The 112,786-nt window shown below is 76.0% G+C and carries 114 protein-coding genes, 1 tRNA gene, 2 pseudogenes and 2 riboswitches (2 of these 119 cut by a window edge); of the genes and pseudogenes, 50 read left to right on the top strand and 67 right to left on the bottom strand.

Going from position 1 to position 112,786, the window contains the following annotated elements; all coding sequences use genetic code 11:
* From LFA75_RS15065 to LFA75_RS15030, 8 genes are all read right to left on the bottom strand, one after another.
* On the bottom strand, positions 1-131 hold the start of the coding sequence (locus LFA75_RS15065; RefSeq protein WP_225234433.1) for a histone-like nucleoid-structuring protein Lsr2. 226 nt of this gene lie to the left of the window's left edge; 131 of the gene's 357 nt are visible here — the first part of the coding sequence; it begins with the start codon at positions 129-131; its stop codon lies off the left edge, out of view.
* Positions 132-276: 145 nt separating this feature from the next.
* The gene (gene lysS / locus LFA75_RS15060) at positions 277-1,782 is read right to left on the bottom strand and encodes a lysine--tRNA ligase (RefSeq protein WP_225234432.1); all 1,506 of its coding nucleotides are present in this window, start codon (positions 1,780-1,782) and stop codon (positions 277-279) included.
* Positions 1,783-1,804: 22 nt separating this feature from the next.
* The gene (locus LFA75_RS15055) at positions 1,805-2,596 is read right to left on the bottom strand and encodes a type III pantothenate kinase (protein ID WP_225234431.1); all 792 of its coding nucleotides are present in this window, start codon (positions 2,594-2,596) and stop codon (positions 1,805-1,807) included.
* Entirely contained in the window at positions 2,593-3,513 is a 921-nt protein-coding gene (nadC, locus tag LFA75_RS15050; RefSeq protein WP_225234430.1) for a carboxylating nicotinate-nucleotide diphosphorylase, read from the bottom strand. Before nadC ends, LFA75_RS15055 begins: the two co-directional genes overlap by 4 nt.
* Positions 3,510-5,195, bottom strand: a complete 1,686-nt coding sequence (locus tag LFA75_RS15045) for an L-aspartate oxidase (RefSeq protein ID WP_225234429.1) — start codon at positions 5,193-5,195, stop codon at positions 3,510-3,512. The genes nadC and LFA75_RS15045 overlap by 4 nt, the downstream gene beginning before the upstream one ends.
* A complete protein-coding gene (gene panD / locus LFA75_RS15040; protein WP_225234428.1) occupies positions 5,192-5,632 on the bottom strand; it encodes an aspartate 1-decarboxylase in 441 nt (146 codons plus the stop codon). The genes LFA75_RS15045 and panD overlap by 4 nt, the downstream gene beginning before the upstream one ends.
* Positions 5,629-6,483 carry a pantoate--beta-alanine ligase gene (panC, locus tag LFA75_RS15035; RefSeq protein WP_225234427.1) on the bottom strand — a complete coding sequence of 285 codons (855 nt, stop codon included), beginning with the start codon at positions 6,481-6,483 and terminating at the stop codon, positions 5,629-5,631. Before panC ends, panD begins: the two co-directional genes overlap by 4 nt.
* Entirely contained in the window at positions 6,480-7,397 is a 918-nt protein-coding gene (locus tag LFA75_RS15030) for a Rossmann-like and DUF2520 domain-containing protein (protein ID WP_455428480.1), read from the bottom strand. The genes panC and LFA75_RS15030 overlap by 4 nt, the downstream gene beginning before the upstream one ends.
* A 236-nt stretch (positions 7,398-7,633) precedes the next feature.
* Between LFA75_RS15030 and LFA75_RS15025 the strand changes: the two genes are divergently transcribed.
* Positions 7,634-8,434: an SDR family oxidoreductase gene (locus LFA75_RS15025; protein ID WP_225234425.1), complete on the top strand. Its 801-nt coding sequence runs from the start codon at positions 7,634-7,636 to the stop codon at positions 8,432-8,434.
* 3 nt (positions 8,435-8,437) lie between these two features.
* Here the strand turns inward: LFA75_RS15025 and LFA75_RS15020 are convergent, their stop codons facing one another.
* Complete coding sequence (locus LFA75_RS15020) at positions 8,438-9,655, bottom strand: DUF6779 domain-containing protein (RefSeq protein WP_225234424.1); 1,218 nt, start codon at positions 9,653-9,655, stop codon at positions 8,438-8,440.
* Positions 9,656-9,740: 85 nt separating this feature from the next.
* Here LFA75_RS15020 and LFA75_RS15015 point away from each other — a divergent pair, with 85 nt between their 5' ends.
* Entirely contained in the window at positions 9,741-10,346 is a 606-nt protein-coding gene (locus LFA75_RS15015; protein ID WP_225234423.1) for a DUF1684 domain-containing protein, read from the top strand.
* Between the two features lie 79 nt (positions 10,347-10,425).
* Here the strand turns inward: LFA75_RS15015 and LFA75_RS15010 are convergent, their stop codons facing one another.
* The 4 genes from LFA75_RS15010 to LFA75_RS14995 all read right to left on the bottom strand — a co-directional run bounded on the left by LFA75_RS15010 (position 10,426) and on the right by LFA75_RS14995 (position 14,316).
* Positions 10,426-11,421: a glycine betaine ABC transporter substrate-binding protein gene (locus tag LFA75_RS15010; protein ID WP_225234422.1), complete on the bottom strand. Its 996-nt coding sequence runs from the start codon at positions 11,419-11,421 to the stop codon at positions 10,426-10,428.
* A 264-nt stretch (positions 11,422-11,685) separates the two neighbouring features.
* On the bottom strand, positions 11,686-12,678 hold the full coding sequence (locus LFA75_RS15005) for a glycine betaine ABC transporter substrate-binding protein (protein WP_225234421.1): 993 nt from the start codon (positions 12,676-12,678) through the stop codon (positions 11,686-11,688).
* Between the two features lie 127 nt (positions 12,679-12,805).
* Positions 12,806-13,570 carry an ABC transporter permease gene (locus LFA75_RS15000; protein WP_225234420.1) on the bottom strand — a complete coding sequence of 255 codons (765 nt, stop codon included), beginning with the start codon at positions 13,568-13,570 and terminating at the stop codon, positions 12,806-12,808.
* Positions 13,567-14,316, bottom strand: coding sequence for an ABC transporter permease (locus LFA75_RS14995; RefSeq protein WP_225234419.1), 750 nt, complete (start codon positions 14,314-14,316; stop codon positions 13,567-13,569). The genes LFA75_RS15000 and LFA75_RS14995 overlap by 4 nt, the downstream gene beginning before the upstream one ends.
* Positions 14,317-14,423: 107 nt before the next feature.
* Between LFA75_RS14995 and LFA75_RS14990 the strand changes: the two genes are divergently transcribed.
* Complete coding sequence (locus tag LFA75_RS14990) at positions 14,424-15,542, top strand: ABC transporter ATP-binding protein (RefSeq protein WP_225234418.1); 1,119 nt, start codon at positions 14,424-14,426, stop codon at positions 15,540-15,542.
* Positions 15,543-15,564: 22 nt separating this feature from the next.
* Here the strand turns inward: LFA75_RS14990 and LFA75_RS14985 are convergent, their stop codons facing one another.
* The 10 genes from LFA75_RS14985 to dacB form a co-directional block, all read right to left on the bottom strand.
* Entirely contained in the window at positions 15,565-16,062 is a 498-nt protein-coding gene (locus LFA75_RS14985; RefSeq protein ID WP_225234417.1) for a DUF3180 domain-containing protein, read from the bottom strand.
* Complete coding sequence (gene folK / locus LFA75_RS14980) at positions 16,059-16,562, bottom strand: 2-amino-4-hydroxy-6-hydroxymethyldihydropteridine diphosphokinase (protein ID WP_225234416.1); 504 nt, start codon at positions 16,560-16,562, stop codon at positions 16,059-16,061. The genes LFA75_RS14985 and folK overlap by 4 nt, the downstream gene beginning before the upstream one ends.
* On the bottom strand, positions 16,559-16,921 hold the full coding sequence (folB, locus tag LFA75_RS14975; protein WP_225234415.1) for a dihydroneopterin aldolase: 363 nt from the start codon (positions 16,919-16,921) through the stop codon (positions 16,559-16,561). Before folB ends, folK begins: the two co-directional genes overlap by 4 nt.
* Positions 16,914-17,765: a dihydropteroate synthase gene (gene folP / locus LFA75_RS14970; protein ID WP_225234414.1), complete on the bottom strand. Its 852-nt coding sequence runs from the start codon at positions 17,763-17,765 to the stop codon at positions 16,914-16,916. Before folP ends, folB begins: the two co-directional genes overlap by 8 nt.
* A 25-nt stretch (positions 17,766-17,790) precedes the next feature.
* A complete protein-coding gene (gene folE, locus LFA75_RS14965; RefSeq protein WP_225234413.1) occupies positions 17,791-18,405 on the bottom strand; it encodes a GTP cyclohydrolase I FolE in 615 nt (204 codons plus the stop codon).
* Positions 18,402-20,417 (bottom strand): ATP-dependent zinc metalloprotease FtsH, encoded by a 2,016-nt coding sequence (gene ftsH, locus LFA75_RS14960; protein ID WP_225234412.1) that lies wholly within the window; start codon positions 20,415-20,417, stop codon positions 18,402-18,404. Before ftsH ends, folE begins: the two co-directional genes overlap by 4 nt.
* Before the next feature lie 183 nt (positions 20,418-20,600).
* The gene (gene hpt / locus LFA75_RS14955; RefSeq protein ID WP_318250002.1) at positions 20,601-21,182 is read right to left on the bottom strand and encodes a hypoxanthine phosphoribosyltransferase; all 582 of its coding nucleotides are present in this window, start codon (positions 21,180-21,182) and stop codon (positions 20,601-20,603) included.
* Positions 21,179-22,162 (bottom strand): tRNA lysidine(34) synthetase TilS, encoded by a 984-nt coding sequence (tilS, locus tag LFA75_RS14950; RefSeq protein WP_225234411.1) that lies wholly within the window; start codon positions 22,160-22,162, stop codon positions 21,179-21,181. Before tilS ends, hpt begins: the two co-directional genes overlap by 4 nt.
* A gap of 3 nt (positions 22,163-22,165) precedes the next feature.
* A complete protein-coding gene (locus tag LFA75_RS14945) occupies positions 22,166-23,239 on the bottom strand; it encodes a zinc-dependent metalloprotease (RefSeq protein ID WP_225234410.1) in 1,074 nt (357 codons plus the stop codon).
* 40 nt (positions 23,240-23,279) lie between these two features.
* Complete coding sequence (gene dacB, locus LFA75_RS14940) at positions 23,280-24,698, bottom strand: D-alanyl-D-alanine carboxypeptidase/D-alanyl-D-alanine endopeptidase (protein ID WP_225234409.1); 1,419 nt, start codon at positions 24,696-24,698, stop codon at positions 23,280-23,282.
* A 92-nt stretch (positions 24,699-24,790) separates the two neighbouring features.
* On the opposite strand from dacB, the gene LFA75_RS14935 reads away from it, so the two are divergent.
* Complete coding sequence (locus LFA75_RS14935; protein WP_225234408.1) at positions 24,791-25,285, top strand: inorganic diphosphatase; 495 nt, start codon at positions 24,791-24,793, stop codon at positions 25,283-25,285.
* Between the two features lie 91 nt (positions 25,286-25,376).
* Here the strand turns inward: LFA75_RS14935 and LFA75_RS14930 are convergent, their stop codons facing one another.
* Positions 25,377-26,351: an NAD(P)H-dependent flavin oxidoreductase gene (locus LFA75_RS14930; RefSeq protein ID WP_225234407.1), complete on the bottom strand. Its 975-nt coding sequence runs from the start codon at positions 26,349-26,351 to the stop codon at positions 25,377-25,379.
* A gap of 19 nt (positions 26,352-26,370) precedes the next feature.
* The gene (locus LFA75_RS14925; RefSeq protein ID WP_225234406.1) at positions 26,371-26,844 is read right to left on the bottom strand and encodes an anthrone oxygenase family protein; all 474 of its coding nucleotides are present in this window, start codon (positions 26,842-26,844) and stop codon (positions 26,371-26,373) included.
* A gap of 58 nt (positions 26,845-26,902) precedes the next feature.
* Between LFA75_RS14925 and LFA75_RS14920 the strand changes: the two genes are divergently transcribed.
* Positions 26,903-27,538, top strand: a complete 636-nt coding sequence (locus LFA75_RS14920; RefSeq protein ID WP_225234405.1) for a TetR family transcriptional regulator — start codon at positions 26,903-26,905, stop codon at positions 27,536-27,538.
* A 10-nt stretch (positions 27,539-27,548) separates the two neighbouring features.
* Here LFA75_RS14920 and LFA75_RS14915 read toward each other — a convergent pair.
* The 7 genes from LFA75_RS14915 to LFA75_RS14885 form a co-directional block, all read right to left on the bottom strand.
* Positions 27,549-27,624: transfer RNA gene (locus LFA75_RS14915), tRNA-Thr, on the bottom strand.
* A gap of 60 nt (positions 27,625-27,684) precedes the next feature.
* The gene (locus LFA75_RS14910; protein ID WP_225234404.1) at positions 27,685-28,866 is read right to left on the bottom strand and encodes a DNA polymerase III subunit delta'; all 1,182 of its coding nucleotides are present in this window, start codon (positions 28,864-28,866) and stop codon (positions 27,685-27,687) included.
* Positions 28,863-29,498, bottom strand: a complete 636-nt coding sequence (gene tmk / locus LFA75_RS14905; protein WP_225234403.1) for a dTMP kinase — start codon at positions 29,496-29,498, stop codon at positions 28,863-28,865. Before tmk ends, LFA75_RS14910 begins: the two co-directional genes overlap by 4 nt.
* A 49-nt stretch (positions 29,499-29,547) precedes the next feature.
* A complete protein-coding gene (locus LFA75_RS14900) occupies positions 29,548-30,309 on the bottom strand; it encodes a class I SAM-dependent methyltransferase (protein WP_225234402.1) in 762 nt (253 codons plus the stop codon).
* 16 nt (positions 30,310-30,325) lie between these two features.
* The gene (gene topA / locus LFA75_RS14895) at positions 30,326-33,238 is read right to left on the bottom strand and encodes a type I DNA topoisomerase (protein ID WP_225234401.1); all 2,913 of its coding nucleotides are present in this window, start codon (positions 33,236-33,238) and stop codon (positions 30,326-30,328) included.
* A gap of 135 nt (positions 33,239-33,373) precedes the next feature.
* Positions 33,374-34,882 carry an alpha/beta hydrolase gene (locus tag LFA75_RS14890; protein ID WP_225234400.1) on the bottom strand — a complete coding sequence of 503 codons (1,509 nt, stop codon included), beginning with the start codon at positions 34,880-34,882 and terminating at the stop codon, positions 33,374-33,376.
* A complete protein-coding gene (locus LFA75_RS14885; RefSeq protein ID WP_225234399.1) occupies positions 34,879-35,196 on the bottom strand; it encodes a hypothetical protein in 318 nt (105 codons plus the stop codon). Before LFA75_RS14885 ends, LFA75_RS14890 begins: the two co-directional genes overlap by 4 nt.
* Before the next feature lie 154 nt (positions 35,197-35,350).
* On the opposite strand from LFA75_RS14885, the gene LFA75_RS14880 reads away from it, so the two are divergent.
* Positions 35,351-37,930 (top strand): DEAD/DEAH box helicase, encoded by a 2,580-nt coding sequence (locus LFA75_RS14880; protein ID WP_225234398.1) that lies wholly within the window; start codon positions 35,351-35,353, stop codon positions 37,928-37,930.
* A gap of 8 nt (positions 37,931-37,938) precedes the next feature.
* Here LFA75_RS14880 and LFA75_RS14875 read toward each other — a convergent pair whose 3' ends face one another.
* The 7 genes from LFA75_RS14875 to ssd all read right to left on the bottom strand — a co-directional run bounded on the left by LFA75_RS14875 (position 37,939) and on the right by ssd (position 42,651).
* Positions 37,939-38,307: an Rv3654c family TadE-like protein gene (locus LFA75_RS14875; RefSeq protein ID WP_225234397.1), complete on the bottom strand. Its 369-nt coding sequence runs from the start codon at positions 38,305-38,307 to the stop codon at positions 37,939-37,941.
* Entirely contained in the window at positions 38,304-38,663 is a 360-nt protein-coding gene (locus tag LFA75_RS14870; RefSeq protein ID WP_225234396.1) for a TadE family type IV pilus minor pilin, read from the bottom strand. The genes LFA75_RS14875 and LFA75_RS14870 overlap by 4 nt, the downstream gene beginning before the upstream one ends.
* A gap of 2 nt (positions 38,664-38,665) precedes the next feature.
* Positions 38,666-38,848, bottom strand: a complete 183-nt coding sequence (locus LFA75_RS14865; protein WP_225234395.1) for a DUF4244 domain-containing protein — start codon at positions 38,846-38,848, stop codon at positions 38,666-38,668.
* 141 nt (positions 38,849-38,989) lie between these two features.
* The gene (locus LFA75_RS14860; RefSeq protein WP_225234394.1) at positions 38,990-39,697 is read right to left on the bottom strand and encodes a type II secretion system F family protein; all 708 of its coding nucleotides are present in this window, start codon (positions 39,695-39,697) and stop codon (positions 38,990-38,992) included.
* A complete protein-coding gene (locus tag LFA75_RS14855) occupies positions 39,694-40,458 on the bottom strand; it encodes a type II secretion system F family protein (RefSeq protein WP_225234393.1) in 765 nt (254 codons plus the stop codon). Before LFA75_RS14855 ends, LFA75_RS14860 begins: the two co-directional genes overlap by 4 nt.
* Positions 40,455-41,588, bottom strand: coding sequence for a TadA family conjugal transfer-associated ATPase (locus LFA75_RS14850; protein ID WP_225234392.1), 1,134 nt, complete (start codon positions 41,586-41,588; stop codon positions 40,455-40,457). Before LFA75_RS14850 ends, LFA75_RS14855 begins: the two co-directional genes overlap by 4 nt.
* Positions 41,581-42,651 carry a septum site-determining protein Ssd gene (ssd, locus tag LFA75_RS14845; protein WP_225234391.1) on the bottom strand — a complete coding sequence of 357 codons (1,071 nt, stop codon included), beginning with the start codon at positions 42,649-42,651 and terminating at the stop codon, positions 41,581-41,583. The genes LFA75_RS14850 and ssd overlap by 8 nt, the downstream gene beginning before the upstream one ends.
* A gap of 126 nt (positions 42,652-42,777) precedes the next feature.
* Here ssd and LFA75_RS14840 point away from each other — a divergent pair, with 126 nt between their 5' ends.
* From LFA75_RS14840 to LFA75_RS14820, 5 genes are read left to right on the top strand one after another with little or no spacing between them, the layout of a single operon-like run.
* On the top strand, positions 42,778-43,575 hold the full coding sequence (locus LFA75_RS14840) for an HAD family hydrolase (RefSeq protein WP_225234390.1): 798 nt from the start codon (positions 42,778-42,780) through the stop codon (positions 43,573-43,575).
* Positions 43,575-44,687 carry a MacS family sensor histidine kinase gene (macS, locus tag LFA75_RS14835; RefSeq protein ID WP_225234389.1) on the top strand — a complete coding sequence of 371 codons (1,113 nt, stop codon included), beginning with the start codon at positions 43,575-43,577 and terminating at the stop codon, positions 44,685-44,687. Before LFA75_RS14840 ends, macS begins: the two co-directional genes overlap by 1 nt.
* Entirely contained in the window at positions 44,684-45,331 is a 648-nt protein-coding gene (locus LFA75_RS14830) for a response regulator (RefSeq protein ID WP_225234388.1), read from the top strand. The genes macS and LFA75_RS14830 overlap by 4 nt, the downstream gene beginning before the upstream one ends.
* Before the next feature lie 29 nt (positions 45,332-45,360).
* Entirely contained in the window at positions 45,361-46,773 is a 1,413-nt protein-coding gene (argG, locus tag LFA75_RS14825; RefSeq protein WP_225234387.1) for an argininosuccinate synthase, read from the top strand.
* Complete coding sequence (locus LFA75_RS14820; protein ID WP_225234386.1) at positions 46,773-47,198, top strand: YkvA family protein; 426 nt, start codon at positions 46,773-46,775, stop codon at positions 47,196-47,198. Before argG ends, LFA75_RS14820 begins: the two co-directional genes overlap by 1 nt.
* Here LFA75_RS14820 and LFA75_RS14815 read toward each other — a convergent pair.
* Complete coding sequence (locus tag LFA75_RS14815; RefSeq protein ID WP_225234385.1) at positions 47,176-48,210, bottom strand: aldo/keto reductase; 1,035 nt, start codon at positions 48,208-48,210, stop codon at positions 47,176-47,178. The two genes, LFA75_RS14820 and LFA75_RS14815, sit on opposite strands and share 23 nt — an antisense overlap.
* A 137-nt stretch (positions 48,211-48,347) precedes the next feature.
* Between LFA75_RS14815 and LFA75_RS14810 the strand changes: the two genes are divergently transcribed.
* A complete protein-coding gene (locus LFA75_RS14810) occupies positions 48,348-49,289 on the top strand; it encodes a DUF559 domain-containing protein (RefSeq protein WP_225234384.1) in 942 nt (313 codons plus the stop codon).
* 56 nt (positions 49,290-49,345) lie between these two features.
* On the opposite strand, the gene LFA75_RS14805 is transcribed toward LFA75_RS14810, so the two are convergent.
* The gene (locus LFA75_RS14805; RefSeq protein ID WP_225234383.1) at positions 49,346-50,173 is read right to left on the bottom strand and encodes a Fic family protein; all 828 of its coding nucleotides are present in this window, start codon (positions 50,171-50,173) and stop codon (positions 49,346-49,348) included.
* Positions 50,174-50,209: 36 nt separating this feature from the next.
* Here LFA75_RS14805 and LFA75_RS14800 point away from each other — a divergent pair, with 36 nt between their 5' ends.
* Genes LFA75_RS14800 through LFA75_RS14790 form a run of 3 tightly spaced genes read left to right on the top strand, consistent with a single transcriptional unit; the run spans position 50,210 to position 52,013 of the window.
* Positions 50,210-50,746 carry a histidine phosphatase family protein gene (locus LFA75_RS14800; RefSeq protein WP_225234382.1) on the top strand — a complete coding sequence of 179 codons (537 nt, stop codon included), beginning with the start codon at positions 50,210-50,212 and terminating at the stop codon, positions 50,744-50,746.
* The gene (locus LFA75_RS14795) at positions 50,743-51,264 is read left to right on the top strand and encodes a bifunctional adenosylcobinamide kinase/adenosylcobinamide-phosphate guanylyltransferase (RefSeq protein ID WP_225234381.1); all 522 of its coding nucleotides are present in this window, start codon (positions 50,743-50,745) and stop codon (positions 51,262-51,264) included. The genes LFA75_RS14800 and LFA75_RS14795 overlap by 4 nt, the downstream gene beginning before the upstream one ends.
* Complete coding sequence (locus LFA75_RS14790; protein WP_225234380.1) at positions 51,261-52,013, top strand: adenosylcobinamide-GDP ribazoletransferase; 753 nt, start codon at positions 51,261-51,263, stop codon at positions 52,011-52,013. Before LFA75_RS14795 ends, LFA75_RS14790 begins: the two co-directional genes overlap by 4 nt.
* 5 nt (positions 52,014-52,018) lie before the next feature.
* Here LFA75_RS14790 and LFA75_RS14785 read toward each other — a convergent pair whose 3' ends face one another.
* The 6 genes from LFA75_RS14785 to LFA75_RS14755 form a co-directional block, all read right to left on the bottom strand.
* Positions 52,019-52,600: a zinc-binding dehydrogenase gene (locus LFA75_RS14785; RefSeq protein WP_455428479.1), complete on the bottom strand. Its 582-nt coding sequence runs from the start codon at positions 52,598-52,600 to the stop codon at positions 52,019-52,021.
* 38 nt (positions 52,601-52,638) lie between these two features.
* Positions 52,639-56,253 (bottom strand): cobaltochelatase subunit CobN, encoded by a 3,615-nt coding sequence (gene cobN / locus LFA75_RS14780; protein ID WP_225234378.1) that lies wholly within the window; start codon positions 56,251-56,253, stop codon positions 52,639-52,641.
* 56 nt (positions 56,254-56,309) lie between these two features.
* Positions 56,310-56,373: riboswitch (cobalamin riboswitch) on the bottom strand.
* 27 nt (positions 56,374-56,400) lie between these two features.
* Positions 56,401-58,137, bottom strand: a complete 1,737-nt coding sequence (locus tag LFA75_RS23870) for a SpoIIE family protein phosphatase (RefSeq protein ID WP_263639431.1) — start codon at positions 58,135-58,137, stop codon at positions 56,401-56,403.
* Between the two features lie 91 nt (positions 58,138-58,228).
* On the bottom strand, positions 58,229-59,887 hold the full coding sequence (locus tag LFA75_RS14765) for a class I adenylate-forming enzyme family protein (RefSeq protein ID WP_225234377.1): 1,659 nt from the start codon (positions 59,885-59,887) through the stop codon (positions 58,229-58,231).
* Positions 59,884-60,852 carry a cyclase family protein gene (locus LFA75_RS14760; protein ID WP_225234376.1) on the bottom strand — a complete coding sequence of 323 codons (969 nt, stop codon included), beginning with the start codon at positions 60,850-60,852 and terminating at the stop codon, positions 59,884-59,886. The genes LFA75_RS14765 and LFA75_RS14760 overlap by 4 nt, the downstream gene beginning before the upstream one ends.
* A gap of 79 nt (positions 60,853-60,931) precedes the next feature.
* Positions 60,932-61,840 (bottom strand): TetR family transcriptional regulator, encoded by a 909-nt coding sequence (locus LFA75_RS14755; protein ID WP_225234375.1) that lies wholly within the window; start codon positions 61,838-61,840, stop codon positions 60,932-60,934.
* A 91-nt stretch (positions 61,841-61,931) separates the two neighbouring features.
* On the opposite strand from LFA75_RS14755, the gene LFA75_RS14750 reads away from it, so the two are divergent.
* The gene (locus LFA75_RS14750; protein ID WP_225234374.1) at positions 61,932-63,167 is read left to right on the top strand and encodes an acyl-CoA dehydrogenase family protein; all 1,236 of its coding nucleotides are present in this window, start codon (positions 61,932-61,934) and stop codon (positions 63,165-63,167) included.
* A gap of 143 nt (positions 63,168-63,310) precedes the next feature.
* Positions 63,311-64,234, top strand: coding sequence for an NAD(P)/FAD-dependent oxidoreductase (locus LFA75_RS14745; protein ID WP_225234373.1), 924 nt, complete (start codon positions 63,311-63,313; stop codon positions 64,232-64,234).
* A gap of 12 nt (positions 64,235-64,246) precedes the next feature.
* Here LFA75_RS14745 and LFA75_RS14740 read toward each other — a convergent pair whose 3' ends face one another.
* Together LFA75_RS14740 and LFA75_RS14735 are read right to left on the bottom strand one after the other, a co-directional pair.
* Positions 64,247-64,987, bottom strand: a complete 741-nt coding sequence (locus tag LFA75_RS14740) for a putative protein N(5)-glutamine methyltransferase (protein ID WP_225234372.1) — start codon at positions 64,985-64,987, stop codon at positions 64,247-64,249.
* Positions 64,984-66,351, bottom strand: coding sequence for a DUF2254 domain-containing protein (locus LFA75_RS14735; RefSeq protein ID WP_225234371.1), 1,368 nt, complete (start codon positions 66,349-66,351; stop codon positions 64,984-64,986). Before LFA75_RS14735 ends, LFA75_RS14740 begins: the two co-directional genes overlap by 4 nt.
* A gap of 61 nt (positions 66,352-66,412) precedes the next feature.
* Here LFA75_RS14735 and LFA75_RS14730 point away from each other — a divergent pair, with 61 nt between their 5' ends.
* The 4 genes and pseudogenes from LFA75_RS14730 to LFA75_RS14715 all read left to right on the top strand — a co-directional run bounded on the left by LFA75_RS14730 (position 66,413) and on the right by LFA75_RS14715 (position 70,986).
* Positions 66,413-68,074: an RNA polymerase sigma factor gene (locus tag LFA75_RS14730; RefSeq protein WP_225234370.1), complete on the top strand. Its 1,662-nt coding sequence runs from the start codon at positions 66,413-66,415 to the stop codon at positions 68,072-68,074.
* 2 nt (positions 68,075-68,076) lie between these two features.
* On the top strand, positions 68,077-68,814 hold the full coding sequence (locus tag LFA75_RS14725) for an IclR family transcriptional regulator (RefSeq protein ID WP_225234369.1): 738 nt from the start codon (positions 68,077-68,079) through the stop codon (positions 68,812-68,814).
* Positions 68,771-69,787: pseudogene (locus LFA75_RS14720) on the top strand (PDR/VanB family oxidoreductase); the annotation flags it as partial. The gene LFA75_RS14725 and the pseudogene LFA75_RS14720, both read left to right, overlap by 44 nt.
* Positions 69,788-69,798: 11 nt before the next feature.
* Positions 69,799-70,986 (top strand): cytochrome P450, encoded by a 1,188-nt coding sequence (locus tag LFA75_RS14715; RefSeq protein ID WP_225234367.1) that lies wholly within the window; start codon positions 69,799-69,801, stop codon positions 70,984-70,986.
* Here the strand turns inward: LFA75_RS14715 and LFA75_RS14710 are convergent.
* A complete protein-coding gene (locus LFA75_RS14710; RefSeq protein WP_225234366.1) occupies positions 70,963-71,415 on the bottom strand; it encodes a VOC family protein in 453 nt (150 codons plus the stop codon). The two genes, LFA75_RS14715 and LFA75_RS14710, sit on opposite strands and share 24 nt — an antisense overlap.
* Before the next feature lie 60 nt (positions 71,416-71,475).
* On the opposite strand from LFA75_RS14710, the gene LFA75_RS14705 reads away from it, so the two are divergent.
* Positions 71,476-72,462 (top strand): helix-turn-helix transcriptional regulator, encoded by a 987-nt coding sequence (locus tag LFA75_RS14705; RefSeq protein WP_225234365.1) that lies wholly within the window; start codon positions 71,476-71,478, stop codon positions 72,460-72,462.
* On the opposite strand, the gene LFA75_RS14700 is transcribed toward LFA75_RS14705, so the two are convergent.
* On the bottom strand, positions 72,447-73,271 hold the full coding sequence (locus tag LFA75_RS14700) for a helix-turn-helix domain-containing protein (RefSeq protein ID WP_225234364.1): 825 nt from the start codon (positions 73,269-73,271) through the stop codon (positions 72,447-72,449). The two genes, LFA75_RS14705 and LFA75_RS14700, sit on opposite strands and share 16 nt — an antisense overlap.
* 37 nt (positions 73,272-73,308) lie before the next feature.
* On the opposite strand from LFA75_RS14700, the gene LFA75_RS14695 reads away from it, so the two are divergent.
* Positions 73,309-73,851: a TIGR03086 family metal-binding protein gene (locus tag LFA75_RS14695; RefSeq protein WP_225234363.1), complete on the top strand. Its 543-nt coding sequence runs from the start codon at positions 73,309-73,311 to the stop codon at positions 73,849-73,851.
* A 2-nt stretch (positions 73,852-73,853) separates the two neighbouring features.
* Here LFA75_RS14695 and LFA75_RS14690 read toward each other — a convergent pair whose 3' ends face one another.
* Positions 73,854-74,177, bottom strand: a complete 324-nt coding sequence (locus LFA75_RS14690; protein WP_225234362.1) for a tetratricopeptide repeat protein — start codon at positions 74,175-74,177, stop codon at positions 73,854-73,856.
* An 80-nt stretch (positions 74,178-74,257) separates the two neighbouring features.
* Here LFA75_RS14690 and LFA75_RS14685 point away from each other — a divergent pair, with 80 nt between their 5' ends.
* From LFA75_RS14685 to LFA75_RS14670, 4 genes are read left to right on the top strand one after another with little or no spacing between them, the layout of a single operon-like run.
* Positions 74,258-75,523: an MFS transporter gene (locus tag LFA75_RS14685; protein WP_225234361.1), complete on the top strand. Its 1,266-nt coding sequence runs from the start codon at positions 74,258-74,260 to the stop codon at positions 75,521-75,523.
* Between the two features lie 13 nt (positions 75,524-75,536).
* Positions 75,537-76,691, top strand: coding sequence for a precorrin-3B synthase (cobG, locus tag LFA75_RS14680; RefSeq protein ID WP_225234360.1), 1,155 nt, complete (start codon positions 75,537-75,539; stop codon positions 76,689-76,691).
* The gene (locus tag LFA75_RS14675) at positions 76,688-77,323 is read left to right on the top strand and encodes a precorrin-8X methylmutase (RefSeq protein WP_225234359.1); all 636 of its coding nucleotides are present in this window, start codon (positions 76,688-76,690) and stop codon (positions 77,321-77,323) included. Before cobG ends, LFA75_RS14675 begins: the two co-directional genes overlap by 4 nt.
* A complete protein-coding gene (locus LFA75_RS14670; RefSeq protein ID WP_225234358.1) occupies positions 77,320-78,849 on the top strand; it encodes a precorrin-2 C(20)-methyltransferase in 1,530 nt (509 codons plus the stop codon). Before LFA75_RS14675 ends, LFA75_RS14670 begins: the two co-directional genes overlap by 4 nt.
* 67 nt (positions 78,850-78,916) lie before the next feature.
* Here the strand turns inward: LFA75_RS14670 and LFA75_RS14665 are convergent, their stop codons facing one another.
* The 5 genes and pseudogenes from LFA75_RS14665 to def form a co-directional block, all read right to left on the bottom strand.
* The gene (locus LFA75_RS14665) at positions 78,917-79,855 is read right to left on the bottom strand and encodes a hypothetical protein (RefSeq protein ID WP_225236067.1); all 939 of its coding nucleotides are present in this window, start codon (positions 79,853-79,855) and stop codon (positions 78,917-78,919) included.
* A 585-nt stretch (positions 79,856-80,440) separates the two neighbouring features.
* Positions 80,441-80,530, bottom strand: a pseudogene (locus LFA75_RS14660) (cobalt-precorrin-6A reductase); the annotation flags it as partial.
* Positions 80,527-81,267: a precorrin-4 C(11)-methyltransferase gene (gene cobM / locus LFA75_RS14655; protein ID WP_225234357.1), complete on the bottom strand. Its 741-nt coding sequence runs from the start codon at positions 81,265-81,267 to the stop codon at positions 80,527-80,529. The gene cobM and the pseudogene LFA75_RS14660, both read right to left, overlap by 4 nt.
* Complete coding sequence (cbiE, locus tag LFA75_RS14650) at positions 81,264-82,469, bottom strand: precorrin-6y C5,15-methyltransferase (decarboxylating) subunit CbiE (RefSeq protein WP_225234356.1); 1,206 nt, start codon at positions 82,467-82,469, stop codon at positions 81,264-81,266. The genes cobM and cbiE overlap by 4 nt, the downstream gene beginning before the upstream one ends.
* Positions 82,466-83,023 (bottom strand): peptide deformylase, encoded by a 558-nt coding sequence (gene def, locus LFA75_RS14645; RefSeq protein WP_225234355.1) that lies wholly within the window; start codon positions 83,021-83,023, stop codon positions 82,466-82,468. The genes cbiE and def overlap by 4 nt, the downstream gene beginning before the upstream one ends.
* Positions 83,024-83,055: 32 nt before the next feature.
* Here def and LFA75_RS14640 point away from each other — a divergent pair, with 32 nt between their 5' ends.
* Positions 83,056-83,994 (top strand): cobalamin biosynthesis protein, encoded by a 939-nt coding sequence (locus tag LFA75_RS14640; RefSeq protein ID WP_225234354.1) that lies wholly within the window; start codon positions 83,056-83,058, stop codon positions 83,992-83,994.
* 64 nt (positions 83,995-84,058) lie between these two features.
* The gene (locus LFA75_RS14635; protein ID WP_225234353.1) at positions 84,059-86,833 is read left to right on the top strand and encodes a putative bifunctional diguanylate cyclase/phosphodiesterase; all 2,775 of its coding nucleotides are present in this window, start codon (positions 84,059-84,061) and stop codon (positions 86,831-86,833) included.
* Positions 86,834-86,953: 120 nt separating this feature from the next.
* On the opposite strand, the gene LFA75_RS14630 is transcribed toward LFA75_RS14635, so the two are convergent.
* The gene (locus tag LFA75_RS14630) at positions 86,954-87,112 is read right to left on the bottom strand and encodes a hypothetical protein (protein ID WP_225234352.1); all 159 of its coding nucleotides are present in this window, start codon (positions 87,110-87,112) and stop codon (positions 86,954-86,956) included.
* A gap of 61 nt (positions 87,113-87,173) precedes the next feature.
* On the opposite strand from LFA75_RS14630, the gene yczR reads away from it, so the two are divergent.
* The 5 genes from yczR (at position 87,174) to LFA75_RS14605 (ending at position 91,609) form a co-directional block, all read left to right on the top strand.
* Positions 87,174-88,631, top strand: coding sequence for a MocR-like transcription factor YczR (gene yczR, locus LFA75_RS14625; protein ID WP_225234351.1), 1,458 nt, complete (start codon positions 87,174-87,176; stop codon positions 88,629-88,631).
* An 80-nt stretch (positions 88,632-88,711) separates the two neighbouring features.
* Positions 88,712-89,356 (top strand): lysophospholipid acyltransferase family protein, encoded by a 645-nt coding sequence (locus LFA75_RS14620; protein ID WP_225234350.1) that lies wholly within the window; start codon positions 88,712-88,714, stop codon positions 89,354-89,356.
* Entirely contained in the window at positions 89,353-90,852 is a 1,500-nt protein-coding gene (locus tag LFA75_RS14615; protein ID WP_225234349.1) for a cobyric acid synthase, read from the top strand. Before LFA75_RS14620 ends, LFA75_RS14615 begins: the two co-directional genes overlap by 4 nt.
* Positions 90,849-91,193, top strand: a complete 345-nt coding sequence (locus LFA75_RS14610) for a hypothetical protein (RefSeq protein WP_225234348.1) — start codon at positions 90,849-90,851, stop codon at positions 91,191-91,193. Before LFA75_RS14615 ends, LFA75_RS14610 begins: the two co-directional genes overlap by 4 nt.
* Positions 91,190-91,609, top strand: coding sequence for a DUF1810 domain-containing protein (locus LFA75_RS14605; RefSeq protein WP_225234347.1), 420 nt, complete (start codon positions 91,190-91,192; stop codon positions 91,607-91,609). The genes LFA75_RS14610 and LFA75_RS14605 overlap by 4 nt, the downstream gene beginning before the upstream one ends.
* 92 nt (positions 91,610-91,701) lie before the next feature.
* On the opposite strand, the gene LFA75_RS14600 is transcribed toward LFA75_RS14605, so the two are convergent.
* Complete coding sequence (locus LFA75_RS14600) at positions 91,702-92,085, bottom strand: acyl-CoA thioesterase (RefSeq protein ID WP_225234346.1); 384 nt, start codon at positions 92,083-92,085, stop codon at positions 91,702-91,704.
* Between the two features lie 77 nt (positions 92,086-92,162).
* Here LFA75_RS14600 and LFA75_RS14595 point away from each other — a divergent pair, with 77 nt between their 5' ends.
* The gene (locus tag LFA75_RS14595; RefSeq protein WP_225234345.1) at positions 92,163-92,753 is read left to right on the top strand and encodes an MSMEG_1061 family FMN-dependent PPOX-type flavoprotein; all 591 of its coding nucleotides are present in this window, start codon (positions 92,163-92,165) and stop codon (positions 92,751-92,753) included.
* 44 nt (positions 92,754-92,797) lie between these two features.
* Here the strand turns inward: LFA75_RS14595 and LFA75_RS14590 are convergent, their stop codons facing one another.
* Positions 92,798-93,307 (bottom strand): class I SAM-dependent methyltransferase, encoded by a 510-nt coding sequence (locus LFA75_RS14590; protein WP_225234344.1) that lies wholly within the window; start codon positions 93,305-93,307, stop codon positions 92,798-92,800.
* Positions 93,308-93,373: 66 nt separating this feature from the next.
* Here LFA75_RS14590 and LFA75_RS14585 point away from each other — a divergent pair, with 66 nt between their 5' ends.
* Positions 93,374-93,799, top strand: a complete 426-nt coding sequence (locus LFA75_RS14585; RefSeq protein WP_225234343.1) for a VOC family protein — start codon at positions 93,374-93,376, stop codon at positions 93,797-93,799.
* A 6-nt stretch (positions 93,800-93,805) separates the two neighbouring features.
* On the opposite strand, the gene LFA75_RS14580 is transcribed toward LFA75_RS14585, so the two are convergent.
* Entirely contained in the window at positions 93,806-94,015 is a 210-nt protein-coding gene (locus tag LFA75_RS14580; RefSeq protein ID WP_225234342.1) for a hypothetical protein, read from the bottom strand.
* 187 nt (positions 94,016-94,202) lie between these two features.
* Here LFA75_RS14580 and LFA75_RS14575 point away from each other — a divergent pair, with 187 nt between their 5' ends.
* Positions 94,203-94,769, top strand: coding sequence for a type II toxin-antitoxin system PemK/MazF family toxin (locus tag LFA75_RS14575; protein ID WP_225234341.1), 567 nt, complete (start codon positions 94,203-94,205; stop codon positions 94,767-94,769).
* A gap of 28 nt (positions 94,770-94,797) precedes the next feature.
* Here the strand turns inward: LFA75_RS14575 and LFA75_RS14570 are convergent, their stop codons facing one another.
* Positions 94,798-95,877 carry an AbrB family transcriptional regulator gene (locus LFA75_RS14570; RefSeq protein ID WP_225234340.1) on the bottom strand — a complete coding sequence of 360 codons (1,080 nt, stop codon included), beginning with the start codon at positions 95,875-95,877 and terminating at the stop codon, positions 94,798-94,800.
* A gap of 18 nt (positions 95,878-95,895) precedes the next feature.
* Here LFA75_RS14570 and LFA75_RS14565 point away from each other — a divergent pair, with 18 nt between their 5' ends.
* The gene (locus LFA75_RS14565; protein ID WP_225234339.1) at positions 95,896-96,447 is read left to right on the top strand and encodes a DUF1990 family protein; all 552 of its coding nucleotides are present in this window, start codon (positions 95,896-95,898) and stop codon (positions 96,445-96,447) included.
* On the opposite strand, the gene LFA75_RS14560 is transcribed toward LFA75_RS14565, so the two are convergent.
* From LFA75_RS14560 to LFA75_RS14550, 3 genes are read right to left on the bottom strand one after another with little or no spacing between them, the layout of a single operon-like run.
* Positions 96,434-96,727, bottom strand: a complete 294-nt coding sequence (locus tag LFA75_RS14560; protein ID WP_225234338.1) for a transcriptional regulator — start codon at positions 96,725-96,727, stop codon at positions 96,434-96,436. The two genes, LFA75_RS14565 and LFA75_RS14560, sit on opposite strands and share 14 nt — an antisense overlap.
* Complete coding sequence (locus LFA75_RS14555; protein WP_225234337.1) at positions 96,724-97,155, bottom strand: hypothetical protein; 432 nt, start codon at positions 97,153-97,155, stop codon at positions 96,724-96,726. Before LFA75_RS14555 ends, LFA75_RS14560 begins: the two co-directional genes overlap by 4 nt.
* Positions 97,152-97,616 (bottom strand): hypothetical protein, encoded by a 465-nt coding sequence (locus LFA75_RS14550; protein WP_225234336.1) that lies wholly within the window; start codon positions 97,614-97,616, stop codon positions 97,152-97,154. The genes LFA75_RS14555 and LFA75_RS14550 overlap by 4 nt, the downstream gene beginning before the upstream one ends.
* A gap of 28 nt (positions 97,617-97,644) precedes the next feature.
* Positions 97,645-97,782: riboswitch (cobalamin riboswitch) on the top strand.
* Between the two features lie 38 nt (positions 97,783-97,820).
* On the opposite strand from LFA75_RS14550, the gene LFA75_RS14545 reads away from it, so the two are divergent.
* From LFA75_RS14545 to cobA, 7 genes are read left to right on the top strand one after another with little or no spacing between them, the layout of a single operon-like run.
* A complete protein-coding gene (locus LFA75_RS14545; RefSeq protein WP_225234335.1) occupies positions 97,821-99,893 on the top strand; it encodes a putative cobaltochelatase in 2,073 nt (690 codons plus the stop codon).
* Positions 99,894-99,909: 16 nt separating this feature from the next.
* On the top strand, positions 99,910-100,509 hold the full coding sequence (gene cobO, locus LFA75_RS14540; RefSeq protein ID WP_263639380.1) for a cob(I)yrinic acid a,c-diamide adenosyltransferase: 600 nt from the start codon (positions 99,910-99,912) through the stop codon (positions 100,507-100,509).
* Positions 100,506-101,879 carry a cobyrinate a,c-diamide synthase gene (locus LFA75_RS14535; RefSeq protein ID WP_225234333.1) on the top strand — a complete coding sequence of 458 codons (1,374 nt, stop codon included), beginning with the start codon at positions 100,506-100,508 and terminating at the stop codon, positions 101,877-101,879. The genes cobO and LFA75_RS14535 overlap by 4 nt, the downstream gene beginning before the upstream one ends.
* A gap of 32 nt (positions 101,880-101,911) precedes the next feature.
* Positions 101,912-102,325 (top strand): cobalamin biosynthesis protein, encoded by a 414-nt coding sequence (locus LFA75_RS14530; protein ID WP_225234332.1) that lies wholly within the window; start codon positions 101,912-101,914, stop codon positions 102,323-102,325.
* On the top strand, positions 102,322-103,335 hold the full coding sequence (cobC, locus tag LFA75_RS14525) for an Rv2231c family pyridoxal phosphate-dependent protein CobC (protein WP_225234331.1): 1,014 nt from the start codon (positions 102,322-102,324) through the stop codon (positions 103,333-103,335). Before LFA75_RS14530 ends, cobC begins: the two co-directional genes overlap by 4 nt.
* Entirely contained in the window at positions 103,332-104,384 is a 1,053-nt protein-coding gene (gene cobT, locus LFA75_RS14520) for a nicotinate-nucleotide--dimethylbenzimidazole phosphoribosyltransferase (protein WP_225234330.1), read from the top strand. Before cobC ends, cobT begins: the two co-directional genes overlap by 4 nt.
* Positions 104,384-105,619, top strand: coding sequence for a uroporphyrinogen-III C-methyltransferase (cobA, locus tag LFA75_RS14515; RefSeq protein WP_225234329.1), 1,236 nt, complete (start codon positions 104,384-104,386; stop codon positions 105,617-105,619). The genes cobT and cobA overlap by 1 nt, the downstream gene beginning before the upstream one ends.
* Positions 105,620-105,702: 83 nt before the next feature.
* Here cobA and LFA75_RS14510 read toward each other — a convergent pair whose 3' ends face one another.
* On the bottom strand, positions 105,703-106,155 hold the full coding sequence (locus LFA75_RS14510; protein ID WP_455428478.1) for a class F sortase: 453 nt from the start codon (positions 106,153-106,155) through the stop codon (positions 105,703-105,705).
* Positions 106,156-106,451: 296 nt separating this feature from the next.
* Between LFA75_RS14510 and LFA75_RS14505 the strand changes: the two genes are divergently transcribed.
* On the top strand, positions 106,452-107,018 hold the full coding sequence (locus LFA75_RS14505; protein WP_225234327.1) for a hypothetical protein: 567 nt from the start codon (positions 106,452-106,454) through the stop codon (positions 107,016-107,018).
* 16 nt (positions 107,019-107,034) lie between these two features.
* Here the strand turns inward: LFA75_RS14505 and LFA75_RS14500 are convergent, their stop codons facing one another.
* The gene (locus tag LFA75_RS14500) at positions 107,035-107,739 is read right to left on the bottom strand and encodes a (2Fe-2S)-binding protein (protein ID WP_225234326.1); all 705 of its coding nucleotides are present in this window, start codon (positions 107,737-107,739) and stop codon (positions 107,035-107,037) included.
* A 119-nt stretch (positions 107,740-107,858) separates the two neighbouring features.
* Between LFA75_RS14500 and acs the strand changes: the two genes are divergently transcribed.
* The 4 genes from acs to LFA75_RS14480 all read left to right on the top strand — a co-directional run.
* Positions 107,859-109,826, top strand: a complete 1,968-nt coding sequence (gene acs / locus LFA75_RS14495) for an acetate--CoA ligase (RefSeq protein ID WP_225234325.1) — start codon at positions 107,859-107,861, stop codon at positions 109,824-109,826.
* Positions 109,827-110,674: 848 nt separating this feature from the next.
* Complete coding sequence (locus LFA75_RS14490; RefSeq protein ID WP_225234324.1) at positions 110,675-111,178, top strand: phage holin family protein; 504 nt, start codon at positions 110,675-110,677, stop codon at positions 111,176-111,178.
* Positions 111,175-112,086: an alpha/beta fold hydrolase gene (locus LFA75_RS14485; protein WP_225234323.1), complete on the top strand. Its 912-nt coding sequence runs from the start codon at positions 111,175-111,177 to the stop codon at positions 112,084-112,086. The genes LFA75_RS14490 and LFA75_RS14485 overlap by 4 nt, the downstream gene beginning before the upstream one ends.
* Before the next feature lie 208 nt (positions 112,087-112,294).
* Positions 112,295-112,786, top strand: partial view of a type IV toxin-antitoxin system AbiEi family antitoxin domain-containing protein gene (locus tag LFA75_RS14480; protein WP_225234322.1) — the beginning only. The gene runs 600 nt beyond the window's last position; only the first 492 of its 1,092 coding nucleotides appear in the window; its start codon is at positions 112,295-112,297; its stop codon lies off the right edge, out of view.

The following is a 112,786-nucleotide window of genomic DNA, read 5'->3' as shown; positions in this document are numbered from 1 at the left end:
ATGTCGGCGGCGTTCTTGTCCGAGAGGTCGATCTCGTACGTCGTCCCATCGAGGGCGAACGTCACCGTCTCGTCGGCGGGGACGTCGTCGTCGAAGTCGTCGCTGAGGATGACCTGGACCTTGCGTGCCATCGAATTCACTCCTGTAGCTGTCGGCCCCCGTGGTGGCCTGGTGCATTCACCGGTCGAATTCACCGGCGGTGAATGCATTCCACCACGAATCGGCGGGGAAAGCGCAATCCGCGCAGGTTCCCGCCCCAACGGGGTGGATCCATTCTCAGGAGGTGATCGGTCGCACCAATGGGAACAGGATGGTCTCGCGTATGCCGAGTCCGGTCAGCGTCATCATCAGCCGGTCCATGCCCATGCCGACGCCGCCGGTGGGCGGCATGCCGTACTCGAGCGCCTCGAGGAAGTCCTCGTCGAGCACCATCGCCTCGGGGTCCCCGGCCGCGGCCAGCAGCGCCTGTGCGGTGAAGCGCTCGCGCTGCACCGTGGGGTCGACCAGCTCGGAGTAGCCGGTGCCCCGCTCGATGCCGCCGATGTAGAGGTCCCACTTCTCCGCGACCCCGGGCGTGCTGCGGTGCGCCCGGGTCAGCGGCGAGGTGTCGGTCGGGTAGTCCATGACGAAGGTCGGGTCCTGCAGCGAGTCCTGGACCAGCGCCTCGAACAGCTCCTCGACCAGCTTCCCGTGGCCCCAGGCGGGGTCCACGCCCAGGTCGACCCGGGCGGCGTGGGCGCGCAGCTGGTCGACGGTGGTGGCCGGGGTGATCTCCTCGCCGAGCGCCTGGGAGGTGATCCCGTACAGGGAGACCTGCGGCCATTCCCCGCCGAGGTCGACCTCGGTCCCGTCGTGGTGCCGGGCGACGTGGTCGCCGAACAATGCCGCGCACGATTCCTGCACGAGTTCGCGCGTCGTGGTGGCCATGTCCTGGTAGTCCGCGTGCGCCTCGTAGAACTCGAGCATGGCGAACTCCGGTGAATGCGAGGAGTCGGCGCCCTCGTTCCGGAAGTTGCGGTTGATCTCGAAGACCCGGTCCAGGCCGCCGACGATGCAGCGCTTGAGGAACAATTCCGGCGCGATGCGGAGGTACAGGTCGAGGTCGAACGCATTCATGTGGGTGCGGAACGGACGCGCGGTGGCCCCGCCGTGCACCACCTGCAGCATCGGCGTCTCGACCTCGAGGTAGCCGCGGGTGGTGAGCCCGGCGCGGACGGCGGCGTTCACCGCGGCCCGCTGGTGCACGGTGCGCCGGGCCTCGTCGCGGACGATGAGGTCCACGTAGCGGCGGCGGACCCGCAGCTCCTCGCTCATCGGCTTGTGCGCCACCGGCAGCGGGCGCAGCGCCTTGGCCGCCAGCTGCCAGGAGTCGGCGAAGACCGAGAGCTCACCGCGGCGGGAGGTGCCCACCTCGCCGGTGACCAGCACGTGGTCGCCGAGGTCGACGTCGGCCTTCCAGGCGGCGAGGGCGTCCTCGCCGACCCGGTCGCGGGAGAGCATCACCTGCAGCTCGGTGCCGCCCTCGCGGAGGGTGGCGAAGCAGAGCTTGCCGGTGTTGCGGCTGAAGATGACCCGCCCGGTCACCCCGACCGTCGTCCCGGTCATCACGTCGGCGTCCAGGTCGGGGTGCGCCTCGCGGACGGCGGCCAGCGACGTCGTCCGCGGCACCGACACCGGGTAGGGCTCGACGCCGGCGGCGCGCAGCCGGTCGAGCTTGCCGCGGCGGACCCGCAGCTGCTCGGGGAGCTCGTCGTCCGGGGGTTCAGGGGGGCCGTCGGTCACCGGGCAAGCCTACGGAGGTGCCTCAGCGGGTCGACTGGTGCTTCTCGTGGGCCAGCCGCAGGCCCTGGACGGTGAGGTCGGGGTCCCGCTCGCCGACCGACCGGCAGCTGTCCACGACCAGCGGGTGCAGGCCGCCGGTGGCGACCACGACCGGTCCCACGCCGAAGGAGGCCATGAGCTCGGCGGCGACCCGGTCGACCAGGCCGTCGACCAGCCCGGCGAACCCCAGGACGACGCCGGACTGCAGGGCGGCGACCGTGTTCTTCCCGATCGCCTTGGTGGGGACCGTCAGCTCCACCGAGCGCAGCTGGGCGGCGCGGGCGGCCAGCGCGTCCAGCGACACCTCGACCCCCGGGGCGATGGCGCCGCCGAGGAACTGGCCGGCCGGGCCGACGGCGTCCACGGTGGTGGAGGTGCCGAAGTCCACGACGACCACCGGCCGGCCGGTGCCGTCGGGGCGCTTGCCGTGCAGCTCGTGGGCGGCCAGCGCGGTGACCACCCGGTCGGCGCCGACCTCGCGCGGGTTGTCCACGTGCAGCGGCACCCCGGTGCGCACGCCGGGCCCGATGAGGGTGACCGGCACGTCCAGGCGGTCCAGCAGCTGGCGGAGCACCGGCAGCAGCTGCGGGACCGTCGAGCAGGCCGACACCCCGGTGACCTCGACGTCGCGCAGCAGGCCGCGCCACAGCAGCTGGATCTCGTCGGCGGTGGCCCGGGGCTGGGTGCGCACCCGCCAGCAGCCGGTCACCCGGTCGCCGTCGAAGGTGGCCAGCACGGTGTGGCTGTTGCCGACGTCCACGCACAGGAGGCTCATGCCGGCCGCAGGTCCAGCGCGAGGTCGAGGATCGGCGAGCTGTGCGTGAGCGCCCCGACCGACAGGTAGTCCACGCCGGTGGCGGCGACCTCGCGGGCGACGGCCAGGGTCAGCCCGCCGGTGGCCTCGGTCTCGGCCCGGCCGGCCACCGCGGCGACGGCCTCGCGCAGGACGTCGGGGGTCATGTTGTCCAGCAGCAGGAAGTCAGCGCCGGCCTCGACGGCCTCCACCGCCTGCCCGACGGTGTCCGCCTCCACCTGCACCGTCACCCGGGGTGCCCGCTCCCGGACGGCGGCGACCGCGGCGGCCACCGACCCGGCGGCGGCCACGTGGTTGTCCTTGATCATCGCGACGTCGTACAGGCCCATGCGCTTGTTGGAGCCGCCGCCGCAGCGCACGGCGTACTTCTCCAGCGGCCGCAGCATCGGGGTGGTCTTGCGGGTGTCCAGCACCACCGCGCCGGTCCCGGCCACGGCGTCCACCCAGGCCCGGGTGGCGGTGGCGATGCCGCTGGCCCGGCTGGCGATGTTGAGCGCCGACCGCTCGGCCGCCAGCAGCGCCCGGACGTGGCCGGAGACGGTGAGCAGGACGTCGCCGCGGCGGACCACGTCGCCGTCGGCCGCGCCGGCGGTGATCGACGCCGACGGGGACAGCCGGGCGAACACCCGGGCGGCCACCGGCAGCCCGGCGACCACGCCGTCGGCCCGGGCAACCAGGTCGGCGGTGCCGCGCTGGGTGGCCGGCACGGTGGCCGCGCTGGTGACGTCGTGGGCGACCGCCTGGTCGGGGGCGTGCGGCAGCGGCGAGCCGCCGGTGAGGTCCTCGGCCAGGGTGCGCTCGACCAGGTCGGTCACCCAGGCCTCGTCCAGGCCGGTGCCGGTCAGGTCGCGGGGGTCCCGCGGGTGGACGGCGGTCACCAGTGCACCTCCGGGGCGGCGCCGACCGGGCGGGGGGTCAGCTGCAGCGAGCCGTCGGGGTGCAGCCGGATGTCCAGGTGCACCCGCCAGGCGTCCTCGGCGTCGGGGTGGTCCTCGCGCCAGTGGCAGCCGCGCGTCTCCTCCCGGGCGCCGGCCGCGGCGGTCAGCGCGGTCGCCACGGTCAGCAGGTCGGTGGCCTCCCAGGCGGGGACGCCGGGCTCGGTGGTGCCCAGCAGCCCGGCGATCGCCGAGAGCTCGCCGGCGGCCACGACCAGGCCGGTGCCGCTGCGCAGCGCACCGACCCGGGCGGACATGGTGGCGGTGAGCCGACCGCGGGCGGCGGGGTCGAGCAGGCCGTCGAGGTGCGCGACCGCCGGCGGCACCGGCTCGGGCACCGGCAGCTCGGCGGCCAGCGCCGCGCCGATCCGGCCGGCGAACACCAGACCCTCCAGCAGGGAGTTCGACGCCAGCCGGTTGGCCCCGTGCACGCCGGTGCAGGCCACCTCGCCGCAGGCGTAGAGGCCGGGCACGGTGGTGCGCCCGGCGAGGTCGGTGACCAGCCCGCCCGAGGCGTAGTGCGCCGCCGGGGTGACCGGCACCAGCTCGGTGACCGGGTCGATGCCGGCCTCCCGGCAGCGCGCCACGATCGTCGGGAACCGGTCGGCCAGGCCCTCGACGTGCCGGGCGTCGAGGAAGACGTGGTCGGTGCCGTCGCGCAGCTGCACCCGGGTGATGGCCTTGGCCACGACGTCGCGTGGGGCGAGCTCGGCCAGCGGGTGGACGCTGACCATGAACCGCTCGCCGGCGGCGTCCCGCAGCAGGGCGCCCTCCCCACGCAGCGCCTCGGACACCAGCGGCTGCTGCCCGCGGGAGTCCGGGCCCAGGTAGAGCGCGGTGGGGTGGAACTGCACGAACTCCAGGTCGGTGGCCACCGCGCCGGCCCGCAGCCCCAGGGCCACGCCGTCCCCGGTGGACACCGACGGGTTGGTGGTCGCGGCGTAGACCTGCCCCATGCCCCCGGTGGCCAGCACGACGGCCCGGGCGCGCACAGCACCGACGCCGTCCGCCGTCCCCTCCCCCAGCACGTGCAGCGTGACCCCGGCGGCCCGGCCGGCGCCGTCGGTGAGCAGGTCCAGCACCATCGCGTGCTCGACCAGCGTGATGCCGGGGTCGGCGGTGATCGCCGCGTGCAGGGCCCGCTGCACCTCCGCGCCGGTGGCGTCGCCGCCGGCGTGCACGATCCGGTCGGCGTGGTGCCCGCCCTCGCGGGTCAGCAGCAGGTGCCCGTCGGCCCCGCGGTCGAAGGCGGCGCCCCAGCCGATCAGCTGGCGCAGCCGGTCCGGTCCCTCGGTGACCAGCGCCTGCACGGCCGCCGGCTCGCACAGCCCGACGCCGGCGGTCTCGGTGTCCGCGGCGTGCGCGGCGGCCGAGTCGGTCTCGGCCAGCACCGCGGCGATCCCGCCCTGGGCCCACCGGGTCGACCCGTCGTCCACCTCGACCTTGGTCACCACGGCGACCGAGAGCCCCGCGGCCCGGGCGTGCAGCGCGACGCACAGCCCGGCCACCCCGGAGCCCACGACGCAGACGTCGGCGGTCAGCTCCCAGCCCGGGGCCTGTGCGGCCAGCCGCACGGGCAGGCTGGTCAGGAGAGGGGGGCCCACGACCGGGCCGGCCAGCGTCACCGCCGGACCGTATCCCCCCGGACCACGTCGCCCCGGACGAGATCGTTGCCGGCCACGCCGGGGGGCGGGGTCGCCGGGTCCGCGCCGAGCTCGACGACCCGGTTGGCGCCGTCGACGTGCACGACCCGCGGGAGGTAGGACTTCGCCTCCGCGTCGTCCACCAGCCCGTAGCTGATCAGGATGACCAGGTCGCCCGGGTGCACCAGGTGCGCGGCGGCCCCGTTGATGCCGATCACGCCCGAGCCGCGCTCGCCGGGGATGACGTAGGTCTCCAGCCGCGCGCCGTTGGTGACGTCGACGATGGCCACCTGCTCGCCGGGCAGCAGGTCCGCGGCGTCCAACAGGTCCTCGTCGACGGTCACCGAGCCGACGTAGTGCAGGTCGGCCTGGGTGACCGTGGCCCGGTGGATCTTGGACTTGAGCATCGTGCGCATCATCGGGGGCCTCCCAGCTCGGTCCCCAGGTCGAGGGCCGTGTTGTCGATCAGACGGGTGCTGCCGGCGCGGGCGGCGACCAGCAGGCGGGCGGGTCCCGGGCCGGGCTCGGCGCCCAGGTCGGGGTCGGTCAGGGCCAGGTAGTCCGGGACCAGGTCGGGGGCGCTGGCCAGGACGGCCCGGGCCGCGGCCAGGACGGCGGCGGCCCCCTGCGGGCCGGCGGCCGCACCGGCCCGCAGCGCGGCCGACAGCGCCGCCGCGGCCGTGCGCTGGGCGGGGTCGAGGAACCGGTTGCGCGAGGACAGCGCCATGCCGTCGTCCTCCCGCACGGTGGGGACGCCGACGACCTGCACGCCCAGGGCAAGCTCGCGGGCCATGGCCCGGATGAGGGTGAGCTGCTGGTAGTCCTTCTCGCCGAAGACGGCGACGTCCGGCCGGACCAGGCCGAAGAGCTTCGCCACGACGGTCAGCACGCCGGCGAAGTGCCCGGGCCGGACCGCGCCCTCGAGGACGTCGCCGAGCGGGCCGGGGTGCACGGTGACCCCGACGGCGCCGGCCGGGTAGACCTCGTCGACGCCGGGGTGGAGCACGACGTCGGCGCCCTCCTCGGCCAGGGCGGCCAGGTCGGCGTCCCAGGTGCGCGGGTAGCGGTCGAAGTCCTCGCCGGGGCCGAACTGGGTCGGGTTGACGAAGACCGACACCACGACGCTGCCGCCGAGCGAGCGGGCGTGCCGGACCAGCGTGCGGTGGCCCTCGTGCAGCGCGCCCATGGTGGGCACCAGCACCACCGGGCCGGGCAGCCCGGCCAGCAGCTCGCGCAGCTCCGCGGCGGTCTCCGCCACGGCCGTCGTCACGACGGGACCTCCACCCCGTCGAGCAGGTCGACCAGCGGCTGGGCCTCGTGCGCCCGCAGCCGGCCCGCGGCCTGCGCCCGCTCGGTGGTGCGCCGGGCCATGGCGGCGTACCCGGCGACGGCGTCGGGGGCGCGCTCGGCCAGCGCCGCCAGGTGCCCGGCCACGGTTCCGACGTCACCCCGGCTGACCGGCCCGGTCAACCCGGCGTCGCCGCGGCGCAGCCCGTTGTCCAGGGCGGCGGTGAGCAGCGGACCCAGCACCCGGGCCGGGGCGTCCACGCCGGCGGCGCGCAGCAGGTCCGCGGCCTCGGCCACCAGCGTGACCAGGTGGTTCGCGCCGGTGACCAGCGCTGCGTGGTAGAGCACGCGGTCGGCCTCGGCGACCCAGAAGGGCTCGCCACCCATCTCCAGGACGACGGTCTCGGCCACGGCGCGGTGCTCGACCAGGCTGGTGATGCCGAAGGGCGTGCCGACCAGGCGGTCCAGGTCCTCGGGGCCGCCGGAGAACGTCATCGCCGGGTGCAGGGCCAGGCCCAGCACGCCGACGGCCTGGGCGGGTGCCAGGACGGCCAGCCCGTGGGCGCCGGAGGTGTGCAGGGCCAGCTGGCCGCGGCGCCAGACGCCGGTCTCGGCGAGGCCGGCGACCAGCCCCGGCAGGGCGTCGTCCGGCACGGCCAGGACGACCAGGTCGGCCGCGGCGACGACCTCGTCGGCCGGCAGCAGCGGGACGCCGGGCAGCAGGCGCTGCGCGCGGTCCCGGGAGGCGGCGGACAGGCCCGCGGCGGCGACCACCTCGTGGCCGGCGGCGGCGAGCGCGGCGCCCAGCACGGAGCCGACCCGGCCGGCTCCGTGCTGGGCNGGGGCACCGGGGTTCGGGGCTGCGGCGCGCAGGGGCAGACCAGGGCGGGACGGCATCATCGGTGCACCTCTCGTTCCAGTCCCTGACGGGTACCGGACTTGTCGGCGATGCCGGGGCCTCCTCGTCGAGGACCCGGGTGGTGCGGTCGACCCGGCGGTCCCGCTGCGGCCGTGTGCCACGCGGGTGTCGTGTCGGTGGCGAGTGTGTTACCCGCGGACGCGCCCGGCAACGCCTGGGCGGTGTGTGCTGACTCACCCGGTGCAGCTGCGGAGGGGATGGCTACGGTGCGGCTGTGACCGACGCAGCCGCGGCATCGACGCCGCCCGCCCGCCCCGACCCGACCTCCTTCGCCGGCCGGACCGCCCTGGTGACCGGCGCCAGCCGCGGCATCGGCCTGGCCATCGCCCGCTCGCTGGTCGACCGCGGCGCCCGGGTGGTGCTCACCGCCCGCAAGCCCGACGCGCTCGCCGAGGCGGTGGCGTCCCTCGGCGGCCCCGAGGTCGCCGTCGCCGTGGCCGGCAACGCCGCGGACCCCGAGCACCGGGCCGAGGCGGTGCGGACCGCCGTCGAGACCTTCGGCAGCCTGGACCACCTGGTCGGCAACGTCGGCATCAACCCGGTCTACGGCCCGCTGCTGGACACCCCGCTGGACGCCTTCCGCAAGATCCTGGACACCAACGTGGTCGGCACCCTCGGCCTGGTGCAGGAGGCGCACCGCGCCTGGCTGGGCGAGCACGGCGGGTCGATCCTGATCGTGGCCTCGGTCGCCGGGCTCAAGTCCAGCCAGGGCATCGCCGCCTACGGCGTCAGCAAGGCGGCGCTGGTCAACCTGACCACCCAGCTGGCCGTCGAGCTCGGCCCGCAGCGCATCCGGGTCAACGCCGTGGCCCCGGCCGTGGTGAAGACCCGGTTCGCCGAGGCGCTGTTCACCGGCCGCGAGGACGAGGTCTCCCGGCAGTACCCCGTCGGGCGCCTCGGGGTCCCCGAGGACATCGGCGAGGCCGGCGCCTACCTGCTCTCCGACGCCGCCGGGTGGGTCACCGGCCAGACCCTCGTCCTGGACGGCGGCGCGCTGTCCCAGGGTCCGATCTGACCGCTACGAGCTGAGCACCCGGGCGAGGACGTCGTCCTCGCCCGGGTCGTCGTCCTCGCGGTAGCGACGGCGACGGCGACCGCCGCCGGCGGTCGACCCCGACTCGGCCAGGATCTCGGTGAGCCGCTGGTGACCGGCGGTCTCGAAGACGTCGGGCTCGTGCTCGGGCTCGGCCGGCGGCGGGGCCGGCTCCTCCGGCGCCCGGCGACGGTGCGGAGCCGCCTCGGCCTCCGGCGCTGCCCACAGCTCGGTAGCCGGGCCAGCGGCGCTGGCCGGCTCGGCCCGGACCGGCGGAGCAGGCTCGACCGGCGGGGGCTCGACCGGCGGGGTGGACGGCTGCACGGGCGGCGGGGTCCGGGCCGGGACCTGGACGACGGCGGGCTGCTCTGCGGTGCCGTGCCGGGCGGCGCTGTCGGGCCGGGCGACCCGGTCGTCCTGGGTCGGGCTGGCGTGCCGGGACGGCGGCTCGGCCGGGCGCTCCCGCGGGGCCAGCCAGGCGAACGGCGACGGCGGCTCCGCGGCCGGGCGGTCCGGTGCGGACGGGACCGGCGGCGGCTGCACCCGCGCGACGAGGTCGTCCTCGGCGGACCGGGACGCGCCGGTCCACCCCGTGCCGGCGTCGCCGTCGATGACGTCGCTGCCCGCGGCACCCAGCTCGGCCCGCTCGGCCGGCATCCGGATGGACTGGGTGCGCATCACGATCCGCTCGACGAGCATCTCGCCGGACAGCTGCTCGGTCAGCTCGTGCCGCAGCCGGCCCATGTCGGCCTGCAGCTCGCCCAGGCCGACGAGCTGGTCGCGCAGACCGGCGAGGGAGGCCAGGTCGGCCCGGAGCTTGTCCATCTCCGCCCGCATCGCCTCCTGGGTCTCGCGCCGCAGCTGGTTCTCCAGCTTCAGCTCGTACTCCCGGCGGGCGGCGACCTCCCGCTCCAGCTCCAGCGAGTAGGCCTGGCGCAGCTGGTTCTCCCGGCCCTCGGCGACGGCCTGGTCGGTCTTGCGCCGCCCGGCCGAGAACGCCGCGATGACGAAGGCCCAGGCGACCGCGATCACCGCCAGCCGCAGGTAGAGCGCGTTGTCGGTGAGGAAGACCGCCAGCGTGGCGGCGATGGCCAGGGCGAACCCGAGCACCAGCCCGGCGATCCGCACGACCGGGGACAGGCGGGACTCCGGCGGTCGCGGTCGTGGAGCACTCGTCCCCAGGTCACCCGGCCCGCCAGTCACGGGCCAGAGGGTACGGGGCGTGTGTGACGATCCGGTCCCGGTCACCGCGTCGCCGTCCCGGGCCGCCCCTGGCAGGCTGGGGGCGGTGACCACAACGCTGCTGGACTGGCGCCGCCGGGTGCACGCGCTCTACGCCGAGGCCCGCGCCGCGGAGGACCCCGCGGCCGGCTGGGCGACCTGGCGGGCCGGCCGGGACGCCCTGTTCACCGACCACCCGGACTCCCCGTTGGGGGACTCGGCGCGGACGGCGTTCACCGGCATCCCGGTCGCCCCCTACGACCCGGCGATGCGGTTCGTCGTGCCGCTGGAGGACGCGGCACCGCAGCGCCTGGAGCTGCCCACCGCAGACGACGGCGTGGTGGGGATGGAGCGGATCGGGCGGGTGACCCTCGGCGAGGTCGGCCGGTTGGACGTCTGGTGGCTGCGCGGCTACGCCGGCGGGCTCTTCCTGCCGCTGCACGACGGCTCCTCGGGCGCGACCACCTACGGCGGCGGCCGCTACCTCCTGGACACCGTCAAGGGCGCCGACCTGGGCGGGGACGGCGACCGGCTGGTGGTGGACCTCAACTTCGCCTACCACCCGAGCTGCACCTACGACCCGCGCTGGTCCTGCCCGCTCCCCCAGGCCGGCAACCGGGTGGCCGCCGTCGTCGCCGCCGGCGAGCAGCTGCCCGAGGGCGGCTGGTACTAGAAGGACCCCCTCGCCCCCCACGACGCGCTCCGCACGCCGTGGGTCCCTGCGAGGGGGCCGTTCCAGACGGTCCCGTGCGCTACTGGGCCAGGATCGGGTCCGTGGACAGGACCTGGGCCATGGAGATCTCGCCCTGGATCAGGGCCTGGTTGGTCGCGGCACCCAGGTCGTAGTCGCCGAGCGAGGCGAACTGGAAGCCGTAGACGTCCTCGAGCCCGATCTGGCAGAACGGCCGGGTCGGGCACTCGGGGGTGGCGCCCAGGATCAGCGAGCCGTCCGAGCACGCCTCGGCCAGCTCGGACATCGTGGTGATGCCGCCCAGCTCGTCCTGCAGCGCCTTGGTGATGGCGAAGGCGTTGCTGTCCTCGGCCTCGGCCGGCTCGCCGAAGGTCAGGCCGGCGGGGGTGCCCAGGCTGCGCAGGGTCTCGACGCTGGAGTCCAGGTCACCGGAGACGACGGCCTCGTCGGGGTTGCCGTCCAGGTACTCGGCGACCGTGCCCACGTACTCCGGGAAGACCTGGAACTGACCGGCCTGCAGGGCGGGCAGGTAGGCCTCGCGCTGGCCGACGGTCTGCACCGTGGCGGTGAAGCCGGCGTTGTTCAGCGCACCGGCGTAGACGTTGGCCAGGATCTGGCTCTCGGTGAAGCTGGCGGCCCCGACGGTGACGGCGCCGCTGCCGGTGACGCCCGAGCCGAGGTCGTTGTCCTCGACGTAGGCGGCCGCGGCGTCGATGGCGCTCTGGCGCTCGACGTCCACGGCGGCGTTCAGGCCGACGAGGTCTTCGGTGGTGAGCACCGAGGACACGGTGTTCAGCGCCTCGATCGCGGTGGGGTTGGCCTCGGCGTAGGAGGTCACCAGCGCCGGGATGATGTTGTCGACGGCCTGGAGCTCCTTGTCGTCCTCCATCACCACGAGCTGGTCGTCGGCGATGGGGGCGCAGGTGTCGCCGGAGGCCTGGCCGCCGTCGGAGCCGCCCCCGCCGTTGCCGGAGGAGCCGGACTCACCGCAGGCGGCGGTGGCCAGCACCGCGGTGAGGGCGAACGTGGTGGTGAGGATGCGGGCGCGCGTGCGCATGGAGTCCGCCTTCTGTGTCCCGCGCCCCCGGACGTGGGGGCGACGCGTGTCCGGCGGGAGGTGTCCCGCGGCTCCTGAGCGAACCCTGTGCGCCCTGACCAGCGCAAATCCCACGGGACACCGTGACCGAACCGTTAGCCCCCGGGAACGCCGCGAGGCGGGCACCCCGTCCGGGTGCCCGCCTCGACGAACGTGCTGGAACGGCCTGGCTGCAGGGACCCGCGGCGTGCGGAGCGCGTCGTGGGGGGCAGCCAGGTCCTTCTCCTACTGGGCGAAGACCGGGTCCGTGGACAGGGCCAGCGCCAGGGAGATCTCGCCCTGCTTGAGGGCGTTGTTCGTCGGGGCACCGAGGTCGTAGTCGTTCACCTGGGCGAAGGTGAAGCCGTAGGTCTCCTCGAGGCCGGGCTGGCAGAAGGGCCGCGTCGGGCACTCCGGGGTGCCGCCGAGCACCAGCGAGCCGTCGGAGCAGGCGTCGGCCAGCTCGGACAGCGTGGTGATGCCGCCCAGCTCGTCCTGCAGCGTGGTGGTGATGGCGAAGGCGTTCTCGTCGGCGGCCTCGGCCGGCTCGCCGAAGGTCAGGCCGACCGCGCCGCCCAGCGGGCGGAGCGCCTCGACGGTGGCGTCCAGGTCGGCGCTGGCGACGGCCTCGTCGGGGTTGCCGTCCAGGTACTCGGTCAGCGTGCCCACGTGCTCGGGGAAGACGTCGAACTCGCCGCTCTGGAGGGCCGGCAGGTAGGTCTCGCGCTGACCCACGGTCTGCACCGTGGCGGTGTAGCCGGCGGCGGTCAGGGTGTCGGCGTAGACGTTGGCGAGGATCTGGCTCTCGGTGAAGCCCGCGGCCCCGACCCGCACGGTGCCGGTGCCGGCCGCGGCGTCGGCCCCCAGGCCCTGCTCCTCGACGTAGGCCGCCGCGACGTCCTCGGCGGACTTCCGCTCGATGTCCACGCCGGAGTTCAGCGCCACCAGGTCCTCGGTGGTCAGCACCGAGGAGATGGAGCTGAGCACGTCGAGCACGCCGGGGTTGCTGCCGGCGTAGGCGGAGTTGATGGCCGGGATGATGTTGTCCACGGCCTGCAGGCCCTTGTCGTCCTCGAGGACGACGAGCTGGTCGCCGGCGATCGGCGCGCAGGCCTCCCCGGAGGCCTCGCCGCCCCCGCCGGTGCTGGTGCCCGAGGAGCCGGACTCCCCGCAGGCGGCGGTGGCGAGCACCGTGGCGACGGCGAACGTGATGGTTGCTGTGCGGGCGCTGGTGCGCATGGGTCCGCCTTCTGTGTCCCGCGCCCCCAGGTCTGGAGGCGACGCGTGTCTGGCGGGAGGACTCCCGCAGCTCACAACTGAACTCGCCCCGCCCGACCTGTGCAAAGCACCGTTGCCGAGCTGTGACCTAGGTGCGGGTGCCGGCCCCGACCAGCTCGTCGCGGCCGTCGACGGCGGGCAGGTCGACCGGCTCGTCCACCGGACGGCGGGAGCGGCCCCGGGGGAAGGGCAGCTGCTTCTGGCCGGGCGTGACCACCCAGGTGACCACGGCCAGCAGCACCTCGGTGAGCAGCGCCAGCAGCGCGACCAGCAGCGCGCCGGCGATGACCACCCCGTTGTCCTGGCGGGCGAACCCGGTCCGGATCACCGACCCGAGGGTGCCGCCGCCCAGCAGCGCGGCCAGCGTCGCGGTGGCCACGACCTGGACGGCCGCCGTCCGGATGCCGGTCATCATCAGCGGGACGGCGAGGGGCAGCTCGGCCCGCAGCACCACCTGGCGCTCGCTCATGCCCATCGCCCGGGCGGACTCCACGACGTCCCGGTCGACCTCGCGGAAGCCGACGTAGGTGTTGGCCAGGATCGGCGGGATGGCGAAGACGGCCAGCGCGATGACCGGTGCCCAGATGGTGAACCCGATGGGGGTCACCGCGAAGATCGTCAGGATCGCCAGCGTCGGCACCGCGCGGGAGACGTTGGCCAGACCGACGGTGAGGGCGCCGCCGCGACCGGTGTGCCCGAGCACCACCGCCAGCGGGACGGCGATGACCAGCCCGATGCCCAGCGCGAGGCCGGCGATCTGCAGGTGCTGGCCGGCCAGGTCGAGGATCCCGCGCGGGCGGGTCCAGTTGACCGGGTCGTTGAGGTAGAGGACGGCGTCCCCGATGACGCTCACGCGGCCACCTCCACGGTCTCGGCGGGGGTCGCGGCGGCGCGGCGGCCGGCCGTGGGTGTGCGGTTCCAGGGGGTGAGCACCCGCTCCAGCAGGGCCAGCAGCTGGTCGGCGACCAGGGCGAGCACCACGCAGGCGAGGGTGCCGAAGACGATCGGCGGCCGGTAGTAGTTCGCGCTGAAGCCGTTGACGATGATGATCTGGCCCAGCCCGCCCTGGCCGACGACGACGCCCACGGTGACCAGCGCGACGGTGGAGACCGTCGCGATCCGCAGGCCGGCCATGATCGAGGGCAGCGCCAGCGGGATCTCGACCTTCGCCAGCAGCCGGCCGGTGCCGTAGCCCATGCCGCGCGCGGCCTCGACGGCGTCGGCGGGCACGGCCTGCAGACCGGCCAGGAAGTTGCGCACCAGGATCACCAGCGAGTACAGCACCAGGCCCACCGCGACGGTGGTCTCGGACAGGCCGGTGAACGGCGCCAGGAAGGCGAACATGGCCAGCGACGGGATCGTGTAGACCAGCGTCGACAGCCCCAGGACCGGCCCGGTCAGGAACCGGCTGCGCCGCGCCAGCAGGGCCAGCGGAAACGCGATGAGCGCGCCGATCAGCACCGAGACGACGGTCAACCTGATGTGCTGGATCAACAACGGCATGATGGTGCTCCAGTTGTCGACCACCCACGAGGAGCTGAACCACGGGTTCGGCGCCGCGTCCACCGCGAGCACCGCCATACCGCTCGCTGCGCTCACCGAGCGCTCACCAGGAAGGCCACCGCGTGGACGCTACTGCCACCGCTGCCGGCACCACCACCGCTGACGCTGGTCAGGGGGGTGCCGAGGAGATCCGCCTCGAGGGCGTGAGCAAGGTCTACCCCGACGGGTCGGTCGGCGTGCAGGCCCTCGACCTCACCTTCGCCCCCGGGCAGCTGACCGTCCTGGTCGGCCCGTCGGGCTGCGGGAAGACCACCACGATGAAGATGATCAACCGGATCATCGAGCCGAGCACCGGGCGCATCCTGGTCGGCGGCGACGACGTCACCGACGTCGACCCGACCCAGCTGCGCCGCCGGATCGGCTACGTGATCCAGAACGTCGGGCTCTTCCCGCACCAGTCGATCCGGACCAACGTCGGGACGGTGCCCAAGCTGCTGGGCTGGGACAAGAAGCGCACCCGGGACCGGGTGGAGGAGCTGCTGAGCACCGTCGGGCTGGACCCGGCCACCTTCGGCGACCGCTACCCCCACCAGCTCTCCGGTGGGCAGCGCCAGCGGGCCGGCGTGGCCCGGGCCCTGGCCGCGGACCCCTCGGTCCTGCTGATGGACGAGCCGTTCTCCGCCGTCGACCCGGTGGTCCGCGAGCGGCTGCAGTCGGAGTTCCTCCGGCTGCAGGAGACCGTGCGCAAGACGATCGTCTTCGTCACCCACGACATCGAGGAGGCCGTGCGCCTCGGCGACCGGATCGCGGTGATGAGCGAGGGCGGCAAGGTCGAGCAGTACGCCACCCCGGCCGAGCTGCTGGGCAAGCCGGCCAGCCCGTTCGTCGCGGACTTCGTCGGCTCGGACCGCGCGCTCAAGCGGCTGGCCGTCACCGGCATCGAGATCGAGGACCTGGAGCGCCCGCCGGTCGTCCACGTCGGCGACGGGCTCGCCGACGCCCGCGCGGTCCTGGACCGGACCGGCGCGCGGTGGGCCGTGGTGCTCGACGACCAGGATGCGCTGCACGGCTGGCTGTCCCTGGACCGCGCCCAGGGTGCGGGCACGGTGCGCGAGGTGAGCCGCCGGATGGACGCCTGGGTGCCGGTGAACTCCACGCTGAAGAACGCGTTCGCGATCATGCTGCGGATGGAGGCCGGCTGGGTGGCGGTGCTCGACGGCGACCGCTTCCTCGGCGTCCTCACCCCGGAGTCGCTGCACGCCGCGCTGCGCCGGTCGGTCGACGGCGCCGTCCCCGAGACCGCGGGCTCGGCCCTGGTCTGAGCCGACGGCGTCCCGCCCGGGGTCAGTCCTCGGGCGGGACGCGACAGGCGCGCTCCAGGAGCAGGGCGCCGGCCAGCAGGGCCGCCGAGCAGCCCACGCCGACCCCGGCCGCGACCGCGTCGCCGGACGCCGCGGCCAACCGGCCGACCTGGGACAGGGTGAAGACCAGCGCACCGGCCCACAGCCCGGCGAACCCGGCGGCCACCCAGGCGCTGGCCTGGGCCAGCACGGCGAGCCGGGCGACCAGCATCGGCTCCACCGGGTCGAGGGACCGCTGCCCGGGCGCCAGGGCGGTCGCCTCGCCGGAGCGGGCCGCGCGCCGGCGGTCCCGGTCGGTGGTCAGCCGGGCGGCCAGCGAGCGCGCGCCGAGGCCCTCGGCCGCCCCCAGCAGGGCCAGCGGCACGGGCTGCCACCAGTGCAGGCCGGGCAGGTCCCCGTAGAACGCCCGGACGACGACCCAGCCGAGCACCGCCAGGCCCACCGCGACCACGACGAGGTCCCGCCGGCTGACCGGTCTCACGCCAGCTGCTCCCAGCGCTGCACGCCCTCGACGTCGCCGGCCGGCAGCCCGGCCAGCAGCTCGCGGACCGACCCGTGCCCGGGCAGGACGGCGGCCGGGTCCAGGGCCAGCCACGGCACCAGCACGAAGGCCCGCTCGTGCGCCCGGGGGTGCGGCAGGGTGAGCTCCGGGTCGGTGGAGAGCACGGGGGCACCGTCGTCCCCGGTCACGGCGACCACGTCGACGTCCAGCGTCCGCGGCCCGAACCGGACCTCCCGGGTCCGGCCGGCGGCGTCCTCGAGCTCGTGGGCCAGCGCCAGCCAGCCGGCGGCGTCCCGCTCGCCGCGGACGACGGCGACCGCGTTGAGGAACGGCGGCTGCTCGACCGGGCCCCACGGCGGGGTCTCGTACAGCACCGAGCGGGCGACCAGGCCCTCGCCCACCAGCGCGCGCAGCGCGGTGCGCAGGGTGCCGGCCCGGTCGCCCAGGTTCGCCCCCAGCGAGAGGACGGCGCGGGTCACCCGCGGGTCCGGTTGATGGTCACGGTGACGTCGTCGAAGGGGACGCCGAGGTCGGCCTCGGGCTTGTGCACGGTGATCTGCACGGCGTCCACCAGCGGGTTGGCCAGGCAGACGTCGGCCAGCCGCTGCGCGAGGGTCTCCAGCAGGTCGACCGGCTCGCCGGTCAGCACCGCGTGCAGCTGCTGGGCGAGCTCGGCGTAGTTCACCGTCCGGGCCAGGTCGTCGTCGGCCGCGGCCGGCGCGGTGTCCACGTCCAGCACGGCGTCCACCCGGAAGGTCTGGCCCTGCTCGCGCTCGACGGCGTACACGCCGTGGTGGGCGTGGGCGGTGAGGCCGCGGACGGCGATCTGGTCAGGCACGGTTCCTCCGGGGTCGGGCTCGGTCACGGGCGGCGCGGACGGCGGCCACGGTACGGACGGCGTCGACCGACGGGCCGGCGTCGTGCACCCGCACGCCCCACGCCCCGGCCTCCGCGGCCAGCACCGTGGTGGCCAGCGTGGCGGCGTCCCGCTCCTCGGCCGGGCGAGGGGTGCCGTCGGCGCCGGCCAGCAGCCTGCCCAGGAAGGTCTTCCGGGAGGCCCCGACCAGCAGCGGCAACCCCAGGTCCACCAGCCGGTCCAGCCCGGCCAGCAGCGCCCAGTTGTGCTCGGCGTTCTTGGCGAACCCCAGCCCGGGGTCCAGGAGCAGCTGGGCGGGGTCCACGCCGGCGGCGACGACGTCCTCGACCCGGGCGGTCAGCTCGGCGCAGACCTCGGTCACGACGTCGCCGTACCGGGCCGCGGCGTACATCTCGCGGCTGTGCCCGCGCCAGTGCATCAGCACCCACGGCACGCCGCGCTCGGCGACCAGCCGGGCCATGCCGGCGTCGGCGAGCCCCCCGCTGACGTCGTTGACCAGCCGGGCGCCGGCGTCCAGCGCGGCGGCGGCGACCTCCGCGCGGGTGGTGTCGATCGACACCGCCACCCCGGCGGCGCTCAGCTGCGCCACCACCGGCAGCACACGGGCGCTCTCCTCCGCCGCCGCGACCCGGTCGGCGCCGGGGCGGGTGGACTCACCGCCGACGTCCACCCAGTCGGCGCCGGCGGCGTGCATGGCCAGGCCGTGCGCCACCGCGCTGGGGGTGTCGGCGAAGCAGCCGCCGTCGGAGAAGGAGTCCGGGGTGACGTTGAGGACGCCCATCACCTGGCAGCGCCCGGTGCTCACGGGCGGGTCCGGGGGCAGGGCGGCGTCACCGCCCGAGGACCAGGCTCATCGCCTCGGCGCGGGTGGCCGCGGACTCCTTGAACACCCCGCGGACCGCCGAGGTCAGCGTGCGGGTGCCGGGCTTGCGGACCCCGCGCATGGCCATGCACAGGTGCTCGGCCTCGACGACCACGATGACGCCGCGCGGGCGCAGGCCCTCCATCATCGCGTCGGCGATCTGCTTGGTCATCCGCTCCTGCACCTGCGGACGGCGGGCGTACACCTCGACCAGCCGGGCCAGCTTGCTCAGCCCGGTCACCCGGCCGTCGGCACCGGGGATGTAGCCGATGTGGGCCACCCCGTGGAAGGGCACCAGGTGGTGCTCGCAGGTGGAGTACAGCGCGATGTCGCGGACCAGCACCAGCTCGTCGTGGTCCTCGTCGAAGGTGGTGGCCAGCACCTGCGCCGGGTCCTGCCGGAGCCCGGCGAAGGTCTCGGCGTACGCCCGGGCGACCCGGGCCGGGGTCTCCCGCAGCCCGGGCCGGTCGGGGTCCTCCCCCACGGCGATCAGCAGCTCCCGCACGGCGGCCTCGGCCCGGGCGTGGTCGACGCCGTCCTCGGCGTGCGGCACGGGGCCTGGGTCCACGGCGTGGTCGGTCACCGGGACTGCGGTGCGCCGGCGTCCCCCACCGGCAGCGGCTTCTCGTCGTCGAACGCCCCGGCTGTCGAGCCGTTGCCCCGGGACTGCTCGGCCGGGGTCAGCACGGGCGGCCGGTCGCTCGGCGTCCGCTTGCCGAAGCCGTTGTAGGGCGCGAGGTTGGGCCGCTTGACGACCCCGGCGCAGATCCGCGCCATGTCGTCCTTGGTCAGCGTCTCCTTCTCGATGAGCTCGAGGACGAGGCTGTCCAGCACGTGCCGGTGCTCGACCAGGATCTCCCAGGCCTCGTCGTGCGCGGCCTCGATGAGGGCGCGCACCTCGGCGTCGATGTCGGCGGCGACGGCCTCGGAGTAGCCCGGCCGCGAGCCCATGTCCCGGCCCATGAAGGGCTCGGCGTCCGAGCTGCCGTACTTGACCGCGCCGAGCTTGGCGCTCATGCCGTACTCGGTGACCATCGACTTGGCCATCGCGGTGGCCTTCTCGATGTCGTTGCCGGCACCGGTGGTCGGCTCGTGGAAGACGAGCTCCTCGGCCGCCCGGCCGCCCAGCGCGTAGGCGAGGGAGTCGATCATCTCCGAGCGGGTCTGGGTGTACTTGTCCTCGGTGGGCAGCACCAGGGTGTGGCCCAGCGACCGGCCGCGCGGCAGGATCGTCACCTTGTGCACCGGGTCCAGGTTGGGCAGCGCGTGCGCCACCAGGGCGTGGCCGCCCTCGTGGTAGGCGGTGACCTTCTTCTCCTTGGCGCTCATCGCCCGGGTCTTGCGCTCGGGACCGGCGAGGACGCGGTCGATCGCCTCCTCGAGGGTGGCGTCGGTGATGACCGTGCCGCCGTGCCGGGCGGTGAGCAGCGCCGCCTCGTTGAGCACGTTGGCGAGGTCGGCACCGGTGAAGCCCGGCGTCCGGCGGGCCAGGGTCTCCAGGTCCACGTCGTCGGCCAGCGGCTTGCCGGTGGCGTGCACCTTGAGGACGGCGACGCGGCCGAGCAGGTCGGGCCGGTCGACGGCGATCTGCCGGTCGAAGCGACCCGGGCGCAGCAGCGCGGGGTCCAGGATGTCGGGCCGGTTGGTGGCGGCGATCATGATGACCCCGCCCTTGACGTCGAAGCCGTCCATCTCGACCAGCATCTGGTTGAGGGTCTGCTCGCGCTCGTCGTGCCCGCCGCCCATGCCGGCGCCGCGGTGCCGGCCGACGGCGTCGATCTCGTCGATGAAGATGATCGCCGGGGCGTTGGTCTTGGCCTGCTCGAACAGGTCGCGGACCCGGCTGGCGCCGACGCCGACGAACATCTCGACGAAGTCCGAGCCGGAGATCGAGTAGAACGGCACCCCGGCTTCGCCGGCGACCGCCCGGGCCAGCAGGGTCTTGCCGGTGCCGGGGGGCCCGAACAGCAGCACGCCCTTGGGGATCTTCGCGCCGATCGCCTGGTACTTGACCGGGTTCTGCAGGAAGTCCTTGATCTCGTGGAGTTCCTCGATCGCCTCGTCGGCGCCGGCGACGTCGGCGAACGTGGTCTTCGGGGTGTCCTTGCTGACCGCCTTGGCCTTGGACTTGCCGAAGGCCATGACGCCGCGGCCGCCGCCCTGCATCGAGCTGAACAGCCAGAACAGCAGGCCCAGGATGATGAGGAACGGCAGGAAGCTGATCAGGATCGACGTCAGGACGTTGTCCTGGGTGACGTTGGTGTCGAAGTCGACCCCGCTGTCCGACGTCCCGCCGGAGTCCGCGTCGGCACCGCTGACCAGGTCGTAGATCTGGGAGTCCGCACCCGCCGGGTAGTAGGCGGTGATCTTGGACTCGCCGTCCACGGGCTGCTGGAGGTCGATGTCGAGGGTCTGCTCGCGGTCGTTGATGGTGACGCTGGCGACGTTGTCGTCGGAGAACTGGGCGAGCGCCGTGGAGGTCGAGACCTCCTTGTAGTCGCTGCCACCGCTGAAGGACTGGACGCCGATCGCGACGACCAACACGACGAGCGCGACCCAGAACCAGACCGACCGGAAGATCTTCTTACGTTCCATGTACCGATGCCGGGCGGCCGGGGATGCCCCGGGATGCCCGTCGACCCTCCTGCTCGTCCGGGGACGCCGCGCGACCCGAGGTCTGGTGCGTCGCGAGGGGCGACGTCGTCCGGCCGACGGTACACGGGAAACCCTGTGCGCCCGCTGCTCAGACGCTGGTCGCACCCTGCACGGGTGAGGCCCTCAGCTGCTGTAGACCTCGGGCTTCAGCGTGGCGATGTAGGGCAGGTCGCGGTACCGCTCGGCGTAGTCCAGGCCGTACCCGACGACGAACTCGTTGGGGATCTCGAAGCCCACGTACTTCACCGGCACGTCGACCTTGACCGCGTCGGGCTTGCGCAGCAGGGCGCACACCTCGAGGCTCGCCGGGCCGCGCGAGCCCAGGTTCTTCAGCAGCCAGGACAGCGTCAGGCCCGAGTCGATGATGTCCTCGAGCACCAGCACGTGCTTGTCGGTGATGTCCCGGTCCAGGTCCTTGAGGATCCGGACGATGCCCGAGGAGCTGGTGGCCGACCCGTAGGAGGAGACGGCCATGAACTCCATCTGGGTGGGCAGCTGCAGCGCCCGGGCGAAGTCGCTCATGAACAGCACGGCGCCCTTGAGCACCCCGACCAGCAGCACCTCGCGGCCGGCGTAGTCCACGGCGATCCGGTCGGCCAACTCGCGGATCTTGCCCGCGATCTGCTCCTCGGACAGCAGGACGTGGTCGATGTCGGGGCCGTAGCCGTGGTCGGGACCCAGGGGGCCGCTGGGTGTCTCGCTCACGGGTGGGGCTCCTCGCTCGGGGGTGTGCGCAGGGGCGCAGGGGGGCCTTGCAGCGCAAGCCTGCCAGACGCCCGGACGACGCCCGCACCGCCGGGGAGGTCCACCCGGCCCTGGCCGCGCCAGGCGACCACCAGGGCGTCCACGGCGTGCAGGTGCACCGCGGCGAGGTCGGCCACCCCCTGCTCCAGCAGCCACCCGCGCAGCACCCGGCGGCGCAGCGCGGGCGGCAGCGCGGCCAGCGCGGTGCAGTCGGCCGGGTCGGGCAGCCGGGCCAGGTCGTCGAGGGCCTCGACGTCCTCGCGGACCATCGCGGCGGTGCGGGCCAGCGCCCGGGCCACCCCGCCGCCGAGCACCTCCTCCAGCAGCGGCAGCACCTCGGTGCGCAGCCGTACCCGGGTGTAGGCCGGGTCGGTGTTGTGCGGGTCGTCCCAGACCGGCAGGCCCTGCGCCGCGCAGGCCGCCCGGGTGGTGGCCCGGTCGACGTCCAGCAGCGGGCGCCACAGCGGCGGGCGCCAGGTCGCCATGCCGGCCAGCGAGCGGGGTCCGCTCCCCCGCCCCAGGCCCAGCAGCACGGTCTCGGCCTGGTCGTCGCGGGTGTGGCCCAGCGCGATCCGGGCCCCGTGCTCGTGCGCCGCCGCGATGAGCGCGGCGTACCGGGCCTCCCGCGCCGCGCCCTCCGGGCCCCCCGCCGTCCCCACCTCGACGGTGCGCACCAGCACCGGGTCCAGGCCGAGCCCGCGCAGCAGCTGCGCCGTGGCGGCGGCCCGGTCGGCCGAGCCGGCCTGCAGGCCGTGGTCGACGGTCACCGCGCCGGCCGGCACGCCCGCGCGGGGTGCCTCGAAGGCGACCGCCGCGGCCAGGGCCAGGGAGTCGGCTCCCCCGCTGCAGGCGACCAGCACCGGGCCGGCCGCCGGGCCGGCGGTGAGACCGGGCCGGACCGCGGAGCGGACGGCGGCGACCGCGGGATCGGGTCCGCCCACGGGTCAGTAGGGGGTGAGGACCCGGTCGACCCAGCGCTGGGGGTCGGTGAGCTCCTCCTTGCGCGGCAGGGTGCCCGGCGACGTCCACACCGTGTTGAACGCCTCCATGCCCACGCGCTCGACCACGCCGGCGACGAAGTGCCGGCCGTCGGCGTACTGCTGCATCTTCTGCTCCAGGCCGAGCAGCCGGCGCAGCACCCGGTCCAGCGGTCCGGTGCCCTTGCGCCGCTGGCCGAATCGCTTGCGCAGCGTGCGGACCGAGGGGACGACGTCGGGGCCGACGCCGTCCATGACGAACTCCGCGTGCCCCTCGACCAGGCTCATCACCGCGGTCACCCGGTCCAGCACGGCCTGCTGGGCGGGGTCGGCGACCAGCGCCATCAGCCCACCGGGCGCGTCGCCCTCGACCGGCTTGCCGCGCACGGCGTCGGAGAGGCTGGTCACCACGTCGCGCAGCCGCTCGCGCAGCACCGCCGGGTCCAGGTCGCTGGCCCGCACGAACTCGGTGACCTGCGCCTCCAGGTAGCCGCGCAGCCAGGGGACGGCGGTGAACTGCAGCTGGTGGGTGACCTCGTGCAGGCAGACCCACATGCGGAAGTCGTGCGGGTCGACGCCCAGCCGGCGCTCGGCCTCGACGATGTTGGGGGCGACCAGCAGCAACCGGCCGCCGGTGCCGAACACCTCGTACTGGCCCAGCACCTTGGACGACACGAACGCCAGCACGCCGCCGGCCTGCAGCCCGGTGACCCGGCCGCCGACCGCCCGGGTCAGGGCGCCGGGAGCCTTGCCGGCCTTGTCCTGCAGGGCCTCGGTGAGCGGATCCAGCAGCGCGGCCATGCCGGCGGTGTTGGCGTCGACCCAGCCGCCCCGGTCGACGACGGCGGTGACCGGGGACGGGGCGCCCGCGGCCGGGACCAGGCCGGTGAGCTGCTCCACGTGGGCGACCGCGGTGGCGGCGCACTCCTGCAGCTCGCGGACGACGGCGGCGGCCTCGTCGCGGGTGGTCGCCGGCCCCGAGCTGCTCAGCCGGCGGGCCGTGCGTCCGGCGAGGTCCCAGTCGACCAGCGAGCTGCTCATCGGCCCACCGTACGGCCCCCCGGCACGGTGCAGCGGCGGGTCAGCGGCAGCCGCAGCCGGCCATCGCCGAGGCGACCGCGTCGAGGGCGGCCTCGGCGGCGACCACGTTCCCCGGGGTGCCGTCGGCGAGCAGGGCGAAGGCCAGCAGGCGGCCGTCCTCGGTCACCACCACCCCGGCCAGCGCGCTGGTCGTGGCCAGGGTGCCGGTCTTGGCCCGCACGGTGCCGGGGGCGGTGGCCGGGTCGGCGTCCCCGCGGTCGGCGAGCGTGCCGGTGTACCCGGCGATCGGCAGCCCGGACAGCAGCGCCCCGGTCCCGGCGACCGACCCGTCGGCGGCGGCCTCCAGGACGTCGACCAGCAGCCGCGCGGGCACCTGGTCGGTGCCCGACAGCCCGCTGCCGTCGGTGAGGGTGAGCCCCGCGGTGGTGAACCCGGCCCCCTGCACGGCGGCGGCGACGGCGGCCGCGGACCCGGTGAAGCTGGGGTCCGCACCGGTGGCGAGGGCGACCTGGCGGGCCAGGGTCTCGGCCAGAAGGTTGTCCGAGGCGGTGAGCGCCTGCTCGACCAGCCGCTCGACCGGGGCGGAGCGGACGGTGCCCAGCACGGCGGACCCGACCGGCGCCGTCCCCAGGGACACGGCCGCGCCGGGGGCGCCGAGCGCAGCCGCCAGCGCCAGCCCGGCGTCGGTCCCTGGCTGGCCGCTGCGCTGGCTCTGCCCCGGGGTCACCCGCGCGCCGTCGACGGCGGTGGCGGTGACCGGGGCGGCGTAGGTGGACGGGGCATCCTCCGAGCCCCACCCCGGCGCGGTGAGCGGTCCGGTGAACAGCGAGTTGTCGACGACGACGGAGGTGACGGCGGCCCCGGCCAGCGCGGCCTGCACCTGGGCGGCCAGGTCGGCGACGGTGGCCGCGCCCGGGTAGCTCAGCGAGGGCGCGGTGGTGGACAGCGTCGGGTCGCCGCCGCCGACCAGGACCACCTCGCCGGGGGCCGCCCCGGCGACGACGGTGGTGGCGAGGGTGGCGTCGGGTCCCAGCGTGGTGAGCACGGCGAGCCCGGTGAGCAGCTTGGCGGTCGAGGCCGGGGTGCCGGGGTCGGCCGCGTCGGTGTCCAGCAGCACGGCGCCGGTGGCGACGTCGACGACCTCGGCCGACAACCCGCTGCCCAGCGCCGGCGCGGCCAGCAGCGGGGCCAGCACCGCCTGCAGGCCCGCGGCGGTGGGCGCCGGGGCCTCGGCGGGCAGCGCGGCGAGCACCGGGGCCGGGCCGGTCAGCTCGGGCAGCACCGCGTCGGGGACGGCGACCGCGTCGGACGGGACGGCGGCCACCGCGTCGGGGTCGGCGTCCTCGTGGGTGGCCAGCAGGAAGGCGCCGGCCCCCAGCGCGGCCACCACGCAGAGCGCGACCAGCAGCTGCCAGACCCGCCGCCGCCACCGCGGTCGGGGCTTCGCGGTGACCACCACGGGGCTCGCCGGAGCGCTCGCGATGGCCCCTCCCCCATGGATCCACGACCCTCGACGTCCCACGGGCGCCGGGCGTGGGCCACACTACGTCGGTGCAGTTCGACGTGACGGTAGAGATCCCCAAGGGCCAGCGGAACAAGTACGAGCTGGACCACGCCACTGGACGCATCCGGCTGGACCGGATGTTGTTCACCTCGACGCGGTACCCGGCGGACTACGGGTACATCGAGGAGACCCTGGGTCAGGACGGTGACCCGCTGGACGCCCTGGTGCTCCTGGAGGAGCCGACGTTCCCCGGGTGCCTCATCACCTGCCGAGCCATCGGCATGTTCCGGATGACCGACGAGGCAGGTGGCGACGACAAGGTCCTCACCGTGCCGGCCACCGACCCCCGGATGGCCCACCTCAAGGACATCACCGACGTGTCGGAGTTCGACCGCCTGGAGATCCAGCACTTCTTCGAGACCTACAAGGACCTCGAGCCCGGGAAGAGCGTCGAGGGCGCCAACTGGGTCGGTCTCGCCGAGGCCGAGGCGGAGATCAACGCCTCGTTCGAGCGGGCCAAGAACGCCTCCAAGCACCACTGAGCACGATCCCGCCGGCCTGATCGGCCGCACCGAGCGCACCGGAGACGACGAGGGGCGCCGCACCCACCCGGGCGCGGCGCCCCTCGTCGTCTCAGACGGTGGCGGGCGCGATGACCGCGGCGTCCAGGGCGGCCTTGGCCTCCAGGTACTCCCGGGTCAGCCGGGCGATCAGCTCGGCGGCCGGCACGACCGCGTCGACGACACCGATGCCCTGGCCCGAGCCCCAGACGTCGCGCCAGGCCTTGGCGCCGCCGTCGGAGCCGAAGCTCATCGCCGAGGGGTCCGAGGTCGGCAGGTCGGCCGGGTCCAGGCCCGCGGCGACGATCGAGCCGGACAGGTAGTTGCCGTGCACGCCGGTGAACAGGTTGCTGTAGACGATGTCGGACGCCGAGCTGTCCACCACCATCTGCTTGTAGCCCTCGGCGGCGCGGGCCTCGGTGGTGGCCAGGAACGCCGAGCCGATGTAGGCCAGGTCCGCCCCGGCGGCCTGCGCGGCGAGCACCGAGCTGCCGTGCGCGATGGCGCCCGAGAGCGCCAGCGGGCCGTCGAACCAGCGGCGGATCTCCCGGGCCAGCGCGAACGGCGACGTCGTCCCGGCGTGCCCGCCGGCCCCGGCGGCGACGGCGATCAGGCCGTCGGCGCCCTTCTCGATCGCCTTGTGGGCGAACCGGTCGTCGATGACGTCGTGCAGCACGATGCCGCCGTAGGAGTGCACCGCGTCGTAGACGTCGGCCCGGGCGCCCAGCGAGGTGATCACGATCGGCACCTCGTGCTCGACGCACATCGCCACGTCGGCCTCGAGCCGGTCGTTGGAGCGGTGCACGATCTGGTTGACCGCGTACGGGGCGACGGTGGCCCCGGTGGCGGCCGCGGCGGCCAGCCGCTCGTCGATCTCGGTCAGCCAGTCACCCAGCTGGGCCGCCGGGCGGGCGTTGAGCGCCGGGAAGGAGCCGACGACGCCGGCGGCGCACTGGGCGACCACCAGGTCGGGACCGGACACGATGAACATCGGCGAGGCGATGGCCGGCAGCGTCAGCCGGCCGCGCAGCACGTCGGGGAGCGTCATGCGGCGGACGTTACGGCAGTCAGCTCTGACCGCCCAGGGTGGCCAGGGCCGCGAGGCAGGCGACCGCGGCGACCGAGGCGGCCGCCGTCCGGACGGCGAACCACCGCTCCCACCGCCGGCGCTCCTCCTGCCAGTCCGCCGGCAGGTCGGCCGCGGACCAGGTGGCCATGCGCTGGTTGATCGGCAGGTCGCCGCGCACGACGGCGACCAGCCCGACGACTGCCGCCACCGCGCCCGCCGACGCCAGCGCCCCGGCCGGCTGCTCGCCGGCGACCGTGGCGACCACGGCCAGGGCGACCACCGCCACCAGCCCGAGCAGGGTGAACGGCCGCATGAGCATCGGGAACCGGCGGTCCGCGGCCTGCTTGACCAGCACGTAGGCCGGCCCGTCGAGCTCGCGCCAGGTGGGGTTCAGGGCGGCGACGCCGAACAGGTGGATGCCCGCCGACATGGCGTGCAGCGCGGCCGCGACCGCGGCGAGGAGGACCAGCACGACGGCTCCTGACTATTCTGGGACGGATCCCCGTATCCGATACAGGAGTCTTTCCCCGATGAGTGAGCCGGTCAAGCGGCGCTACGACGCCTCGGCCCGGCGGGAGCGCGCAGCCGCCACCCGCCGCGTCGTGGTGGACGCCGCGCGGCACCTGCTGCTGGCCGAGGGGTACCCGGCGACCACGGTCCCGGCGGTGGCCGCGGCGGCGGGGGTGTCGGCCGAGTTCGTCTACAAGAACGTCGGCGGGCGGGCGGCGCTGCTGGCCGCCGTCCTGGACGTCGCGCTGGCCGGCGACGAAGCGGACGTCCCGATGGCCCGCCGGCCCGCGGTCACCGCGCTGGCGCAGGAGACCGACCCGGGCGCGGTGCTGGCCGGGTACGTCGCGGTGGCCGTCGGCGTGCAGCAGCGGGTGGCGCCCCTGCTCGTCGCGGCCCGGGCGGCCGCGTCCGCCGACGGCGGGGCGGCGGAGGTGCTGGCCAAGGCCGACCGGGAGCGGCTGGCCGGCATGACCGGGCTGGCCCGGCACCTGCTGGCCCTCGGTGTGCCGGGGGACGTCGAGCGGGTCCGCGACGTGCTCTGGACCTGCACCGCGGCCGAGCTGTACGACCTGCTGGTCACCCGGCGCGGCTGGACGGCGGCGGCCTACGGGGACTTCGTGCTCGGGACGCTCCGCGCGGCGTTGCTGGCGCGGTGACCGGGGAGGGTGGAGCCGCCTGTCGGAATCGAACCGACGACCTTCTCATTACGAGTGAGATGCTCTACCGACTGAGCTAAGGCGGCGTGCTGCTCCGCAGAGCTTACGGGACCCCCGGCGGTCGCCGACGCACCGGTGCCGGGGTGTCAGGCGGGCAGCCGGAGGGCCACGCACATCGCCTCGATGGCGATCTGCGGCTTGACCGCCTGCTCCAGGGCCGTGCGTGCGGCCAGCACCGAGTCGATCCGGCGCAGCGCCCCCTCCGTGCCGATCTTGCGGGCCAGCTCCAGGGCGTCGGCCTGCCGGTCGGGGTGGTTGAGGTGCGGCACCCGGTCCATCTGCCCGCGCACAGCGGCGATCAGCAGCGCGTCCCGGTAGAACGCGGCGAGGTCGACCAGGGCGCGGTCCAGCGAGTCCCGCCCGACCCGGGTGGCGCGGGACTTCTGCCGCTTCTCCAGCTCCTTGAGCTGGCCCGCGCCCCGGCTGGCCGCGGCCACCCCGGGACCGCGGGCGCCCACGCCCAGGGAGGCCTTCACCGCCTCGGTCTCCGCACCGTCGGTGGCCGCCGTCGTCCGGTCGGACTCGTCCTTCGCCGCGGCGACCAGGTGGTCGGCGGCCTGCAGGCAGGCGGCCAGGCTGACCAGCGCCAGCGGCACGTCGAGCACCGCCTTGCGGGAGGCGCGGGCGTCCTCGTCGCGGGCCAGCCGGCGGGCCCGGCCCACGTGCCCGCCCGCCGCGGCGGCCGACCAGGCGGCCAGCGTCGGGTCGACGCCGTCCCGGCGGACCAGCACCTCGGCGACGGCCTCGGCCGGTGGGGTGCGCAGCGGCACCACCCGGCAGCGCGAGCGGATGGTCACCGGGACGTCGTCGGGGTGCAGCGACGGGGCGCAGAGCAGGAACACCGTCCGCGGCGGGGGCTCCTCGAGCATCTTCAGCACGGTGTTGGACGCCTGCTCGGTCATCCGGTCGGCGTCCTCGACGATGACCACCTGGAAGCGCCCCTGGGACGGCGCCCGGCCGGCCATCCGGACCAGCTCGCGGACCTCGGCCACCCCGATCGACAGCCCCTCGGGCACGACCACCCGGACGTCGGCGTGCGTGCCCCGCAGCGCGGTGGTGCAGGCGTGGCAGGTGCCGTCCCCGCCGGCCGGGCACTGCAGGGCGGCGGCGAAGGCGCGCGCGGCCACCGACCGGCCCGAGCCGGGCGGCCCGGTGAACAGCCAGGCGTGCGTCATCGACGCCGGGTGCGCGACCGCCTGCTTGAGCTCGGCGACCACGACCGGCTGGCCGACGACGTCGGTCCACACCCCGTCGGGGAGCTCGGTCACGGCCGGCCGGCCAGCAGCTCGGCCACCCGCACGCGGACGGCGTCGGCGAGGTCGTCGGGCGACCCCGTGGCGTCCAGCACCAGGTAGCGGGCGGGCTCGGCACCGGCCAGCTGCAGGAACGTGGCCCGCACCCGCTGGTGGAACCCGACGGACTCGCCCTCCAGCCGGTCGGCCGCCGCCCGGCCCCGGGCGCGCGCCAGCCCGGTCTCCGGCGGCAGGTCCAGCAGCACGGTCAGGTCGGGGGTCAGCCCCTCGGTCGCCCAGCGGGAGATCGACCGGACCTCGGCCGGCTCCAGGGTGCGACCGGCGCCCTGGTAGGCCAGCGAGCTGTCGACGTACCGGTCGGTGACCACCACCTCGCCGGCGGCCAGGGCCGGGGAGAGCACCTCGTGCACGTGCTGGGCGCGGTCGGCGGCGTAGAGCAGGGCCTCGGTCCGCGGGGACAGCTGGGTGTTGGCCGGGTCCAGCACGATCGAGCGCAGGGTGCCGCCGATGCCGGTGGCACCCGGTTCGCGGGTGGTGCGGGCGGCGATCCCCTGCTCGGTCAGCCAGCCGTGCAGCCGCTGGACCTGGGTGGACTTGCCGGCACCCTCACCGCCCTCGAAGGCGATGAACACCCCACCCCCGGCCACGGCGCCCACGGTACCGGCGGGGTCCGACAGGTCCGAGGTCAGCGCAGGGTCAGCGCGGGGTCAGCCGGACCGAGTGGGTGGCGTGGGGCAGCTCGAGCTCGGTCCGGCCGGCGGTGTCGGGGTGCTCGGCGAGCAGGGTGCGCAGCCGGTCCAGGAACGCCGTCCGGTCCGGCGGGGTCATGGTGGCCACGTAGCTGCGGGTGCCGATGCCGGCGACGACCTGCTCGGGGGTCAGCCGCTGCACCACCCGGGAGACGTGCTCGACCACGTCGGCCGGCAGCTGGGCGGCGAACCGGCCCACGACGCCCTGGTCGGCCTCGTGGCCGCGCGCCTCCTCGGCGAGCTCCGCGCCCAGCGCGGCGATCCACGGCACGGTCTCGTCGCGGACGTTCCACACGAACCCGACCACCCCGCCGGGCGCCAGCACCCGGCGCAGCTCCGGCGCGGCCCGCGGCGGGTCGAACCAGTGCGCGGCCTGGCCGGCGACCACGGCGTCCACGCTGCCGTCGGGCAGCGGGATCTGCTCCGCTCCCCCGACGGCGGCCTCGACGTGGGGGTGCCGGGCGGTGAGCTGGGCCAGCATGTCCGCCGACGGGTCGACGGCGACCACCTCGTGCCCGGCGGCCAGCAGCTGGTCGGTGAGCAGGCCGGTGCCCGCCCCCAGGTCCAGCACCCGCCGCGGCGCCTCCCCCAGCAGGAAGGCCACCGCGTCGGCCGGGTACCCCGGCCGGAGCTGGGCGTACTCCGCCGCGACGGACCCGAAGGAGGTCCGCCGGGCGTCCCAGGTGGTGGGCTCGAGGTCCCCGGTCACGGGCGTCTCCCTGTGGTCAGCTGCCGGCCGGGACGACGCCCTCGCCGCTGGTCGTGGTCCGGGCGGCCGCCTTCGTGGCGGTCTTCCGGGTGGTCGTCGTCTTCTTGGCGGTCGTGGCCTTCGCCGTCGTCTTCGCGGTGGTCTTCTTCGCCGCCGTGGACTTCTTGGCCGGGGCCTTCTTCGCGGCGGCCTTCTTGGTCGCCTTCTTCTTCACCGGCGCCCGCTCGCGGCGGTCGACCAGCAGCTCGGCGGCCCGCTCGAGGGTGATGGTCAGCGGGTCGTCGCCCTTGCGCAGGCTGGCGTTGGACTCCCCGTCGGTCACGTAGGGGCCGAACCGGCCCTCGCGCACCGTCACCAGGCCGTTGGTGACCGGGTCCGGGCCGAGCTCGGCCAGCGGCGGCTTGGCCGCCGCGCGCCCGCGCTGCTTGGGCTGGGCGAAGATCGCCAGCGCCTCGTCCAGCGTGGTGGTGAAGAGCTTCTCCTCGCTCTCGATCGAGCGGGAGTCGGTGCCCTTCTTGAGGTAGGGCCCGTACCGACCGTTGAGCGCCTGGATCTCCTCGCCGTCCTCGGCCTTGCCCACGGTGCGGGGCAGGCTGAGGAGCTTGAGGGCGTCCTCGAGGGTGACCGACTCGGGCTGCATGGTCTTGAACAGGCTGCCCGTGCGCGGGGACTCCTTGCTGCCCTCGGGCACCACGGTGGTCACGTAGGGGCCGTACCGGCCGGCCTTCACCACGACGGTGTGCCCGGACTCCGGGTCGGTGCCCAGCTCGCGGTCGCCCGACGGCGCCTCCAGCAGCTCGCGCACCTTCTCGGCGGTGAGCTCGTCGGGGGCGATGTCGTCGGCGATGGAGACCCGGGCGCCGTCGTCCCCGCCGGCCTGCAGGTACGGCCCGTACCGGCCGACCCGGACCATGACCGGCTCTCCGGCCGGGCCGGTGGCCTTGAGCGGGATCGAGTTCACCCCGCGGGCGTCGATCTCCTCCAGCCGCTGACCGACCACCGACTTCAGCCCGCCCGAGGCCGCGATGCCGCCGGCGTGACCACCGCCGCCGCCGAAGTAGAACTCGGTCAGCCAGTCCACCCGGCGCAGCGTGCCGCCGGCGATCTCATCGAGCTCGCCCTCCAGGGAGGCGGTGAAGTCGTAGTCGACCAGGGCCGCGAAGTGCTGCTCGAGCAGGTTCACCACCGCGAAGGCGATGAAGGTCGGGACCAGCGCGGACCCTTTCTTCCACACGTACCCGCGGTCCTGGATGGTCTGCATGATCGAGGCGTAGGTCGAGGGCCGGCCGATGCCGAGCTCCTCCAGCGCCTTCGTCAGGCTGGGCTCGGTGTAGCGGGCCGGCGGGCTCGTCGTGTGGCCCTTGGCGTCGAGCTTCGCGGTGTCGAGCACCTGGCCGCGCTCGACCCGGGGTAGCCGGCGCTCGGAGTCGTCGGCCTCGGCGTCGTCGCCCGCGGCGCCCTCGTCCTTGCCCTCGACGTAGGCGCGCAGGAAGCCCGGGAAGGTGATGGTGCGCCCGCTGGCGGAGAACTCGGCCACCTCGTCGGTCGTGGACCGCCCGGCCAGCCGGATGGTGACCGTCTGGCCGACCGCGTCGGCCATCTGGGAGGCCACGGTGCGCTGCCAGATCAGCTCGTAGAGCCGGAACTCCTCGCGGGCCAGCTGCCCGGCGAGCTGCCCGGGCGTGCGGAAGGAGTCACCGGCGGGCCGGATCGCCTCGTGCGCCTCCTGGGCGCCCTTGGCCTTCTTGGAGTAGTGCCGCGCCTCGGCCGGGACGAAGGCGTCGCCGTAGAGCTCGCGGGCCTGGGTGCGGGCCGCCCGCAGCGCCGTCTCCGACAGGTTCGTCGAGTCGGTGCGCATGTAGGTGATGTGCCCGTTCTCGTACAGCCGCTGGGCGGTGCGCATGACCTGCTGGGAGGACCAGCCGAACTTGCGGCCGGCCTCCTGCTGCAGCGTCGAGGTGGTGAACGGGGCGTAGGGACGGCGGGTGTACCGCTTCTCGTCGACCCGGGTGACGCTGACCTGGGTGTTCTCCAGCCGGGCGGCCAGCCCCCGGGCACCGGCCTCGTCCAGGTGCACCACGTTGCTGGCCACCGCGCCGGTGTCGGCGTCGAAGTCGCGGCCGGTGGCGATGCGGCTGTCGTCCAGCGCCACCAGGTTCGCGGTGAGGTGGCGGGGCTCGTCGCCGTCGACGGCGTCGGCCGCGGCGACGTCGAAGGTGCCGGTCAGGCTCCAGTAGTCGGCCGCGGTGAACCGCATCCGGGCCCGCTCGCGCTCGACGACGATCCGGGTGGCCACCGACTGCACGCGGCCGGCCGACAGCTTGGGGAGCACCTTCTTCCACAGCACCGGGGAGACCTCGTAGCCGTAGAGCCGGTCGAGGATGCGGCGGGTCTCCTGCGCGTCGACCAGCGCGGTGTCCAGCTCGCGCGGGCTGGCCACGGCCCGGGCGATGGCCTCGCGGGTGATCTCGTGGAACACCATGCGGCGCACCGGCACGGTGGGCTTGAGGGTGTCGACCAGGTGCCAGGCGATGGCCTCGCCCTCGCGGTCCTCGTCGGTGGCGAGGTAGACCTCGGAGGCGTCCTTGACCAGCTGCTTGAGCCGGCTGACCTGCTGCTTGCGGTCGGGGCTGATCACGTAGAGCGGGGCGAAGCCGTTGTCCACGTCGACGCCCAGCCGGGCCCAGGACTCGCCCTTGTGCGCGGCCGGCACGTCGGCGGCGTTGCGCGGGAGGTCCCGGATGTGGCCGACGCTGGCCTCCACCACGTACCCGTCGCCCAGGTAGCCGGCGATGGTCTTGGCCTTCGACGGCGACTCCACGATGACCAGCGGCTTGCCCCCGCGCGCCCCGGCCGCCCGCTTGCGGGGCGGGGTCGAGGGAGCGCCGGCGTCGGCCTGCGCGGCGGGCTTCGCGGTCTTGGTGGGCACGGGGAACTCCTGTCGGTGGTGCTGAGGTGCACGTGCCGGGGCGACGACGCGCAGGCCCCGGCGGACGCCACGGTAGGCCACCGGCGGGGAGCTCCCCGCGTCGAGCGGACCGCCTGGGCGCGCCGGGGGACGCGCTCACCCGTGGTCCCGGGTGCCCGCCACGACCTCCGCGACGGCCTCCAGGGTCGGGAACCACTCGTCGTAGTACTCGGTGTGCAGCTGCACCGGCGTGGTGGGCAGCGGGGTGTCCCCGAACCCCGGGTCCGACGGGCTCGGCCCGAACCGGCCGAGGTAGGAGACCGGGTCGAACGGCGTCCAGGCGCCGTAGACCTCCGGTGCCTCCAGGCCGGCGGCGTCGTCCTCGGGCACGCCGGGGCTGCCCAGCAGGACCACCGCGTCGGCGGCCAGCTCCCCCTCCGCCCGGGCCGCGTACCCGGCGACCACGGTGCCGTAGCTGTGCGCCAGCACGCTGGTGCGCGGGGGCGGCGGCCCACCCGCGGCCGCGGCCGCTCCGCGCGATGCGGCCAGGCCGTCCAGGGCCCGGTCCAGGGCGACCCCGCCGTCCCGGGCCTGGCGGGCCGACGCGACCGTGAGGATGTTCGGGGTGCTGTAGCCCAGCCAGACCAGGGTCGCCACGGCCAGGCCGGGCACCGCGACGGCCGCCAGGGCACCGACCGACGTCGCGTCGTGGACCAGGCCGGGGAGGTCGTCGGGCGTGGTGGCCATCCCCGGGACCAGCACGCCGACCGCGGCGGCGGTGTCCAGGTCGCCGACGGACAGGGCCACCACCTCGTGGGCCGGGTCGAAGGCGACCAGCTGGGCCGGGCCGGCGGCGTCGAGGGCGGCGAGCCGGGCCGCGGTGTCCAGCGCGACGCCGTGGCCGTCCCGGCCGGGGTGGGCCAGGGCCTGGTCCAGCAGCAGCCGGTTGGCCTGGTCGCGGGCCGCGGCCGGGAGGCCGTCCAGCGCGCCGACGCCGGCCGGGTCGGTGGCGATCGCGGCCTGCCGGGCCGCCGGGGTCAGCCCCTCCCACCAGGCCGCGGCGGCGACCGGGGCGGCGGCCGGGACCCGCGGGGGTGCCGCGACCGCCGCGGCCGCCTGCGCCACACCGGTGTACCCGACCCCCGCGACCACCATCGGGGTGAGCGGCTCGCCGGCGGCGCGGGCGGCCAGCAGCACCGCGTCGGCGGCGGCGAGCGCGCTGCGGGCGTGTGACTCCGCCCAGCCGGCCGCGCGCTCGCGGTCGGCGACGGCCAGCAGCTGGTCGGCCGCCATCCCGGCCAGGGCGACCGGCGGGACGGCTCCGGAGTCCGACAGCTCCACCGGACCGCTGGCGGCCGCGGCCCGGGCCGCGGCGACCTCCTCCTGCGCGGTGCCGGCCCGCACGACCACGACGCCCAGCTGCTCGGCGCTGCCGCCCAGCGCCCGGCCGACCTCCCCGGCGACCGCCGACAGCTCGACCAGCGCGGTGGCCGCGACGTCGGCGGCCTGGCCGGACCACAGGTCGGCGCCGCGCAGGTGACCGCGCAGGCCGTCCAGCCGGGCCCGCCAGCCGGCCAGCCGGTCGGGCACCGCCGCGAGGCCGGCGACCGACCCCTGCAGCGCCGGTAGGTCCCACGCCTCGACCGCCGACAACCCGGTGGTCACCGGGCGGTCGCGGCGTTCAGGCCGGCCCCGACCCGCTCGGTCAGCAGGCTGTCCAGCGCCCGGTAGGACTGCACCGCCTGGTCCAGGCCGGTCGCGACGGTCCGCGCCCGGTCGGCGAGGGCGTCCACCAGCTGCCCCCACCCCGCCCCGGTGCCGGCCAGCTCCTCGGCCACCGGCCCGGTCAGCGCCTGGCCGAGCCGGGCGCCGTCGGCCCGGGTGGTCTCCCCGTCGGTCGCCAGCTCGGCGCCGAGGTCGGTCAGCTGACCGGCCAGCGCCGCCACGGCGTCCAGCTGCATGGTCACGGTGTCGGGCACGGTGGTCCTCCTGCTCTCCGGGCCCCCTGCGGGCCGGTGCCGGCAGGTTCGCCCGGGGGGACGACGGCGCGCGGCCCGTCGTCCACAGGACCGGTGGCCCTCCACAGATCCCGCTGGGCGGTGGCGGGTTGCCAGGGGGTGTGACAGTGGAGGGGTGACGTCGTCCGCCGCCGCGCCGCTCCCCCGGGACCTCCCGGGCGACGAGCTGCTCTCGGCGCTGCTGGCCGGCACCCCGGACGAAGACTCCCCGGTCACCCACGTGCACCGGCTGCCGGTGCGGGAGGCCGCGCACGACGGCTGGCCGGCCTGGACCCCGCCGGACCTGCGCGCGCGCCTGCTCGCCCGCGGCGTGCAGGAACCCTGGTCGCACCAGGTGGCCGCCGCCGAGCTGGCGCACGCCGGGCAGCACGTCGTCGTCGCCACCGGGACGGCGTCGGGCAAGTCGCTGGCCTACCAGCTGCCGGCACTCGCCGCGCTGGCCGAGGACCCGCGGGCCTGCGTGCTCTACCTGGCCCCGACCAAGGCACTGGCCCGCGACCAGCTCGCCGGGGTGGCCGCGCTGGCCCCGCCCGACGTCCGGCCGGCGGCCTACGACGGGGACACCCCCCAGGAGGAGCGCGACTGGGTCCGCCGGCACTCGCGCTGGATCGTGACCAACCCGGACATGGTCCACCGCGGGATCCTGCCCGGGCACCAGCGCTGGTCCTCCACGCTGCGCCGGGTCGCCTACGTCGTGGTCGACGAGTGCCACGCCTACCGCGGCGTCTTCGGCTCCCACGTCGGGCACGTGCTGCGCCGGCTGCAGCGGATCTGCCGGCGATACGGCGCCGAGCCGGTCTTCGTGCTGGCCTCGGCGACGGTGGCCGACCCGGCGCTGGCCGCCTCCCGCCTGGTGGGCGCCCCGGTGACCGCGGTGACCGAGGACGGCTCGCCGCGCCCGGGGGCCACGTTCGCGCTGTGGGAGCCGCCGCTGACGGAGAAGACCGGTGAGCACGGTGCGCCGCTGCGGCGGTCCGCGGCCGCCGACGCCGCCGGGCTGCTGGCCGACCTGGTGCAGCAGGGCGCCCGCACGCTGGCCTTCGTCCGGTCCCGCCGGTCGGCCGAGTCGGTGGCCGACCAGGCGCGGCGGATCCTGACCGACCGCGGCCGCGGCGACCTGGCCCGCCGGGTGGACTCCTACCGCGGTGGCTACCTGCCCGAGGAGCGCCGGGAGCTCGAGCGGTCGCTGTCGGCCGGGGAGCTGCTCGGGGTGGCGACGACGAACGCGCTCGAGCTGGGCATCGACATCGCCGGCCTGGACGCCGTCCTGCTCGCCGGCTACCCCGGCACCCTGGCCTCGCTGTGGCAGCAGGCCGGCCGGGCCGGGCGGGCGCAGCGGGAGTCGCTGGTGGTCTTCGTGGCCCGCGACGACCCGCTGGACCACTACCTCGCCCACCACCCGCAGGCGGTCTTCGGCCGGGCCATCGAGGCCACGGTCACCGACCCGTCCAACCCCTACGTGCTCGGGCCCCAGCTGTGCTGCGCGGCCGCCGAGCTGCCGCTGACCGAGGACGAGCTCGACGCGTTCGGCGGCCCCGCGGCGCTGGCCGCGCTGGAGGAGCTGGTCGCCGCCGGCCAGCTGCGCAGGCGACCCACCGGTTGGTACTGGGCCGGCCGGGGCCGGCCCGACGTCGACATCCGCGGCTCGGGGGCCGAGCCGGTCTCGATCGTCGAGGGCTCCACCGGGCGGCTGCTGGGCACCGTGGACGGCGACGCCGCGCACTCCGCGGTGCACACCGGCGCGCTGTACGTGCACCGCGGCGAGACCTACGTCGTCGACGAGCTCGACGTCGAGGACGCCTGCGCGGCGGTGCACCCGGAGAGCCCGGAGTGGACGACGGTCGCCCGGGACGTCACCGACCTGGCCATCGTCGACATCGCCACCACCCGCCGGCTGGGCACGGTCACCGCGCACACCGGCACCGTGGACGTGACGAACCAGGTGGTGGCCTACCAGCGCCGCCGGCTGGGCACCGGCGAGGTGCTGGCCGAGTTCCCGCTGGACCTGCCGGCCCGCCAGCTGCGCACCCGGGCGGTCTGGCTGACCCTCGACGAGCGGGCGATCGAGCGCTCCGACGTCTCCGACCGCGAGCTCCCGGGCGCCCTGCACGCCGCCGAGCACGCCGCGATCGGCATCCTCCCGCTGCTGGCCACCTGCGACCGGTGGGACCTGGGCGGGGTCTCGACCGCCCTGCACCCGGACACCGGGGCGGCCACGATCGTGGTCTACGACGGCCACCCCGGCGGGGCGGGCTTCGCCGAGCGCGGGCACGCCGTGCTCCGGCGCTGGCTGACCGCGACCCGCGCCACGGTGGCCACCTGCGAGTGCGAGTCGGGCTGCCCGTCGTGCGTGCAGTCGCCCAAGTGCGGCAACGGCAACGACCCGCTGGACAAGGCCGGCGCGGTGCGGGTGCTCGACGTCGTCCTGGACGAGCTCGCCGCGGCCGGCGACGTCGACCCGCCCGACGAGGAGGGCGACGACGAGCCGGACCCGCGCGGGCTGGGCGGGGCGTTCGCCCAGGCCCGCGGCGGCACCTCGAGCGCGCGCTCCCGGGCGCTGCGGCGCCGGGCCCAGCTGGGGGCCGCTCCCCCGGCCCGGGCGCTGCGGGGGCGCCCGCAGCCCAGCGCGGCCGACCCACCACCGCCCGCCGACGACCCGTTCGCCGAGCCCCCCGAGGACGACCTGGTCTTCTGACCGTGCGCTCACGGGTCGGCGCCCCACGGCACCGGGCCCGCCCGTGCCCGGCCCACGGCCTGCGTCACCCCGACCGGCCCGAGCCGGACCGGGACGGCGATCGCCACCTCGACCACCGCGTCCGGCCCGACGGTGCAGCCGGTCAGCTCGGCACCGTTGGCCCTGGCGACCGAGCTGCCGGTGGCGCAGGCCGCGAGGTCGCCCAGCACCGCCCGCCCGGCCACGGCCAGCGCGGTGAGGTCGGCCGCGGCCCCGGCCCGGTGCCGGGCGACCACGGCGGCGCCGACCAGCACGGTGGCCGCGCCGACCAGGGCCAGCACGGTCGCCAGCGCGACGGTCCACACCGTGGCCGACCCCCGCTCGCCCCCGGCCCTCACCCGGTGCCCGCCTCGACCAGCGCGGTGGCGCTCGCCGACACGGTGAGCCCCAGCGGCAGTGGGCCCAGCGGCTGCACCCGGGCGGAGACGGTCACGGTGACCCGGTCGCCGTGAGTGCCGGTGGTGACCACGGCGCCGTCCGGCCCGGCCCGGCCCGCGAGGTCGGCCACCGTGGCCGCGCTCTCCCCGCGGGCCGCGGCCCGGGCGCCCTCCCGCGCCGCGTCGACGCAGCGCAGCTGCGCACCGACCAGCACCACCGCGGCCACCGCCCCGGCGAGCACCAGCAGCAGCACCGGCAGCACCACCGCGGTCTCGGCGGTGACCATCCCGCGCTCCCGGGCCCGGTCGGTGCGCACCCTCAGGCCAGCGTCGCGAGCGCCTTGGCCACCAGGGCGCCCAGCCCGGCGACCACCGAGTCGCCGGTGACCACCTGGTAGAGGACGGCGGCGAACGCGCACGCCGCCACCGTCCCGACCGCGTACTCCGCGGTGCTCATCCCGTCCTCCGGGCCCGCCGTCAACCGCCGCCACAGCCTGCTCATGTCCTGCCTCCTCGACCGGCCCGGGCATCGGGCCACGTCACGACCCTCGGGCCGACCGGGGCTCCGCGGACCGGGCCGACGGCATCTGTGGACGGCGGCCCCGGGTGTGGACGACGGGCCGCACGACCGGCCGGGGTGTGCTCATCCCAGGACGTCCTCGGCGATGCCCAGCACCAGCGGCACGACGCCCAGGCACAGGAACGCCGGCAGGAAGCACAGCCCCAGCGGGGCCAGCACCCACACCCCGGCCCGCTGCACCGCCGCGGCCGTCGCCGACCGCTGGGCCACCCGGAGGTCGGCGGCCAGGGCCTGCAGCGCCGGCACCACCGACGACCCGGACTCCCCCGCCCGGACGACGACCCGGGCCAAGGCCGCCGCGTCGGCCGGCACGTCCCGCCACGCCGTCCTGGCCGGGGCGCCCAGCTGCAGCCGCGCCGCGACCCCGGCCAGCACCCGGCCCAGCGGACCACCGGCGGCGGCCCCCACCGCACCCAGGGCACCGGGCACCGGCGTGCCCGCCGCCAGGCAGACCGCCAGCAGGTCGCAGACCAGGGGCAGGTCGTCGCGGACCCGGGCGCCGTCGTCCGCACCGGTCGCCGCTCCCCGGCGGGCCCAGCGCGCCACGCCCACCGCGACCCCGACGGCCGCCAGCAGGGAGCCCGGCCCCACGCCGGCCACCCCGAGCACGACCGCCCCGGCCAGCGCCGCCAGCGCCCGGCGCCGCACCGGCCCCGCCGGCGCACCGGGGGCCGCCGCGACCACGCGGTCGGCCCGGGTGAGGCGGGCCGCCGGACCCGGCGCCCGCGGCCAGACCAGCAGCGCCGTCACGAGCAGCAGGAGGGCGCTCACGCCCGGGCCGCCCGCGCGGCCAGCCGGCCCGACCAGGCGATCCCGGCGGCCTCCAGGCCGACCCCCACCACGAGCAGGACCGTGCCGACCGGGGTCGTGGTGAGCACCCGCCAGGGATCGGCGCCGATGCCCGACCCCATCAGCAGGCCGAGCACCGGCAGCCCAGCCAGGACGGCGGCCGAGGCCCGCGGCCCCGACAGCGCCGCACCCAGCTCGGCGCGGGTGCGCAGCCCGGCGCGCAGGTCGTCCTCGGCCGCGGTGACGACGGCGGCCAGCGAGCAGCCCGTGCGCGCGCTGACCCGGGCCGCGGTGACCACCCGGCCCAGGGCGTCCCGGGCCTCCTCGGGCAGGTCGGCCGCCACCGACCCCGGCCCCAGCGCCGGGCCGAGCGCCGCGGCGGCTCCCGGGTGCGGGCAGCGCCCGACCGCGGTGCCGGTGGCGTCGGGCAGCGACCGGCCGGCCCGCAGCTCGGCGGCCAGCACGCCGAGCGCCTCGGCCAGCGCCTGCACCTGCTCCCGGGCGTCCCGGGCGCGGACCCGCCCGCGCCAGGCCCGCACGCCGGCGCCCGCACCGGCCGCAGCCAGCGCGGCCACCACCGGCGTGCTCAGCAGCGCCCCCGCCGCCCCGGCGACGACCACCGCGGCCGCGGCCAGCGGCACGTCCGGCCGGGCTCTCCCGGGATCCGGTCGCAACCGGGACAGCACCGCCCGGCGGGGCCAGCACAGGGCGGCGGCGGCCAGGCAGAGCAGCGCGCCGCTCACGGCACGCCGAGCAGCTCGGCCAGCTCGGCCGCGGCCGGTGCGACGCCGCCGTCGGCCCGCCAGCCCGGGACCACCCGCACCAGGTCGCCGTCCCGGGCGACCAGGCCGATCTCGTGCACCCGCCGACCGGTGGGCTCCCGGCGCAGGTGCACCACCACCGACAGCGCCGCGGCGGCCTGGCTGTGCACCGCGGCCCGGTCCAGACCGGCCGCGGTGCCCAGCGCCTCGAGCCGGGCCGGCACGTCGGTGGCCCGGTTGACGTGCAGCGTGCCGCAGCCGCCGTCGTGACCGGTGTTGAGCGCGGCCAGCAGGTCCACCACCTCGGCGCCGCGCACCTCGCCCACGACCAGCCGGTCCGGCCGCATCCGCAGCGCCTGCCGGACCAGGTCGCGCAGCCCGACGGCGCCGACGCCCTCCACGTTGGCCGGCCGGGTCAGCAGCCGGACCACGTGCGGGTGAGCCGGGTCGAGCTCGGCGGCGTCCTCGCACAGCAGCAGCCGCTCGGCCGGGTCGGCGGCCCCCAGCAACGCCGAGAGCAGCGTCGTCTTGCCGGTGCCGGTGCCGCCGGTGACCAGGAAGGCCACCCGGCGGCGCACCACGGCGGCCAGCAGCTCGGCCGACCGGCCGGGCAGGGAACCGGCCGCGGCCAGGTCGGGCAGCGCCAGCCGGGCCCGGCGCAGGACGCGCAGGGACAGGCAGGTGCCGCTGCCGGACACCGGGGGCAGCACCGCGTGCAGCCGGGTGCCGTCGGGCAGGCCGACGTCCACCCACGGCGCAGCGTCGTCCAGCCGCCGTCCGGCCGACCCGGCCAGCCGGACGGCGAGCCGGCGCACCGCCTCGTCGTCGGCGAACCGCACCGCCGTCCGCTCCAGGCCCGACCCCCGGTCCACCCAGACCTGGTCCGGCCCGACCACCAGCACGTCGGTGGTCCCCGGGGTGCGCAGCAACGGCTCCAGCACCCCGGCACCGGCGAACTCGTCGACCGCCGCCCGGACCGCGCTGAGCACGTCGCCGTCGCCGAGCAGACCGGCGCTCTCCTGCCGGACCAGGGCGGCGACCGTGGCCTGGTCGGGCCGCGCGGTCCCGGTGGCCAGCCGGGCCCGCACCCGGTCGACCAGCGGCTCAGGCACGGGCCACCGAGCCGGCACCCACCCGCGGGAGCAGCCGCCGGACCACCTGGCCCAGCGGCGTGCGTGCCCCGACCTGGGGCGGCTCGCCCCGCTCGGCGCGGGCCGGGGCGGAGCGGTCGTGCACCAGCTCGGCCACCACCGGCCGGCCCAGGGCGGTCGCCACCTCGGCGGCGCCCACCCCACCCGGTGTGGTGCGGGCGACCAGCGCGGCCCGGCCCCACACCGGGTCGCGCAGCAGCGTGCCGGCCGCGGCGAGCGCCCGCACCCGGCCCGGGACCACGAGCACCGCGAGGTCGGCGTCGGCGAGCACCTGCTCGGCCACCGCCGGGTCGGGCCGGTGCGGCAGGTCCACGACCACCGGGTGCCCGTCCGCCCGGGCCGCCTCGACCACCGCGGCCAGCGCGCCGGGCGGCACCGGCCCGGCCACCTCGCGGGACGGCGCCAGGACGTGCACGCCGTGGGTCCGCGGCAGCGAGGCCACCACGGCCGCGCCGTCGACCCGCCCGCGCAGGCCGGCCAGGTCCGGCCAGCGCAGGCCCTCGGCCCACTCGGCCCCCAGCAGCAGGTCCAGCCCGCCGCCGGCCGGGTCGGTGTCGACCAGCACGGTGGCCCGCTCGCCGGGCAGGCCCAGCGCCAGCGCGGTGGCCAGCGTGCTCGCCCCGGCGCCGCCGCACGCCCCGGAGACCACGACCAGCGCCCCGGGGTCGACCGGGTCCCGGACCGCCCGGGCCGCCCGCTCGACCAGCCAGCCCTCGTCCCGGGGCAGCACGACGACCCGCTCGGCGCCGACCGCCAGGGCCGCCTCGAAGCCCTCGCCGGTCAGCTCCTCCCGGCTGGCCACCACCACGCCGGGCCGGCGGGGCAGCGCCCGGACCGCGGCGGCCCCCAGGACGTCGGCGCCCAGCACCACCAGCGGGGCCGACCGGTGGGCCCGGCGCAGCGCAGCACCGCCGTGCGTGAGCTCCGGGGTGGTGCCGGCGGCGGCGAGCAGGTGCAGCAGCTCGTCGACCAGGCCGTCGTCGGCGCTGATGACCAGCGGATGGGGTTCGGTGCGTTCGTCCACCCCGGCAGTGAGCCCCCCGGACGGCGTCCGCGGGCGGCCCGGACGGGATCTGTGGACAACCCCTGCGGGTGTGGACGACGGCGCGCCGGACGTCGGCGGCGTCTGCTAGCCCTAGCCTCGTGCCCCATGAGCCCCGACGGACCCCGCAGCGCGGTGTTCTTCGACCTGGACAAGACCGTGATCGCCAAGTCGAGCACGCTGGCCTTCGGCCGGCCGTTCTTCCAGGGCGGGCTGATCAACCGCCGCGCGGTGCTCAAGGGCGCCTACGCGCAGTTCATGTTCTCCCTCGCCGGGGCGGACGCGGTGCAGATGGAGCGGATGCGCGCGCAGATCACCGCGATGTGCACCGGCTGGGACGTCGACGTGGTGCACGACATCGTCCGGGAGACCCTGCACACGATCGTCGACCCGCTGGTCTACGCCGAGGCCGTCGACCTGGTCGAGGCGCACAAGGCGGCCGGCCGGGAGGTCGTGATCGTCTCCAGCAGCGGGGCGGAGATGGTCGAGCCGATCGGCGAGATGCTCGGCGTCGACCGGGTGGTGGCCACCCGGATGGTCGTGGTGGACGGCCGCTACACCGGCGAGATCGAGTTCTACGCCTACGGGGAGGGCAAGGCGTCGGCGATGCGCGAGGTGGCCGCCGAGCGCGGCTACGACCTGGCCGACTGCCACGCCTACTCCGACTCGATCACCGACCTGCCGATGCTGACCGCGGTCGGCCACCCCACCGCGGTCAACCCGGACCGGGGACTGCGCCGGGCGGCGGCCGAGCGCGGCTGGCCGGTGCTGGAGTTCCGCCGTCCGGTCGCCCTGAGCTCGCGGACGACGCAGCGCGGCCAGGTGGTCACCGGGGCGGCCGTGGGCGTCGGCGCCGCCGTCGTCGGGCTGGCCTGGTTCGTGCGCCGGCGGGCCCTGCGCGCCTGATGGCCGGGGAGCTCCGGCAGCGCGACCTGCTCGCCCCGCTGTGGCGGGTCGTGGTCGCGTTCCGGCTGGTCGCGTGGGTGCTGGCCGTCGCCGGCTGGTTCCGGGAGCGCGACGACTACCCCGGGACGGCGGCCCCGGTCGCCGTGCTGGTCGCGATGGCGGTGTGGACCGCGGTGGTCACCGTCGCCTACAGCCGCGCCGCGGGCCGCCGCACCCGGGTGACCCTGCTCGACCTCGGGGTCACCGTGCTGGTTCTGGCCGCCACCGTGGCCACCCAGCCCGCCGGGGCGTTCGGCGAGGGCGCCCCCATCGTCACCTCGATCTGGGTGGCCGGGCCCGCGCTGGCCATGGCGCTGGCCCGCGGCCGGGACGGCGGCGTGGCCGGTGCCGTCGTCGTCTGGGCGGCGGTCACCTTCCTGCGCGGCTACGTCGGCGACCGCGAGGTCTTCAACCTGACGCTGCTGGTGCTCACCGCCGGGCTGCTGGGCTACGCGGCCACGATCACCCGGCGGGCCGAGCTCGCGCTGCGGGAGGCCGCCGCGGCGCAGGCCGCCGCGCAGGAGCGCGAACGGCTGGGCCGGGCGGTGCACGACGGCGTCCTGCAGGTGCTGGCCGCCGTCCGCCGCCGGGGCGTGGACCCGGAGCTGACCCGGCTGGCCGCCGAGCAGGAGGTCGCGCTGCGCGGGCTGCTGACCACCGGGCCCGAGGTCGCCGTCGGCACCGCCGACCTGGGCACCGCGCTGCGGCTGCTGGCCACCCCCGACGTCGACGTGGCCGGTCCCGCCGAGCCGGTCGAGCTGCCCGCGCACACCGCCGCCGAGCTGACCGCCGCGGTGCGGGAGGCCCTGGCCAACACCGCCGAGCACGCCGCCGGGGCGCACGCCTGGGTCTCGCTGGAGCCGGCCGACGACGAGGTGGTCGTGGTGGTCCGGGACGACGGCCCGGGCATCCCCGACGGACGGCTGCCCGCCGCCGCCGGCGAGGGGCACCACGGGGTCCGCTCCTCGATCTGCGGCAGGCTGGCCGACCTGGGCGGGTCCGCCGTCCTGCACACCGCGCCCGGCCAGGGCACCGAGTGGGAGCTCACGATCCCGAGGGGGACGCCGCGATGACGACCGTGATGGTGGTCGACGACCACCCGATGTGGCGCGAGGCCGTGGAGCGCGACCTCGCCGCCCGCGGCTTCGAGGTGGTCGCCACGGCCGGGGACGCCGGGTCCGCCGTCCGCCGCGCCCTGGCCGTCCGGCCCGACGTGGTGGTCATGGACCTGCAGCTGGGCACCGGGTCCGGGGTCGACGCCACCCGGGACGTCGTCGCCGCCCTGCCGGGCACCCGGGTGCTGGTGCTCTCGGCCAGCGCCGAGCAGGCGGACGTGCTGGAGGCGGTCAAGGCCGGCGCCTCGGGCTACCTGGTGAAGTCCGCCGGCGCCGACGAGCTGGCCGACGCGGTCACCCGGACGGCGGCCGGGGACGCGGTCTTCTCCGCCGGGCTGGCCGGGCTGCTGCTGGGTGAGTACCGGCGGCTGCAGGCCGGTCCCGACCCGGGCGCCCCGCAGCTGACCGAGCGGGAGACCGAGGTGCTCAAGCTGGTCAGCCGCGGGTTGTCGGCCAAGGCCATCGCCGAGCGGCTGGTGCTCTCGCACCGCACGGTGGAGAACCACGTGCAGAACACCCTGCGCAAGCTGCAGCTGCACAACCGGGTGGAGCTGACCCGGTACGCCATCGAGCACGGCCTCACCGACCCCGACTCTGCATGACCATGCGGCGGCATGCATAATCTCTAGTCGTGTCCAAGGTACTGACGTCCCTCCCCGTCGGCGAACGCGTCGGCATCGCCTTCTCCGGAGGTCTCGACACCTCCGTGGCGGTCGCCTGGATGCGCGACAAGGGCGCGGTGCCCTGCACGTACACCGCCGACATCGGCCAGTACGACGAGACCGACATCGGCTCGATCCCGGGCCGCGCGGCGCAGTACGGCGCCGAGCTGTCCCGGCTGGTGGACTGCCGGGCCGCCCTGGTCGAGGAGGGCCTCGCCGCCCTGACCTGCGGCGCGTTCCACATCCGCTCCGGCGGCCGGGCCTACTTCAACACCACGCCGCTGGGCCGCGCGGTCACCGGCACCCTGCTGGTGCGGGCCATGCTCGAGGACGGCGTCGGCATCTGGGGCGACGGCTCGACGTTCAAGGGCAACGACATCGAGCGGTTCTACCGGTACGGCCTGCTGGCCAACCCGAGCCTGCGGATCTACAAGCCGTGGCTGGACGCCGACTTCGTCACCGAGCTCGGCGGGCGCAAGGAGATGAGCGAGTGGCTGGTCGCCCACGACCTGCCCTACCGCGACTCCACCGAGAAGGCCTACTCGACCGACGCCAACATCTGGGGCGCCACCCACGAGGCCAAGTCCCTCGAGCACCTCGACGTCCCGCTGGAGGCCGTGCAGCCGATCATGGGCGTGCGGTTCTGGGACCCCGAGGTCGAGATCGCCACCGAGGACGTCACCATCGGCTTCGAGCAGGGCCGCCCGGTGAGCATCGACGGCGCCGGGTTCGACTCCGACGTCGACCTGGTGCTCGCCGCCAACGCGATCGGCGGCCGGCACGGCCTGGGGATGAGCGACCAGATCGAGAACCGGATCATCGAGGCCAAGAGCCGCGGGGTCTACGAGGCCCCGGGCATGGCGCTGCTGCACATCGCCTACGAGCGGCTGGTCAACGCCATCCACAACGAGGACACCCTGGAGACCTACCACCGCGAGGGCCGGCGGCTGGGTCGGCTGATGTACGAGGGCCGCTGGCTGGACCCGCAGGGCCTGATGCTGCGCGAGTCGCTGCAGCGCTGGGTCGGCGCGGCGGTCACCGGGTCGGTCACGCTGCGGCTCCGGCGCGGCGAGGACTGGACGATCCTCGACACCCAGGGACCCTCGTTCAGCTACCACCCCGACAAGCTGTCGATGGAGCGGACGACGGACTCCGCGTTCGGCCCGGTCGACCGGATCGGCCAGCTGACCATGCGCAACCTGGACATCGCCGACTCCCGGTCCAAGCTCGAGCAGTACGCCGCGATCGGCATGCTCGGCTCGCACGCGGACCTGGTCGGCGACCTGGAGGCCGGCGGCGCGAACGCCATCGCCTCCCGCGGCGAGGCCTCCGAGGAGGAGCAGATGCTCGACCGCGCCGCCATGGAGGTCGGCACCGACTGATGGCGTGGTGGCAGGTCCTGCTGGGCGTCGTCGCCGGGCTGGTGCTGCTCTACGCCGTCCTGCTCGGCCTGCTGTGGGGCTACGCCCGGCGGCACCCGGAGACGGTCACCGCCCGGGAGGCGCTGCGGCTGCTGCCCGACGTCGTCCGGCTGGTGAAGCGGTTGGCCGGCGACGGGTCGCTGCCCCGCGGGGTGCGGGTCGGCCTGGTCCTGCTGCTGGTCTACCTGGCGTCGCCGGTGGACCTGGTGCCCGACGTGCTGCCGGTCATCGGGTACGCCGACGACGCCGTGGTGGTGGCCCTGGTGCTGCGCGCGGTGGTGCGGCGGGCCGGGCCGGAGGCGCTGACCCGGCACTGGCCCGGCCCCCCCGCCGGCCTGGACCTGGTGCGCCGGCTGGCCGGGCTCAGCGCCGCAGGGCCTGCCTGACCTTGTCCACCAGCGGGCCGGCCTCGCTGCGGGCCCGGCCCAGCAACGGCCCGGCCTCCTCCTTCGCCCGGTCCAGCAGCGTGCCGACCGTGGCCTTGGGGTCGAAGGCCCGGGCCGCGGTGGTCAGCGCGGCCTGCTCGTCGGCGGCCAGCTCGAGGTCGGCGGCGGCCACGTTGAACTCCAGCTGCTCGACGCTGGAGGCGCCCGGGATCGCGATGACCCGGGGCAGCGAGAGGAGCCAGGCCAGCGCGACCTGGGCCGGCTCGACGCGGTGCGCGGCGGCCACCTCCCGCAGCAGCTCCAGGAGCGGCTCCACCCGGCGCAGGTTCTCGGTGCCGAAGAGCTTGTTCATCGCCCGGACGCCGCCGGGGCGGTTGTCCACGCCGTACTTGCCGCCGAGCAGGCCCTGGGCGAGCGGGCTGTAGGCGATCACCACCCGGTCCTCCGCCTCGGCGAAGGGCACCAGGTCCTCCAGCGGGCCGGCGGCGGCGAGGGAGAAGTCCACCTGGTTGCTGACCACGGGCCGGCCCAGCGCGGCGTCGGCGGCCCGCCAGCGCTCCAGGCTGTAGTTCGAGACGCCGACGGCGCCGATCCGGCCCTCGTCGAGCAGCGCGCCCATGCCCTTCATCGTCACGGTGTCGGGGACCACCGGGTTGGGCTGGTGCACCTGGTACAGCGGGATCCGCCGCACGCCGAGCCGCTGCGCGCTCCCCTGCCATGCCTTGCGGACCAGCTTCGGGAACGGCGCGACCGGGAGCACCTTCGAGGCCAGGACGACGTCGTCCCGGTCGGCACCCAGCGCCGCGCCGAGGATCCGCTCGCTCTTGCCCGGCCCGTAGACCTCGGCGGTGTCGAAGAGGGTGACGCCCAGCTCGAGGGCCCGCCGGACGATCGCGGTCGCGCCCGCGTCGGCGTAGTCGTCGCCGTAGCCCCACTCCCGGGAGCCGAACTGCCAGGTGCCCAACCCGATCCGGGAGACCGGACCGAGACCGTCGACGTCGAGGAAGCGCATGCCCCCAGTGTGGGCGGAGCGGCCGTCGAGTGCGGAGTGAGACCGCCCATCGCCGGGGATGACCGGCCTGGCTCCGCACTCGACGGCGCCTGTGGACAAGATCCACATCGGTGTCCGCCGTGCTGGAGCCTGCGAGCGTGTCCCGGCCGCCGCGCCCTGCGCCCGCCCTCGGCTCCCGGCCGTTCCGGGGGTCCGCCGCGGTGGCGGCGGGCACGCTCACCCGGCACCAGCTGGCCGGCCCGGGGTGGGTGCGGGTGTTCCCGGACGTCTACATCGCGGCCGGGGTGCCGCTCACCCACGAGCTCCGGGTGCGGGCCGCCCTGGTTCTGTTCCCCGACGCCGTGGTCTGCGGGCGCAGCGCTGCCCGACTGTGGGGCGTGGACGTCGACGGGCCCACCGGCGACCCCGACCGGGCCGATGTCGAGGTCGCGCGTCCACGGCGGGCACCCGACGCCGACGGCATCCGCCGCCCGGCTGGTCAGCAGCGCATCGCGGGCCTCGTCGTCCGCCGGCGCGCGGTGTTCGCCCAGGACGTCGGACGGCGGGACGGGGTGCGACTGACGCTCCCCACGGTCACCGCCCTCGACCTCGCTGCCGAGCTCCGCCACGACGACGCCGTGGTGGTCCTGGACCAGTTCTGCCAGCTCGGGCCCCGCGAGCACCGGACCGTCACCCTGGCCGACCTCGAGGACCGTGCCGGCACCCGCACGGGGCGTGGCTGCCGGCGGATCCGGGCCGCCCTGGCCGACGCCGACGGCCTGGCCGAGTCACCGCAGGAGACCCGGACGCGGTTGGTCCTCCACCGGTCCGCACTGCCCAGACCGATGGCTCAGCACCGGGTGCGCGACGCTCGCGGACGCGAGGTGGCCCGGGTGGACTTCGCCTGGCCGGCGCTGAGAGTGGCCCTGGAGTACGACGGCGAGGTCCACCTGACCCGGCTGGGCCCGGACCGGCAACGGATGAACCGCCTGCAAGCCGCAGGTTGGCGGGTGCTCTACGTGACGGCGGCCGACCTCCACCACCCCGAGCGCATCGTGGCGCTGGTGGCGGCAGCCCTTGCATCGTCGAGTGCGGACTGAGACCGCTCATCCACGCCGATGACCGGTCTGGCTCCGCACTCGGCGAGGCCTGGGGGCTACCCGCGGAGGAGGGACTCGCAGATGGCCAGGCCCTCGACGGCGCCCAGCTCGGTGGCCCGGCAGCAGTGCGCCAGCCAGCCGGCGACGCCCTCGGCGGTGCCGCTGCGGTAGCCGGCCAGGGCCTCGGCGTACGCATCAGCCCCCAGCTCGGCGAAGCCCACCTCGGGCACGGAGACGGCCTTGGGGTCCAGGCCGCGGGCGATGCCGGTCAGCCGGCCGGCGGCCCGGGCCACCACCCCGCTGCCCACGGCGAAGGGCTCGACCGCGGCCAGTTCGCCGTGCACGACCGCGGCGATCAGCACGGCCGGGGCGGTCGTCGCCCCGGTGATCAGCCCGAACACCCCGCCCAGCCGGCCGCTGGACTGCGGCGCGGGCCGGCCCAGCTCGGCGCTGGGCACCAGGTCGGCGGCGGCGAGCACGTGCATGCGGGCCAGCACCTGGCCCGGCGCGCGGTCCCAGGTGTCGACCATCGAGCCCAGCGCGACCGAGACCCGCAGCGCGCCCTGCAGGGTCGGCTCGCTGACGTCGCCGGTGCGCACCTGGGCCAGCGGGACGTCGACGCCCTCCAGCGACGCCGAGGCGCGGGCGCCGCGCAGCGCGGACTCCGAGCTCACGCCGGCGGACTCCCGGCGCAGCACCTTGTGGCCGAGCAGCCGGTCGACCGCGGTGCGGGCCGCGTCGGCCGCGTCGCGTACGCCGGGCAGGTCCAGCAGCGGGGCCAGCGGGTCCGGACCGGCCGGCCGGGTCGGCCGCGGGGCCGCGCGGCGGGCACCCAGGCCTGCCGCGCCGGGGCCGTCCGTCGGGGGCCGCAGGGGGATCGTCACGCCTCGACGGTAACCGCGCACCTAGGCTCCCCCTCGATGACCACGCTCCTGCTCGTCCGGCACGGACAGAGCACCTGGAACGCCGCCGGCCTCATGCAGGGCCAGACGGCGCACGTGCCGTTGACCGAGCTCGGCCACGAGCAGGCCCGCGGCGCGGCCACCGAGCTCAAGGGCCTGCGCCCCGGCGCGATGGTGGCCAGCGACCTGCACCGGGCCGTGCAGACCGCCGAGCACTGCATGGCCGCCACCGGACGCCGCTTCACCACCACCCCGGCGCTGCGCGAGCAGGGGTACGGCGTCCTGGAGGGCCGGCCCTCCCGCGAGCTGTGGGACCTCGTGGACTGGACCGACGTGCACTGGTCCGCCGACGGCGGGGAGTCCCTGGCGCAGCTGCACGCCCGGGTGGCGACCTACCTGGACGGCCTGCGGGCGGCCCCGCCGGCCGAGGTGGTCGCGCTGGTCACCCACGGCGACACCATCCGCGCCGCCCAGGCCGTGCTCGCCGGCGACGGCCCCGAGGCGATGCCCGCGGTCACCCCGCACAACGGCTCGATCACCCGGCTCGAGCTGTGAGCCGCGCCCTCGTCCTCGGCGGCTCGCGGTCGGGCAAGTCCGCGCACGCCGAGTCGCTGCTCGAGGGCCGGGACGACGTCACCTACCTGGCCACCACCGACCCCCGACCCGGGGACGCCGACTGGGCCGCCCGGATCGCCGCGCACCGCGCCCGCCGGCCGGCCGCGTGGACGACGAAGGAGACCACCAACCCCGGCGAGCTGGTGCTCCCGGGCACCTACCTGGTCGACTCGATCACCACCTGGGTCACCGCGATGATGGACGCCAGCGGGGTCTGGGACGGCGGCCAGCGGGCCGCCGACCGCCTGTCCCGGCGGGTCGACGAGCTGCTCGAGGCCTGGGTGATGACCCCGGCGCACGTCGTGGCCGTCAGCGACGAGGTCGGGCTGGGCGTCATCCCCGAGACGTCGTCGGGCCGGCTGTTCCGGGACACCCTCGGCACGGTGAACCAGCGGCTGGCCGCCACCGCCGACGAGGTGTTCTTCGTCGTCGCAGGACTCCCCCAGCGCCTGCGGTGAGCGGGGTGTGGGCCGCCTTCGGGTGGCTGACGGTCTTCCGCGTGCCCGGGTCGGCGAGCGCGCGCGGCGTGCTGCCGTGGGCGCCGCTGGTCGGCCTGGTCCTCGGCGCCCTGGCCGCGCTGGTCGGCTGGCTGGCCGCCCGTTCCGCCTCCCCCCTGGTCGGCGCGGTGCTGGCGGTCGCGCTGCTGGCCTGGCTGACCCGCGGGCTGCACCTGGACGGGCTGGCCGACACCGCCGACGGCCTGGGTCCGCTGCGCGGGCGGGAGCGGGCGCTGGAGGTGATGCGGTCGGGCGACGTCGGCCCGTTCGGGGTCGCCACCCTGGTGCTGGCCCTCCTGCTGCAGGTCGCCTGCCTGGCCCAGCTGCTCTCCCTGGACGGCGGATGGCTCGCGCCGGTGACGGCGGTGGTCGCCGCCCGGCTGGCGATGTCCCGCTGCGGCCTGCCCGGGGTGCCCACCGCGGCCGGCTCCTCGCTGGGCGCCGCGGTCGCCGGCACCGTCTCCCGCGCCTGGCTGGCCGCCTGCGCGGTGGTCGTCGTCCTGCTGGTGCTGGGCACCGCGCTGTGGCTGGGCGACCTCGGGCAGGGCGGCCGGCTGGTGGCCGCCGCCGCGCTCGGCCTGGCCGCCGGCGAGCTGCTGCACCGCCGGGCCCGGGCCCGGCTGGGCGGGGTCAACGGCGACGTCATGGGCGCCGCCGGCGAGGTCACCGCCACGGCCACCCTCCTGGCCGCGGCGGTGCTCCTGGGCTGACCGGCTCAGGACAGCGCCGAGGTGTCCAGCACGAAGCGGTGCCGGACGTCGCCGACGGCCAGCCGGTCGAGTGCCTCCTGCACCCGGGCGGCAGGCAGCACCTCGACGTCGGCGGTCACCCCGTGCTCGGCGCAGAACGCCAGCATCTCCCGGGTCGACGGCAGGCCGGCGCTGCCCGAGGAGGTCAGCTTCTTCCGGCCGACCAGCAGGTCCATGATCTGCACGGTGACCGGGCCGAGGTCGCCCAGCGAGCACAGCACGCCGTCGACGGCGACCGTGCGCAGCAGCGGACCCAGGTCGTGCGGCACCGCCACGGTGTCCACCACCAGGTCGAAGGTGTCGGCCACCGCGGCCATCGCCGCCTCGTCCGTGCTGACCACCAGCGCGGTCGCGCCCAGCGCACGGGCGTCGTCGGCCTTGTCCGCGCTCCGGCTGAGCACGGTCACCTCGGCGCCCAGCGCGGCGGCGAACTTGACCGCCAGGTGACCCAGCCCGCCCAGCCCGANCCCCGCCGAGAGGACCCCGTGAACCGCCGCTCCGCCCTGCTCGCCCTGCCCGTCGTCGGAGCCGCAGCCGGCCAGCAGCACGGCGACGACGGGCAGGGCGAGCAGGGCGGAGCGGCGGTTCACGGGGTCCTCTCGGCGGGGGTGCGGGGTCCGGCTTCGAGGTCGCCCTCGGTCTCCAGGTAGACCTGCTTGAGCTCGGCGAGCAGCTGCGGGTCCGGCTGCGCCCACAGCTCGCGGTCGGCCGCCTCGAGCAGCCGCTCGGCGATGCCGTGCAGCGCCCAGGGGTTGGACTCCTCCAGGAACGCCCGGTTCTCCGGGTCCAGCACGTAGCTCTGGGTCAGCTTCTCGTACATCCAGTCCGCGACGACGCCGGTGGTGGCGTCGTAGCCGAACAGGTAGTCCACCGTCGCGGCCATCTCGAAGGCGCCCTTGTAGCCGTGCCGGCGCATCGCCGCGATCCACTTGGGGTTGACCACCCGGGCGCGGAACACCCGGGAGGTCTCCTCGACCAGCGAGCGGGTGCGCACGTGCTCGGGCCGGGTGGAGTCGCCGATGTACGCCCGGGGCGAGCTGCCGGTCAGCGCGCGCACCGTGGCGACCATCCCGCCGTGGTACTGGAAGTAGTCGTCGGAGTCGGCGATGTCGTGCTCGCGGGTGTCGATGTTCTTGGCCGCGACCGCGATCCGCCGGTAGGAGGTCTCCATGTCCGGCCGCGCGGAGACGCCGTCGAGGTCCCGGCCGTAGGCGTAGCCGCCCCACACCGCGTAGACCTCGGCCAGGTCGGCGTCGGTGCGCCAGTCCCGGCTGTCGATCAGCGAGAGCAGGCCGGCCCCGTAGGCCCCGGGCTTGGACCCGAACACCCGGGTGGTGGCCCGGCGGCGGTCCCCGTGCTCGGCGACGTCGGCGTCGACGTGCTTGCGGACGAAGTTCTGCTCCGGGGACTCCTCCAGGCCCGCGGCCAGCGCGACGGCGTCGTCGAGCATGGTCACCACGTGCGGGAAGGCGTCCCGGAAGAACCCGGAGATGCGCACCACGACGTCGATCCGCGGTCGCTCCAGCTCGGCCAGCGGGATCGCCTCGAGCGTCGTCACCCGGCGGGAGGCCTCGTCCCAGACCGGCCGGACGCCGAGCAGCGCGAGCACCTGGGCGACGTCGTCCCCGCTGGTGCGCATCGCCGAGGTGCCCCACACCGACAGGCCGACCGAGGGCGGGTACTCCCCCGTCTCGGACAGGTAGCGCTCCAGCAGCGACTCGGCCAGGCCCTGCCCGGTCTCCCAGGCCAGCCGGGAGGGCACCGCGCGCGGGTCGACGGAGTAGAAGTTCCGGCCGGTCGGCAGCACGTTGACCAGCCCGCGCAGCGGGGAGCCCGAGGGCCCGGCCGGCACGTAGCCGCCGTCCAGGGCGTGCAGGGCCATGTCGATCTCGTCGGTGGTCTTCGCCAGCCGCGGCACGACCTCGTCGACGGCGAACTGCAGCACCCGCTCGACCTCGGCGTGCGGGGCGCCCAGCACGTCGACCACCAGCGGGGCGACGGCCGAGGACACCCAGCCGGCCTCCTCCATGCCGGTGACCAGCGCGAGCGCCCTGCCCTCGACCTCGTCGGTCTCGTGCAGCCCGGCCGAGCCGTCCTCGACCAGGCCCAGCGCCTCGCGCAGCCCCGGCATGGCGACCGAGCCGCCCCAGATCTGCCGGGCCCGCAGGATCGCCAGCACCAGTCCGACCCGGGCGTCGCCCTCGGGCGGGGAGCCGAACACGTGCAGCCCGTCGCGGATCTGGCTGTCCTTGATCGCGCACAGCCAGCCGTCGACGTTGAGGATCATCTCGTCGAACTCGGCGTCGTGCGGCCGGTCGTCCAGGCCCAGGTCGTGGTCGAGCTTGGCGGCCTGGATCAGCGTCCAGATCTGCTGCCGGACGGCGGGCAGCTTCGGCGGGTCCATCGCGGCGATGTTGGCGTGCTCGTCGAGCAGCTGCTCCAGCCGGGCGATGTCGCCGTAGGTGTCCGCGCGGGCCATCGGCGGCACCATGTGGTCGACCAGCACGGCGTGCGCGCGGCGCTTGGCCTGGCTGCCCTCGCCCGGGTCGTTGACCAGGAACGGGTAGACCATCGGCAGGTCGCCGAGCGCCGCGTCGGGCGCGCAGGCCGCCGACAGGCCCACGGTCTTGCCGGGCATCCACTCCAGGTTGCCGTGCTTGCCCACGTGCACGACCGCGTGCGCGCCGAAGGACGACCGCAGCCAGTGGTAGGCGGCGAGGTAGTGGTGGGACGGCGGCAGGTCCGGGTCGTGGTAGATCGCGATCGGGTTCTCCCCGAAGCCGCGCGGGGGCTGCACCATGACCACGACGTTCCCGGCGCGCAGCGCGGCGAAGACGATGCAGTCGTCGGTCGGGTCCACGAAGAGCTCACCGGGCGGCGGGCCCCAGTGCTCGACCATCCGGTCGGTCAGCTCGGCGGGCAGCGAGTCGAAGAAGGTGCGGTACTCGGCGGCCGGGATGCGCACCGGGTTGCCGGACAGCTGCTCCTGGGTGAGCCAGTCCGGGTCCTGGCCGCCGGCCTCGATGAGGGCGTGCACCAGCGCGTCGCCGTCCAGGTCGGCGACGCCGGGCAGCGACCCCTCGCCGTCGAACGGGCCGATGTCGTAGCCCTGCCCGGCCATCGCGGCCAGCAGCCGGACGACCGACGCCGGGGTGTCCAGGCCGACCGCGTTGCCGATCCGGGAGTGCTTGGTCGGGTAGGCCGACAGCATCACCACGATCTTCCGGTCGGCCGGGGCGGTGTGCCGCAGCCGGGCGTGCGCGACGGCGATGCCGGCGACCCGGGCCGAGCGCTCCAGGTCCGGGACGTAGGAGGTCAGGCCCTCGTCGTCGACCTCCTTGAAGGAGAACGGCACGGTGATGATCCGGCCGTCGAACTCCGGGATGGCGACCTGGTTGCCGACGTCCAGCGGGGACAGCCCGTCGTCGTTGGCCGCCCAGGTGGCCCGTGGGGTGCCCAGCACCAGGCCCTGGATGACCGGGATGTCCAGGCGGGCGAGCTCGCCGACGTCCCAGGCGCCGTCGTCCCCCCCGGCCTGCGCGGTGGCCGGGCGGGAGCCGCCGGCCGCGAGCACGGTGACCACCATGGCGTCGACGGTGCGCAGCACGTCGAGCATCTCCGGGGCCACCGACCGCAGCGAGGCGCAGTAGACCGGCACGGGCACGCCGCCGGCGGTCTCGACCGCCTCGCACAGCGTGTGCACGAAGGCGGTGTTCCCGGCCAGGTGGTGCGCCCGGTAGTACAGGACGGCGACCCGCGGGCCGGTCGCGGTGGACTCGCGCCCGAGCAGTCCCCAGTCCGGCGCGACGGCCGGGCGCTCGAAGCCCTCGCCGTCCAGCAGCACGGTGTCGGCCAGGAAGCGGTGCAGCTCGACGATGTTGTCCGGGCCGCCCTGCGCCAGGTAGGCGTGCGCGTCGGTGGCCACGCCCATCGGCACGGTGGACATGCCCATCAGCTCGGCGTCGGGCAGCTGCTCGCCGCCCAGGACGACGACCGGGACGCCGAGGCCCAGCAGCGGCGCGACCATGTCCTCGTACTTGCGCCGGGAGCCGAGGATCCGGACGACGACCAGGTCGGTGCCGGTGGCGAACTCGACCAGGTCGCCGACCCGGTAGGGGTTGCCCAGCTTCCAGTCGGAGTCGCTGGACCGGGCGGCCAGCAGGTCGGTGTCCGACGTGGAGAGCAGCGTGAAGGTGCGCATGGTGTGAGGCCTTCCCTCGGGGTCCGCGCCCCGGTTCGTCGGGCACGGCGACGTGGAGTGTCTGGCTCACCCCGAGGGGTTCACAGTGGCGGGACCGCGCCGGGGTCGCACCGGCTTCCTGCCACGTGGCCGTGGTTGCCCCGGACGCTACCCGGCGACGTCGGCGAAGCCGTCGGGGACGACGGCCGGGCCGGCCTCGTCGGGACGCGGCCGGTCCTCGGGGTGCGCGCGCAGGGCGATGAGGGCGACGTCGTCCTCCGGGCGGGCCGGCAGGTCGGCCAGGACCCGGTCGCACAGGTCCTCCAGCGGCAGGCCGGCCTGCACCAGCCGACCGACGGTGGCCACCAGCCGGGCGGTGCCGGCGTCCAGGTCTTCGCCGCGCCGCTCGACCAGCCCGTCGGTGTACAGCAGCAGCGTGCTGCCCGGCGCCATCACCACCGTGCGGTCGTGCCGGGTCACCGAGTGGTCCACGCCCAGCAGCAGGTCCCGGCCCTCGAGCAGGCGGACCTGCCCCTGCTCGTCCACGAGCAGCGGCGGCGGGTGGCCGGCGTTGGACCAGCGCAGGGTCCGGCGACCGAGGGCGTGGTCGTCGTCGGCCTGCTCCACCCGCGCGGTGAGCACGGTGGCCAGGGTGCCGACGTCCAGCCCGGTGATCGCCCGGTCCAGGGTGGTCAGGCCCTCCGCCGGGGTGCCGCCGGTGGCCCAGGTGATGCCGCGCAGCAGGTTGCGCAGGGCGCCCATGGTGGCCGCGGCCTCCCGGTCGTGGCCGGTGACGTCGCCGATGACCAGGTGGGTCGCGCCGTCCGGGCCGAGGAAGGCGTCGTACCAGTCGCCGCCGATCTGCGCGTCGGCCGCGGCCGGCAGGTACCGGGTGACCACGTGCAGGTGGTCGGGCTCGGGCGGGGCGGTGAGCAGGGACCGCTGCAGCGTCTCCGACATCCGGGCCACCGCCCCCAGCGCCTCCCGGGCGGACTCGGTGGAGGCGATCCGGGTGAGGGTCTGGGCGGTGAGCGAGGCCAGGGCGCCGATGAACTCGCGGTCGGCCGGGCGCCACCAGCGGTCGGTGCGCTGCCCGATGGCCAGCGAGCCGATCACCCGGGAGGTCGACCGCAGCGGCACCGAGCACCCGGCCCGGACCCCCGACCGACGCCAGAGCTCCGCCGCGCCCGGGAAGTCGCGCTCCACGGTGTCCAGGTCCGGCACGAAGTGCGATCGCCCGGTCACCGCGGAGTCGACCATCGGCAGCGGGTGGTCCCGGGGCAGCCGGTCGACCCGGGCGAGGGTGTCCTCGTCCAGCGAGGCGTCGACGACGGTGCGGATCGGCGACCGGTCGTCGTCGGCCAGGCAGAGGATCACCCCGGTCGTGCCCAGCGCGGCGGAGGCGTGCCGGGTGACCACGGCCAGCGCCCCGGCGACGGTCTCGGCCCGGCCCAGCGCCCCGGCCACCCCGATCAGCCCGGCCATCCGCTGGGCGTCGGCGTACTGCTGGTGGGCCGCCTCGCGCGCGTCGGTGACGTCGGTGTTCGTGCCGACCATCCGCACCGGTCGGCCGGCGTCGTCGCGCAGCACCCGCCCCAGTGCGGCCACCAGGCGGACGGTGCCGTCGGGCCACACCACGCGGAACTCCGCGTCCAGCCGACCGCCCTGGTCGATGGCCTCCTGCAGCGCCTCGCGGACCAGCGGTCGGTCGTCGGGGTGGATGCCGCGGTCGATGTCCCCGACCAACCCGGTCAGGGTCTGGTCGGTCAGGCCGAACATGGCGATGCTGCGGTCGTCCCAGACGAGCACGTCGGTGCGCAGGTCCCAGTCCCACAGCCCTGTCCCGGCGGCCTCGGTGGCCAGCGCCAACCGGGCCCGGGCGACCTCGCGCTCCCCGGGGGACATCACCACATCCGAGATCATGCCGTACGGAAAGGCCTGGACCGGTGCTCCGCGCGGCGGCCCGTCGAGGTGGCGGGCCGCCGCGCGGCAGCGCTCAGTTCCGGGCGCGCAGCTCGCGCCGGAGGATCTTGCCGGTGGTGGTCTTGGGCAGCTCGTCGACCACCTCCACGTACCGGGGGTACTTGTAGGCCGCCATCCGCTCCTTGGCCCACGCGATGACCTCGTCGGTGTCGATGGTGGCGCCCGGCTTGGCCGACACGTAGGCCTTCACCGTCTCGCCCCGGACCTCGTCGGGGATGCCCACCACGGCGACCTCGCGGACCGCCGGGTGGCCGTAGAGGACGTCCTCGACCTCGCGCGGCCAGACCTTGTACCCGGCCGCGTTGATCATGTCCTTCTTGCGGTCGACCAGGAAGAACCAGCCCTGGGCGTCCATGAAGCCGACGTCCCCGGTGCGCAGCTCGCCGCCGGGGATGGACTCCGCGGTGGCCTCGGGCCGCTCCCAGTAGCCCGGCACCACCTGCGGACCGGAGGTGGCGAACTCCCCCACCTCGCCGACCGGCACCTCCTCGCCGTCCTCGCCGAGCACGCGGACGACGGTGTCGTAGACCGGCACCCCGACGCTCAACGCGCCGGAGTTCTCGTCGACCGGCGCCTTCACGCCCATCGGGACGCCGTGCGAGGGGCTGTTGGTCTCGGTCAGCCCGTAGATGTTGTGCACGTAGACGCCGAGCTTCTCCTCCAGCTGGTCGGTCACCGCCGGCGCGATCGGCGCCCCGCCGGAGTAGACCGCCCGCAGCGACGCGAAGTCCTCCCGGACGGCGCCCGCGGCGTTGCCCAGCGCGATGAAGACCGCGATGGCCCCCACGGTGAAGGTCGGCCGGTGCTCGCGGATCGCCTCGAGCACGACGTCGGGCTGGAACCGGTGCGCGATGACCAGCGGGCAGCCGACCAGCATCGCGATGGCCACGTGCCCGATCAGGCCGGTGATGTGGAACAGCGGGGCCACGCCGAGGACGACGTCGTCCGGCCCCAGGTGCATCCACTCCCGGTACGTGTACGCGTTGAACACCATCGTGGAGTGGGTGTTCATCGCCCCCTTGGGCCGGCCGGTGGTGCCCGAGGTGTAGGTCAGCACCCCGACGTCGGACCCCGACAGCTGCACCGGCGGCGGCTGCTGCCCGGCGTACCGCTCGACCAGGCCGGCGAGGTCCACGGTGCCCTCGGGGGTGGTCTTCGTCGTGCCCTCGAACAGCCGCGGGTCGGCCCGGGTCTGGTGGTCCAGGCCGGAGCAGGTGACCACGGTGGTCACCGACGTCTCGGGCAGCACGCCGGCGGCCACCGACGTGTACAGCTCGTCCAGGCACAGCAGCGCCGTGGCCCCGGAGTCGGTGAGCAGGTAGGTGAGCTCGGCGGACTTGTTCATCGGGTTGATCGCCACCGCCGAGCCGCCGGCCTTCCACGCACCGAGCAGCCCGATGACGAACGCCGGGTCGTTCTGCACGTACAGGCCCATCCGGTCGCCGGCGCTGAACCCGCCCTCCAGCAGGCCCAGGGCGAGGGCGTCGGAGGCGGTGTCCAGGTCGGCGAAGGTCAGCGTGCCGTCGAAGTACCGGATCGCCACGGCGTCCGGGGTCGCGGCCAGGGTGGCCTCGAAGACCGCCAGCAGCGTGTCGTGCTCGGGGGTGATCGAGGCGGGCTGGCCCTCGCCGTAGAGGGCCAGCCAGGGCTTCGCGGCGTAGACGCCCGTCACTTGATGGCCAGCGGGTTGACCGGGGAGCCCGAGCCCAGGTGCACCTTCAGCGGGGCCGCGGCGTAGAGGAAGGTGTACTGGCCGTCCTCGGCGGAGCTGGCGGCCAGGGTCTCCAGGTCGGCGATCTCGGTGAGGGTCACGCCCAGGTTGCGCATGAGGGCGCAGTGCAGCGGGAGCGCGGTGCCGTTGTTGGGGTCGTAGGTGACCTCGTTGGCGATGGTGTCGGTGACCAGGTTGGGGATCTCCATGTCCTGGAACCAGCGCACCAGGCCGTCGCTGTAGACGAGGCCGGGCTCGCAGAAGCCGTCGTAGAACGCGTCGCCCTGCTCGTGGAACAGCTGCAGGAAGTTGGTGCGGATGACCAGCACGTCGCGCTTCTCGATGGTCACGCCCTGGGCCGCGGCGCACGCCTGCAGGTCCTCGTGGGTGAAGGTCTCGGCCTTGTCCAGGGTGGCCTTGTCGCGGAAGCGGGCCATGTCCAGCAGGATGCCGCGGCCGACGACGCCCTTCTGCGCGATCGGCTCGACGCTGGCCTTGTCCAGCCCGCCGACCGTCGTCCGGGCGTCGTAGCCGTTCCAGATCTGCCCGCCGTACCAGACGTGGCCCAGCGCGTCGTACTGCGTGGAGCCCTGCAGGAAGGCGTTGATCTTGTCGTCGGCGTAGTGCAGGCCGCCGGGGAAGGCCGGGCCGTCGGCGCCGTCCCAGCTGGACTCGTCGAGGACCTGGGTGCGCTCGGCCGGGGTCCGCCCGGGCCACACCGGGTCGCCCTTGGGGTCGCCGATCAGCCGCTGGAGGGTGTGGACCTCGCCCTTCTTGACGTGCTGGATCCCGCGCAGCACCTCGTCGGCGGTGAGGTAGTTCAGCGCGCCGACCTCGTCGTCGGGGCCCCACTTGCCCCAGTTGCTCGGGGCGTCGGCGAGCAGGTCGGTCATCTCGGGGACGGGGGGCTTCTCGGTGCTGGTCATGGCGTCTCCTCGTCGAGCGTCAGACGGCAGCGGACCGAACGGTCGTCCGGTCCGCGCGTGGTGGACTGGATGATGCAGGTCACATGCGAGAGGGGTCAAGACCGGTGGACGGCGGTCGACCGAGCAGCGCCAGGGCGAAGCCGACGTACTGCTCGGCCAGCTCCTCCGGGGCGGTCGGACCACCGGGCCGGTACCACTGCGGGATGGCCGTGCACAGGGTGACCACGGCCCGGGCCGCCGTCCCCGGGTCGGCGACGGCGAGCAGCCCGGCGGCGACCGCGGCGGCCACCTCCTCGTCGACGGCCTGCTGCTGCGCCCGCCGGACGGCGGCGACCCGCACGTAGTCCTCGGGCCGCAGGCTGCGCATCTCGCTGGCGCCCAGGAAGCTGGTCGCGCGCCGGTGGCTGTGGAACAGCGCCAGGCACTCGACCAGCGCGGCGACCCGCTCGAGCGGGCCGGCGCCCTGCGCCCGGGCGGCCCGCATGCGGGCGTCGAGCTCGACCATCGTGCGGTCCAGCAGCGCGACCAACATGTCGTACTTGCTCTCGTAGTAGTGGTACAGCCCGGACACCGACAGGCCGGCGTGCGCGGCGATCGTCCGGATGGTCGAGCCGTGGTAGCCGACCTCGACGAAGGTGGCCAGCGCGGCGGCCAGGGCCGGGTCGAGCTCCAGCGGGCCGTACCGCCGCCAGTCGCCGTGGTCGCCGTGGTCGCCCGGCCGGTCCGGGGGGACGGCACCGCCCAGCCCGGCGAGCACACCGGGGCCCGGCCCGGACCGGCCGTCCGGGTCGAACACCCGGGCCACCGGGACGCCGAGCAGGTCGGCGATCGCCGCGACCCGGACCGCGCTGACCCCGGTGTGGCCGTTCTCCACCGCGCTCAGCGTCGCCGGGCTCACCCCGAGCCCGGCGGCGAGTGCCCGCAGGCTCACCCCGCGGGCCGTCCGCAGCCTGCGGATCGAGGCCCCGATCGACGGCTCCTCCCCCATGCCCAGCACCTCCGACCGGCTCGGCCCCGTCGGTGGTCGCTGCTAGCGTGCCGCGACCGTGCACCGGAGCACGTGTTCAGGAAGGCTGATCATGACGCACCCGCTCGCCGCCCCGTCCAGCACCGCCGTCGACCTGCACGCCCGGATGGTGGACTTCCTCCGCGAGGAGGTCCTCCCGGCCGAGGCCGAGTACGAGGCGCACCGGCGCGCAGCCGGGCCCGACGGCCACGACGCACCCCCGGTGATGGAGCGGCTCAAGGCCGCGGCCCGCGCCCAGGGCCTGTGGAACCTGTTCCTGCCGAGCGAGTCCGGGCTGACCCAGCTGGAGTACGCCCCGCTGGCCGAGCTGACCGGCTGGAGCCTGGAGCTGTTCCCCGAGGCGACCAACTGCGCGGCGCCCGACACCGGCAACATGGAGCTGCTGCACCTGCTGGGCACCCCCGAGCAGAAGCAGCAGTGGCTGGAGCCGCTGCTGGCCGGGGAGATCCGGTCGGCGTTCGCGATGACCGAGCCCGCGGTGGCCAGCAGCGACGCCACCAACATCGAGACCCGGATCGAGCGCGACGGTGACTCCTACGTCATCACCGGCCGCAAGTGGTGGACCTCGGGCGTGCTGGACCCGCGCTGCGCCGTCCTGGTGGTGATGGGCAAGACCGACCCGGGCGCCCAGAAGCACCGGCAGCAGTCGATGCTCGTGGTCCCCCGCGACACCCCCGGCGTGGTGGTCGAGCGCGACCTGCCGGTGTTCGGCCAGCACGACCAGCACGGCCACGGCGTGGTCCGCTTCGACGGCGTCCGGGTGCCGCTGACCAGCGTGATCGGCGAGGAGGGCGGCGGGTTCGCCGCCGCGCAGGCCCGGCTGGGCCCCGGCCGGATCCACCACTGCATGCGGGCCCTCGGTGCCGCCGAGCGCGCGATGGCGATGATGGTGGCCCGGGTGCAGGAGCGGGTCGCCTTCGGCCGTCCGCTGGCCGAGCAGGGCGTGGTGCAGCAGCAGATCGCCGAGTCCCGGGTGGACATCGACCAGGCCCGGCTGATCTGCCACCAGGCCTGCCAGGTCATCGACACGATGGGCAACAAGGCGGCCAAGGACCTCATCGCGATCGCCAAGGTCGCCGTCCCGCGCGCGGCCTCCCGGGTCATCGACCGGGCCATCCAGGTGCACGGCGGGGCCGGCGTCACCGACGTCACCCCGCTGGCCGCGATGGCCGGCTGGCACCGGGCGATGCGGCTGTTCGACGGCCCCGACGAGGTGCACCTGCGCTCGCTGGCCAAGTCCGAGCTCGGCCGCACCCCCGTCGTCCCGCTGCCGCCGGTCACGGTCTAGGGAAACGACTTCCGCTGGCCCTCGGCCCCGTCGTAGGGGCCCACGGCGTGCGGAGCGCGTCGTGGGGGGCGACGGGGTCCTTCGTTTGCCGATTCGGCACGGATCGTTGCGGGGGCAGCAGAGCGACCGGCACCGTCGTCGGCATGGATGCAGACGTGGTGGTGATCGGTGGCGGGCCGGCCGGGCTCAGCGGCGCGAAGGCGCTGGCGCGCTCGCTGCGCTCGGTCGTGGTGGTGGACGACGACCGGCCGCGCAACGCGGCGGCCGACGGCGCGCACAACGTGCTCGGCAACGAGGGCATCTCCCCGCGGGAGCTGCTGGCGGTCGGCCGACGTGAGCTGGAGTCCTACGGCGGACGGGTCCGGCCGGGTCGGGTGACCGACGCCCGGGCGGCGGACGGCGGGTTCGAGGTGTCCCTGGCCGACGGCGGCGTGCTCACCGCCCGCCGGCTGCTGATCGCCTCGGGGACCGTGGACGAGCTGCCCGACGTCCCGGGCCTCGCCGACCGCTGGGGCCGGGACGTGCTGCACTGCCCGTACTGCCACGGCTACGAGGTGCGCGGCCAGGCGATCGGGGTGCTGGCGACCAGCCCCATGGCGGTGCACCAGGCGCAGATGTTCGGCCAGCTGAGCCCGGACGTCGTCCTCTTCGCGCACACCAGCGGGCTCACCGCGCCGCTGGTCGACCCCCGGATCCGGGTGGTCGAGGGCGAGGTCGTCGGCGTGGAGGTGACCGGCGACCGGCTCACCGGCGTGCGGCTCGCCTCGGGCGAGGTGGTGCCCCGCCGGGCGGTGGCCGTGGCCTCCTTCCCGCGGGCGCGGACCGAGCACCTGGCCGGGTTGGCGCTTCCGGTGGAGGACCTGCGGATGGGCGACCAGGTCCTGGGCACGAAGCTCGTGGCCGACCACATGGGCCGCACCCCGGTCCCCGGGGTCTGGGTCGCGGGCAACTCGGCCGACCCGATGGCCCAGGTGGTCGGGTCGATGGCCGCCGGGCTGTGGGCCGGTGCGCAGCTGAACATGGACCTGATCACCGAGGACACCGCCCGGCTCGTCGCGGCGGGGTGAGCCCGGGGGCGCTCAGCCCCGGGTGCCGACGACGACCGTGGCGCCGCGGTCCTCGTCGGCCACCACCCGGCCGGCCAGCCCGCCGGCGGTGACCGCGGCCAGGGTGCCGGGCGCCGGCCGGCGGCTGGTCTCCAGCAGCAGGGAGCCCCCGGGCGCCAGCCAGTCGCGGGCGCCGGCGGCCACCCGGCGGTGCAGGTCCAACCCGTCGTCCCCGCCGTCCAGCGCGATCGCCGGCTCGTGGTCGCGGGCCTCGGGCGGCATGTCGGCGATCGCTTCGGTCGGCACATAGGGGGCGTTCACGCACAGCAGGTCGACCCGGCCGCGGAGGTCGCCGGGCAGCGCGTCGAACAGGTCGCCGGCCAGCGCGGGGACCCCGTTGCGCCGGGCGCAGGCCACCGCCGCCGGGTCCAGGTCGGCGGCGGCGACCAGGGTGGAACCGGGCAGCCCGGCGACGACGGCGAGCCCGACCGCCCCGCAGCCGCAGCACAGGTCGACGACCCGGGACCCGCCCAGCGCGATCGCGGTCTCCACCAGCAGCGTCGTCCGCTGCCGGGGCACGAAGACGCCGGGGTCCAGCAGCACCCGCAGCCCGCAGAACTCCACCCACCCGAGCACCTGCTCCAGCGGCTCGCCGGCCACCCGTCGGGCGACCAGGGAGTCGGTGTCCCGGCCGTCGGCGACCAGCAGCGCCGCCTCGTCCTCGGCGAACACGCACCCGGCCGCCCGCAGCCGGGCCACGACGTCGACGCTCACCCGGGCAGTGTGCGCGCCGTCCCGGCCGCGGCGGTCGGCCAGGACGGCGTCCACCGGCCGGCCAGCGCGTCCTCGACGTCGGCCCGCCAGCCGCGGACCTCGCCGGCGTCCAGGTCGGCGGTCCGCCCGGCGACGGCCACCAGCCGGTCGGTCCAGGCCCGCAGCTCCGCGTCCAGTGACCCGGACGGGGCCCGCCAGGCCAGCTCGCGGAGCACCCCGGCCACCCGCCGCAGCACCGCCGGCGAGCCCTCCGCGTACTGCAGCGGCTCCTCGAGGCCGAGCTGCAGCAGGGCCGGCAGGCTCCACTGCGGCACGACCAGCCGGGTGCCGCCGTCGGCGTCCCGGGTGACCGCGGGACCCAGCGGGCGGTGGGCCAGGTCGCCGAGCAGCGCCGAGACGTGGCCGAGCCCGTGCACCGCGGTGGTCGGGTCGTTCGTCCCGGGGCTCAGCGCCCGGGCGACGATGTCGACGACCTTGCGCAGGCTGTAGGAGACGTCGCGGTCGACGGTGCGCTCGAAGGCCAGGTGCAGGTGCCGTCCCAGCGCCGCGCGCAACGGGTGGAGGTCCGTGCCGGCGGCCGCCCAGACGTGCGCCACCGGCACCCCGGCCACCACGGAGTCCCCGATCCGGGGTTCCAGCAGCACCACGGCGTCGCAGTCGGCGGCCGCCCGGGCGAGCGCCTCGTCGTCCAGGTCGATGAGGAAGCCGCTGGACCCGACGGCCAGGCGGGTGGCCGGCCCGGTGGGCAGCGTCGGCGCAGGCGCGTCGGGGTCGGCGCCCAGCTCCTCGTCGTAGGTCCGCATCGCCTCGTCGTGGACGTCGCGCAGCATCGTCTCCACCCGCAGCGACCGGGCGAGGTGCCCCAGGAAGAGCAGCAGCGCGACGACGGCGCCGAGGGTGAGCAGGTAGGCGACGGTGATGGACAGCCGCGGCACGAAGGCCGTGCCGGTGGTGCCGCCGTCCTCGGTGCGCACGGTGCGCAGCACGGTCAGCGCGTAGACGAACGTCAGCACCAGCTGGCCCAGGGTCAGCTGCACGACCCGGTCGGTGACGAACGTCTGCAGCACCCGCGGGGAGTACTGGCTGCTGGACAGCTGCAGCGCGACCACGGTCAGCGAGAAGACCAACCCGGTCACCGAGATCAGCGAGCCGGAGATGGCCGCCAGCACGTCCCGCGCGGCCGAGGCGCCGCCGCCGAAGGCGAAGGTCAGCGGGCTCCGGCCGTCCTCGCCCTCCAGCAGCTCGTCCAGCGCGGGCAGGGCGACGCCCAGCCCGATCGCGAGCACCACGCCCGCCATCGGGATCGGCCACAACGAGCCCCGGGCCCGCCGCCACAGCCGGCGCGGGACGCTGCTCCTGCTCACTCGGGGATCACCGGCGCAGTGTGCCTGGCCCCGTGCGCCGCGGCCGGGGTTCACTGTGCGGGTGGAGGACTGGCGGGAGCTGCTGCCCACGGCCTACCTGCTCACCGGCAGCGACGCCGGGGCCCGGGACCTGCTCGTCCGCGCCCTCGCCCGCGGTCCCCGCGTCGAGGACCTGGTGCGGGTGCACCTGCGGCGCCGGCTGGCCCGGGACACCACGATCGCCGGGACGTCGGGCGACCCCTGGTGGCTGTCCGCCGAGGACCTCGCGACCGCCGGCCGGACCGCCGCGGCGCTGGACGGCCTGTCCCGCACCGAGCGGACCGCCGCCGTGCTGCGCTGGCACGACGGCCTGCTCGCCGACCGGGTCGCCGCCCTGGTGCCCGGTGTCGACCTGTCGACGCTGCCCGACCGGCTCGGCATCCCGGAGGCGGACCTGCCGCGCCGGCTGGAGGGCCTGGCCGCCCTCGCCGACCTGCGCGACCTGTCCGACGACGACGTCGCCCGCGGGGTCCGGGAGGTCCGCGGTCGCCGTCGGTCCCGGGCCCTGCTGGCCGTCGGGGCGGTCGCCGTCCTGGGCGCCGGGGCGGTGTGGCTGCCCGGCGCGCTGCCCACCGCGCCGCCGAGCGCCGCGGCGACCACGACCGAGGCCGGGCCGCAGGCGCCCGAGTCCGGACCGGCTCGGGGCGCCCTGGCCGACGACGAGGACTTCGTCGCCGGCCTCCGCGTGCAGCTGGACCCCGGCCCCGAGGACGGCCGGCTGCTGTACGCCGACGACGTCGGCGGCCTGCGCTGGGCGTTGATCATCCGGCCCTACGGCGACGGCGTCACCGCCACCTGGTTCTTCGGGCCGGAGGGGGCGCAGCCGGCGGACATGGCCCAGACCAGCGACGTGTACTCCGGGGTCCGGCCGGCCGCCTGGTCGTTGGCGGCGTCGACCGGCGGCCGGTCGGCGGTCCTGGTGGTGGCCCGGCCCGGCGACGAGGTCGAGCTGTCCCGGGGTGTCGTGGTGGCCGCCGACGGGACCCCGGGCCGCGACTTCGCCCCGGTGGACCTCGAGGACGGCGTCGCCGCGGTGCCGCTGGACGCGGTGCCCACCGGCGCCCCGGTGCAGTACCGCCTGACCCGGGACGACGGCCCGAGGGCCACCGGGACGCCGTCGGTCGCGGTCAACTCGAACTCCACGGCCACCGCCACACCCCCGCCGGCCCGCTCCGGCACCAATCCGGTGGACCCCGGCGCCTACGACCAGGCCGTCGCGCGGATCACCGGCCCGACCGGGCTGGACGCGGCCGACCTCGACGTCACCGTGCTGGGCTCGGGGACGTTCCCCGCACCCGGCGGGACGACGGCCCGCGCGGTGACCGTGGCCGCCGTCCTGCCCGGCGGGGCCGTGGTCACCTCGACCGCGCTGTCCGCCGACGACGGCGGCGCCGACGTCTGCGGCGTCGAGACCCACCCGGCCGGCACCGACCCCGCCGCGCTCACGGTGGCGACCCGGTGCGCCTCCTACGCCGGGGACTCCTCCACCTTCGGCGTGACCGTGGTGGTCGTGGCCCCCCCGGGCGTCGCGGTGACCCTGAACAGCGCTGCCGGCGGCGACCCGGTCACCCCGGAGCTGACCGACGGCTGGGGGTACGCGCTCACCGACCTCACCCAGTTCGCCGCGGACGGCGTGACCGGCCAGGTCAGCCGCGCCGGCGACGGCCCCTTCGACACGCCCTGACCGTGCCCGGGGAGTCGGTGGTCGGCCGGGCGGTGCGGGTGGTCGACGCGTTCCGGCCCGGGGAGACCACGCTCGGGGTCTCCGAGATCGCCCGCCGGGCCGGGCTGCACGTGGCCACGGCGTCCCGGCTGGTCGCCGAGCTGGTCGAGCTCGGGCTGCTGCGCCGGGACACCGACCGCAAGGTCGGGCTGGGTCTGCGGCTGTGGGAGCTGGGGTCGCGGGCCTCCCCCGCCCTGTCCCTGCGCGAGGCCGCGATGCCGCCGATGGAGGACCTGCACGCCGTGGTCGGCCAGCACACCCAGCTCGGCGTGCTCGACGGCGAGGAGGTGCTCTTCCTGGAGCGACTGTCGGCGCCGGGCGCGGTGGTCAACTACACCCGGATCGCCGGCCGGCTGCCGCTGCACGCGTCGTCCTCAGGGCTGGTGCTGCTGGCCCACGCCGGCGCCGAGCTGCAGGAGCGCACGCTGGCCGGCCCGCTGCGCACCTTCACCCCGGCCACCATCGGCACGCCGGCGAAGCTGCGGGCGGCCCTGGACCACGTCCGCCGGGAGGGCGTCGCGTTCTGCCCCGGCTTCATCCACCCCGACGCCTGCGGCATCGCCGTGCCGGTGCGGGCGCCGTCCGGGGGGGTGGTCGCCGCGCTGGCGGTGATCGTGCCCAACGACGGCGACGCCCGGGCCCAGATACCGGCCCTGCGGACGGCGGCCCGCGGCATCGGCCGGAGACTCGTCTCTCGCTGAGCGAGAAGTGCATGTCGCCGGTCACGTGGTCCGCGCCACGCTGCCGTCCATGGCTGATGCACTGCGGGTGGCGGCGAAGACCCGGGCGGCCGAGGGCGTCGTCGTCCTCACCCTGACCGACCCCGACGGCGGCCGGCTGCCCGACTGGACCCCCGGCTCGCACGTCGACCTGGTGCTGCCCGACGGCTCGACTCGGCAGTACTCGCTGTGCGGGGACCGCTGGGACGCCTACGCCTACCGGGTCGGCGTGCTGCGCGAGCCGGTCGGCCGGGGCGGCTCGGCGTGGGTGCACGACGAGCTCCAGGTGGGCGACCTGGTCGGCGTCGGCGGACCGCGCAACCAGTTCCGGCTGGTCCCGGCGCAGCGCTACCTGTTCCTCGCCGGCGGCATCGGCATCACCCCGCTGCTGCCGATGGTCGCCGCGGCCGACCGGCTGGGCGCGGACTGGCGGCTGGTCTACGGCGGGCGCCCCCGGGCCTCGATGGCCTTCCTCGACGAGCTGGCGCCCTACGGCGACCGGGGGACCCTCTGGCCGCAGGACGAGCGCGGGCTGCTCCCGCTGGCCGAGCTGCTCACCGGCACCGACGCCCAGGTCTACTGCTGCGGGCCCGGTGCCCTGCTCGACGCCGTGGAGGCCACCTGCCCGCCCGGGCTGCTGCGCACCGAGCGGTTCGCCGCGAAGGAGCAGGGCGCGCCGGTGCGGGACACCCCGTTCACCGTCGTGCTGGACCGCACCGGGGCCGAGGTCGTGGTGACCCCGCAGCTCAGCGTGCTGGAGGCGGTCCGGTCGGCCGGCGTCGAGGTGCTGTCCTCGTGCCGGGAGGGCACCTGCGGCACCTGCGAGACCGCCGTCCTGGCCGGCGACCCCGACCACCGCGACTCGATCCTCGACGAGGCCGAGCGGGCCGCCGGGGACTGCATGTTCGTCTGCGTCTCCCGCTCCCGCGGCGACCGCCTGGTGCTGGACCTGTGAGAGGAACCCCCGTGCTGCCGAGCCTGGACCTGGACCCGTTCGACCCCGAGGTGCTGCGCGACCCGCTCGCCGCGCACGCCGAGCTGCGGGACGCCGGACCGCTGGTCGAGCTGCCCCGGTACGACACCTACGCGATCGCCCGGTACGCCGAGGTCCGCGCGGCGCTGACCAACTGGCAGGACTTCGAGTCCGCCGCCGGGGTCGGGCTGACCAACTTCCGCACCGAGACGCCGTGGCGGCCGCCCTCGCTGCTGCTGGAGGCCGACCCGCCCGGCCACGACGCGCCCCGGACGGTGCTGGCCAAGATCCTCGGGCCGCGGGCGCTGCGCCGGCTGCGCGCGGACTGGGCCGCCGACGCCGACCGGCTGGTCGACGACCTGCTGGCCGGGGGGTCGGTCGAGGTGGACGCCGTGCCGGCGCTGGCCGCGGCCTTCCCGCTGCGGGTCTTCCCCGACGCCGTCGGCATGGGCCCCGACGGCCGGGAGCACCTGCTGCCCTACGGCGACCACGCGTTCAACGCCTTCGGGCCCACCGACAACCCGCTGGTGCTGGCCGGGAACGCCGCCATGCCCGAGCACGCCGGCTGGGTCGGGCAGCAGTGCCTGCGGGAGAACCTGGCCCCGGTCGGCTTCGGCGCCGACATCTGGGCCGCGGCCGACCGGGGCGACCTCACCCACGACCAGGCGCCGTTGGTGGTCCGCTCGCTGCTCACCGCCGGCGTGGACACCACCGTGCACGGCATCGGTGCGGTGCTGCACGCCCTCGCCGTCACCCCCGGCGCCTGGGACCGGCTGCGCGCCGACCCGTCGCTGGTGCGCAGCGTCTTCGACGAGGCGGTCCGCTGGGAGTCCCCGGTCCAGGCGTTCTTCCGGACGACGGTGCGCGACGTCGCGGTCGGCGAGGCCGTCGTCCCGGCCGGGGCGAAGGTACTGGTCTTCTTCGCCGCCGCCAACCGCGACCCCCGCCGGTGGGACGAGCCCGACCGCTTCGACCTGGACCGCGACCCGTCCGGGCACGTCGGGTTCGGCATGGGCATCCACCAGTGCGTGGGCCAGCACGTGGCGCGGCTGGAGGCGGAGTCGCTGCTGACCGCGTTGCTGGCCCGGGTGCGGTCGCTGGAGCTGACGGCGCCGCCGGTGCGGCACCTCAACAACACCCTCCGCGCATGGGAGGCCCTACCCCTGCGGCTGACCGTCTGAGGCGGCGGCGAACTTCGCCCGGGCCTCGGGCGTCGCCGGGGTGAACAGGTTGACGAGGTTGCCGTCGGGGTCCCGGACCACCAGCGACCGGTTGCCCCACGGCATCGTGGTCGGCTCGGTGACCACGTCGGTCAGGTCCTGCCGGATCCGCTCGTACAGGGCGTCCACGTCGTCGACCAGGAACTCGAGGACGGCGCTGCGGTTGTCCGCGGGCCCGGCGGCGCCCGGCGCGAACAGGCCGACCGTGCGGGTGCTGCCCAGGGCGAGGGTGCCGGCCGCGGTGCGCAGCTCGGCGAAGTCCGGCGTCAACCACACGACGGGCACCCCCGTGATGCGCTCGTAGAAGGTGGCCAGCACAGCGACGTCGTCGGTGATCACCCGGGTGGAGACGAAGCTCGGCAGGGGCGGGGGCGGTGTGGTCGCTGTCATGGTTCCGACGCTAGGACCGATACCGGGCAGGACCCGCCCGGTATCGACGAGGATGGTCCGGTGACCCGTCCCACGGCCCGTGTGCTGGCGCTGCTGGAGATCCTGCAGGCCGGCGGCACCCGCACGGTGGGCGAGCTGGCGGCCCGGCTCGCCGTGGACGAGCGGACCGTCCGCCGCTACGTGGCGCACCTCGCCGACCTCGACGTGCCGGTGGAGTCGGTGCGCGGCCGGTACGGCGGCGTCCGGCTGGTGCCGGGTCGCCGGGTGCCGCCGCTGATGTTCACCGACGAGGAGGCCCTGGCCGTGCTGCTGGGCCTGGTGTCCGCCCGCCGGGCCGGGCTGGTGACCACGTCGGTGGTGGCGGTCGAGAGCGCCGCCGCCAAGCTGCGGCGGGTCCTGCCGGTCCCCCTGGCCCACCGCCTCGACGCCGTGCTGCAGGCCATCCGGTTCACCGGTGAGCCGCTGCAGCCGACCGCGCCCGGGACCGGGGTGCTCATCGAGCTGGCGGAGGCCGTCCGCGACGCCCGGGCGCTGGTGCTGCACTACACGGACTCGCGCGGGTCGGGCACGGCCCGGACCGTGCACCCGTACGGGATCGTGGCGCACGCCGGGCGGTGGTACCTGACCGCGGCGGACCCGGCCGACGGCGAGGTGCGCGCCTTCCGGGTCGACCGCGTCGACCGGGTCGACGCAGCGGAGCCGGGCACCGTCGTCGTCCCCGCCGGTCTCGACCGGGCGGCAGCGGTGCTCGCGGCCATCGCCGGCGCACCGCGCCGGCACACGGTCTCGCTGCTCGTCGACGGTGCCGCCGACCACGTGCGCACGCTGTTCCCACCGGGTCTCGCCACCGTCGACGAGCACGGCCCCGACCGCGTCCGGGTGCTCATCCGGGCCGAGCGGCTGGACTGGGTGCCCCGGCTCCTCGCCGGGATCGACCGGCCGTTCTGGATCGAGGGCCCGGAGGAGCTGCGGCCGCTGGTGCGCGGACTGGCGCAGCGGGTCGCCGCGGCCGCGGACGGCCGCCCGCCGTCCTACCCCTGCGCCTGACGGTGCGCGGCGGCGAACCGGCCCGGGGTGGTGCCGGTGACCCGGGTCCAGTCCCGGGCGAAGTGCGCCTGGTCGGCGTAGCCCAGCACCGCGGCGGTCTCGGCCAGCGAGCCGTCGCCGTGCCGCAGCCGGTCGGCCGCCTCCTGCAGGCGGCGGCGCTGCACCAGCCACTTCGGGGTGAGCCCGAGCCGGCGCTTGACCAGCCGCTGCAGGGTGCGCTCGTCCAGGCCGGTCTCCGCGCACAGCTGGGCGACCCGCAGCAGGTCGGGCCGGGTCTCGACCAGCGCGACCACCCGGTCCACCAGCTCGCCCTCGGCGTCGACCGGCAGCAGCGGGCGCAGGGCGTCGGCGTAGCCGGCCATCGCGGCGCGGTGAGCCGCCTCGGCGTGCGGGTCGTCGGCCATCGCGGCCCGGACCCGCTCGGCGACCCCGCAGTCCAGCACGGTCGACATGTCGACATGCCGATCGGTGTAGGCGTCCATCGGTCCCCCGGCGACCAGCGACCCGGCCGCCGGGGTGAGCATCACGCCGACCGCCCAGCCGTCCCCGGCCAGCGTGGTCGTCGACAGCCCGGTGACCACGCCGTAGAAGCGGGCGTAGTCCGGGGTGACCACCAGCAGGGCGACCGGGTACTGCAGCACGTGCTGCGCGGACTCCGCACCCGACGGCACCGACCAGACCGGGACCCAGAACCGCTGCACCAGCGGGGCCAGGTCGGCGGGCGGTGCGTAGCGGTGCATCGTGTGCGAGCGGTCGTCCGGGGCGCGCAGGTGGGCGCGCTCGACCGCGTCGCGGGTGTCGGGTTCCATCAAGACCAGCCTGCCGCACGGGTGCGACGGTGGGCGGGTGACCGACACCGCTGCCTCGTACCGGGCCACCGCGTCCGCCCTGTCCGCCGTCCTCGACGCCGTCCCGGCCGACCGCTGGTCCGCCCCGTCCCCGTGCGAGGGCTGGTCCGCCGCCGACGTGGTCGCGCACGTCGTGGACACCCAGCGCGAGCTGCTCACCACGCACGGCTGCGACGTCGGCCCGGCGCCGTCCCCCGGCGACCCGGCCGCCGCGTTCCGGGCGCACGCCGACCAGGTCGCGGCCCTGCTCACCGACGAGCTGGTGGGCCGGGAGTACGCCGGGTTCTTCGGCCCGACGACGGTCGGCGCCACCCTGGAGCAGTTCTACGTGTGGGACATGGTCGTGCACCGGTGGGACGTCGCCCGCGCCACCGGCGGCGACGAGTCGCTCAGCGCCGCCGAGCTGGACCGCACCGAGGCCGGCGCCGACTCCTTCGGCGAGGCGCTGCACATGGACGGCATCTGCGCGCCGGCCCTGCCGGCCGACCCGGGGGCCGACCGGCAGGGCCGGGTGCTCGCCCGGCTGGGACGCCGGGCCTGAGCTCAGCTGGCCGCGCCCAGGGCGTCGGCCATGCGGTGGTGCGCCGCCGCCTCGTCGGCGCGGTGCTGGCGCTCCAGCGTGCGGGCCAGCGCACGGCGGGCCCAGCCGTCGGCCGGGGCCAGCTCGACCAGCTGGCCGAAGGCCTTCTCCGCCCGGGCGAGCTGGGCGGAGTGGAAGCACGCGCGCCCGAGGAGCTCGAGGACGGAGACGTCCTCGGGGTACTCGGCCACGACGGGGGCCAGGATGGCCACCGCCTCGGTGGGCTGGCCGCTGGTCAGGAACAGCTCGGCGCGGAGGTACTCGGAGTGCAGGTCGATGGTGGTCATCGGTGGCCTCCTCTCAGGCGGTCGGTGCAACACGACGCCGTCCGCCGCATTCCCGGCCCCCGAGGAGCAGGATCCCCCTCGTGACCCGCACCGTCGAGACCCTGCCCACCGAGCGCGAGCGGGCCCGCCGGCGCGCCGTCCCGGTGCTGGTGGGCAGCCAGGTCCTCGGTGGTGTCGGGGTGGCCAGCGGCATCGCCGTGGGCGGGCTGCTGGCCGAGCAGGTCTCCGGGTCCACCGCGCTGTCCGGTTTGGCGCAGACGGCCACGGTGCTGGGCTCGGCCGCGCTCGCCGTGCCGCTGGCCCGGCTCGCCGCCGCGCGGGGCCGCCGTCCGGCCCTGGCCACCGGCTACGGGTTGGGGCTGCTCGGCACCGGGCTGGTGGTCGTGGCCGCCGTCCTGGGGTCCTTCGTGCTGCTGGTCGCCGGGCTGCTGCTGTTCGGCGGGGCCACCACCTCGGGGCTGCAGGCCCGCTACGCCGCCACCGACGCCGCGACCCCGGAGACCCGCGGCCGGTCGCTGTCGGTGGTGGTCTGGGCGACCACGGCCGGTGCGGTGGCCGGGCCCAACCTGTCCGGGCTGGGCGGCCGGCTCGGCGAGGCGCTCGGGCTGCCCTCCCTCGCCGGTCCCTACCTGTTCTCCGCGGTGTCCTTCGCCGCCGGCGCGCTCGTGGTCGGGCTGCTGCTGCGGCCGGACCCGCTGGTCGTCGCCGGCCCGGGCGCCCCGACCGGCCCGCGGCCCTCGGTGCGCGAGACGCTGCGGGTGGTGCTCGCCGTCCCCGCCGCCCGGCTCGGGCTGGTCGCGGTGGCCACGGCGCACGCGGTGATGGTCGGCGTGATGGTCATGACGCCGGTGCACCTGGGCCACGGCGGCGCCTCGCTGCAGGTGGTCGGGATCGTGATCAGCGTGCACATCGCCGGCATGTACGCCGCCTCCCCGGTGATGGGCTGGCTGGCCGACCGGGCCGGGCGGGTCGCCACCATCGGCCTGGGCGTCGGGCTGCTCGCGGCTGCGCTGGTGGTCGGCGCGCTGGCGCCGGCGGAGGCGCGCGGCTGGGTGACGGTGTCGATGCTGCTGCTCGGGCTGGGCTGGTCGGCCGCGCTGGTCGCGGGGTCCACGCTGCTGTCGGAGTCGGTCCCGGCGGAGGTGCGGACGTCGGTGCAGGGCACGTCGGACCTGGTCATGGGCCTGGCCGGGGCCGGGGCGGGCGCGCTGGCCGGGCCGGTGCTGGCCGCCGGGGGCTACCCGTCGGTGGCGGTGGCGGCCGCCGTCCTGCTGGTGCCGGTGGTGGTCCTGCTGGCCCGACGGCGGGATCCGGGCGCAGGGCGGGGCGTTCGGCCGCGCACGTAACCTCGGGCGGGCCATGACGACCCGCGACCGCTCCGACGCCTGCCCCGGCGCCGTGCAGACCCACCGGGCCGCCGACGGGCAGCTGGCCCGGGTGCGGGTGCCCGGCGGGCTGCTGTCCGCCGCCCAGGTGCAGGTGCTGGCCGGGTCCGCGGTCGAGCTGGCCGACGGGGCGCTGGAGCTGACCAGCCGGGGCAACCTGCAGCTGCGCGGCCTGGCGCCGGACGCCCCGGCCGAGCTGGCCCGCCGGCTGTTCGGCGCCGGGCTGCTGCCCTCGGAGGCGCACGAGACCGCCCGCAACGTCGTGGCCAGCGTGCTGTCGGGCCGGTCCGGCGGCCTGCTGGACGTGCGGCCCCTGGTCCGCGCCTTCGACGCCGGCCTGGTCGCCGACCCCGCGCTGGCCGAGCTGCCCGGCCGCTTCCTGGTCACCGTGGACGACGGCCGCGGCGACGTCACCGGCCTGGGTGGGGACGTCGGCCTGCACGCCGTGGCCGCCGACGCCGTGGCCCTGACCCTCGCCGGCACCGACTCCGGTCTGCGCGCCGCGCCCGCCGACGCCCACACCCTGGCCCTGGACGCCGCCCGCGCCTTCCTCGCCGAGCGCACCGCGCAGGGGTCGCAGGCCTGGCGCCTGGCCGAGCTGACCGACGGGGTGGGCGCCGTGGCCGTCCGGCTCGCCGGCCACCCCGTCCCCGGTGACCGGCCGGCTCCCGGGACCGGGCCGGTCGTGGGGGCCACCGAGCAGGTCGACGGCCTGGTCGCGCTGGTCGGGCTGGTGCCGCTGGGCCGGCTCACCGCTCCGGCGCTGGACGTCCTGGTGCAGGTCACCGCGGCGCTGGGCAGCGAGATCCAGGTGACGCCGTGGCGCAGCGTCGTCGTCCCCGACCTGCCCGACGAGTTCGTGGACGACGTCGCCACCGCGCTGCACCACGCGGGCCTGGTGTTCGACGCGGCCAGCCCGTGGGCGCAGGTCACCGCGTGCGCCGGACTGCCCGGCTGCGCGAAGTCCCGGGCCGACGTCCGCGCAGACGCCGCGCACGCCGTCGCGACCGGCACCCTGCCGGTCGCGGGGCCCCAGCACTGGGCCGGGTGCGAGCGGCGGTGCGGCCGCCCGGCAGGATCGACCGATGTCCTCGCCGTCGAGGACGGGTACCGGATCGGAGCAGGGTGAGCAGCAGGGTCGAGTACGACTACGAGCACGACGGCGCCGAGATCTACCGGCAGTCCTTCGCGACCATCCGTCGCGAGGCCGAGCTGGACCGGCTGCCGGCCGACGTCGCCCAGGTGACCGTGCGGATGATCCACGCCTGCGGGCAGGTCGACCTGGTCTCCGACGTCGCCTGGTCCGACGGCGTGGTCGGCAAGGCGCGGGCCGCCCTCCAGCTGGGCGCACCGGTGCTGTGCGACGCGCAGATGGTGGCCGCCGGGGTGACCCGCAAGCGGCTGCCGGCCTTCAACGAGGTGGTCTGCACGCTCAACGACCCGCGGACGCCGGACCTCGCCCGCGAGATGGGCACCACCCGGACGGCGGCCGCACTCCACCTGTGGGGCGAGAAGCTCGAGGGCGCCGTGGTGGCGATCGGCAACGCACCGACCGCGCTGTTCCACCTGCTGGAGATGGTCGCCGCGGGCGGTCCGCGCCCGGCCGCGGTCGTCGGCATCCCGGTCGGCTTCATCGGCGCGGTGGAGAGCAAGGAGGCCCTCGCCGCCTCCGACCTGGACTTCCTCGTCGTCCGGGGTCGGCGCGGCGGGTCGGCCATGACCGCCGCCGCCGTCAACGCACTCGCGAGCACCGCCGAGTGACCGGCCGCCTCTACGGGGTCGGCCTGGGTCCGGGCGACCCCGAGCTGGTCACGGTCAAGGCCGCACGGCTGATCGGCGCCGCCGACGTCGTGGCCTTCCACTCGGCGCGGCACGGGAGGTCGGTGGCCCGCGGGCTGGCCGAGCCCTACCTGCGCGCCGGCCAGGTCGAGGAGCTGCTGGTCTACCCGGTCACCACCGAGACCACCGACCACCCCGGCGGCTACCAGGGCGCGATCGACGAGTTCTACGAGACCGCCGCCGCCCGGCTGGCCGCCCACCTGGACGCCGGCCGCGACGTCGTCGTCCTCGCCGAGGGCGACCCGTTCTTCTACGGGTCCTACATGCACATGCACAAGCGGCTCGCGCACCGGTACCCGACGGAGGTGGTGCCCGGGGTGACCAGCGTGTCCGGCGCCGCCGCGGTGCTGGGCCGTCCGCTGGTCGAGCGGGACGAGGTGCTCACCGTGCTGCCCGGCACGCTGCCCACCGAGGAGCTCGCCGCCTGGCTGGAGACCGCGGACTCCGCCGCGGTGATGAAGCTGGGGCGCACCTTCCCCGCCGTCCGGGACGCCTTCGCGGTCGCCGGCGTGCTGGACCGCGCCTGGTACGTGGAGCGGGCGACCACCGACCGGCAGCGCGTGCTGCCGCTGGCCGACGTCGACCCGGAGACAGTGCCCTACTTCTCCCTGGCGCTGCTGCCCAGCGAGCTCACCGGTCCGGGCAACGCCGCCGTCCCCCCGGTCACCGAAGCGCCCGTACCCGAGCCGACCGAGCCCGTCGTCGTCCCGCTGCAGGCGGGTTCGGTGACCGTCGTCGGGCTGGGACCCGGCGCCCGGTGGTGGACGACGCCCGAGGCCTCCGCCGCGCTGGCCGAGGCCGACGACCTGGTGGGCTACGGGCCCTACCTGGACCGGGTCCCGGCCAACCCACGGCAGGTCAAGCACCCCAGCGACAACCGGGTCGAGGCCGAGCGGGCCGCCGCCGCGCTGGAGATGGCCCGGTCCGGTCGACGCGTCGCCGTGGTGTCCTCGGGTGACCCGGGGGTGTTCGCGATGGCCGCCGCGGTGCTCGAGGTCGCGGCCGCGGACTTCCCCGACGTCCCGGTGCGGGTGCTGCCCGGGATCACCGCCGCCCAGGCCGTGGCCTCCCGCGTGGGTGCGCCGCTGGGGCACGACTTCTGCATCCTGTCGCTGTCCGACGTGCTCAAGCCGTGGGACGTCGTGGTCGACCGGCTGCGGCACGCGGCCCAGGCCGACCTGGTCATCGCGCTGTACAACCCGCGGTCCAAGGCGCGTCCGCAGCAGCTCTTCGACGCCCGCGAGGCCCTGCTCGAGGTCCGGTCGCCCGACACGGTGGTCGTCGTCGGCCGCGACGTCGGCGGGCCGGAGGAGTCGACGACGGTGACCACCCTGGGCGACTTCGACCCCGGCACCGTCGACATGCGCTGCCTGGTGATGATCGGCAGCACCCAGACCAGGGTCACCCCGACCGGCCAGGTCTACACCAGCCGCACCTACCCGGGCTGACCCGTCGAGTGTGCAGCCAGCGCTGCTCCCCGTCCCAGGATGGAGCGCTGACTGCACACTCGGTGGATCAGCTCGCCGGGTGCAGCGGCACGCCCAGCTGGGCCGCCCGGGCCGCCAGCGCGCTGCCGATCCTGGCCACCACGCCGGCCAGGTCGCGGTGGTCGGGTGCGGTCACGTAGAACAGCTGCCACCCCAGCTCCTGCACCTCGTTGAGCACCCGCCGGTCCTTGGGCAGCGCGAAGCCTGCCTCGGGCCGGGTCGACGTCAGCACGTGGTTCGAGCCGTCGTACTCGACGGCCAGGCGCAGGTGCGGCCAGGCGAAGTCGAGGTACTTCACCCTCTGGCCGGTCGCCCTGACCAGCCGGTGCTGGGCGACCGGAGCCGGGAGGCCGGCTGCCCGCATGCCGAGGCGCAGCCGGGTCTCCGGTGGTGAGCCGGCCAGACCGTCGGCATCCCGGAGGGCGGCCTGCAGGAGGCGGCAGCCACGGCCGCTCCACCCCGTCGCGGCGCGCCGCAGCGAGGTGAGCGACGCCCGGCCGGCGGCGCAGAACTGGTCGAGCACCACCACCGACTCGACGTGGTCGCGTGCCGGGTCGGCAGCGAGCTCGAGCGCGGCGTGGTCCGGCCACAGCGTCGGGACGTCGCGCAGCCAGGGCGGGCACCCCACCTGGTGGTCGGGGAGGGCACGGCGCCGCACCAGCAGGCCCGGCACCCGCGCGTTGCCCCCGGGAGGGACGGTCACCTCCACCCGTGACGAGTGCGCGGCGCCGTCCGGACCGTCGACGTCCACCTGCCACAGCCAGGCCGCGCTGAGCCCGGTGACCACGGCGCCCGGGAGCAGGACCACCGCCGCCCGCGCCCGCAGCTCGTGGGTCAGCTCCACACCGGCCGCGACGTAGACGTCGGGGAGGACCCGCTGCCACCGCGGCCCACGGAGCTGCGCCGGCGTGAGCACCCCGCCGGCCACGGCTGCGGACCCGCGGAACGGCTCGACGAGGGGCGTCACGGGGGCGGGCCATCGGGTCGGGGCACAGCTGCGGAGGGTGCCGGAGATCGGCGCCCTCCGCTCCCGCTGTCCACAGGCCGCCCCACGCGCACCGAGTGAGCAGCCAGGGCTGTCCACGGCGGGTCCCGACAGCGCTGACTGCACACTCGACGGGGTGGCCCGCGCGGGGGCGGGAACAGGGCCGGGGGTGGGGGGCTTGGTGGCTGAGTGCGCACACTCTCCCGGACCGCGGCGTTCTGGTCGGTGGCGGTGCTGCTGGTCCTGGTGCTCGCGGCCTCCGGCGTCCCGTCCCCGCTGTACCGCGTCTACGCCGAGGAGTTCGGGTTCGGCACCGGCACCTTGACGCTGGTCTTCGCCGTCTACGCGTTCGCCCTGCTGGCGGCGCTGCTCACNCCGCGGGCGGGCCCGGGTGGCGGCGCGGCGGGCCGGGGCTTGCGGGGTGTTGCGGGGGGCGAGGGGGGGGGGGGCGCCGGCGGGGGGGGCGGGGGCGTGCCGGCCCACCCGGGCGCTGGGCCGGGCCCCCCCGCCGAACCCGCCGGTCCGCACCCCGCCCACCGGCAGCACCGGGTCGGTCAGCCGGCCGGCCAGCGAGGAGACGACCTCGACCCCGGCGCCCACCAGCGCGGCCGCGAGCTCCCGCGCCTCCCCGGTCCCCCCGAGGACCAGGACCGTCATCGCGCCCGGGTCGTGGAGTACAGGTGGCTGTCGGGGAACTCCCCGGCGGTGAGGACCGGGCCGACGACGACGACCGCCGTCCGGACGACGCCCGCCGCGGCGACCTGGTCGGCGATGTCGGCCAGCGTGCCGCGCAGCACCAGCTCGTCGTCCCGGGAGGCGCGGGCGACCACGGCGACCGGGCCGTCGTCGCCGTAGTGCTCGGCCAGCTGCGGGGCGAGCTCGGCGATCCGCTGGACCGCCAGGTGCAGCACCAGCGTGGCGCCGGTCGCGGCGTAGGCGGCCAGCTCCTCCCCCGGCGGCATGGCGGTGGACCGCGCCGACGTCCGGGTGAGGACGACGGTCTGCCCCACCCCGGGCACGGTGAGCTCGCGCTTGAGCGTGGCCGCGGCGGCGGCGAACGCCGGCACCCCGGGGACGACGTCGTAGGGCACCCCGGCGGTGTCGAGGCGGCGCATCTGCTCGGCCATCGCGCTGTAGACCGACGGGTCGCCGGAGTGCAGCCGGGCGACGTCCACGCCGGCGGTGTGCGCGGCGACCAGCTCGGCGGTGATGGCGTCCAGGTCGAGGTTCGCGGTGTCCACCAACCGCGCGCCGGGCTGCGTGGTGGCCAGCAGCTCGACCGGCACCAGCGCGCCGGCGTAGAGCACGACGGGGCAGGAGGCGATGAGCCGGGCGGCGCGCAGCGTGACCAGGTCGGCCGCGCCTGGGCCCGCGCCGATGAAGTGCACGGTCATCGGGTGCCGCTCCAGATCGTCACGGGCATGGCCGGCTTCCAGCCGGTGAAGCCGCCGACCGGCGCGGCGCGCTGCACGGCCAGCCGGACCAGCGAGCCGCCGTACCGGGCGTGCCAGTCGGCGAGGACGGCCTCGCTCTCCAGCGTCACCGCGTTCACCACCAGCCGACCGCCCGGGGGCAGGGCGTCCCAGCAGGCGTCCAGCAGCAGCGGGGTGGTCGCGCCGCCGCCGACGAAGACGGCGTCGGGCTGCGGCAGCCGGCCGAAGACGTCGGGCGCCCGGCCGTGAACCACCCGCAGGTAGGGCACGCCCAGCCGGCCGGCGTTGCGGGCGATCCGCTCGGCGCGCTCCTCGACGGCCTCGACCGCGACCGCCCGGCAGGTGGGGTGCGCCCGCATCCACTCGATGCCGATCGACCCCGACCCGGCCCCGATGTCCCACAGCAGCTGCCCGGGCACCGCGGCCAGCCGGGACAGGGTGACCGCGCGGACCTCGTTCTTGGTCAGCTGCCCGTCGTGCTCGTAGGCGTCGTCGGGCAGCCCTGGGGTGGTGGGCAGCGGGGCGGTGCCGCTGAGCGCCCGGCACTCGACCGCGGTGACCACCAGCGGCTCGGCACGGGCGTTCCAGTAGGCCGCCGTCCCGGTGGTCACCGACTCCTCGGGCCCGCCGAGGGCGGCCAGCACGGTGACCTGCGAGTCGCCGTAGCCCCGCTCGGTGAGCAGCGCGGCGACGGCGGCCGGGGTGCCGCCGTCGGAGCCCAGCACGAGCAGCCGGCGACCGGGCTGGACGTGCGGGTGCAGCAGCTCCAGCGGCCGGCCGACCAGCGAGACCACCTCGGTGTCCTCGACCGCCCAGCCCAGCCGGGCGCAGGCCAGCGACACCGAGGACGGCGCGGGCAGCACCCGGACGGCGGCGGCGCCCAGCTCGCGGACCAGCGTCGTCCCGACGCCCGACAGCATGGGGTCCCCCGAGGCGAGGACGACGACGGCGCGGTCGGCCAGCTCGGCGAACAGGCCGGGGATCGCCGGCAGCATCGGCGAGGGCCACTCGCGGCGCTCGGCCGACCCCGGCACCAGGGCGAGCTGGCGGGCGCTGCCGACCAGCACGTCGGCCGCCTCCACGGCGGCCCGGGACAGCGGGGACAGCCCGTCCCACCCGTCGGCCCCGATGCCGACCACGACGACGGGACGGTCGACCGTCACGCGGGCAGGTCGCCCTGCGGGCCGGCGGCCTCGGCCAGCAGCTTCTCGCGCAGCTCGGCGTCCAGCCGGTCGACGTAGACGGTGCCGTCGAGGTGGTCGACCTCGTGCTGCAGGCAGCGGGCGGCCATGCCGGTGGCCTCGATCGAGGTGGGGTCGCCGTGCACGTCGACGCCGTCGACCCGGGCGCGGAAGGCCCGGTCGAGCTCGGCGTAGGGGCCGGGCACCGAGAGGCAGCCCTCCTCGGTGCGCTCGACCTCGGGCTCGCCCTCGACCGGCTCCAGCACGGTGAGCACCGGGTTGACCACGTAGCCGACCACGTCGTTCCCGAGGGCGTCCGGGCAGTCGATGACGAACACCCGGGCGTCCACGCCGATCTGGTTGGCCGCCAGGCCCACGCCGTCGGCCTCCTGCATGGAGGCGAACATGTCCAGCACCAGGTGCCGCAGCTCGCGGTCGAAGCTGGTCACGTCGGCGCAGCGCCGGTGCAGGACGGGGTTGCTGCCGTAGGTGACGATCGGCCGGGCGACGCCGTCGTAACGGCCGGGCAAGCGCATGGGGGCCGATCGTAGTTGGCACCATCTCCCGGGTGGACCTCCCGACCGCCGCCGGCCTCGCCCTGGGCTCGCTGGCCGACCTGGCGCTGGGCGACCCGCGGCGCGGCCACCCGGTGGCCGGCTTCGGCCGGGCCGCCGGTGCGCTGGAGCGGGCGGTCTGGCAGGACTCCCGGACGGCGGGTGCCGGGTACTGGCTGGCCTGCGTCGTCCCGGTGACCGCGCTGGGCCTGGCCGCCGACCGGGTCACCCGGGACCGGCCGGTCGCCCGCGCGCTGGTCACCGCGGCCGGCACCTGGGCGGTGCTGGGCGGCACGTCGCTGGGCCGGGCCGGGTCCACGATGGCCGACCTGCTCGACGACCTGCCCGCGGCCCGCGCGCACCTGCCCACCCTGGCCGGCCGGGACCCCTCGTCGCTGGGCGAGCCGGAGCTCGTGCGGGCCACGGTGGAGTCGGTCGCGGAGAACACCTCCGACGCCGCGGTCGCCCCGCTGGTGTGGGGCGCCGTCGCCGGGCTGCCCGGCCTGCTGGCCTACCGCGCGGTGAACACCCTGGACGCCATGGTCGGGTACCGGTCGGCCCGGTACGCCCGCTTCGGCTGGGCCTCGGCCCGTGCCGACGACGTCGCCAACTGGCTGCCGGCCCGGCTCACCGCCGCGCTCACCGTCGTCGTCGCGCCGCTGGCGGGCGGGGCGCCGTCCGGGGCGCTGGCGACCTGGCGGCGGGCCGGCGCCGCCCACCCCAGCCCCAACTCCGGGCGCTGCGAGGCCGCGGCGGCCGGGGCGCTGGGCATCCGGCTGGGCGGCACCAACGTCTACGGCTCCCGGGTCGAGCACCGGCCGACGATGGGCGCCGGCGCTCCGCCGGTGCGGGCCGACGTCCGGCGGGCGGTCGCGCTGTCCCGCGCCGTGTGGACGGCGTCGGCCGCGCTCGCCGTCGCCGTCCGGCTGGCCCGCCGGGGCGCCACCGCCTGACCCGACCGGGGGATTGCGAGGCCCCTGGGCTCCGGAGGCGGGCGCCGCGGCCGATGGATGACCCATGGCTCGCCGTCCCTCCCCCGGCCCCACCGGCCGGGGTGTCCCGCTGTCCGTCTACGTCACCGCGCTGGTCCTGGTGCCCCTGCTCGGGGTGCTGGCGCTCACCGGTGCGCTGGTCCGGTCGGCCGTCGACCGCTCGGGCTCCGCGGCCGAGGCGGCCCGCTCGGTCGCCGCCGTGGCCGTGCTGGAGCGGGTGCGCGTGGCCGTCGAGCAGGAGGTCGTGCCGGTCCTCACCGTCGCCGCCCTGGACAGCCCGGAGCTCGTCGCCCAGCTCGGCCTGCCGGCGATGTTCGTGGAGACGGCCCGCACGCAGGCCGCGACCGGCCTGGAGGCCGCCCGCACCGCCACCGACGCCGCGGTGGCCGAGGTCCCCGCCGACTCCTCCGCCGCGCCGGCCGCCGAGGCGGCCGCGACCGCGCTGGCGCCGTTGCGCGGGGACGGCACGGGCGAGCTGAGCTTCGCCGACGTGGTGGCCACCTACGACGGTTACCTGCAGGTCTCCGACGACCTCGCGCAGGCCCAGCGGCGGGCCGGCGAGGGCGCCCGGGACGAGGACATCTCGGCCACGACGCGCGCCGCGGTGGCCGACGTCGCGCTGCTGTCCCGCACGGCGCAGGCCGCGGGCCGGGAGATCCCGTTGTTCCTCAGCTCGCTGACCGAGGTCGACCAGGCGGTCGGCGCGGAGGACTGGCTCAGCGCCCGGGCCGAGTACCGGGCGGCCGCGGCTGCCCTCGCCGGGCTCACCGCACCCGAGCTCCAGCAGGCCTGGGCGGACGCCTCGGCCACCGGGCCGGTCCCCGCGGTCGACGCCGTGCTCGACGCGCAGGCGGTGCCCGGTGCCCAGCCGATGGGCATCCTCGCGGTGCAGGGTCTGGTGACCCAGAGCAACTCCCGCAGCGCCCAGCTCGCCGACCTCATCGACACCGCCGTCTCCCGGGCCGAGGCCGCCGCGGTGGCCGACCAGGCCGCCGCCCGCTCCACCACGACCACCACGACCGTCGTCTGCGGCGCGCTCGTGCTGCTCACCGCCGCCGCCGTCGCCCTCGTGTGGCGCTCGCTGTCCCGCTCGCTCCGGCGCCTGGCCGGCCGGGCCCAGGACGTCAGCGAGGGCACCCTGGTCGACGTCGAGGTCGGCGGCCCGCGGGAGGTGCGCACGGTCTCCAGCGCGCTGCGCGCCGCGGTCGCCAGCCTGCGCCGGATCCAGGACCAGGCCGGCGCGGTCGCCCGCGGCGACCTGGACCACGCACTGCTCGACGAGCCCCTCCCCGGCCCGCTGGGCGAGGTCGTGCACGCCTCCGTGCAGCAGATCGTCAGCGCCGTCCGGGCACGCCAGGAGCTGCAGTCCGCGCTGACCCACCAGGCCGAGCACGACGCGCTCACCGAGCTGCCCAACCGCGCCCAGGCGCTGCGGCTGGCCTCGGCCGCGCTGCACCGCGCCCAGCGGTCGGGGGCGATGATCGGGCTGCTGTTCGTGGACCTCGACGGGTTCAAGGCGGTCAACGACGGCTTCGGGCACGCCGCCGGCGACGAGGTGCTCCGGCAGACCGCGCACCGCCTGCACGACGCCGTCCGGTCCGGGGACGTGGTCTGCCGGCTGGGCGGCGACGAGTTCGTCGTCCTGGTCGAGCCCGCGGAGTCCGAGGACGACCTGGTCGAGCTGGCCAACCGGCTGGTCGAGACGGTCAGCGCGCCGATCGTGGTGGGCGCCAGCACGGTGTCCGTCGGGGCCAGCGTCGGGATCGCCACCAGCCGGGACGGCGGCACCGACGCCGACGCCCTGCTCGCCCAGGCCGACGCCGCGGTCTACCGGGCCAAGGCCGCCGGCCGCGGGCGGGCCGAGCTGTTCGACGAGGCCCTGCGCGCCCAGCTGGTCGAGCGCAGCGAGCTGCAGGCCGCCATCGCGGCGGGCCTGGCCGGCGGGGAGATGCGGCTGGTCTACCAGCCCGTGCACGACGTCCGGTCCGGAGCCGTCATCGGCTACGAGGCGCTGATCCGCTGGGACCGCCCCGGCCACGGCACCGTGCCGCCGGACCTGTTCATCGGGGCTGCCGAGGCCTCCCGGCTGATCTGCGACCTGGACCGGTGGGTGCTCGCCGAGGCCACGTCGCAGCTGGCCGCCTGGCGCGACGCCCCCGGGCCCGCCCGGCCCGGGGAGCCGACCGTCGCGGTCAACATCTCCGGCCGGCACCTGGTCGACTCCCGGGTCGTCGCCGACGTGGCCGCGGCGCTGGCCGCCTCCGGGCTGCCCGCCGAGCTGCTGGTCCTGGAGGTCACCGAGACCGTGCTCGTCGACGACCCGACCGCCTACGAGCACCTGGCCACCCTGCGGGCGACCGGCGTGGGCATCGCGATCGACGACTTCGGCACCGGGTACACCTCGATCGGCCAGCTGCGCAGCATGCCGGTCGACACGCTCAAGATCGACCGCAGCTTCATCGCCAGCGACGAGCCGTCGCACCGCACCCTGGTCGGGATGATGATCCACGCGGCGCACGCCTTCGGGCTCACCGTCGTGGCCGAGGGCGTCGAGGAGCCGTGCCAGCTGGAGGCGCTGCGGGCCGACTCGTGCGACCAGGTGCAGGGCTACCTGATGTCCCGCCCGGTGCCGCCCGAGGAGGCCGCCGGCGCCGCCGACGACGGGGTGCAGCGCGCCCGCCCGCAGCACCCCGTCGTCGGCGGCGCCGGCGGCCTCCTCGGGCGGCACCNCCTGGAGCGCTGGGGTCTGCAGGACGAGGCGGTCGACGCCCCCGAGATCAACCCCACGGTCGCCTCCTAGCAGCCACCCCCACCCCCCAGCGTTGATCAGGGGGGTGCCGGGAACTCCGTCCTCCTGCCGCAGATCTGGTGCAGGAGGACGGAGTTGCGCGCACCCCCCTGATCCACGCTGCCCCCGGGGTCAGCGGGCCGGGGTCGGCCAGGTGCCGGGCGCGACCGGGTGGCTGCGCGGCGGCTCCGCGGGACCCCGGCCGCCGCGGCCGGCGACCACGAGGGTGGCCACCGCCAGGGCACCGCAGGCGAGCAGGAACAGCAGCAGGAGAACTCCACCGGTCGTCATGCAGCAACCTTCGCGCAGGGTGGACTGGTGCCGAGCGGTCCACCAGGGCATGGTGGCCTGCATGCCAGTCAGCCTCGAGCAGTCCACCCCGGTCCACGAGCTGGCCAGGTTGCTGACCGGGCCGGCCCGGCACGACGGCCCCCGGTACGCCGCGCTGGCCGCCCGGGTGCAGGAGCTGCTGGGCACCGGCGCCCTCCCGGTGGGCACCCGGCTGCCCGCCGAGCGCGAGCTGGCCGAGGCGCTCGGGGTGAGCCGGGTGACCGTCGCCAGCGCCTACCGCACGTTGCGCGAGGAGGGCTACGCCCGGACCCGGCACGGGTCGGGCACGGTCACCGAGCTGCCCCGGACGCCGGCCGCCGCCTGGCCGCTCCCCCTGGACGGCGAGGACGCGGTCAACCTGGCGCACGCCGCACCGCCGGCCTCCCCCCACCTGCTGCCGGCCTACACCCGCGCGCTGGAGCTGCTGCCCGGCGTGCTCGCCACCTCCGGCTACCACCCCGACGGCCTGCCGGCCCTGCGCCAGGCGGTCGCCGACCGGTTCACCGCCCGCGGGCTGCCCACCGACCCGGAGCAGGTGCTGGTCACCGCCGGGGTCATGGACGCCGTCGGCCTGGTCACCTCCGCCCTGCTCAACCCCGGCGACCGGGTGCTGATCGAGCACCCCACCTACCCCAGCGCGGTGCGGATGCTGACCTCGCTAGGCGCGCTGCCGGTGCCCGTCCCGGTGGACGCCGACGACCCCGACGCCCTGGTCGCCGCGGCCGACGTCGCGGCCCGGCAGAGCGCACCGCGGATGGCCTACCTGATGCCCGACCACTCCAACCCGACCGGCGCCTCGCTGTCCGCGGCCGGGCGGCGCCGGCTGGCCGCGACCCTGTGGCAGCAGGGCACGATCGCGCTGGTCGACGAGGTCGCCGCCGACCTCGAGCTCGACCACCCCGACCGCACCCCGCCGCCCCCGTACGCCGCCGGCGTGCCGGACTCGGCCACGGTCACCGTCGGCGGGTTGTCCAAGTCGGTCTGGGGCGGGCTCCGGGTCGGCTGGGTGCGCACCGACGCAGCGCTGACCGCCCGGCTGGCCGACGTCTACGCCCAGCGCCAGCTGTCCGTCGGCGTCCTCGACCAGCTCGCCGCCAGCTTCCTGGTCGCCGACCTGGACCGGGTGCTGGTCGACCGGCGGGCCGAGCTGCGGGCCAACCGCGACCTGCTCCGCGAGCTGCTGGCCGAGCACCTGCCCGACTGGACCGTCTCGGCCAGCACCGGCGGGCTGTCGCTGTGGTGCCGGCTGCCCGAGGGGCTGAGCTCCGCGGCGCTGACCCGGGCGGCGCTGGCCGAGGGCGTCCGGGTCGCCGAGGGCCGGGCGTTCGGCACCGGGGCGGCGTTCGACGACCACCTGCGGCTGCCGATCGTGCGGCCGGGCGCCGAGCTGCGGGAGGCGGTCCCGGTGCTGGCCCGGGTCGCCCGGGCGGTGCACGGCCGGGCCGACCGCGGTCCGTCGTCCTCGGTCCGCGCGGTGTGAGCCGGGTCCCTCGTCGGGTCTCGACGGCCTCGGGGGATGATGCCCGGGTCGCCGAGCTCGAGAGGGAGGGATCTGTCCGGGTGTTCTACCTCCTGGCCCGTTTCGTGCTGCGCCCGCTGTTCATCCTGACCTGCCGGCCCACGGTGGTGGGGAAGGACCGGGTGCCCCTGACCGGGCCGGTGCTGCTGGCCAGCAACCACCTGTCGTTCATCGACTCCATCGCCATCCCGCTGATGGCCCCGCGCAAGGTCGGCTACCTGGCCAAGGCCGAGTACTTCACCGGCACCGGCATCAAGGGCTGGTTGACCAAGACCGTGTTCACTGCGCTGGGCGCCCGGCCGGTCGAGCGGCAGTCCCAGCGCGCGGCGCAGGCCGGGCTGGACACGGTGCTGGCCGCCCTCAACGCCGGCGAGGCGTTCGGCATCTACCCCGAGGGCACCCGCTCCCGCGACGGCAAGCTGGCCCGCGGCAAGACCGGGGTGGCCTGGCTCGCGCTGACCGCCGACTGCCCCGTCGTCCCCGTCGCCGTGCACGGCACCGACCGGGTGCAGCCCGTCGACGCCGCCTGGCCCCGGCCGGCCAAGGTGACCATCACGTTCGGCGAGCCGCTGACCTTTCCGGAGCAGCGCGGCCTGGCCGGGAGGGGACCGGCCCGGCGGGTGGTCACCGACCGGATCATGGAGGCCATCCACGCGCTGTCCGGTCAGGAGAAGACCGGCTGGTGAGCGGCGCGCTGCTGGTGGCCGGGACGACGTCGGACGCCGGCAAGTCCGTGGTGACCGCGGGGATCTGCCGCTGGCTGGTCCGGCAGGGCGTCTCCGTGGCGCCGTTCAAGGCGCAGAACATGAGCAACAACTCCGGGGTCACCGCCGACGGCGCGGAGATCGGCCGGGCGCAGGTCTTCCAGGCCGCCGCCGCCCGGGTCGAGCCCGAGGCTGCGATGAACCCGGTGCTGCTCAAGCCCGGCGGGGAGAACTCCAGCCAGGTCGTCGTGCTCGGCAAGGCGGTCACCGACGTCACCGCGATGAGCTACCGGAGGCTCAAGGCGCAGCTGTTCGAGCAGGTGCTCGCCAGCCTGGCGGACCTGCGGTCGCGCTTCGACGTGGTGGTCTGCGAGGGCGCCGGCTCCCCCACCGAGATCAACCTGCGGGACACCGACATCGCCAACATGGGCCTGGCGACCGCGGCCGGCCTGCCCGTGGTGGTGGTCGGCGACATCGACCGGGGCGGGCTGTTCCCCGCGCTGTACGGCACCGTCGCGCTGATGCCGCCGGCCGACCAGGCGCTGGTGGCCGGGTTCCTGGTGAACAAGTTCCGCGGGGACACCCGGCTGCTCGCCCCCGGCCTGGACACCCTGCAGCAGCTCACCGGGCGGCCCACCCTGGGCGTCCTGCCCTGGCTGCCCGGGCTGTGGCTGGACGTCGAGGACTCCCTGGACCTGGACGGCGACCGCGGCCCGGCCCTGCCCCCGGTCGGCGAGGACGTGCTGCGGGTGTCGGTGGTGCGGCTGCCCCGGCTGTCCAACTTCACCGACCTGGACGCCCTCGCCGCCGAGCCCGGCGTCCTGGTCCGGTACGCGACGAACCCCGCCGAGCTGGCCGACGCCGACCTGGTGGTGCTGCCCGGCACCCGGTCGACCGTGTCCGACCTGGCCTGGCTGCGCGAGCGCGGCCTGGACGCCGCCCTGGCCCGGCGGGCCGCCGAGGGCCGACCGGTGCTGGGCATCTGCGGCGGCCACCAGATGCTGGCCCGCACGATCACCGACGACGTCGAGTCCCGGTCCGGCACGGTCGCCGGGCTCGGCCTGCTGCCCACCGACGTCGTGTTCGCCCGGGAGAAGACCCTCGGCCGGCCGGCCGGGAGCTGGCGCGGGCACCCGGTGACCGCCTACGAGATCCACCACGGCGTGGTCACCGCCGACGCCGGCGAGCCGTTCCTGGACGGCGTCCGGGTCGGGGCGGTCTCCGGCACCACCTGGCACGGCGCGCTGGAGAACGACGACTTCCGCCGGGCCTTCCTCGCCGAGGTCGCGACCACCACCGGGCGCCGGTTCACCGCCGCGGCCGACACCGACTTCGCCGCCGTCCGGGAGGCGCGGCTGGACGCCCTCGGCGACCTGGTCGAGTCCCACGCGGACACCGACGCGCTGTGGCGGCTGATCGAGGGCGGCGCGCCGGCCGGGTTGCCGATGCTGCCGCCGGGGGCAGGCTGGACGACGTGACCTCCCGCCGGTCCCTCACCCTCCCCGTCGTGCTCGCGCTGGTGCTGGTGCTGGCCCTGGCCGCGTTCGCGACCTCCTCCTTCGCCGACGGCCGGCCGCTCACCGGGGTCCTGCTCGTGGTGGCCGCGCTCGCCGCGGCCTACGCCGCCGTGCTCGAGGTCCGTCGGCGCGACGCCGCGGAGATCTCGCAGGGGGCCCTGGCCGACTGGCCCCCGGAGCGCGTGCACGCCACGGTCAGCCGCATCGACGGCGACGTACCGAGGGTCCGGGCGGTGCGCCGGGCCGACCCCCGGCTGACCCTGGGCGACGCGGTGACGCTGGTCCGGTCGGTGGCACCGTGAGCGACCTGCAGCGCTTCGTGGACGCCCAGGACCCGGTCTGGGACGACGTCCTGGCCGAGCTGCGCGCCGGGCGCAAGCGCACGCACTGGATGTGGTTCGTGTTCCCGCAGCTGGCCGGGCTGGGCCGTTCGTCGACCGCGCAGCACTACGCCGTGGCCGACCTGGACGAGGCCCGCTCCTACCTGGCCCACCCGGTGCTCGGCCCGCGGCTGCGGGAGGCCTGCGACGTGCTGCTGGGGCTGACCGGGACGACGGCGTCGGCCGTGCTCGGCTCACCCGACGACGTCAAGCTCCGCTCCTCGATGACCCTCTTCGGCGCCGCCGAGCCCGACGAGCCGCGGTTCCCCGCCGTCCTCGAGCACTGGTACGACGGCCCGGACGACGCGACGCTCCGCCTGCTGCGCCCGCGGGGGTGAGCCGCGCCGCGGTGGGGTGAGCCGCCGCCGACCGCGGCCTCCCCCACCGCACGGCGGCCCACCCCGGGCTGCTGGCCGCCACGCACGCGCGGTCAGGCGACGGCGGCGCGCACCCGGTCCGGCCACGGGACGGCGACCCCGTCCGTCGTCGCCACGTAGGTCGACCGGACGACGCAGCACAGCCGGTCGCCGACCCGGACCTCGAACCGCAGCGTCAGGCTGGTCCGCCCCAGCTTCTCCAGGTCGCACACCACGTCGACCACGTCGCCCCAGACCGCCGACGACGACCACTCCAGGACCGCGGCCTTCACCAACGGCTGGACGCCGGCCACGCCGTCGGGGTCCCAGGTGAGGCCGACCGACGGCCACCACGCGTTGGATGCCTCGTCGGCCCAGACCAGGTAGTTGGCGTTGAACACGACCCGCTGGTCGTCGCACTCGCTGTACCGGACCGGCGCGCTCCAGGTGACTGCCACGGGGGCAGACGGTAGGCGAGTGACGACGCGCACCCGGAGCACTCGTCACCCGTCCCCGGACGTGGTCTCCTGGGCAGATGACCGGTGTCGTCGACTGCTACCCGACCGCGTCCCCGCGAGCCGTCGCGAAGGTGATCGACCACGTCGACCACCACTGCGCCCGGTTCGTCGAGCTGTCGCCCTTCGCCACCCTGGCCACCGTCGACCCCGACGGCTTCCCCGACGTCTCGCCCCGCGGCGGCGGCCCGGGCTTCGTCCGGGTGGTCGACCGGCACACGCTGGCGCTGCCCGACCGGCAGGGCAACAACCGGGTGGACAGCCTGCGCAACCTGACGGCCAACCCTCGGGCGGCGCTGATGTTCTTCGTGCCCGGCATCGAGGAGACGCTGCGGGTCTACGGCCGCTGCCGCCTGGTCGCGCCGGAGGACGTCGCCCTGGACCTCACCGAGTTCGGCAAGCAGCCGCTGTCGGTGATGGTGATGGACGTGGAGCGGGCCTACTTCCACTGCGCCAAGGCGGTCATGCGCTCCAAGCTGTGGGACCCGGGCGTCCAGGTGCACCGCTCGGTCTTCCCGCCGATGGGCAAGGTCTGGCGCGAGCACACCGCCGGGGTCTCCCCCGACCAGGCCGACAGCGAGATGCGCGCGGAGCTCGCCCAGGAGCTCTAGCGGAGTCGCAGCGCATCGTTCCCCGAGCGCTGCGACTCCATCAGCTAGTCCGTGCGGCGCTCGTAGACCCCGACGACCTCGCCGCGGAAGAAGTCGGTGATCCCGGGGAACGCGGCCAGCACCTTGTCGTGGTCCCAGTCGTCGACCACGTGCACCTCGTGGTGGTTGTGCTCCAGCTCGCCCTGCGGGTAGTGCACGATCGGGATCGACATGTAGACCGCGCGCCCGGCCGCCTGCCCGGCCCGGTCCCAGAGGTCCTGCGCCTCCTCGACCGTCATGTGCTCGGCCACGTCGCCCAGCACGACGACGTCGGCGGCGGGCAGCTCGGTGGTGCGGGCATCGCCCAGCAGCACCTCGTCGTAGAGGTCGCGCAGGCCGTAGGTCTCCACGTAGGGCTCGAACACCTCGAGGGCGGTGAGCCGCAGCGGGCGGGCGTCGGCCAGCAGCTTCGCGTAGGTGCCGGCGCCGGCCCCGACGTCCAGCAGCGACGCGGGCGCCAGGTCGGTGATCTTCTTGCGGGTCCAGTCCTTGCCCTCGGGCGAGCTGATCGGCACCGAGGGACGCTAACCCGGCCCGCCGCGACCCGCAGAACCGTCGGACCCCTGCCCTAGCGTGCCGCCATGGCACACACCTTCCAGGTCACCGTCGACTCCGCCGCCCCGCACGACCTCGCCGACTGGTGGGCCGAGGCCCTGGGCTGGGAGCGCGAGCCCAGCGACGAGGCCTTCATCCGGCGGATGGTCAACGCCGGCCACGCCGCGGAGTCCGACACCACCCACCACCGCGGGGCGCTGGTCTGGGCCGTCGGCGCGGCGATCGTGCACCCCGAGGGCACCGCGCCCCGGATGCTCTTCCAGCGGGTGCCCGAGCCCAAGACGGTGAAGAACCGGGTGCACCTCGACGTGCGGGTGGGCCGCGAGCAGATCGAGGCCGAGGTGGCCCGGCTGGTGGGGCTGGGCGCCCGCGAGCTGCACCGGGGCAGCCAGGGCCCGTCGACCTGGGTGACGCTCGCCGACCCGGAGGGCAACGAGCTCTGCATCAGCTGAGGCCGGTCACTCCCGCTCGAACTCGCGGGCGACCAGCCGGGCGGCGACGGCCTGCTCGTTGCGGGCCCGGGTGCGCTGGCGCTTGCGCACGTGCTCGGGTATGCGGTCGCGGGCGTCCTCGACCAGCTGGTAGGAGGCCAGGGCACTGGCGCGCACGCGCGAGGTGCCGTACAGGCCTGGTGCGGCCACCGGGCGGACGGGCTCTGCAGTGGTCACGTGGTACCTCCCCCGTACGGACGCCGCGAGCGCCCGAGTCCCCATTCCATGACCAGATCGACCGAATCGCAACCGTGGAATTCGACGATTCGCCCCATCGGATGACAGGGATCACGCTGGTCCCACGGCGGTCGGCGTGTCGGGCCGGCGCGCCGGGTCAGGATCGCACCCCCTACCGTCGTCCTCCATGGCTACCGGCTGGAAGTCCCTGCTGTCCCGGGTGGTGTCGACCGTCGTCCGGGAGGCCACCCGGCCCACGACGTCGGCTCCCCGACGTCCCCGGGCCGAGCCGGCACCGACCGCGCGGCGCAACCCGCTCCCCCCGGCCGGCGCCCCGCGGCAGAACCCGGGCGCCGGCGACTTCGCCGGCCGCGGCGAGATCTCCTACGCCCCCCGCGAGGACGGCCGGCCCGACCCCGGCGAGATCGTCTGGGCATGGGTGCCCTTCGAGGAGGGCGACGGCCGCGGCAAGGACCGGCCCGTGCTGGTCGTCGGCCGGTCGGGCACCGACCTGCTCGGGCTGATGCTCACCAGCAAGGACCACGACCGGGACGCCGCCGACGAGGCCCGGCTCGGTCGGGTGTGGGTGGACATCGGCACCGGGGCGTGGGACCGCCAGGGCCGGCCCAGCGAGGTGCGGGTGGACCGGGTGCTGCGGGTCGACCCGGCCGACGTCCGCCGCGAGGGCGCCGTGCTGGACCGTCGCCGGTTCGACCAGGTCGCCACCGAGGCCCGGCGCGTCCTGGGCTGGTGAGTGCTGGGCTGGTGAGTGCGGCCCGCGCTCAACCCCCGCGGCGGAGCCAGCGGGAGACCAGCGGTGCGGTCAGCAGCATGACGAACAACCGGAGCACCTGGACGGCGAGCACCACGGTCGCGTCGGCCCCGCTGTCGGTGGCCGTGGCCAGCACGGCGTAGAGGCCGCCCGGCGTGGTGGCCAGGTAGGCGGTGAGCGGGCTGACGTCGGCGGTCGCGGACAGGACGAGCCCCAGCCCGGCGCAGGCCAGCACCAGGCCCACGATCAGCGCCAGCGCCAGCGGCAGGGCCCGGCCGACCACCACCAGGCTCTCCCGGGTGAACGACAGGCCGACCTGCAGGCCGATCACCAAGAACGCGGCGCTCTCCAGCAGGGCGGGCACCGCGGCGTCCCGGGACAGCCCGGTCAGGTCGAGGGTGGCGGCGACCAGCATCGGCCCCAGCAGCGCGGGCACCGGGATGCGGCTGAGCCGGCCCAGCGGGATGCCGACGACCACGCTCACCACGGTGAACAGCAGGCCCGCCCACGCCCCGGGACCGGCGTCGGCCGGCGTCCCGGCGTCGGTGCCCGCGGCGCCGTAGACGACGGCGGCGACCACGGGCATCGTGACGACGATCAGCAGCACCCGCAGGTACTGCAGGACGGCGACCATCCGGGCGTCGGCGCCGAGCTCCCGGGCCATCACGGTGATCCCGGAGGCCCCGCCGGCGATCATCGAGAACGCCCCGGTGACCCGGCTGACCCCCGCGCGCAGGGCCATGAGCCGGCCGGCGACCAGGCTGAGCAGCAGGGTCCCGACGGTCACCCCGACCACCGGCAGCCAGTCCCGGGCCACCGCCTGCAGCGTGGACAGCGAGACCAGCGCCCCGATCGAGACGCCGACGACGGCCTGCGCGCCGGTCATGCCGTGCCGGGGCAGCACCAGCTTCCGGCGGACCAGCAGCGCCCGGCCGAGCCCGGTGGCCAGCCCGGCGAAGAGCGTCGCCGAGGGCACGCCGAGCAGGGTGAGCAGCCCCGACAGGGCCGCCGCGACCGCCAGCACACCCAGCCAGTCCAGGAGCAGCCGCCGGTTCATCACCGCCCACTGAAGCACCAGGACCCAGGTCACCGCGGGCAGGATGGCGGCGTGGACCCTGCCGCCCCGGACCTCGGGTACCCGTTCCCGGGGGCGACCCGCCCGGCCGACGCCCGGTGGGACCCCGACGCCCCCGGTTCCCGGGTGCACGAGGAGACCGTGCTGGTGGGTCGGGGGGACGACGCCTGGACCGCGGCGGGTGCGCTGATGCGGTGGGCGGTCAAGCCCCGCAGCGGCTTCGCCGTCCACCCGCCCGGCCCGGTCACCACCGGTGCGGACCTGGTGCTCGTCGCCGCGGTCGGGCCCCTGCGCGTGCGCGAGCCGATCCGGGTGGTGGCCGTCGTGGACACCCCCGACCGCAGGGGCTTCGCCTACGGCACCCGCCCGGGGCACCCCGTCTCCGGCGAGGAGGCCTTCGTCGTGCACCGGGACGCCGAGGGTGCGGTCTGGCTGACCCTGCGGTCCCTGACCCGCCCCGGGACGGGGATCTGGCGACCGCTGTTCCCGCTGCTGCTGGTGGCCCAGCGGGTCTACCGACGTCGGTACCGCCGGGCCCTGGTCCACCCGACCCGAGGGCCGGTGGACCGGATCAGCCGCCGGTGATCCGGCGGAGCTCGGCGACGTGCGCGGTGAAGGCCGACCGGCCGGCCGGCGACAGCGACAGCGAGGTGCGCTGCCGGGAGGCCACCGTGGCCTTGCGGACCCGCACGTAGCCGGCGTCCTCGAGCTGCTTGACGTGCTTGGACAGCACCGAGTCGCTCACCCCGACGGCGTCGCGGACGGCGGCGAAGTCCATCGAGTCCACCGCGGCGAGCAGCCCGCAGACCTGCAGCCGCGGCGGGGCGTGCACCACTTGGTCGAAGCGGGGCTCGACGGTGGTCACACCCCCTCCCGCAGCTCGCGCTGCCAGGCCCGGGTCCACCGGGCGGACAGGACGGCGACCGCGATCCCCAGCACCGCGCCGGCCACCACGAACAGCCACGGTCGCTCGTCGCCGAGCGCGAACGCCGGCACGAGCACCACGAGGACGAACGCCGCCCAGCCGGCCAGCACCCGGGGCGGGGTGTGCACCCACACCCCGGTGGAGCGCCGGTAGACCCCGACGAGCAGCCCGATCCCCAGGCCGAACACCAGCACGGCCGGCGCGGTGACCCACGGGGAGTCCAGCGCGTTCGAGGAGACGAAGGCGAACAGCAGCAGCCCGATCGCCGGACCGAACCAGCGCGGGGGCGCCACCCGGTCGGCCAGCGCGGCCCGGTCGCGGTCGAGCGCGGCGAGGTCGGCGGCGGCGCGGTCCCGGTCGGCGCTCATCGCTCGCCCCGCAGCTCGCGCTGGGAGACCGTCGTCCAGCGGCGGCTGAGCAGCGCGGCCGCGACACCCAGGACGACGCCGGTCACCACCATCGCGTACCGGACGCCGAACCCGACCTCGAGCGCCGGCCCGACGACGAGCAGGACCAGGCACGCGGCGCCCCAGGCCGCGATGACCGGCTTGGTGGACGGTCCGCCGTTGAAGCCGTTCACCCACAGCCCGGTGTGCCGCCGGTAGCCGGCGGCCAGCAGGGCGATCCCGCCGAGGAAGACCGGCACCGCGACCAGGGTGAGCCACGGGAAGGCGAAGGAGTAGGTCGCGAAGAAGCCCCCGACCAGCACCCCCAGCGCCGGGTCGTACCACCCCGGTTGCCGCAGCCGGTCGGCCAGCGCCGCCCGGTCGGTCTGCAGGGCAGCCAGGTCGGCCACCGCCCGGTCCCGCACCGCATCGTCTCTTTCCATGTCGGAAAGTCTGCCGGACGACTTTCCGAATCGTCAAGTCATCGGGCGTGGTCTCATTGGCGGCGAACTGCGACGGCAGTGCAGGAAGCCGGTGCGACTCCGGCGCGGTCCCGCCACTGTCAGCCCCCCGGGGTGAGCCAGGAACTGCGGCCGTCGCCACCTGCCACCTCCGGGCGCGGACACCCGGGGAGAGGATGCGCACCCGTGGTCTACCCGTTCAGCGCGGTCGTCGGCATGGACGACATGCGCCTGGCCCTGCTCCTCAACGCCGTCTCCCCCGCCGTCGGCGGCGTGCTGGTGCGCGGTGAGAAGGGCACGGCCAAGTCGACGGCGGTCCGTGCGCTGGCCGCCGTCCTGCCGCCGGTCGACGTCGTCCCCGGGTGCCGGTTCGGCTGCGACCCCGCGGCGCCCGACCCGGCCTGCCCGGACGGTCCGCACGAGCCCGGCGCCGGTGCGCAGACCCGCCCGGCCCGGCTCGTCGAGCTGCCGGTCGGTGCCTCGGAGGACCGGCTGGTCGGCTCGCTGGACATCGAGCGCGCGCTGACCGAGGGCGTGAAGAGCTTCGAGCCCGGCCTGCTGGCGGCCGCGCACCGCGGCGTGCTCTACGTCGACGAGGTCAACCTGCTGCACGACCACCTGGTCGACCTGCTGCTGGACGCCGCCGCGCTGGGCCGGGCCTACGTCGAGCGCGAGGGCGTCTCGGTGCAGCACGCCGCCCGGTTCCTGCTGGTCGGCACCATGAACCCCGAGGAGGGCGAGCTCCGCCCCCAGCTGCTGGACCGGTTCGGGCTCACCGTCGAGGTCGCCGCCCCGCGCGAGCCGGGCCTGCGCGCCGAGGTCGTGCGCCGCCGGTTCGCCGCCGACGCCGACCCGGCCGGGTTCGAGGCGCGCTGGGCCGGCGAGGAGACGGCGCTGGCCGACCGGATCGCCGCCGCCCGCGCCCTGCTGCCGCAGGTGGTGCTGGGCGACGCCGCGCTGTCCCAGGTCACCGCGGTCTGCGCCGCCTTCGGCGTCGACGGCCTGCGCGCCGACATCGTCACCGCCCGGGCCGCGATCGCGCACGCCGCCTGGTCGGGCCGCACCGACGTGACCGAGGACGACGTCCGGGTCGCCGCCCGCCTGGCCCTGCCGCACCGCCGCCGCCGCAACCCCTTCGACGCCCCCGGCCTGGACGAGGACACCCTCGAGCAGGCCCTGGACGACGCCCGCCCCGACGACCCCGAGCCCGACCCGGACGACACGGCCCCCGAGGGCGACGGCGGCCCGGACGGCGGCTCCCCGGACGGCGGCTCCCCGGACGGCGGCTCCCCGGATCCGGGCCAGGGCCCCGACCAGCCCTCCTCCGAGGCAGGCGAGGGAGCCCCTACCGAAGGGTCCGCGGCCCAGGGTTCGGGAGGGGATCCCTCGCCCCCGACCGACGACGCCCCCCACGCGGAGGCCGCACCGGCGCCCGAGCGGGCCGCCGTGGCGCCCGACGAGGCGTTCCGCGCCCGCCGGCTCGAGGTCCCCGGCATCGGGGACGGCGTCGCCGGACGACGGTCCCGGGCCCGCAGCGAGCGCGGCCGGGTGGTCGGCTCCCGCCGTCCCGAGGGCAGCGTGACCCGGCTGCACCTGGTGGACACCGTGCTCGCCGCCGCCCCGCACCAGCTGGCCCGCGGTCGCTCCGGTCCCGGGCTGCGGCTGGCCCGGGAGGACCTGCGGCAGGCCGACCTGGAGGGCCGCGAGGGCAACCTGGTGCTCTTCGTCGTCGACGCCTCGGGATCGATGGGCTCGCGCACCCGGATGGCCGCGGTGAAGGGCGCCGTCCTCTCGCTGCTGACCGACGCCTACCAGCGCCGGGACAAGGTCGGGCTGGTCACCTTCCGCGGCTCCGACGCCGTCCTCGCGCTGCCGCCGACCTGGTCGGTGGAGGCCGCGGCCGCGCGGCTGACCGACCTGCCCACCGGCGGCCGGTCCCCGATCGCCGCCGGGCTGCTGCGGGCGCACGAGACGCTGCGGGTGGAGCGGGTGCGCGACCCGCGCCGCCGTCCGCTGCTGGTCGTGGTCACCGACGGCCGGGCCACCGGCGAGCGCGGCACCGACCACCTCGCACAGGCGCACCGCGCCGCCGGGCTGCTGCAGGCCGCCGGCACCGCGAGCGTCGTCGTGGACTGCGAGTCCGGGTTCGTGAAGCTCGGCCTCGCGCACACCCTGGGCGTCCACCTGGGCGCGCAGACGCTGTGCCTGGAGGAACTGGGCGCGCAGGAACTCGTCTCGACCGTGAAGGCGGCTGCCTGACATGCCCCAGGGACAGGTGACGGCGGTCCCCGTCGACGGGCTCACCACCCGGCAGCGCCGCAACCGGCCGCTGCTGGCGGTGCACACCGGGGAGATGAAGGGCAAGTCCACCGCCGCCTTCGGGATGGCGATGCGGGCGTGGAACCAGGGCTGGTCGATCGCGGTCTACCAGTTCGTCAAGAGCGCCAAGTGGAAGGTCGGCGAGGAGAACGCGCTGACCGCGCTGGGCGAGGTGCACGCGCAGACCGGCCAGGGCGGGCCGGTGGTCTGGCACAAGATGGGCTCGGGCTGGTCCTGGTCCCGCCGGGCCGGCTCGGAGGTCGACCACGCCGCCGACGCCGCCGAGGGCTGGGCGCAGATCAAGCGCGACCTGGCCGCCGAGGCGCACAGGTTCTACGTGCTCGACGAGTTCACCTACCCGATGAAGTGGGGCTGGGTCGACGTCGAGGACGTCGTGCAGACGATGCGCGACCGACCCGGCAACCAGCACGTCGTCATCACCGGGCGCACCGCGCACCCGGCGCTCGTCGAGGCCGCCGACCTGGTCGTGGAGATGACCAAGGTCAAGCACCCGATGGACGCCGGCCAGAAGGGCCAGCGGGGGATCGAGTGGTGACCGCCATCCCGCGCATCGTGCTGGCCGCGCCGTCCTCCAGCGCCGGCAAGACGTCGATCGCGACCGGGCTGATCGCCGCGCTGACCGACCGCGGCATGGCCGTCTCGCCGCACAAGGTGGGCCCGGACTACATCGACCCCGGCTACCACGGCCTCGCCGCCGGCCGGCCCGGCCGCAACCTGGACAACTGGCTGGTCGGCGAGGACCGGATCGTCCCGCTGTTCCTGCACGGCGCCCGCAGCGCCGACGTCGCCGTGGTCGAGGGCGTGATGGGCCTGTTCGACGGCGCCAGCCACCCCTCCGTCGAGCCCGGCTTCGGCTCCACCGCGCACGTGGCCACCCAGCTGCGCGCGCCGGTCGTGCTGGTGGTCGACGCCTCTGCGCAGGCCCGCAGCGTCGCCGCGGTGGTGCACGGCTTCGCCACCTTCGACCCCACCGTGCGGCTGGGCGGGGTGATCCTCAACCGGGTCGGCTCCGACCGGCACGAGGCGATCCTGCGCGAGGCGCTGGGCTCGGCCGGGGTACCGGTGCTGGGCGCGGTCCGCCGGATCACCGACCTGGAGACGCCGTCCCGCCACCTGGGCCTGGTGCCGGCGGCCGAGCGGTCGGCCGAGGCGGTGCGCACGGTGCGGGCGCTGGGTGCCGTCGTCGGGTCCAGCGTGGACCTGGACGCCGTCCTGCGGCTGGCCCGCAGCGCCCCCGACCTGGACGACGCCCCCTGGGACCCGGCCGCCGAGGTCACCCGCACCGAGGGCCGGCCGGTGGTCGCCGTCGCCGGCGGCCCGGCCTTCACCTTCGGCTACGCCGAGACCGCCGAGCTGCTGGCCGCCGCGGGCGCCGACGTCGTCACCGTGGACCCGCTGCGCGACCAGACGCTGCCGCCGGGCACCGCCGGCCTGGTCGTCGGCGGCGGCTTCCCCGAGGTGCACGCCCCCGCCCTGGCCGCCAACGTCGGCCTGCGGACGGCGATCGCCGAGCTGGCGGCCTCCGGCGCGCCGATCGCGGCCGAGTGCGCCGGACTGCTCTACCTGGCCCGCGCCCTCGACGGCGAGCCGATGTGCGGCGTGCTGGACGCCGAGGCCGCGATGCACCCCCGCCTCGCCCTGGGCTACCGGGCGGCCGTGGCGCTGACCGACAGCGTGCTGGCCCCGGCCGGCACCCGGGTCCGCGGCCACGAGTTCCACCGCACCCGCACCTCCCCCGGCGCCGGGCCCACGCCGGCCTGGCAGTGGAACGCCGAGGGCCCGGAGGGGTTCGTCGAGGGCAACGTGCACGCCTCCTACCTGCACCTGAACTGGGCCGGGTCGCCGGGGATGGCCTCCCGGTTCGTCGCCGCGGCCGCCCGGGTGCGCACCGCCGTCCCCTCGTGACCGCCCGGCGTGGATCAGCTGGGTGCACCACCGTGCGTCCTGGCTCGCCGACGCCGGTGAACCAGGACGGCCGTGGATCAGCTGAGCTGATCCACGCCGGGGTGGTGGTCGGGGTGGGGGCGCGGGCCGGGGTCAGCGCCGACGCGGTGCTGGCCGCGGTGGACGCCGTGGTGCCCGCCGGTGCCGTGGTCACCGGGCTGGTCACCCTGGACCGACGGGCCGCCGAGCCCGGGGTGCAGCAGGCCGTGGCCGCCCGCGGCTGGTCGCTGGCCGGGCTGGCGGCCGAGGAGCTGGCCGCGGTCGCGGTGCCCACCCCGTCCGCACGGGTGGCCGCCGCGGTGGGCACGCCGTCGGTCGCCGAGGCCGCGGCGCTGGCCGGGGGTGGCGACCTCGTCGTCCCCAAGACCGTGGTCGGCGCGGTGACCGTCGCCGTCGTCCGCCGGTGACCGACCTCCGGCACCACGGGGACGTCGAGGCCACGCCCGGCCTGGTCGACCTCGCGGTGAACGTACGGTCCGGTAGTCCCCCGGCGTGGCTGCGCGCCGTCCTGCACGACGCGGTCGACGCCTGCGCCGCCTACCCCGACCCGGCCCGCGCCCGGGCCGCGGTCGCCGCCGCGCACGGCCGACCGGAGGACGAGGTGCTGCTCACCGCCGGGGCCGCCGAGACGTTCACGCTGGTCGCCCGGGCCCTGGCGCCGCGGCACGCCGTCGTCGTGCACCCCTCGTTCACCGAGCCCGAGGCCGCCCTGCGGGCGCACGGCCACGCGGTGCACCGGCACCTGCTCGACGCGCCGTCCTACCTGCTGACCCCGCCGCCCGAGGACGCCGACCTGGTGGTGCTGGGCAACCCGACCAACCCGACGTCGGTGCTGCACCCGGGCGGGGACGTCGCCGCCCTGTGCCGCCCCGGGCGCACCGTGGTGCTGGACGAGGCGTTCGCCGACACCGACCCGGGCGAGCCGCAGTCCCTGGCCGCCCGCCGGGACCTGCCCGGCCTCCTGGTGGTCCGCAGCCTGACCAAGACCTGGGGGCTGGCCGGGCTCCGGGTCGGCTACGCCCTGGGACCACCGGACCTGGTGGCCGCGCTGGCCGCCGTCCAGCCGCACTGGCCGGTGTCCACGCCGGCGCTGGCCGCGCTGGAGGCCTGCTCGACCCCGGCGGCCCTCGCGCAGGCGGAGACCTGGGCGCACGAGCTGGCCGGGCACCGTCGGGCGCTGCTGGACCTGCTGCCGGCCGGGGTCGAGGTCGTCGGGCAGCCCCGGTCGTCGTTCGTGCTGCTGCGGCTGCCCGACGCCGACCGGGTCCGCCGCGAGCTGCGCGCAGCCGGCTTCGCCGTCCGCCGCGGCGACACCTTCCCCGGGCTGGCGCCCGACCACCTGCGGGTCGCCGTCCGCGACCCCACCACCTCGGCTGCGTTCACCGCGGCGCTGGCTGCGATCCTGGAGCGATCATGACCCTGCTCGACGACACCCTCTCCGCGATCCGCCCCCGCGACGCCGCCGCCGAGCGCGCCGCGCGGGAGCGGCTGGACCGGATGACCAAGCCCCCGGGCTCCCTCGGCGTGCTCGAGGACGTCGCGGCCCAGCTGGCCGGGATCGCCGGCGCCTGCCCGGCGCCGCTGCCGGTGCCCGCGGCCGTGGCGGTGTTCGCCGGCGACCACGGCGTCCACGCCCAGGGCGTCACCCCGTGGCCGCAGGAGGTCACCGCGCAGATGGTGGCCAACTTCGTGGCCGGCGGTGCGGTGGTCAACGCCTTCGCCGCGCAGCTGGGGGCCGACGTCGTGGTGGTGGACGTCGGGGTGGCCACGCCGTCGGCACCGGCGCCGGGGTTCCTCGACCGCAACGTCCGACGCGGCACGGCCGACCTGGCCGAGGGCCCGGCCATGACCCTCGACGAGGCCCGCCGGGCGGTCGAGGTCGGCATCCAGGTGGCCACCGACCTCGCCGCGGACCACGCCTGCCTGGTCACCGGGGACATGGGCATCACCAACACCACCGCCTCGGCCGCGCTGATCTGCGCGTTCACCGGTTCCTCGCCGTCCGCCGCGACCGGCCGCGGCACCGGCGTGGACGACCCGACGCTGGCCCGCAAGGTGGCCGTCGTGGAGCGGGCGCTCGCCCGGCTGGACGGCGAGCAGGACCCGCTGACCGTGCTGGCCCAGGTGGGCGGGCTGGAGCACGCGGCGCTGGCCGGCTTCGTGCTCGGCGCCGCCGCGGCCCGGGTGCCGGTGCTGCTGGACGGCGTCATCGCCGGCTCGGCCGCCCTGGTGGCCGCCGCGCTGTCCCCGGCCGCGCTGGAGCACGTGCTGGCCGGGCACGTGAGCGCCGAGCCGGGTCACGCCCTCGCCCTGCGGCACCTCGGCCTGCGTCCGCTGCTCGGCCTGGACCTGCGGCTGGGCGAGGGCACCGGCGCGCTGCTGGCGTTCCCGCTGGTCGCCTCAGCGGCCCGGGCGCTGGCCGACGTGGCCACGTTCGACTCCGCCGGCGTCACCGAGAAGGCCTGATGCCCGCCACCCCGGTCGACCCGCGCACCGGGTCGGTCTACCCGATCGGCCTGCGGCTGGGCGGCCGCCGCGTCGTCGTCGTCGGCGGTGGCCAGGTCGCCCACCGCCGGGTCGCCGGGCTGCTCGACGCGCACGCCGTGGTCACCGTGGTCAGCCCCGAGGTCACCCCCGCGCTGGAGGCCCTCGTCGCACCGGGCGGGTTGACCTGGCTGCGCCGCGGCTACGAGCCCGGCGACCTGGCCGAGGCCTGGTACGCCGTGGCCGCCACCGACGTGCCCGAGGTCAACGCGGCCGTCGCCGAGGAGGCGGACTCCCGGCGGATCTTCTGCGCCCGGGCCGACGACCGCTCGCGCTCCAGCGTCTGGACGCCGGCGGTGGGCCGCCAGGGCGACGTCGTGGTCAGCGTGCACGGCGGCGGCGACCCGCAGCGCGCCGTCGGCATCCGGGACGCGGTGCTGGCCGGGCTCACCGACGGCACGATCGCCGACACCACCTCCCGACCCACCGACGGCCGCGGCAGCGTGGTCCTCGTCGGCGGCGGGCCCGGCGACCCGGGCCTGATGACCGTGCGCGGCCGGCAGGCGCTGGCCGCGGCCGACGTCGTGCTCGCCGACCACCTGGCGCCGCAGTCGCTGCTGTCCTCGCTGCCCCCGCACGTCGAGGTGGTCGATGCCTCGAAGCTGCCGCGCGGCCGGTCGATGGCCCAGGAGCAGATCAACGCCCTGCTGGTCGAGCACGCGCTGGCCGGCAAGCGGGTGGTGCGGCTCAAGGGCGGCGACCCGTTCGTCTTCGGCCGTGGCTTCGAGGAGCTCGAGGCCTGCGCCGCCGCCGGGGTGCCGGTCGAGGTGGTGCCCGGGGTGACCAGCGCGATCGGCGTCCCCGGGCTGGCCGGCGTGCCGGTCACCCACCGCGGCATGACCCACGAGTTCGTCGTGGTCTCCGGTCACGTGCCGCCCGGGCACCCGGCGTCGCTGGTGGACTGGCCCTCGCTGGGCCGGCTGCGCGGCACCCTGGTGGTGCTCATGGGCGTGGAGACCGCACCGGCCATCGCGGCGTCCCTGGTCGAGCACGGCCGGGCCGCCGACACCCCGGTCGCCGTGGTCGTGGACGGCGCCAGCCCCACCCAGCGCCTGCTCCGCACCACCCTGGCCGACCTCGGCCGGACGATCACCGACGAGGCCGTCCGCCCGCCGGCAGTGTGGGTGGTCGGCGACGTGGTGTCGCTAGGCGCCTGACCCGGCGGTGATCATGGGGTCGTGGCCGGTGGACACGCCGTGCCTGCGTGTCGACCGGGCGACAACCCCATGATCACGACCGTCTAGACGACGGAGGCGAAGACCACCACGTTCTCGTCGCTGGCGCCGACCGACTCGTCGTACTCGCCGCCGCAGGTGATCAGGGCGACGTCGGCGCCCTCCGGGTGGCCGTTGAGGGCGTCGGACAGGGCCGAGGTGGACTTGTCCAGGCCGGTCAGCGGCGCCTCGACGACCTGCAGCTGCAGTGCGGTGCCGGCGGCGTCGGTGAGGACGACGGCATCGCCCACCTGCAGGTCGCCCAGCCGGTCACAGACACCGGGGGCGTCACCGGGCACGTCGTGGCCCAGCACGACGGCCATCTGCCCCGAGCCCGGTTCGGGACCGTCGGACCACCAGGACGTCGCCGCCATGTCCTCGGGGACCCCGTAGCCGGTGACCGGCTGGCCGGTGAACACGTTCGTCGTCTGGACCGAGCCGCGGGACTCCACCGGTGCCTCGACCCCGATCGCCGGCACGCTCAGCGCGGCCGGGACCAGCGGGGTCTCCGCGGTCGAGGTGGCCGGGACCGGGTCGGCCGAGTCGCTGCCGTAGCCGTACCAGAGCCNGCCCCAGCTCCACCCCTCCCGCCGCACCGGACGTCGACTGGTGGTCGGTAGCCTGCTCGGCGGGGTCACAGCCGGGCGCGGGTGACCGGACAACGACACCCGTGTCCGGAGGTTACGGGTAGGTGTGACGAACCGTTCCCGAGCCCCGGTGAACGGCTATCGTCGTGGGACGCCCCGCGCCCGGGGTGACGGTCCGGAGGTGCCCCGTGGAGTTCGTCCTCGTCCTCGTCGTGCTGCTGCTGGTCGTGGCCGGCGGGGTCACCACCCTGACCGTGCGCGGCACCCGGCGGGCCGTCCACGCGGTGCAGGGCAGCGGCGCCGTCCGGCGCGGGCGCGAGCTGGGCGGGTACGCCGCACTGGCCGCCGGCGCCGTCCGCGACCCCGCGGGGACGGACCGGACCGCGGCCGCGCTCGCCGTCCGGGTCACCACGGCGTCGATGACGCTGCAGCGCGAGGTCGCCGCCGCGCGGCGCACCGGCGTCCACCTGGGCGACGTGCCCGAGGTCCTCCCCCGGCTCGCCGACGAGGGCTACGCGCTCTCCCGGGCACTCCGGGTGGCGGCCACGACCAAGGCCGAGCACTCCGCCGCGCTGTGCGACCACGCCCGCGACCACCTCGCCGCGGTCGCCGACGTCACCGGCGCCGTCCGGGCCAGTGCCGCCCTCCCCCGGGCCGACGGCGGCGTCGCCGCGGAGGCCACCAGCGCCGCAGCCCGACTCCGGGCCTACGCGGGCGCCTACCGCGACCTGGTCCGCCCCGACACCACGGCCTGACCGGTCCAGATCCCGGTCAGGGCATCCGGGCGGCGGTGTCCTCCAGCAGGATCTGCCGCTCGGCGGGGTCCCGTCGCGGGCACGACGTGCACACCACCTCGTGCGGCACCCGCCAGGCCAGGCAGCACGACGCCCGCCGGGTGAAGACCTGGCCGCCCACCTCGACGTAGCGCGGGGCGGGCAACCCGGCCGCGCGGGCCAGCGGGGCGGCCAGAGACGTCACCGCGGCGACGTCGCCCCGCGCCCGCCCGAGGGCCAGCAGCTTGTTGGCCAGCGCGTCGGTGGCGATCGCCCGCAGCGGCGCCTCCCGCACGCCCCCGACCCGGGCGACCACGGCCACCACCGCGGCGAGGGACTCCCCCAGGTCCGCGACGACGTCCCCCGTGGCCGCCCGGGACGTCGCGGCCCAGGGCAGGTCGCCGACCAGGTGCAGCGTGGTGTCGGCCAGCCGTGCCGACAGCGGCCGACCGGTGACCAGCCCCGCCAGCGCCGGGCCCACCAGCACCAGCGACGCCGAATACCACCACAGGGTGGCCAGCACCCGCCGGTCGTCGGTGCGCGCGGTGAGCGCCCGCAGCTCCAGCAGCTCCGCCGTCCAGGCGTCGTCGACCAGCGCGGTCGCCGGCTCCGGCCGGGAGCCCGGCGGCACCAGCAGGCCCAGCATCGCCGCGCCCGGGAGGACGGCTGCCACCTGCGCCTGGGCGTCGTCCGGAGCGGTCACCGGTGCAGTCTCCCGCGCCGGGGTCGCGGCCGACCTCCCGTCCCGGAGCCGGGCACCCTAGGGTCGACGCCGAGGCAGCGTCGCCGGCTCCTGCGCGACGCCCAGGACCAGGAGGCGGCATGAGCGAGACCGGCACCCAGAGCCTGACCGACGACATCCCGGCCAGCGGGGTCTTCGACCCGCCCGCCGAGCTCGCGGCCCAGGCGAACGTGACGCAGGCCGACTACGACCGCGCCGCCGAGGACCGCCTCGGTTTCTGGGCCGACGCCGCCGGCCGGCTGGACTGGACCAAGCCCTGGGACGAGGTCCTGGACTGGACGAACCCGCCGTTCGCGAAGTGGTTCACCGGCGGCGAGCTGAACGTCGCCGTCAACTGCGTCGACCGGCACGTGGACGCCGGCCGCGGCGAGACCGTCGCCTACCACTGGGTCGGCGAGCCCGGCGACACCCGCGACATCACCTACGCCCAGCTCAAGGACGAGGTCTGCAGGGCGGCGAACGCGCTCACCTCGCTCGGCGTCCAGGCCGGCGACCGGGTGGCCATCTACCTGCCGATGATCCCCGAGGCCGTCGTCTCGATGCTGGCCTGCGCCCGCATCGGCGCCGTCCACATGGTCGTGTTCGGCGGGTTCTCCCCCGACGCGCTGGCCTCCCGGGTCGAGGACGCCGGCGCCAAGGTGGTCATCACCGCCGACGGGGGCTACCGCCGCGGCGCGCCCTCGGCGCTCAAGCCCGCCGTCGACGAGGCGCTGACCAAGGTCTCCGGCGTCGACCACGTGCTGGTCGTCAAGCGCACCGAGCAGGACGTCGACTGGACCGAGGGCCGCGACCAGTGGTGGCACGACCTGGTCGACGGCCAGTCCGCCGAGCACGAGGCGCAGGCCTTCGACGCCGAGCACCCGCTCTACATCATGTACACCTCGGGGACGACGGCGAAGCCCAAGGGCATCCTGCACACCTCCGGCGGCTACCTGACCCAGGTCTCCTGGACGCACTGGGCCACCTTCGACCTCAAGCGCGACACCGACGTCTTCTGGTGCGCCGCCGACGTGGCCTGGGTGACCGGCCACTCCTACATCGTCTACGGCCCGCTCTCCAACGGCGCCACCTCGGTCATGTACGAGGGCACCCCCGAGACCCCGCACCGCGGCCGCTGGTGGGAGATCGTCCAGCAGTACAAGGTCTCCATCCTGTACGCGGCGCCGACCGTCGTCCGCACGTTCATGAAGTGGGGCGCCCAGGAGCTGGAGCCCTTCGACACCTCGACGCTGCGGGTGCTCGGCTCGGTCGGCGAGCCGATCAACCCCGAGGCGTGGCTCTGGTACCGCAAGAACGTCGGCGGCGGGACGGCGACCGTGGTCGACACCTGGTGGCAGACGGAGACCGGCGCGCACATGATCGCCCCGATGCCCGGCGTGACGGCCACCAAGCCCGGCTCCGCCCAGCGCGCCATCCCCGGCATCTCGGCGGCCGTGGTCGACGAGGAGGGCAAGCCGATCGAGCCCGGCGCCACCGGCTACCTGGTGCTCACCGAGCCGTGGCCGGCGATGCTGCGCACGATCTGGGGCTCCGACGAGCGCTACGTGGAGACCTACTGGTCCCGCTACGGCAAGGACGTCTACTTCGCCGGGGACGGCGCCAAGCTGGACGAGGACGGCGACATCTGGCTCCTGGGCCGGGTGGACGACGTGATGAACGTGTCCGGGCACCGCATCTCCACCACCGAGGTGGAGTCCGCGCTGGTCAGCCACCCGACCGTGGCCGAGGCCGCCGTCGTGGGCGCCACCGACCCGACCACCGGCCAGGGCATCGTCGCGTTCGTCATCCTGCGCGGGGACGCACAGGACTCCGGCGAGGACCTGGTGACGACCCTCCGCCAGCACGTGCGCAAGGAGATCGGCCCGATCGCCAGCCCGCGGCAGATCATGGTGGTGGCGGAGCTGCCCAAGACCCGCTCGGGCAAGATCATGCGCCGCCTGCTCCGGGACGTCGCCGAGAACCGCGAGCTGGGCGACGTCTCGACGCTGACCGACTCCTCGGTGATGGACCTGATCGGCGCCAAGATGCCGGCCTCGTCCGAGGACTGAGCCCGCGGCGGGGGGACCCGGTCAGACCACCCAGACGACCGGGTCCTCCTCGTACGGCGATCCCGGGCGCCCGAACTCGACCCGGGTGACCTCGGCGTCGGCAGCGGCGACCACGAGCACGCAGTTCGTGTACCCGGTGCCGGAGGTGAACGGCTCGGGCGGACGACCGACGGCGCACGGCTCGGGGCGTCGAGCTCGACGGCGGTGAGCGACGGCGTGCCCGTGGCGAGGACGACGTCCAGGTCGGACTCCAGCGTGCCGGCGGGGGTGCCGTCGTCCCCGGCCAACCGCCGGAGGGAGACGTCGACGGAGAACGGCAGCATGCCGTCCGCGGCACCGCCGAGCCCGAGGGTGTCCAGCTCCTCCTCGGTGCCGCGCCGGACGCCGTCCACGGTCAGCTCGACCGGGCTGGCCCCGGCCGGCAGGAAGTCCAGGGACAGGACGGCGGGCTCCCCCAGGGCCAACTCCACACCCGGACCGGTCTGCGGGATCGCCGCCGAGGTCCCGTCGCCCGCGGCGCACCCGGCGAGCAGGAGGGCCGCGACCACGACGGTGGCGGCAGCGCCGGTGCGTGGGCTGAAGGACACATCGCTCCCCGGTGGGCGGCAGGTACGCACCGACCGTAGGGGGACGACAGCGGCTCGTGGTCACTCGGGTGTGCCGCCCGGGGTCCGCCGTCACCCGGAGGAGGTCCATCCCCCGCCCCGACGGCGCTCGTGCCCGCTCGGGACGCGCGTGCCCGCGGCGGATGAGGCACGATCATGGTCAGACGAACCGGGGCCGCGACCCCGGGGAGTTCGCCGCCCGGCTCCCTGCTGGCGGCGGAACTGATCGAGGAGGACCCAGCCGTGGCCCACAGCGCGCCCAGCACCCGACTGTCCGGAGAGCCGGCCGGTCCCGTCGAGCCGTCGATCGGCTCGCTGGTGCAGAGCGCCATGGCCGACGTCTCGACCCTCATCCGCAGCGAGGTCGAGCTGGCCAAGGCCGAGGTCGGCTCCTCGGTGAAGAAGGTCGGCATCGGCGGCGGGCTGATCGCCGTCGGCGGCGTCATGGCCCTGTACTGCTCGATCTTCCTGTTCATCGGGATCGCCGAGCTGCTGACCTGGCTGGGCCTGCCGCGCTTCGTGTCCTACCTGATCGTCTTCGGCGTGCTGCTGCTGCTGGCCGGCCTGCTGGTCCTGGTCGGGATCAAGTTCACCAAGAAGTTCCGCAAGCCCGAGCGGACGATCGAGACGCTCAAGGACCTGCCCGACGTCATGCGCCGCGAGGCCCCGGGTCAGCGTCAGCACGACCTGCCCGTCGTCCGCGACGGCCACGTCGTCAAGGCAGACCCGCACGCCCGGCTGGGGTGACCGCGCCCGACGCCACCAGTGCGCTGGTCCCGGGGCCGTGGCGGCACCGGGACATCTCCGCCAACGGCGTGCGCCTGCACGCCGCGGAGGCCGGTGAGGGCCCGCTGGTCCTGCTGGTGCACGGCTACCCCCAGTTCTGGTGGGCCTGGCGGCACCAGCTCGTCGCGCTGGCCGAGGCCGGTTACCGGGCGGTCGCGGTCGACCTGCGCGGCTACGGCGGCAGCGACAAGCCCCCGCGCGGGTACGACCTGCCCACGCTGTCCGCGGACGTGGCGGCCGTCGTCCGGGCGCTGGGCGAGCCGGACGCGGTCGTCGTCGGGCACGACTGGGGCGGGCTGGTCGGCTGGACGATGGCCGCCCTGCACCCGCGCACCGTCCGCGGGCTCGTCGTGGTGTCCTCCGCGCACCCCCGCGAGCTGCGCTCGGGGATGACCGACCCCGCCCAGCGCCGGGCCTCCCGCTACGCGCTGCGCTACCAGCTGCCCCGGCTGCCCGAACGCCGGCTGACCCGGGACGACGACGACCCCGTGGCCGAGCTGCTGCGCCGCTGGGCCGGCCCCGACTGGCTGCACACCGCGGACTTCGCCGACGCCGTGGCCCGCTACCGGCAGGCCGCCCGCATCCCGCAGGCCGCGTACGGGGCCATGGAGTTCCACCGCTGGGCCTTCCGCTCGCAGCTGCGGCCCGACGGCCTCCGGTACGCCCGCCGCATGGCCGCCCCGGTCACCGCGCCGACCCTGCAACTGCACGGCTCGCTGGACACCTGCGTGCTGCCGCGCACCGCCCAGGGCTCGGGCCGCTACGTCGCCGGCGCCTACGAGTGGCGGGAGCTGCCCGGCATCGGCCACTTCCCGCACGAGGAGACCCCCGACCAGGTCAGCGAGGCCATCGCCACCTGGGCACGGTGACCCCGCGGCCGGCGTGGATCAGCTCCGACGAGGACCGTGCATCCACCGCCGCCGACGTCGGCCCAGCAGGATGCACTCTGGTGGCTGAGGACAGCTCGCCCTAGCCCGGCACCGGCCGAGGCGGAGGTGGGTGTCCACATCGCCTGCGCTCATCCACAGATCCGACCGCGGGATGGGCGGCGCCCCCTACGGTCGACACCCTGCTGTGGTGCACCCCTTCCTCCTGGCCGCGATGACCCGCCGCGGCGGCGTCTTCACCACCGGTGATGCAGTGGCCGCCGGCCACACCCGACACGGGACAGCCGCGCTGGTCAGGGCCGGCCGGTGGCGTGCCGTGCGGTACGGCGTCTACACGACCGACGACCTCTGGCAGCAGCACGCCCGTGCAGGACGCACGCACTGGCTGGAAGCGGCGGCCGTGCTCGCCCGCCTGGGCCGGCGGAGCACGGTGCTCAGCCACGGGACGGCGGCGCGCCTGCACGACCTGGTGCTGCCCCGCGGCGTCCGGACCGAGGGGACCGCCACCGATCCCCACCGGTTCCGCACCGGCCGGGACTACCGGGTCCTGGCGGCCGGGATCCCTGCGGAGGACGTCGAGACGTTCGCGCCTCTACCGGCGACCAGCCTCCGCCGCACCCTGCTCGACGTGGGCCGTGAGTGGGACGTCGTCGACACGGTGGTCGCACTGGACGACGCCCTC

Origin of the sequence: Klenkia terrae (genome assembly GCF_900491935.1) — a bacterium.
Lineage (GTDB): Bacteria > Actinomycetota > Actinomycetes > Mycobacteriales > Geodermatophilaceae > Klenkia > Klenkia terrae.
Note: the sequence above shows the minus strand (reverse complement) of the source record. Positions and strands in the feature narration are given on the sequence as shown.

Coding starts and splice junctions, on each gene's coding strand:
- LFA75_RS23870 (WP_263639431.1), bottom strand. CDS start 58,137: ATGTCCCCCGGGGAGCGCGAGGTCGCCCGGGCCCGGTTGGCGCTGGCC.
- LFA75_RS14930 (WP_225234407.1), bottom strand. CDS start 26,351: ATGACGCTCCCCGACGTGCTGCGCGGCCGGCTGACGCTGCCGGCCATC.
- LFA75_RS14630 (WP_225234352.1), bottom strand. CDS start 87,112: ATGACGACCGGTGGAGTTCTCCTGCTGCTGTTCCTGCTCGCCTGCGGT.
- yczR (WP_225234351.1), top strand. CDS start 87,174: ATGCCAGTCAGCCTCGAGCAGTCCACCCCGGTCCACGAGCTGGCCAGG.
- LFA75_RS14815 (WP_225234385.1), bottom strand. CDS start 48,210: ATGCGCTTCCTCGACGTCGACGGTCTCGGTCCGGTCTCCCGGATCGGG.
- cobN (WP_225234378.1), bottom strand. CDS start 56,253: ATGCGCACCTTCACGCTGCTCTCCACGTCGGACACCGACCTGCTGGCC.
- LFA75_RS14755 (WP_225234375.1), bottom strand. CDS start 61,840: ATGGGGGAGGAGCCGTCGATCGGGGCCTCGATCCGCAGGCTGCGGACG.
- LFA75_RS15010 (WP_225234422.1), bottom strand. CDS start 11,421: ATGCGCACGCGCGCCCGCATCCTCACCACCACGTTCGCCCTCACCGCG.
- LFA75_RS14920 (WP_225234405.1), top strand. CDS start 26,903: ATGAGTGAGCCGGTCAAGCGGCGCTACGACGCCTCGGCCCGGCGGGAG.
- LFA75_RS14865 (WP_225234395.1), bottom strand. CDS start 38,848: ATGAGCAGGCTGTGGCGGCGGTTGACGGCGGGCCCGGAGGACGGGATG.
- LFA75_RS14700 (WP_225234364.1), bottom strand. CDS start 73,271: ATGGAACCCGACACCCGCGACGCGGTCGAGCGCGCCCACCTGCGCGCC.
- acs (WP_225234325.1), top strand. CDS start 107,859: ATGAGCGAGACCGGCACCCAGAGCCTGACCGACGACATCCCGGCCAGC.
- def (WP_225234355.1), bottom strand. CDS start 83,023: ATGCGCTTGCCCGGCCGTTACGACGGCGTCGCCCGGCCGATCGTCACC.
- LFA75_RS14840 (WP_225234390.1), top strand. CDS start 42,778: ATGAGCCCCGACGGACCCCGCAGCGCGGTGTTCTTCGACCTGGACAAG.
- LFA75_RS14710 (WP_225234366.1), bottom strand. CDS start 71,415: ATGACAGCGACCACACCGCCCCCGCCCCTGCCGAGCTTCGTCTCCACC.
- LFA75_RS14690 (WP_225234362.1), bottom strand. CDS start 74,177: ATGACCACCATCGACCTGCACTCCGAGTACCTCCGCGCCGAGCTGTTC.
- cobG (WP_225234360.1), top strand. CDS start 75,537: ATGACGACCCGCGACCGCTCCGACGCCTGCCCCGGCGCCGTGCAGACC.
- ftsH (WP_225234412.1), bottom strand. CDS start 20,417: ATGGAACGTAAGAAGATCTTCCGGTCGGTCTGGTTCTGGGTCGCGCTC.
- LFA75_RS15055 (WP_225234431.1), bottom strand. CDS start 2,596: ATGAGCCTCCTGTGCGTGGACGTCGGCAACAGCCACACCGTGCTGGCC.
- panD (WP_225234428.1), bottom strand. CDS start 5,632: ATGATGCGCACGATGCTCAAGTCCAAGATCCACCGGGCCACGGTCACC.
- cobT (WP_225234330.1), top strand. CDS start 103,332: ATGACCCTGCTCGACGACACCCTCTCCGCGATCCGCCCCCGCGACGCC.
- LFA75_RS14585 (WP_225234343.1), top strand. CDS start 93,374: ATGGCACACACCTTCCAGGTCACCGTCGACTCCGCCGCCCCGCACGAC.
- LFA75_RS14745 (WP_225234373.1), top strand. CDS start 63,311: ATGGATGCAGACGTGGTGGTGATCGGTGGCGGGCCGGCCGGGCTCAGC.
- cobA (WP_225234329.1), top strand. CDS start 104,384: ATGCCCGCCACCCCGGTCGACCCGCGCACCGGGTCGGTCTACCCGATC.
- LFA75_RS14750 (WP_225234374.1), top strand. CDS start 61,932: ATGACGCACCCGCTCGCCGCCCCGTCCAGCACCGCCGTCGACCTGCAC.
- LFA75_RS14575 (WP_225234341.1), top strand. CDS start 94,203: ATGGCTACCGGCTGGAAGTCCCTGCTGTCCCGGGTGGTGTCGACCGTC.
- LFA75_RS14550 (WP_225234336.1), bottom strand. CDS start 97,616: ATGGAAAGAGACGATGCGGTGCGGGACCGGGCGGTGGCCGACCTGGCT.
- macS (WP_225234389.1), top strand. CDS start 43,575: ATGGCCGGGGAGCTCCGGCAGCGCGACCTGCTCGCCCCGCTGTGGCGG.
- cobM (WP_225234357.1), bottom strand. CDS start 81,267: ATGACCGTGCACTTCATCGGCGCGGGCCCAGGCGCGGCCGACCTGGTC.
- LFA75_RS14555 (WP_225234337.1), bottom strand. CDS start 97,155: ATGAGCGCCGACCGGGACCGCGCCGCCGCCGACCTCGCCGCGCTCGAC.
- LFA75_RS14820 (WP_225234386.1), top strand. CDS start 46,773: ATGGCGTGGTGGCAGGTCCTGCTGGGCGTCGTCGCCGGGCTGGTGCTG.
- LFA75_RS14800 (WP_225234382.1), top strand. CDS start 50,210: ATGACCACGCTCCTGCTCGTCCGGCACGGACAGAGCACCTGGAACGCC.
- LFA75_RS14945 (WP_225234410.1), bottom strand. CDS start 23,239: ATGAGCAGCTCGCTGGTCGACTGGGACCTCGCCGGACGCACGGCCCGC.
- LFA75_RS15005 (WP_225234421.1), bottom strand. CDS start 12,678: ATGCGCACCAGCGCCCGCACAGCAACCATCACGTTCGCCGTCGCCACG.
- LFA75_RS14830 (WP_225234388.1), top strand. CDS start 44,684: ATGACGACCGTGATGGTGGTCGACGACCACCCGATGTGGCGCGAGGCC.
- LFA75_RS14595 (WP_225234345.1), top strand. CDS start 92,163: ATGACCGGTGTCGTCGACTGCTACCCGACCGCGTCCCCGCGAGCCGTC.
- LFA75_RS14760 (WP_225234376.1), bottom strand. CDS start 60,852: ATGACCAGCACCGAGAAGCCCCCCGTCCCCGAGATGACCGACCTGCTC.